At 70.5% G+C, this 111,394-nt stretch carries 106 protein-coding genes, 1 pseudogene and 1 riboswitch; of the genes and pseudogenes, 66 read left to right on the top strand and 41 right to left on the bottom strand.

Going from position 1 to position 111,394, the window contains the following annotated elements; all coding sequences use genetic code 11:
- Positions 1-34: 34 nt before the first annotated feature.
- Positions 35-421, bottom strand: coding sequence for a DUF4307 domain-containing protein (locus ABEA62_RS02510; RefSeq protein ID WP_286213977.1), 387 nt, complete (start codon positions 419-421; stop codon positions 35-37).
- 34 nt (positions 422-455) lie between these two features.
- Here ABEA62_RS02510 and ABEA62_RS02505 point away from each other — a divergent pair, with 34 nt between their 5' ends.
- Positions 456-689 (top strand): hypothetical protein, encoded by a 234-nt coding sequence (locus ABEA62_RS02505; RefSeq protein WP_286213976.1) that lies wholly within the window; start codon positions 456-458, stop codon positions 687-689.
- Here ABEA62_RS02505 and trhA read toward each other — a convergent pair.
- The gene (gene trhA, locus ABEA62_RS02500; protein WP_286213974.1) at positions 624-1,280 is read right to left on the bottom strand and encodes a PAQR family membrane homeostasis protein TrhA; all 657 of its coding nucleotides are present in this window, start codon (positions 1,278-1,280) and stop codon (positions 624-626) included. The genes ABEA62_RS02505 and trhA overlap by 66 nt on opposite strands.
- Positions 1,281-1,356: 76 nt before the next feature.
- Between trhA and ABEA62_RS02495 the strand changes: the two genes are divergently transcribed.
- Together ABEA62_RS02495 and phoH2 are read left to right on the top strand one after the other, a co-directional pair.
- Positions 1,357-2,121, top strand: a complete 765-nt coding sequence (locus ABEA62_RS02495; RefSeq protein ID WP_286213972.1) for an isoprenyl transferase — start codon at positions 1,357-1,359, stop codon at positions 2,119-2,121.
- Positions 2,122-2,445: 324 nt separating this feature from the next.
- Positions 2,446-3,702 (top strand): RNA 5'-3' helicase PhoH2, encoded by a 1,257-nt coding sequence (gene phoH2 / locus ABEA62_RS02490; protein WP_425557958.1) that lies wholly within the window; start codon positions 2,446-2,448, stop codon positions 3,700-3,702.
- Positions 3,703-3,766: 64 nt separating this feature from the next.
- Here phoH2 and ABEA62_RS02485 read toward each other — a convergent pair whose 3' ends face one another.
- From ABEA62_RS02485 to ABEA62_RS02465, 5 genes are all read right to left on the bottom strand, one after another.
- Positions 3,767-4,864, bottom strand: a complete 1,098-nt coding sequence (locus ABEA62_RS02485) for an ABC transporter substrate-binding protein (protein WP_286213970.1) — start codon at positions 4,862-4,864, stop codon at positions 3,767-3,769.
- Between the two features lie 16 nt (positions 4,865-4,880).
- The gene (locus ABEA62_RS02480; RefSeq protein WP_345378397.1) at positions 4,881-5,699 is read right to left on the bottom strand and encodes an ABC transporter ATP-binding protein; all 819 of its coding nucleotides are present in this window, start codon (positions 5,697-5,699) and stop codon (positions 4,881-4,883) included.
- A complete protein-coding gene (locus ABEA62_RS02475; protein WP_286213969.1) occupies positions 5,696-6,727 on the bottom strand; it encodes a FecCD family ABC transporter permease in 1,032 nt (343 codons plus the stop codon). Before ABEA62_RS02475 ends, ABEA62_RS02480 begins: the two co-directional genes overlap by 4 nt.
- A complete protein-coding gene (locus tag ABEA62_RS02470) occupies positions 6,724-7,716 on the bottom strand; it encodes a FecCD family ABC transporter permease (protein WP_286213967.1) in 993 nt (330 codons plus the stop codon). Before ABEA62_RS02470 ends, ABEA62_RS02475 begins: the two co-directional genes overlap by 4 nt.
- A 95-nt stretch (positions 7,717-7,811) precedes the next feature.
- Positions 7,812-9,101, bottom strand: coding sequence for a glutamyl-tRNA reductase (locus ABEA62_RS02465; protein WP_345378552.1), 1,290 nt, complete (start codon positions 9,099-9,101; stop codon positions 7,812-7,814).
- Positions 9,102-9,154: 53 nt separating this feature from the next.
- Between ABEA62_RS02465 and hemE the strand changes: the two genes are divergently transcribed.
- From hemE to ABEA62_RS02440, 5 genes are all read left to right on the top strand, one after another.
- Positions 9,155-10,240 carry a uroporphyrinogen decarboxylase gene (gene hemE / locus ABEA62_RS02460; RefSeq protein ID WP_345378394.1) on the top strand — a complete coding sequence of 362 codons (1,086 nt, stop codon included), beginning with the start codon at positions 9,155-9,157 and terminating at the stop codon, positions 10,238-10,240.
- Positions 10,233-11,519 (top strand): protoporphyrinogen/coproporphyrinogen oxidase, encoded by a 1,287-nt coding sequence (locus tag ABEA62_RS02455; protein WP_286213965.1) that lies wholly within the window; start codon positions 10,233-10,235, stop codon positions 11,517-11,519. The genes hemE and ABEA62_RS02455 overlap by 8 nt, the downstream gene beginning before the upstream one ends.
- A 37-nt stretch (positions 11,520-11,556) precedes the next feature.
- Positions 11,557-12,231 (top strand): hydrogen peroxide-dependent heme synthase, encoded by a 675-nt coding sequence (gene hemQ, locus ABEA62_RS02450; protein WP_286213964.1) that lies wholly within the window; start codon positions 11,557-11,559, stop codon positions 12,229-12,231.
- Positions 12,228-13,415, top strand: a complete 1,188-nt coding sequence (locus ABEA62_RS02445; protein ID WP_286213963.1) for a ferrochelatase — start codon at positions 12,228-12,230, stop codon at positions 13,413-13,415. Before hemQ ends, ABEA62_RS02445 begins: the two co-directional genes overlap by 4 nt.
- A 113-nt stretch (positions 13,416-13,528) precedes the next feature.
- A complete protein-coding gene (locus tag ABEA62_RS02440; RefSeq protein WP_286213961.1) occupies positions 13,529-14,008 on the top strand; it encodes a hypothetical protein in 480 nt (159 codons plus the stop codon).
- Between the two features lie 95 nt (positions 14,009-14,103).
- Here ABEA62_RS02440 and ABEA62_RS02435 read toward each other — a convergent pair whose 3' ends face one another.
- Positions 14,104-15,417 carry an NAD(P)/FAD-dependent oxidoreductase gene (locus ABEA62_RS02435; RefSeq protein WP_286213960.1) on the bottom strand — a complete coding sequence of 438 codons (1,314 nt, stop codon included), beginning with the start codon at positions 15,415-15,417 and terminating at the stop codon, positions 14,104-14,106.
- 225 nt (positions 15,418-15,642) lie between these two features.
- Here ABEA62_RS02435 and ABEA62_RS02430 point away from each other — a divergent pair, with 225 nt between their 5' ends.
- The gene (locus tag ABEA62_RS02430; protein WP_286213959.1) at positions 15,643-19,377 is read left to right on the top strand and encodes an immunoglobulin-like domain-containing protein; all 3,735 of its coding nucleotides are present in this window, start codon (positions 15,643-15,645) and stop codon (positions 19,375-19,377) included.
- Between the two features lie 362 nt (positions 19,378-19,739).
- Here ABEA62_RS02430 and ABEA62_RS02425 read toward each other — a convergent pair whose 3' ends face one another.
- The 3 genes from ABEA62_RS02425 to ABEA62_RS02415 are packed head-to-tail and all read right to left on the bottom strand — an operon-like array spanning position 19,740 to position 22,343.
- Entirely contained in the window at positions 19,740-21,128 is a 1,389-nt protein-coding gene (locus ABEA62_RS02425; RefSeq protein ID WP_286213957.1) for a class II fumarate hydratase, read from the bottom strand.
- 43 nt (positions 21,129-21,171) lie between these two features.
- Positions 21,172-22,095 (bottom strand): carbohydrate kinase family protein, encoded by a 924-nt coding sequence (locus tag ABEA62_RS02420; protein WP_286213956.1) that lies wholly within the window; start codon positions 22,093-22,095, stop codon positions 21,172-21,174.
- Positions 22,092-22,343, bottom strand: a complete 252-nt coding sequence (locus ABEA62_RS02415; protein WP_286213955.1) for an exodeoxyribonuclease VII small subunit — start codon at positions 22,341-22,343, stop codon at positions 22,092-22,094. The genes ABEA62_RS02420 and ABEA62_RS02415 overlap by 4 nt, the downstream gene beginning before the upstream one ends.
- A 119-nt stretch (positions 22,344-22,462) precedes the next feature.
- Between ABEA62_RS02415 and ABEA62_RS02410 the strand changes: the two genes are divergently transcribed.
- On the top strand, positions 22,463-23,032 hold the full coding sequence (locus ABEA62_RS02410; protein ID WP_286213954.1) for a hypothetical protein: 570 nt from the start codon (positions 22,463-22,465) through the stop codon (positions 23,030-23,032).
- On the opposite strand, the gene xseA is transcribed toward ABEA62_RS02410, so the two are convergent.
- Positions 23,029-24,309 (bottom strand): exodeoxyribonuclease VII large subunit, encoded by a 1,281-nt coding sequence (gene xseA, locus ABEA62_RS02405; RefSeq protein ID WP_286213953.1) that lies wholly within the window; start codon positions 24,307-24,309, stop codon positions 23,029-23,031. The genes ABEA62_RS02410 and xseA overlap by 4 nt on opposite strands.
- A gap of 31 nt (positions 24,310-24,340) precedes the next feature.
- Between xseA and ABEA62_RS02400 the strand changes: the two genes are divergently transcribed.
- Entirely contained in the window at positions 24,341-25,324 is a 984-nt protein-coding gene (locus ABEA62_RS02400; RefSeq protein ID WP_345378387.1) for a 4-hydroxy-3-methylbut-2-enyl diphosphate reductase, read from the top strand.
- Here ABEA62_RS02400 and ABEA62_RS02395 read toward each other — a convergent pair.
- On the bottom strand, positions 25,321-26,523 hold the full coding sequence (locus ABEA62_RS02395; protein WP_286213952.1) for a DNA recombination protein RmuC: 1,203 nt from the start codon (positions 26,521-26,523) through the stop codon (positions 25,321-25,323). The two genes, ABEA62_RS02400 and ABEA62_RS02395, sit on opposite strands and share 4 nt — an antisense overlap.
- 307 nt (positions 26,524-26,830) lie before the next feature.
- Here ABEA62_RS02395 and ABEA62_RS02390 point away from each other — a divergent pair, with 307 nt between their 5' ends.
- From ABEA62_RS02390 to ABEA62_RS02375, 4 genes are all read left to right on the top strand, one after another.
- Positions 26,831-28,471 (top strand): peptide ABC transporter substrate-binding protein, encoded by a 1,641-nt coding sequence (locus ABEA62_RS02390; protein WP_345378384.1) that lies wholly within the window; start codon positions 26,831-26,833, stop codon positions 28,469-28,471.
- Positions 28,472-28,649: 178 nt separating this feature from the next.
- Positions 28,650-29,576: an ABC transporter permease gene (locus ABEA62_RS02385; RefSeq protein ID WP_286213950.1), complete on the top strand. Its 927-nt coding sequence runs from the start codon at positions 28,650-28,652 to the stop codon at positions 29,574-29,576.
- Entirely contained in the window at positions 29,569-30,513 is a 945-nt protein-coding gene (locus tag ABEA62_RS02380) for an ABC transporter permease (protein ID WP_286213949.1), read from the top strand. Before ABEA62_RS02385 ends, ABEA62_RS02380 begins: the two co-directional genes overlap by 8 nt.
- The gene (locus ABEA62_RS02375; protein ID WP_286213948.1) at positions 30,510-32,261 is read left to right on the top strand and encodes a dipeptide ABC transporter ATP-binding protein; all 1,752 of its coding nucleotides are present in this window, start codon (positions 30,510-30,512) and stop codon (positions 32,259-32,261) included. Before ABEA62_RS02380 ends, ABEA62_RS02375 begins: the two co-directional genes overlap by 4 nt.
- 67 nt (positions 32,262-32,328) lie before the next feature.
- Here the strand turns inward: ABEA62_RS02375 and ABEA62_RS02370 are convergent, their stop codons facing one another.
- Complete coding sequence (locus ABEA62_RS02370; RefSeq protein WP_286213947.1) at positions 32,329-32,496, bottom strand: hypothetical protein; 168 nt, start codon at positions 32,494-32,496, stop codon at positions 32,329-32,331.
- A gap of 116 nt (positions 32,497-32,612) precedes the next feature.
- Between ABEA62_RS02370 and ychF the strand changes: the two genes are divergently transcribed.
- The 4 genes from ychF (at position 32,613) to ABEA62_RS02350 (ending at position 35,061) form a co-directional block, all read left to right on the top strand.
- Entirely contained in the window at positions 32,613-33,698 is a 1,086-nt protein-coding gene (ychF, locus tag ABEA62_RS02365) for a redox-regulated ATPase YchF (protein WP_286213946.1), read from the top strand.
- A 139-nt stretch (positions 33,699-33,837) separates the two neighbouring features.
- Positions 33,838-34,347 carry a hypothetical protein gene (locus tag ABEA62_RS02360; protein WP_286213945.1) on the top strand — a complete coding sequence of 170 codons (510 nt, stop codon included), beginning with the start codon at positions 33,838-33,840 and terminating at the stop codon, positions 34,345-34,347.
- Positions 34,348-34,484: 137 nt separating this feature from the next.
- Positions 34,485-34,766 (top strand): type II toxin-antitoxin system RelE/ParE family toxin, encoded by a 282-nt coding sequence (locus ABEA62_RS02355; protein WP_345378381.1) that lies wholly within the window; start codon positions 34,485-34,487, stop codon positions 34,764-34,766.
- Entirely contained in the window at positions 34,741-35,061 is a 321-nt protein-coding gene (locus ABEA62_RS02350; protein WP_286213944.1) for a HigA family addiction module antitoxin, read from the top strand. Before ABEA62_RS02355 ends, ABEA62_RS02350 begins: the two co-directional genes overlap by 26 nt.
- A gap of 190 nt (positions 35,062-35,251) precedes the next feature.
- Here the strand turns inward: ABEA62_RS02350 and ABEA62_RS02345 are convergent, their stop codons facing one another.
- Entirely contained in the window at positions 35,252-36,187 is a 936-nt protein-coding gene (locus ABEA62_RS02345) for a pseudouridine synthase (protein ID WP_286213943.1), read from the bottom strand.
- 87 nt (positions 36,188-36,274) lie between these two features.
- Between ABEA62_RS02345 and ABEA62_RS02340 the strand changes: the two genes are divergently transcribed.
- Complete coding sequence (locus ABEA62_RS02340) at positions 36,275-36,640, top strand: RidA family protein (RefSeq protein WP_286213942.1); 366 nt, start codon at positions 36,275-36,277, stop codon at positions 36,638-36,640.
- Positions 36,641-36,701: 61 nt separating this feature from the next.
- Here the strand turns inward: ABEA62_RS02340 and ABEA62_RS02335 are convergent, their stop codons facing one another.
- Together ABEA62_RS02335 and ABEA62_RS02330 are read right to left on the bottom strand one after the other, a co-directional pair.
- Positions 36,702-37,184 carry an SRPBCC family protein gene (locus tag ABEA62_RS02335; protein WP_286213941.1) on the bottom strand — a complete coding sequence of 161 codons (483 nt, stop codon included), beginning with the start codon at positions 37,182-37,184 and terminating at the stop codon, positions 36,702-36,704.
- Positions 37,185-37,329: 145 nt separating this feature from the next.
- Positions 37,330-37,896 (bottom strand): TetR/AcrR family transcriptional regulator, encoded by a 567-nt coding sequence (locus ABEA62_RS02330; protein ID WP_286213940.1) that lies wholly within the window; start codon positions 37,894-37,896, stop codon positions 37,330-37,332.
- A gap of 87 nt (positions 37,897-37,983) precedes the next feature.
- Here ABEA62_RS02330 and ABEA62_RS02325 point away from each other — a divergent pair, with 87 nt between their 5' ends.
- Positions 37,984-39,555 (top strand): MFS transporter, encoded by a 1,572-nt coding sequence (locus tag ABEA62_RS02325; RefSeq protein WP_286213939.1) that lies wholly within the window; start codon positions 37,984-37,986, stop codon positions 39,553-39,555.
- On the opposite strand, the pseudogene ABEA62_RS02320 reads toward ABEA62_RS02325, so the two are convergent.
- A pseudogene (locus ABEA62_RS02320) lies at positions 39,498-41,335 on the bottom strand (phosphoenolpyruvate carboxykinase (GTP)). The gene ABEA62_RS02325 and the pseudogene ABEA62_RS02320 overlap by 58 nt on opposite strands.
- A gap of 128 nt (positions 41,336-41,463) precedes the next feature.
- On the opposite strand from ABEA62_RS02320, the gene ABEA62_RS02315 reads away from it, so the two are divergent.
- Positions 41,464-42,903: a helix-turn-helix domain-containing protein gene (locus ABEA62_RS02315; protein WP_286213938.1), complete on the top strand. Its 1,440-nt coding sequence runs from the start codon at positions 41,464-41,466 to the stop codon at positions 42,901-42,903.
- A 9-nt stretch (positions 42,904-42,912) separates the two neighbouring features.
- Here the strand turns inward: ABEA62_RS02315 and ABEA62_RS02310 are convergent, their stop codons facing one another.
- Complete coding sequence (locus tag ABEA62_RS02310) at positions 42,913-43,485, bottom strand: hypothetical protein (RefSeq protein WP_286213937.1); 573 nt, start codon at positions 43,483-43,485, stop codon at positions 42,913-42,915.
- Between the two features lie 43 nt (positions 43,486-43,528).
- Positions 43,529-44,062, bottom strand: a complete 534-nt coding sequence (locus ABEA62_RS02305) for a CGNR zinc finger domain-containing protein (protein WP_286213936.1) — start codon at positions 44,060-44,062, stop codon at positions 43,529-43,531.
- A gap of 39 nt (positions 44,063-44,101) precedes the next feature.
- On the opposite strand from ABEA62_RS02305, the gene ABEA62_RS02300 reads away from it, so the two are divergent.
- The 7 genes from ABEA62_RS02300 to ABEA62_RS02270 all read left to right on the top strand — a co-directional run bounded on the left by ABEA62_RS02300 (position 44,102) and on the right by ABEA62_RS02270 (position 52,212).
- Entirely contained in the window at positions 44,102-45,115 is a 1,014-nt protein-coding gene (locus ABEA62_RS02300) for an EamA family transporter (protein ID WP_345378375.1), read from the top strand.
- A 103-nt stretch (positions 45,116-45,218) separates the two neighbouring features.
- Entirely contained in the window at positions 45,219-47,120 is a 1,902-nt protein-coding gene (gene typA / locus ABEA62_RS02295) for a translational GTPase TypA (protein WP_345378373.1), read from the top strand.
- A gap of 22 nt (positions 47,121-47,142) precedes the next feature.
- Positions 47,143-47,496: a hypothetical protein gene (locus ABEA62_RS02290; protein WP_286213934.1), complete on the top strand. Its 354-nt coding sequence runs from the start codon at positions 47,143-47,145 to the stop codon at positions 47,494-47,496.
- Between the two features lie 2 nt (positions 47,497-47,498).
- Positions 47,499-49,316 carry a VanW family protein gene (locus ABEA62_RS02285; protein ID WP_345378371.1) on the top strand — a complete coding sequence of 606 codons (1,818 nt, stop codon included), beginning with the start codon at positions 47,499-47,501 and terminating at the stop codon, positions 49,314-49,316.
- A 112-nt stretch (positions 49,317-49,428) separates the two neighbouring features.
- On the top strand, positions 49,429-49,749 hold the full coding sequence (fdxA, locus tag ABEA62_RS02280) for a ferredoxin (RefSeq protein WP_042215085.1): 321 nt from the start codon (positions 49,429-49,431) through the stop codon (positions 49,747-49,749).
- A gap of 9 nt (positions 49,750-49,758) precedes the next feature.
- Entirely contained in the window at positions 49,759-50,868 is a 1,110-nt protein-coding gene (gene dapC / locus ABEA62_RS02275; protein ID WP_345378362.1) for a succinyldiaminopimelate transaminase, read from the top strand.
- A gap of 51 nt (positions 50,869-50,919) precedes the next feature.
- Positions 50,920-52,212: a citrate synthase gene (locus ABEA62_RS02270; protein ID WP_345378360.1), complete on the top strand. Its 1,293-nt coding sequence runs from the start codon at positions 50,920-50,922 to the stop codon at positions 52,210-52,212.
- Here the strand turns inward: ABEA62_RS02270 and ABEA62_RS02265 are convergent.
- Both ABEA62_RS02265 and dapD read right to left on the bottom strand, forming a co-directional pair.
- Positions 52,185-53,075 (bottom strand): hypothetical protein, encoded by an 891-nt coding sequence (locus ABEA62_RS02265; protein WP_286213928.1) that lies wholly within the window; start codon positions 53,073-53,075, stop codon positions 52,185-52,187. The two genes, ABEA62_RS02270 and ABEA62_RS02265, sit on opposite strands and share 28 nt — an antisense overlap.
- 1 nt (position 53,076) lies before the next feature.
- Positions 53,077-54,024 (bottom strand): 2,3,4,5-tetrahydropyridine-2,6-dicarboxylate N-succinyltransferase, encoded by a 948-nt coding sequence (gene dapD, locus ABEA62_RS02260; protein WP_286213926.1) that lies wholly within the window; start codon positions 54,022-54,024, stop codon positions 53,077-53,079.
- Between the two features lie 30 nt (positions 54,025-54,054).
- Between dapD and dapE the strand changes: the two genes are divergently transcribed.
- The 3 genes from dapE (at position 54,055) to ABEA62_RS02245 (ending at position 56,152) form a co-directional block, all read left to right on the top strand.
- Complete coding sequence (dapE, locus tag ABEA62_RS02255; RefSeq protein WP_286213924.1) at positions 54,055-55,146, top strand: succinyl-diaminopimelate desuccinylase; 1,092 nt, start codon at positions 54,055-54,057, stop codon at positions 55,144-55,146.
- Positions 55,147-55,155: 9 nt separating this feature from the next.
- Positions 55,156-55,884 carry an LOG family protein gene (locus ABEA62_RS02250; protein WP_286213923.1) on the top strand — a complete coding sequence of 243 codons (729 nt, stop codon included), beginning with the start codon at positions 55,156-55,158 and terminating at the stop codon, positions 55,882-55,884.
- A gap of 94 nt (positions 55,885-55,978) precedes the next feature.
- Positions 55,979-56,152: a DUF3117 domain-containing protein gene (locus tag ABEA62_RS02245; protein ID WP_286213920.1), complete on the top strand. Its 174-nt coding sequence runs from the start codon at positions 55,979-55,981 to the stop codon at positions 56,150-56,152.
- A gap of 3 nt (positions 56,153-56,155) precedes the next feature.
- On the opposite strand, the gene ABEA62_RS02240 is transcribed toward ABEA62_RS02245, so the two are convergent.
- On the bottom strand, positions 56,156-56,785 hold the full coding sequence (locus tag ABEA62_RS02240) for an O-methyltransferase (protein ID WP_286213919.1): 630 nt from the start codon (positions 56,783-56,785) through the stop codon (positions 56,156-56,158).
- Between the two features lie 117 nt (positions 56,786-56,902).
- On the opposite strand from ABEA62_RS02240, the gene sigE reads away from it, so the two are divergent.
- The 6 genes from sigE to ABEA62_RS02210 all read left to right on the top strand — a co-directional run bounded on the left by sigE (position 56,903) and on the right by ABEA62_RS02210 (position 62,062).
- A complete protein-coding gene (gene sigE / locus ABEA62_RS02235) occupies positions 56,903-57,490 on the top strand; it encodes an RNA polymerase sigma factor SigE (protein ID WP_425557946.1) in 588 nt (195 codons plus the stop codon).
- Complete coding sequence (locus ABEA62_RS02230) at positions 57,487-58,329, top strand: anti-sigma factor family protein (protein ID WP_286213917.1); 843 nt, start codon at positions 57,487-57,489, stop codon at positions 58,327-58,329. Before sigE ends, ABEA62_RS02230 begins: the two co-directional genes overlap by 4 nt.
- A gap of 19 nt (positions 58,330-58,348) precedes the next feature.
- Positions 58,349-59,725, top strand: a complete 1,377-nt coding sequence (locus ABEA62_RS02225) for a S1C family serine protease (RefSeq protein WP_345378354.1) — start codon at positions 58,349-58,351, stop codon at positions 59,723-59,725.
- 5 nt (positions 59,726-59,730) lie between these two features.
- Complete coding sequence (locus ABEA62_RS02220) at positions 59,731-60,054, top strand: twin-arginine translocase TatA/TatE family subunit (RefSeq protein ID WP_345378352.1); 324 nt, start codon at positions 59,731-59,733, stop codon at positions 60,052-60,054.
- A gap of 90 nt (positions 60,055-60,144) precedes the next feature.
- Positions 60,145-61,152, top strand: coding sequence for a tryptophan--tRNA ligase (gene trpS, locus ABEA62_RS02215; RefSeq protein WP_286213913.1), 1,008 nt, complete (start codon positions 60,145-60,147; stop codon positions 61,150-61,152).
- 7 nt (positions 61,153-61,159) lie between these two features.
- A complete protein-coding gene (locus tag ABEA62_RS02210; protein ID WP_286213912.1) occupies positions 61,160-62,062 on the top strand; it encodes a YihY/virulence factor BrkB family protein in 903 nt (300 codons plus the stop codon).
- 92 nt (positions 62,063-62,154) lie between these two features.
- On the opposite strand, the gene ABEA62_RS02205 is transcribed toward ABEA62_RS02210, so the two are convergent.
- The 4 genes from ABEA62_RS02205 to sdhC are packed head-to-tail and all read right to left on the bottom strand — an operon-like array spanning position 62,155 to position 65,507.
- Complete coding sequence (locus ABEA62_RS02205) at positions 62,155-62,919, bottom strand: succinate dehydrogenase iron-sulfur subunit (RefSeq protein ID WP_286213911.1); 765 nt, start codon at positions 62,917-62,919, stop codon at positions 62,155-62,157.
- 1 nt (position 62,920) lies between these two features.
- Positions 62,921-64,690, bottom strand: a complete 1,770-nt coding sequence (gene sdhA, locus ABEA62_RS02200; protein ID WP_286213910.1) for a succinate dehydrogenase flavoprotein subunit — start codon at positions 64,688-64,690, stop codon at positions 62,921-62,923.
- The gene (locus ABEA62_RS02195) at positions 64,687-65,172 is read right to left on the bottom strand and encodes a succinate dehydrogenase hydrophobic membrane anchor subunit (RefSeq protein ID WP_345378346.1); all 486 of its coding nucleotides are present in this window, start codon (positions 65,170-65,172) and stop codon (positions 64,687-64,689) included. Before ABEA62_RS02195 ends, sdhA begins: the two co-directional genes overlap by 4 nt.
- Complete coding sequence (gene sdhC, locus ABEA62_RS02190; protein ID WP_425557957.1) at positions 65,172-65,507, bottom strand: succinate dehydrogenase, cytochrome b556 subunit; 336 nt, start codon at positions 65,505-65,507, stop codon at positions 65,172-65,174. Before sdhC ends, ABEA62_RS02195 begins: the two co-directional genes overlap by 1 nt.
- Before the next feature lie 90 nt (positions 65,508-65,597).
- Between sdhC and ABEA62_RS02185 the strand changes: the two genes are divergently transcribed.
- The 9 genes from ABEA62_RS02185 to ABEA62_RS02145 all read left to right on the top strand — a co-directional run bounded on the left by ABEA62_RS02185 (position 65,598) and on the right by ABEA62_RS02145 (position 75,846).
- Complete coding sequence (locus ABEA62_RS02185) at positions 65,598-66,707, top strand: mannose-1-phosphate guanylyltransferase (protein WP_345378344.1); 1,110 nt, start codon at positions 65,598-65,600, stop codon at positions 66,705-66,707.
- Positions 66,708-66,826: 119 nt separating this feature from the next.
- Positions 66,827-67,894 (top strand): BMP family lipoprotein, encoded by a 1,068-nt coding sequence (locus tag ABEA62_RS02180; RefSeq protein ID WP_286213906.1) that lies wholly within the window; start codon positions 66,827-66,829, stop codon positions 67,892-67,894.
- Positions 67,895-68,010: 116 nt separating this feature from the next.
- A complete protein-coding gene (locus tag ABEA62_RS02175; RefSeq protein ID WP_286213904.1) occupies positions 68,011-69,525 on the top strand; it encodes an ABC transporter ATP-binding protein in 1,515 nt (504 codons plus the stop codon).
- Positions 69,522-70,733, top strand: coding sequence for an ABC transporter permease (locus ABEA62_RS02170; protein WP_286213902.1), 1,212 nt, complete (start codon positions 69,522-69,524; stop codon positions 70,731-70,733). Before ABEA62_RS02175 ends, ABEA62_RS02170 begins: the two co-directional genes overlap by 4 nt.
- Positions 70,730-72,040 (top strand): ABC transporter permease, encoded by a 1,311-nt coding sequence (locus tag ABEA62_RS02165; RefSeq protein ID WP_286213901.1) that lies wholly within the window; start codon positions 70,730-70,732, stop codon positions 72,038-72,040. Before ABEA62_RS02170 ends, ABEA62_RS02165 begins: the two co-directional genes overlap by 4 nt.
- Positions 72,041-72,043: 3 nt before the next feature.
- A complete protein-coding gene (locus ABEA62_RS02160) occupies positions 72,044-72,439 on the top strand; it encodes a cytidine deaminase (protein ID WP_286213900.1) in 396 nt (131 codons plus the stop codon).
- Complete coding sequence (locus ABEA62_RS02155) at positions 72,439-73,752, top strand: thymidine phosphorylase (protein ID WP_345378339.1); 1,314 nt, start codon at positions 72,439-72,441, stop codon at positions 73,750-73,752. The genes ABEA62_RS02160 and ABEA62_RS02155 overlap by 1 nt, the downstream gene beginning before the upstream one ends.
- Complete coding sequence (locus ABEA62_RS02150) at positions 73,753-74,766, top strand: hypothetical protein (protein WP_286213899.1); 1,014 nt, start codon at positions 73,753-73,755, stop codon at positions 74,764-74,766.
- A 9-nt stretch (positions 74,767-74,775) separates the two neighbouring features.
- Positions 74,776-75,846 (top strand): adenosine deaminase, encoded by a 1,071-nt coding sequence (locus tag ABEA62_RS02145; RefSeq protein WP_345378337.1) that lies wholly within the window; start codon positions 74,776-74,778, stop codon positions 75,844-75,846.
- 20 nt (positions 75,847-75,866) lie between these two features.
- Here ABEA62_RS02145 and ABEA62_RS02140 read toward each other — a convergent pair whose 3' ends face one another.
- Positions 75,867-76,181 (bottom strand): DMT family transporter, encoded by a 315-nt coding sequence (locus tag ABEA62_RS02140; protein ID WP_286213898.1) that lies wholly within the window; start codon positions 76,179-76,181, stop codon positions 75,867-75,869.
- A gap of 11 nt (positions 76,182-76,192) precedes the next feature.
- A riboswitch (guanidine-III (ykkC-III) riboswitch) is annotated at positions 76,193-76,257 on the bottom strand.
- 76 nt (positions 76,258-76,333) lie between these two features.
- On the opposite strand from ABEA62_RS02140, the gene deoC reads away from it, so the two are divergent.
- A complete protein-coding gene (gene deoC, locus ABEA62_RS02135) occupies positions 76,334-77,005 on the top strand; it encodes a deoxyribose-phosphate aldolase (protein WP_286213897.1) in 672 nt (223 codons plus the stop codon).
- A gap of 309 nt (positions 77,006-77,314) precedes the next feature.
- Here deoC and ABEA62_RS02130 read toward each other — a convergent pair whose 3' ends face one another.
- Together ABEA62_RS02130 and ABEA62_RS02125 are read right to left on the bottom strand one after the other, a co-directional pair.
- The gene (locus ABEA62_RS02130; RefSeq protein ID WP_345378334.1) at positions 77,315-79,045 is read right to left on the bottom strand and encodes a phospho-sugar mutase; all 1,731 of its coding nucleotides are present in this window, start codon (positions 79,043-79,045) and stop codon (positions 77,315-77,317) included.
- Positions 79,045-79,842, bottom strand: a complete 798-nt coding sequence (locus ABEA62_RS02125) for a purine-nucleoside phosphorylase (RefSeq protein WP_286213896.1) — start codon at positions 79,840-79,842, stop codon at positions 79,045-79,047. The genes ABEA62_RS02130 and ABEA62_RS02125 overlap by 1 nt, the downstream gene beginning before the upstream one ends.
- Before the next feature lie 74 nt (positions 79,843-79,916).
- Between ABEA62_RS02125 and ABEA62_RS02120 the strand changes: the two genes are divergently transcribed.
- Positions 79,917-81,302 (top strand): NAD(P)H-quinone dehydrogenase, encoded by a 1,386-nt coding sequence (locus tag ABEA62_RS02120; RefSeq protein WP_286213895.1) that lies wholly within the window; start codon positions 79,917-79,919, stop codon positions 81,300-81,302.
- Positions 81,303-81,330: 28 nt separating this feature from the next.
- Here ABEA62_RS02120 and ABEA62_RS02115 read toward each other — a convergent pair whose 3' ends face one another.
- The 3 genes from ABEA62_RS02115 to ABEA62_RS02105 form a co-directional block, all read right to left on the bottom strand.
- Positions 81,331-83,109: an acetyl/propionyl/methylcrotonyl-CoA carboxylase subunit alpha gene (locus ABEA62_RS02115; RefSeq protein ID WP_286213893.1), complete on the bottom strand. Its 1,779-nt coding sequence runs from the start codon at positions 83,107-83,109 to the stop codon at positions 81,331-81,333.
- 192 nt (positions 83,110-83,301) lie between these two features.
- Entirely contained in the window at positions 83,302-83,943 is a 642-nt protein-coding gene (locus ABEA62_RS02110; protein WP_286213892.1) for a Maf family protein, read from the bottom strand.
- 9 nt (positions 83,944-83,952) lie between these two features.
- A complete protein-coding gene (locus ABEA62_RS02105) occupies positions 83,953-85,569 on the bottom strand; it encodes an MFS transporter (protein ID WP_286213891.1) in 1,617 nt (538 codons plus the stop codon).
- Between the two features lie 94 nt (positions 85,570-85,663).
- Here ABEA62_RS02105 and ABEA62_RS02100 point away from each other — a divergent pair, with 94 nt between their 5' ends.
- Together ABEA62_RS02100 and ABEA62_RS02095 are read left to right on the top strand one after the other, a co-directional pair.
- Complete coding sequence (locus ABEA62_RS02100) at positions 85,664-86,113, top strand: MarR family winged helix-turn-helix transcriptional regulator (protein ID WP_286216717.1); 450 nt, start codon at positions 85,664-85,666, stop codon at positions 86,111-86,113.
- Positions 86,114-86,168: 55 nt separating this feature from the next.
- Positions 86,169-86,618: a MarR family winged helix-turn-helix transcriptional regulator gene (locus ABEA62_RS02095; RefSeq protein ID WP_286213890.1), complete on the top strand. Its 450-nt coding sequence runs from the start codon at positions 86,169-86,171 to the stop codon at positions 86,616-86,618.
- On the opposite strand, the gene ABEA62_RS02090 is transcribed toward ABEA62_RS02095, so the two are convergent.
- Genes ABEA62_RS02090 through ABEA62_RS02080 form a run of 3 tightly spaced genes read right to left on the bottom strand, consistent with a single transcriptional unit; the run spans position 86,581 to position 89,023 of the window.
- Positions 86,581-87,204, bottom strand: a complete 624-nt coding sequence (locus ABEA62_RS02090; protein ID WP_345378327.1) for a SanA/YdcF family protein — start codon at positions 87,202-87,204, stop codon at positions 86,581-86,583. The genes ABEA62_RS02095 and ABEA62_RS02090 overlap by 38 nt on opposite strands.
- Complete coding sequence (locus ABEA62_RS02085; RefSeq protein WP_286213887.1) at positions 87,201-87,446, bottom strand: acyl-CoA carboxylase subunit epsilon; 246 nt, start codon at positions 87,444-87,446, stop codon at positions 87,201-87,203. The genes ABEA62_RS02090 and ABEA62_RS02085 overlap by 4 nt, the downstream gene beginning before the upstream one ends.
- Positions 87,443-89,023 (bottom strand): acyl-CoA carboxylase subunit beta, encoded by a 1,581-nt coding sequence (locus ABEA62_RS02080; RefSeq protein WP_345378325.1) that lies wholly within the window; start codon positions 89,021-89,023, stop codon positions 87,443-87,445. Before ABEA62_RS02080 ends, ABEA62_RS02085 begins: the two co-directional genes overlap by 4 nt.
- A 48-nt stretch (positions 89,024-89,071) precedes the next feature.
- Between ABEA62_RS02080 and ABEA62_RS02075 the strand changes: the two genes are divergently transcribed.
- The 7 genes from ABEA62_RS02075 to ABEA62_RS02045 all read left to right on the top strand — a co-directional run bounded on the left by ABEA62_RS02075 (position 89,072) and on the right by ABEA62_RS02045 (position 100,809).
- Positions 89,072-89,917, top strand: a complete 846-nt coding sequence (locus ABEA62_RS02075) for a biotin--[acetyl-CoA-carboxylase] ligase (RefSeq protein WP_345378323.1) — start codon at positions 89,072-89,074, stop codon at positions 89,915-89,917.
- A 339-nt stretch (positions 89,918-90,256) separates the two neighbouring features.
- A complete protein-coding gene (locus ABEA62_RS02070) occupies positions 90,257-92,629 on the top strand; it encodes a glycoside hydrolase family 3 N-terminal domain-containing protein (RefSeq protein ID WP_286213885.1) in 2,373 nt (790 codons plus the stop codon).
- A 152-nt stretch (positions 92,630-92,781) separates the two neighbouring features.
- A complete protein-coding gene (locus ABEA62_RS02065; protein WP_286213884.1) occupies positions 92,782-93,195 on the top strand; it encodes a hypothetical protein in 414 nt (137 codons plus the stop codon).
- Positions 93,196-93,321: 126 nt separating this feature from the next.
- Positions 93,322-96,315, top strand: coding sequence for a glycoside hydrolase family 3 C-terminal domain-containing protein (locus ABEA62_RS02060; RefSeq protein WP_286213883.1), 2,994 nt, complete (start codon positions 93,322-93,324; stop codon positions 96,313-96,315).
- A gap of 339 nt (positions 96,316-96,654) precedes the next feature.
- Positions 96,655-99,093, top strand: coding sequence for a glycoside hydrolase family 3 C-terminal domain-containing protein (locus ABEA62_RS02055; protein WP_286213882.1), 2,439 nt, complete (start codon positions 96,655-96,657; stop codon positions 99,091-99,093).
- A 26-nt stretch (positions 99,094-99,119) separates the two neighbouring features.
- Positions 99,120-99,764: a hypothetical protein gene (locus ABEA62_RS02050; protein WP_286213881.1), complete on the top strand. Its 645-nt coding sequence runs from the start codon at positions 99,120-99,122 to the stop codon at positions 99,762-99,764.
- Between the two features lie 28 nt (positions 99,765-99,792).
- On the top strand, positions 99,793-100,809 hold the full coding sequence (locus ABEA62_RS02045; protein WP_286213880.1) for a glycosyltransferase family 2 protein: 1,017 nt from the start codon (positions 99,793-99,795) through the stop codon (positions 100,807-100,809).
- A gap of 51 nt (positions 100,810-100,860) precedes the next feature.
- Here the strand turns inward: ABEA62_RS02045 and ABEA62_RS02040 are convergent, their stop codons facing one another.
- From ABEA62_RS02040 to ABEA62_RS02020, 5 genes are all read right to left on the bottom strand, one after another.
- Positions 100,861-102,171, bottom strand: coding sequence for an ATP-binding protein (locus ABEA62_RS02040; RefSeq protein ID WP_286213879.1), 1,311 nt, complete (start codon positions 102,169-102,171; stop codon positions 100,861-100,863).
- Complete coding sequence (locus tag ABEA62_RS02035; protein WP_286216715.1) at positions 102,168-102,725, bottom strand: LytR/AlgR family response regulator transcription factor; 558 nt, start codon at positions 102,723-102,725, stop codon at positions 102,168-102,170. Before ABEA62_RS02035 ends, ABEA62_RS02040 begins: the two co-directional genes overlap by 4 nt.
- A 3-nt stretch (positions 102,726-102,728) precedes the next feature.
- Positions 102,729-102,881, bottom strand: coding sequence for a hypothetical protein (locus ABEA62_RS02030; protein ID WP_286213878.1), 153 nt, complete (start codon positions 102,879-102,881; stop codon positions 102,729-102,731).
- A 112-nt stretch (positions 102,882-102,993) separates the two neighbouring features.
- Positions 102,994-103,695, bottom strand: coding sequence for an SOS response-associated peptidase (locus ABEA62_RS02025; RefSeq protein WP_286213877.1), 702 nt, complete (start codon positions 103,693-103,695; stop codon positions 102,994-102,996).
- A gap of 55 nt (positions 103,696-103,750) precedes the next feature.
- On the bottom strand, positions 103,751-104,182 hold the full coding sequence (locus tag ABEA62_RS02020) for a hypothetical protein (RefSeq protein WP_286213876.1): 432 nt from the start codon (positions 104,180-104,182) through the stop codon (positions 103,751-103,753).
- Positions 104,183-104,357: 175 nt separating this feature from the next.
- Here ABEA62_RS02020 and ABEA62_RS02015 point away from each other — a divergent pair, with 175 nt between their 5' ends.
- From ABEA62_RS02015 to pflB, 8 genes are all read left to right on the top strand, one after another.
- Positions 104,358-105,584 carry a TadA family conjugal transfer-associated ATPase gene (locus tag ABEA62_RS02015; RefSeq protein ID WP_286213875.1) on the top strand — a complete coding sequence of 409 codons (1,227 nt, stop codon included), beginning with the start codon at positions 104,358-104,360 and terminating at the stop codon, positions 105,582-105,584.
- Position 105,585: 1 nt separating this feature from the next.
- Positions 105,586-106,443, top strand: coding sequence for a type II secretion system F family protein (locus ABEA62_RS02010; RefSeq protein WP_286213874.1), 858 nt, complete (start codon positions 105,586-105,588; stop codon positions 106,441-106,443).
- Positions 106,440-107,330, top strand: a complete 891-nt coding sequence (locus ABEA62_RS02005; protein ID WP_286213873.1) for a type II secretion system F family protein — start codon at positions 106,440-106,442, stop codon at positions 107,328-107,330. Before ABEA62_RS02010 ends, ABEA62_RS02005 begins: the two co-directional genes overlap by 4 nt.
- 16 nt (positions 107,331-107,346) lie before the next feature.
- On the top strand, positions 107,347-107,508 hold the full coding sequence (locus ABEA62_RS02000) for a hypothetical protein (protein ID WP_286213872.1): 162 nt from the start codon (positions 107,347-107,349) through the stop codon (positions 107,506-107,508).
- Positions 107,486-107,875: a TadE/TadG family type IV pilus assembly protein gene (locus ABEA62_RS01995; protein ID WP_345378311.1), complete on the top strand. Its 390-nt coding sequence runs from the start codon at positions 107,486-107,488 to the stop codon at positions 107,873-107,875. The genes ABEA62_RS02000 and ABEA62_RS01995 overlap by 23 nt, the downstream gene beginning before the upstream one ends.
- Complete coding sequence (locus ABEA62_RS01990) at positions 107,865-108,359, top strand: pilus assembly protein (RefSeq protein WP_286213870.1); 495 nt, start codon at positions 107,865-107,867, stop codon at positions 108,357-108,359. The genes ABEA62_RS01995 and ABEA62_RS01990 overlap by 11 nt, the downstream gene beginning before the upstream one ends.
- The gene (locus ABEA62_RS01985; protein ID WP_286213869.1) at positions 108,356-108,805 is read left to right on the top strand and encodes a pilus assembly protein TadG-related protein; all 450 of its coding nucleotides are present in this window, start codon (positions 108,356-108,358) and stop codon (positions 108,803-108,805) included. Before ABEA62_RS01990 ends, ABEA62_RS01985 begins: the two co-directional genes overlap by 4 nt.
- A 170-nt stretch (positions 108,806-108,975) precedes the next feature.
- Complete coding sequence (pflB, locus tag ABEA62_RS01980) at positions 108,976-111,258, top strand: formate C-acetyltransferase (RefSeq protein WP_286213868.1); 2,283 nt, start codon at positions 108,976-108,978, stop codon at positions 111,256-111,258.
- Positions 111,259-111,394: the final 136 nt, after the last annotated feature.

Genomic DNA, 111,394 nt, shown 5'->3' with positions numbered 1-111,394 from the left:
GGTTCCTCCTTACGCGACAAGGTAGGTCACCCTATCAAGGTGCCTCGCAGTACTGCACCTGCGCGGTCGTCGCCTCTTCGGTCGTCGTGATGGTCGTGGTGAGGCGCTGCTCGGCGCCGTCCGCGCGACTTACGCGCTGCGTCGCGACGCCCACCTCGGTGAAGCGGGGGTTGAGGGCACGCACCGTGCACTCCGCGTCGCGGTCGGTGTAGAGGTAGACCTCGTACGTCACTGTGATCTCGGTCGCGGACTCGACGGAGAAGCCCACGTCTCTCCAGCGCACGGGCTCGTTCGCCGCGGTGAGCGCGTACCACGCGACCGCCGCGATGAGCGCGGAGATGCCCGCGATGACCAGGATCCACGTGCGACGGCTGAGGCGCGGCAGCGCGGCGGACTCCGACTCGGCGGGCGAGGTGCTCATGATGAGGCAGGATAGTCCGGTCAGGGAGGTGGAGATGTCGACAGACTTCAGCGGAGGACCGGGCTTTCTCGCGTTCGTCGTCACGTTCGGGGTGGTGATCGCTTCCATCGTGCTGTTCCTGTCGCTGAGCCGCCACCTGCGCAAGGTGCGTGCGCGCGAGGCGCGCGAGGCCGCGGAGCGCGAGGCCGCCGCCGGGACGGCGTCAGGCGACAGCGAAGGCCGCGAGCGAGGCGGCGATGAAGTGACAGGTGAAGCCGGCGATCGTTAGCGCGTGGAAGATCTCGTGGAAGCCGAAGTACTTCGCCGATCCGCGAGGCCACTTGGTGCCGTAGATGATCGCGCCCACCGTGTAGCACAGGCCGCCCACGATGATGAGGGTGACCACCGCGGCGCCGCCCGCCTCGTAGAAGGGGCCGATGAAGCCCATCGCGACCCAGCCGAGTGCCAGGTAGATGGGCACGTACATCCAGCGCGGCGCGCCGAGCCACAGCACGCGGAATAGCAGCCCGAGCAGTGCACCAGCCCACACGATCGTGAGGATGGTGCGTGCGGTGGGCCCGTCGAGCAGCAGCACGGTGAGCGGCGTGTAGGTGCCCGCGATGATGAGGAAGATGTTGGCGTGGTCCATGCGGCGCAGGATCGCTCGCGTGTGATCGGACCAGTTGCCGCGGTGATAGATCGCCGAGGTGCCGAACAACAGCACGGCGGTCAGCGTGAAGACCGCGAAGGACACCCGCCCGGCCAAGGTCGGGGCCGCGGCGGTGAGCGCGAGCCCCGCGACGAGCGCCACGGGCGCCGCGCCGAGGTGAAGCCAACCGCGCAGCAGGGGCTTCCCGGGTACGGGGAGGTTCTCGACCATGAACCTACGTTACCGTAGGTTACGCGCTCGGAGTACCGTGGGCGCAGTTCCTCCTGTCACGCGAGAACGGACGTCAATGGGCCTGAACGCGCTGCTGTACGGCACGTACGAGAAGCGGCTCGCGCGCACCCTCAAGAGGTCGGCCAAGCCGCCCCGGCACATCGGCGTGATCCTCGACGGCAACCGCCGATGGGCGCGCCAGAGCGGCGCGACAGCCTCCCACGGTCACCAGCGCGGCGCCGACAAGATCACCGAGGTCCTCGAGTGGTCTCAGGACGCCGGCGTCGAGGTGGTGACGCTGTGGATGCTGTCCACCGACAACCTCGCGCGCGACCCGCGAGAGCTTGCGCCGTTGCTCGAGATCATCGCGACGGCCATCGAGCGCCTCGCCGACGACGGCCGCTGGCGCCTCCAGCATGTGGGTGACGTGTCCCTCCTGCCGCCCGAGGCCGCCGCACGCATCTCGGCTGCCGTCGAGCGCAGCGCCGCCGCGACGGGTCTGCACGTGAACGTCGCGGTGGGCTACGGGGGCAGGCACGAGATCGCGGAGGCCGTGCGCAGCTTCCTGCGCAGCGGCGTGGACGCGGGCCATTCGCTCGAGGAGGTCGCCGAAAGCTTCTCGGTCGAGCACATCGCGGAGCACCTGTACACGAAGGGCCAGCCCGACCCCGACCTCGTCATCCGCACGTCGGGAGAGCAGCGCCTGGGCGGCTTCCTGTTGTGGCAGTCGGCGCACTCGGAGTTCTACTTCTGCGAGGCCTATTGGCCCGACTTCCGCCGCATCGACTTCCTGCGCGCGCTGCGCGACTATTCGCAGCGAGAGCGCCGACTGGGTCGCTGACGCGCGGCCCGTCACACAGGTCGCGAGACACACCCGAGCGCGGGGGCCGAGTTACAGCTGTGTGAACTCTTTGGGCGTGTCGTTCCTCCAGGGCCGCGCCAGGCGTAGCGTCGCCCTCGTGGGAACATCACACCGCCGCATCGGACCGATGCGGACGTAACAGATCGCCGACAGGGCGATCGGCGCCCTGCGGCCAGAACGCTGGGAGCCCCGTTGACCATCTCGCCTAGCACCGTCCCCGCCACCGCCATCACGGCCGACGTCGAGACCGCGGTCCGCACGTTCGTCCTCGACACGTCCGTGTTGCTCTCGGATCCACGCGCGATGAAGCGCTTCGCCGAGCACGCGGTGGTGCTGCCCGTCGTGGTCATCACGGAGCTCGAGGCCAAACGGCACCACCCGGAACTCGGCTACTTCGCGCGCTCCGCGCTGAGGATGCTCGACGACCTCAGGGTGCGGTACGGCAAGCTCGACGAGCCCGTCGCGGTCAACGAGACAGGGGGCACCCTGCGCGTCGAGCTCAACCACACGGACCCCGAGGTGTTGCCGTCGGGCTTCCGGCTGGGCGACAACGACACCCGCATCCTCGCGGTGGCCGCCAACCTGGCGGCCGAGGGTCACGCCGTGACGGTGGTCTCCAAGGACCTGCCGATGCGCGTCAAGGCCTCGGCGCTCGGCATCGAGGCGGAGGAGTATCGCGCGGAGCTCGCGGTCGAGTCCGGCTGGACAGGCATGCGCGAGATTCAGCTGACCGACGAGCAGATGGCGTCGCTGTGGGAGCACGAGTCGCTCGACGCTCCGCCGGCCGCGGACTGTGGCGAGGACATCGGCTCGTTGCCGGTGCACACGGGCCTGGTCATTCACGCGGGCCGCGGCAGCGCGCTCGGCCGCGTGACCGACGAGGGCACGGTGCGGCTCGTGCGCGGCGACCAGGAGGTCTTCGGCATCCACGGGCGCTCGGCCGAGCAGCGGATCGCGATCGACCTGTTGCTCGACGAGTCGATCGGGATCGTCTCGATGGGCGGCCGCGCGGGCACGGGCAAGAGCGCGCTCGCGCTGTGCGCCGGTCTCGAGGCCGTGATGGAGCGCCGCCAGCATAAGAAGATCATGGTGTTCCGCCCGCTGTACGCCGTGGGCGGCCAGGACCTGGGCTATCTGCCAGGCTCCGAGGCGGAGAAAATGAACCCCTGGGCTCAGGCGGTGTTCGACACGCTGGGCGCGATGGTCTCGGGTGAGGTGCTCGAGGAGGTCATGGCGCGCGGCATGCTCGAGGTGCTCCCGCTCACGCACATCCGCGGCCGCAGCCTCCACGACGCATTCGTGATCGTCGACGAGGCCCAGTCGCTCGAGCGCAACGTGCTGCTCACGATGCTCAGCCGGATCGGCCAGTCGTCGCGCGTGGTCCTCACGCACGACGTCGCCCAGCGCGACAACCTGCGCGTGGGACGCCACGACGGCGTCGCCGCGGTCATCGAGGCGCTCAAGGGGCACCCGTTGTTCGCTCATGTCACGCTCGAGCGCTCCGAGCGCTCCGCCGTCGCGGCACTCGTGACCGACATGCTCGAGAGGCTCGATCTGTAGGCCCACACGCGACGATGCCCGGCCTCCCGCGTGGGAGGCCGGGCATCGTCCCGTCACGGGTGCATCAGCCGGCGGTAGTCGCCTCGGGGACCTCGGTGGCGGGGTCGCCGTCGAGGGCAGCCTCGAGCATCGGCACGAACGCGTCGAGAGCGTAGGCGATCGACGACGGCGAGTTCGCGAAGAACGCGCCCTCGAGGACCGGGTCGGTCAGCCACACGCTGCCGCCCTTCTCGTTGAGACCGAGCGAGTCGAACAGCGGCAGCGCCTCGAGCTCGGCGCGGGTCTCGGGGGTGGTCGCGACCTGCCACACGATCGAGTCAAGGTCGCTCAGCACGTCGAGCTGCTCGGCGCTAATCTGCATCCACGCCTCGCCCGTGCCGTCGATCGACGCGACGTCCAGACCAAGGTTCGCGAGGAACTGGTTGCGCGTGTCGTTGGCGCTGTACACGAAGGCCTGGCCCTCGTAGAAGCCGCCCACCTGCGAGGTGAGGCCCTCCCACTCGGGGTGCGCCTCGCGGACCTCCGCGTAGGCCGCGTCGATCTCCTCGATGATCGCCTCGGCCTCGGCGGTGGTGCCGGTCGCCTGCGCGAGCAGCGTGAGCTCGTCGGCCAGGGACACGTTCCACTCGGCGGTCTCGACGCCGGCGGCGTCGGTCGCGGGGCGGGTCACGACGGGCGCGATGCCCGAGAGCAGGTCGTACTCCTCCTGGGTCATCGTGTGGTTGGGGTACGTGGCGACGATGAGGTCGGGCTCGAACGACGCGATGAGCTCCGCGTCGTACGTGGTCGACCCGGGCTCGAAGACCTCGGGCTCGGCGCCGGCCGCGAGGCGGTCCTCCTCGGCCCACGGGCCGGTGCCGTTGTCGTAGCCCTGCCAGCTCACGGGCACCGCGACGGGTGCGACGCCGAGCGCGTAGAGGTACTCGTGCTCGTGCGAGCCGAGCGTCACGACGCGCTGCGGCTCGGACTCGACGGTGACCTCGCCCATGACGGTGTCGAGGGTGACGGGGAAGGCTGCCGTAGTGGCCTCGCCGCCCGCGGACGCGGACGCGGACGCCGAGGGCTCCTCGGAGGAGCCGCCCGACGAGCACGCGGCAAGCGTGAGCGCGGCGACGGCCGCGAGGGCCGTGCCGGTGAGCGTGCGCGTGGTGCGCTGGACCATGAGGGTTCCTTTCGGATCAGGGGTGAGGATCGACGCTGGCGTCGTGGGCGCCACCGGGAAGGGTGGCCGGGACAATCACGGGCGTGCCGGTCACGGGGTCCGGGATCACGCGTACATCGAGGTGGAAGACCGAGCTGACGAGCTCCGCGGTGAGGACCTCCGCGGGGGGACCCGACGCCGCGATCCTGCCCTCGGACATCGCGACCACGTGGGTCGCGTAGCGCGCGGCCTGGTGAAGGTCGTGCACGACCATCACCACCGTGCGGTGCTGACGGGTGTGGAGCCGGTGGAGCAGGTCGAGCACCTCGTACTGGTGGGCGATGTCGAGGTAGGTCGTGGGCTCGTCGAGCAGCATGAGCGGCGTGTCCTGCGCGAGGGCCATCGCGATCCACGCGCGCTGGCGCTGGCCGCCCGAGAGCTCGTCGACCACGGCGTCCTGGATGTCGGTGAGGCCGGTCGAGTGGAGCGCGGAGAACACCGCGGCCTCGTCGGCGGGCGTCCACGGCCGCAGGATCTTCTGGTGCGGCGTGCGTCCGCGCCCCACGAGCTCCGCGACGGTGATGCCGGCGGGGGCGAGCGGGGACTGGGGGAGGAGGCCGATGCGCCGGGCCACCTCGCGCGTGGGGAGACGATGCACGTCCTCGCCGTCGAGCAGGACCACGCCCTCGCGCGGGGGCAGGAGGCGCGCGAGCGCGCGCAGCAGGGTCGACTTGCCGCAGCCGTTGGGGCCGACGATCGCGGTGATGCCGCCGTCGGGAATCGCGACGCTGACGTCGTGCACCACGACGTGGTCGCCGTAGCCGAGCGTGACGTCCTTGGCCTCAAGCCGGGTCATGCGGGTCCTCCTCGGGATGCGCGCCACACCAGCCACAGCAGGTAGGGCGCGCCGACTGCGGCGGTGAAGATGCCCACGGGGAACTGCAGGGTGGCGGGCATGAGTTGAGACAGCTGGTCGGCGGCGAGCAGCAGGACGGCCCCCATCAGCGCCGACGGGATGAGCGTGACGCCCGCGTTGCGCGTGAGCCGCAGCGCGAGCGCGGGTGCGACGAGAGCGACGAAGCCGATCGGCCCGGTCACCGCGGTCGCGGCCGCGGCGAGTAGCACGGCCGTCACCGCGAGCACGGCGCGAGCCGCTCCGACCCGGATGCCGAGCGCACGCGCGGTGTCGTCGCCCATCTCCATTGTGCGCAGCGAGCGGCCGTGCCACAGCACGACGGGGCCCAGCACCGCGAGGACGATTCCCGCGACCGCGACGTGGGTCCACGTGCGTCCCGTCACCGAACCGACGAGCCAGCCGAGCGCGGTGCCCGCGTCGTGCACGTCCATGCGCGTGAGCAGGTACTGCGTGAGGGCCTGCGCGACGAAGCCGATGCCGATTCCCGCGAGGATGAGCCTCAGCGGCACGATTCCGTGCCGCCACGACAACGCGAGGATGACGGCCGAGGCCGCGAGCGCGCCGATCACGGCGCCGCCCGCGGTGATCCACAGCGAGCCGGTGAAGCCCAGTGCCATCGTGACGACCGCCCCCGTGCCCGCTCCCGCCGTGATGCCGATGAAGTCGGGAGACGCGAGCGGATTGCGCGTGAGCGACTGCAGGATCGCGCCGGCGAGGCCGAGCGTCGCGCCCACGAGGATGGCCGTGAAGGCGCGCGGCGCGCGCACCTGGCCGACGATGAAGTCGCCGGGCGGGCCGACCGAGAGGCCCACGGCAGCCCGCAGCGAGTCGAGGATCGTGATGTCCGCCCTGCCCCTCACGAGCGCGAACACGAAGAGTGCGGCGAGCACCGCGGCCATCGCGATGCCGACGAGCAGCGTGCGACGGTGCGTGGTGACGCCGAGCGGGCCCAGGCGCAGGATCTTCACAGCTCGACTACCTTCATGCGACGCGCCATGATCGCGAAGATGAGGCCACCAAAGAGGGCGGTGGTGATGCCGACGCCCACCTCGGACGGCGGGGCGATGACCCGGCCGATCACGTCGCACACGAGCACGAGTGCCGCTCCGCCCAGCGCGCTCGCGACGAGCAGCGAGGGCAGCGACGCGCCGACGAACGCGCGGACCACGTGCGGCACCGCGAGGCCGATGAAGATGAGCGGACCCGCCGCGGCGGTGGCGGCCGCCGCGAGCAGCGTGACGATCACGATGACGATCGCGCGGGTAACCGCGATGTTGACCCCGAGGGCGCGCGCGGCGTCCTCGCCGAGCCCAATCGCCTGCAGCGGCCGCGACGCGAGCAGCGCCGCCGCGATCGCGACGAGGACGAGCGGGATCAGGCCCGCGATGTGGTCGAGCGGCCGCCCGGTGAGCGAGCCGGCGATCCACAGCCGGAACTGGTCGAGCGTGGCGTCATCGACCAGGAGGATCGCGTTGATGACGGACGTGATGAGCGCGGTCAGCGCGACGCCGGCGAGCGCGAGACGCACCGGCACGCCGGCCGCCGCCCCGCGCGCGCCGATCGCGTAGACCACGAGAGAGGCGAGTCCCGCGCCGACGAAGGCGAGCGAGACCTGCGCGACGAAGCCGGTGACCCCAAACGTCAGCGCCGCCACGACCGCGAGCGAGGCCCCCGAGTTGATGCCCAGCAGTCCCGGATCGGCGAACGGGTTGCGCGTGAGGGACTGCATGAGCGCCCCCGCGACCGCGAGCGCGGCTCCCGCGAGGATCCCGATGATCGTGCGCGGCACGCGCAGCTCGCGCACGATGAGCTGCTCGGGATCGGCGGGGTCGAGGTTCACCAGCGCCTCCCACACCGTGCCCAGGTCGATCGGGCGCGACCCGATCGCGAGCGAGAGCGCGACCGCGAGCACCAGCGCCACGAGGGCGGCGATGCTGACAAGGGCGCGCGTGCGCATGAGACTCCTCGGGCGGGGTGGGCGCACGTCGGGGTGCGAAGTAAGGCTCGCCTAAGGTAGCCGACGGAGGGGAATTAAGGCAACGCGGGCGTGCGCTAAATGGCTTCCGCGTCGATCTCGGGAGCGGGGCACGCGGCGTCGGGCACCGCGACGTCGATCCCGTAGAGAGCGCGGATCGCGTCGAGGTACTGCGTCGACTCGCCGGCCTGCGCGTGCTCGCGCGCACGCACGGTGGGGGTGTGGAGCAGGGTCTTCGCGAAGCGACGCAGTGCGTACTCGATGTCGTCCGCCCGCTCGACGGCATCGGCAGGGGCGCCCGCCGCGGGCCGGATGCGGGCCACCTCGCGCTCGAGGAGCCCGAACACGTGCTCGCGCAGGGCGACCACGGCGGGGTCGAGGGACCGCGCGGTCTCTCCGTCGCCGAAGCGGGCCACCGCGTGAGCGACGATCGCGCGGGCCGCGTCGATCGCGCCGACCGACTCGCCGGGAGCGTGCGCACCGATGTCGTCGAGGCCGATCACGGTGACCCCGCGCAGGTCGCGCACGCCGGGCGCGACGTCGCGGTGGAGGGCCAGGTCGAGGATCGTGAGGGGGGCGTCGAGCTCGTGCCGCGCGGCCGCCACGAGCGACGGCGTGAGCACCACCGACTCCCCGCCCGAGCACGCGAACACCACGTCCGCGTGCCGAATCGCGAGCTCGAGGCCCGCGGCGTCGATCGCCTCGACGTCGTGGCGGAGCGCGAACTCGAGCGCGCGGCCCGAGGGCGAGAAGACGCCGTCGATGACCGCGCCGCGGCCGTGGAGGGTGCCGACCGCGGTCTCGGCGAGGGCGCCCGTGCCCACGATGAGGACGCGCGCGCCCTCCCAGCCCACCGTGGCATCGGCCAGATCCAGGGCGACCGAGACCACCGAGCGGCCCGACGTTCCCAGGCCGGTGGACGATGCGACGACGCGCGAGGTCCGCAGCGCCGACTGGAAGAGGCGGTCGAGGCGCGGAGTGAGCTCGTGGCGCTTCTGTGCCTCGAGGTGCGCGCGGCGCACCTGACCGCTGATCTCGCGCTCGCCCACGACCATGGACTCGAGTCCCGACGTCACGGACAGCAGGTGCTGGATCGCGTCGTCGCCCTCGTAGAGCACCAGCGCCTCGGCGACGGCGTGGGGGTCGAGCTGGCTCGACTCGGCGATCGCCTCGATGACCTCGGCCCGCGCCGCCTCCGCGTCCTCCGCCTCGACGTAGACCTCGAAGCGGTTGCACGTGGGGAGCACGACGGCCCCCGCGACGGCCCCTTCGCGCGCGAGCAAAGACGCCGCAAGCGTGCCCGCCCCGACCTGCAGCTGCTCGAGCATGGCGAGCTCGCGATTGCGGTGGGACGCGACAAGGGACATCAGGGGCACTCGTCAATTCTGACACGGCCCCGGAACAGGGCAGAATCGGGGTCATGGTCTCTCTCCCCGCCACCCACCCGCTCGCCGACGGACGCCTCGACGGCGCCCCGCTTCTCGCGGCGCTCGCGGGGGAGCGTCCCTCGCATCGTCCCGTGTGGTTCATGCGCCAGGCGGGGCGCTCGCTGCCCGAGTATCTCGAGGCGCGCCGCGGCACGGCGATGCTCGACGCGTGCCTCACCCCCGCGCTCGCGGCGGAGATCACGCTCCAGCCCGTGCGCCGCTACGGCGTGGACGCGGGAATCTTCTTCTCCGACATCGTGGTGCCGATGCGCATCGCCGGGGTCGGCGTCGACATCGCCCCCGGCGTGGGCCCGGTGTTCGAGCGCCCGATCCGTGCGATGGAGGACGTCGACGCCCTGCCCGCGCTCGGGGAGCCCGGCGACGGCGGCGCGTTCGACCGCGGCCTCGAGCCCATCCGCGAGGCGGTGCGGCTCACGGTGGCCGAGCTGGGATCGACACCGCTGATCGGCTTCGCGGGGGCCCCGTTCACGCTCGCTGCCTACATGGTCGAGGGCCGGCCGTCGCGTGACCACCTGGGAGCGCGTCGCCTCATGATCGACTCGCCCGCCGTGTGGGAGGCGCTCACCGCGTGGACGTCGCGCGCCGCCGGACTGTTCCTGCGCGCGCAGGTGCTCGCGGGTGCCTCGGCGGTGCAGCTCTTCGACTCGTGGGCCGGCTCGCTCGCCGAGGCCGACTACGTCGCGCACTGCGCCCCCGGCTCCGCGGCCGCCCTGGGCGCCGTCGCGGACCTGCCCGTGCCGCGCATTCACTTCGCCGCTCACGGCGCTCACCTCCTGCGTCCGATGGCCGAGGCGGGGGCGACCGCGATGGGGGTGGACTACCGGATGCCGCTCGACGAGGCGTCGCGCCTCCTCGGCGGGCATCTTCCCCTGCAGGGCAACATCGACCCCGCACGCCTGGGTGCGCCGGCCGAGGTTCTCGAGCGCCACGTCCTCGACGTGCTCGCGCGTGGGGCCGAGGCTCCGGGCCACGTGGTCAACCTGGGCCACGGCGTGCCCCCCGAGACGGACCCCGCGGCGCTGCAACGCGTGGTCGACCTCGTCCACTCGCGTGGCTGAGCGCGTCCTCGTCGTCGGGGGCGGGGTCGCCGGACTGCTGGCCGCGCGTCGCCACGCGCGCCGCGGATCCGTGGTCACCGTGCTCGAGGCGGGGCAGGGATGGGGAGGGCGCGTCTCGCCGCTGTCCCTCGCCGGCCTCACGCTCGACGCGGGAGCCGAGTCCTTCGCGACGCGGACCGATGCCGTCGCGGCGCTCGCGCGCGAGCTGGGACTTGAGGGCGACATCGTGGCGCCGACGCGTTCACCCGCGTGGGTCGTGACCCCCTCGCGCGCCTACCCGCTGCCGACCACGGGATGGCTGGGCATTCCCACCCGGCCGCTGCTGGCCGACGTCCGCAGCGTGATCGGCTGGGGTGCCGCCGCGGAGGCCGCGCTCGAACGCACCCGCCCCCTGGGTGAGGTGAGGGACGATGCCACGGTCGGGTCCCTCGTGAGGACCCGGCTGGGCGCGGGGGTCGCGGACCTGCTGGTCGCGCCCGTCCTCCAGGGCGTGTACTCGCGCCCCCTCGACGAGCTTCCGCTGGCGGCGATCGACCCGACGCTGCCGGCCCAGCTGCGAGCGGCGGGCAGCCTCACCGCGCTGGCCGAGCGGCGCCGCGCGCTCGCGCCCGCCGGCTCCGCGGTGCTGGGGCTGCGCGGCGGGATGTGGAGGCTCACCGAGGCGCTCGCGGAGTCCGCGCGCGAGGCGGGAGTGAGGCTCGTCGCGGGGACCGCCGCGGCGCATGCCGAGCGCGTCGACGGCGCGTGGAGGGTAAGGGCCGGTGGAGGGACGCTGGTCGCCGACACCCTCGTGCTCGCGGTGCCGCAGGCGGCGGCGCGGACCCTCGTGCCCGTCCTGCCCGACCCGCCCGCCCAGCACAGGGTCGCGCTGGTGACGCTCGTGCTCGACGCCCCCGACCTCGATGCCGCCCCTCGTGGGACGGGTGTGCTCGCACTCGACGGCGTGACGCGCGCGAAGGCGCTCACGCATGCGACCGCCAAGTGGCGGTGGCTGCGCGAGGCCGCGCGCGGCAGTCATGTGGTCCGGCTGTCGTATGCGTTGCGCGATCCGGGGGAGGACCTGGTGGCGCACGCGGTGCCGGACGCCTCCCGACTGCTCGGGGTCGACCTGAGCCCCGAGAGCGTGCGGTCGAGCGCGGTGGTCGAGTGGCCCGACGCCTCGCCCGCGAGGGTCGCCGACATCAGGCCCCTGCCCGGCCTCGAGCTCGTGGGCTCCGCGGCGGGGCTGAGCGGTCTCGCGGCGATCGTGGGGGCCGAGGCGGCGGGTTCGGGCCGGTAATTTCCCCTGGGGGCCCCTCTCGACGGATGATGTCCTCATGACCGACACCCCGCACGGCTTCACCCTGTTCTCCGTCCTCGACGGCATGCTCGACGCGCCGGACGAGGACCTCGCCGATGTCGTCGAGCACTTCGACGCCGCGGTCGCCGAGCTCGCCGAGCACGACGTCACGCTGCGCGGCATCTACGACGTCACCGGACTGCGCGCCGACGGCACCGTCATGCTGTGGCTCCACGGCCCCGTGCTCGAGGACCTGCAGCTCGCGCTGCGCGAGCTGCGCGCGACCGAACTCCTCGCGGACACGCGTCTGACCTGGTCCGCGGCGGGTGTCCACCGTGACGCCGAGTTCAACAAGCGTCACGTCCCCGGCTTCTTGCGCGGTGAGCGCGCGCGCGACTGGCTGACCGTCTACCCCTTCGTGCGGTCCTACGAGTGGTACCTGCTGCCGGAGGAGGAGAGGTCGGTCATGCTCCGCGAGCACGGCATCGCCGGCTCGAAGTACGCGGGAGTGATCGCCAACACGGTCGCGGCCTTCGCGTTGGGCGACTACGAGTGGCTGCTGCCGATGGAGGCGGACGACGTCACGGAGCTCGTCGACATGATGCGCGACCTGCGCTACACGGAGGCTCGCCGCCACGTGCGCGAGGAACTGCCGTTCTACACCGGCCGCCGCGTCAGCACCGCCGAGGCAGTGGAGGTGCTCGCGTCATGAGCCAGGACACGACGCTCCCGCCGCTCGCGGCATCGTCCCGCATCCTGCCCGCGACCACGTACGACGCGATCCTGCTCGCGGGATTCGGCGGACCCGAGGGGCAGGACGACGTCATCCCGTACCTGCGCAACGTCACGCGCGGGCGCGGCATCCCGGACGAGCGCCTCGAAGAGGTCGCGCACCACTACCGCCACTTCGGCGGGATCAGCCCGATCAACGACCAGAACCGCGCGCTCAAGGCCGCCCTTGAGGCCGAGATCGCCGAGCGCGGCCTGGGCCTGCCCGTGTACTGGGGCAACCGCTTCTGGGCGCCCTACTTCGCCGATGCCCTGCGCGAGCTGCACGCCGATGGCCACCGCAAGGTGCTGGTCCTCGTGACGACCGCCTTCTCGAGCTACTCGGGCTGTCGCGCGTATCGCGAGGACCTCGCGACCGCGCTCGCGGAGACGGGGCTCGAGGGCGAGCTCGAGTTGCACAAGGTGCGCCAGTACTTCGATCACCCCGGCTTCGTGACGCCCAACGTCGCGGCGGTGCGCTCGGGACTGCACCAGCTGGTCGAGTCGGACTCCGGCGCGCAGCCCCACGTGTTGTTCGCGACGCACTCGATTCCCACCGCGGCGGCTGACCTGTCGGGTCCGCGCGAGGCCCGCCCCGACGGGACGGCCGTGCCCACGGGCGGAGAGAACGAGTGGCACGCGGGCGGGGGCTGGTACGTCGAGCAGCAGCGCGCGGTCGCGGCGCTCATCATGGATGCCGTGGGCGACGAATTCCCTGGTGTGGACTGGTCGCTCGTCTTCCAGTCGCGCTCCGGAGCGCCCGAGGTGCCGTGGCTCGAGCCTGACATCAACGACGCTATCGAGGCGCTGCCGGAGTCGGTCACGGGCGTGGTCATCTCGCCGATCGGCTTCGTGTCCGACCACATGGAGGTCGCGTGGGACCTCGACAACGAGGCCCTCGAGACGTGCGCCGAGCGCGGCCTCGCGGCTGTCCGCGTGCCCACGGTGGGGATCGATCCCGCTTTCGTCGCGGGGCTCGTGGACCTGGTCGAGGAGCGCCACGTGGCGCGTGAGGGCGACTCCCCGCGCGAGCGGGTGGCGCTCACGGCGCTGGGCCCGTGGCAGGACGTCTGCCCGACCGACTGCTGCCTGGGCCGCGCGCCGAAGCCCACCGTCGCATCGGCCTGACGGGCCAGCCGTGAATTAAGCAACGGGCTCGTTGCGTATTCCCGTCGTTCCGCCTACAGTGGGCGGCACAGGACAGGGCGGCACCGCGCCGCCCCCGACGGCGGGAGCACGGCATGGCGATGTCACGGGAGGCGCTCTCCGAGGTCGCCGCGATCGCGGCGGCCTCGCCCCAGGTGACCCTGCGACTCGAGACCCTCGACGGCGCGACCGTTCTGATCGGCGATCACGGCACCGGCGCGATGTGCATCGACGGGTTCCGCCGCCTGATGGCCGCGTGGGTCGACGGCTGCGAGCCGCATGTCGCGCGCGTGGACTTCCCCGGAGCCAGGTACCACGCGGGCATGCTCGCCGTGCCGGGCCTGCGCTACTTCGTGACCCATCTGAGCGCGGAGCACACCGCCCGCTGCCTGCGCGAGCGCACTCGGTGGCCCGACGAGGCGCACGCGATCGTGCGCGAGGACCTGCTGCTCGACATCAGCGTCGTGCAGGTGATGTCGAGCGAGCTCGACGAGGACGCGCTCGAGGATGCCGCGCGCGAGGCGCAGGCCGCCTGCGTGGTCGAGGAGTTGTGCCGCGAGGTCGAGGCGGCGTAGACCTCGCGCCGGTCGGGACAGCCGGCGCGAACAGGCGAAGGGCCCCGGGGCGCGCACCGCGCACCTCCGGGGCCCTTCGCCATGCCCTGAGAGCGTTAACTTCTAGCGGCCTCCTCGAAGGCGCGGCGGGGCTCGTGCAGCCTGCCCATCGAGACCAGGTCGCGACGGAAGAACACGGCCGCCGTCCAGTCGAGGGCCACGCGGGCCTTGCGGTTGAAGGTGGGGATCGCGAGGAGGTGATACGTGCGGTGCATCACCCACGCCGGCCACCCGCGCAGCTTGATGCCCATGGTCGAGGCGACGCCCTTGTTGAGGCCGAGCGAGGCGACCACGCCCAGGTGCTTGTGCTTGTACTCCGCGAGCGGACGGCCCGCGAGGTGCGCGGCGATGTTACGGCCCAGGTGCTTCGCCTGGCGCACGGCGTGCTGCGCACTGGGGGCGCACCAGTCGCCCTCGCCCTCGACGAGGTTGGGCACCTGGGCGCAGTCGCCGGCGGCCCACGCGCCGGGCAGGGGAATGCCAGAGTCGTCGATGACCTGCAACGTCGCGGCCGTGTTGACGTGTCCCCTCGGCCCGAGCGGGAGGTCCGAGGACTGGATCACGGGGGAGGGCTTGACGCCGGCGGTCCAGACCACGGTGTCCGCCTCGAACGCCTCGCCGTTGGACAGCGCCACGTGGCCGTCGATGCAGCTCTCGAGTCGCGTCTCGAGCAGGACGCGCATGCCGCGGCGCTCAAGCTCCGTGACCGTGTATGCGCCCATGTCGGGGCCCATCTCGGGCAGGATCCGGCCCATGGCCTCGACCATCACGAAGTTGAGGTCGTCGTGCTTCAACTCGGGGTAGTACCGCAGCGCGGCGCGGGCCATATCCTCCGTCTCGGCGAAGGCCTCGACCCCGGCGAAACCGCCGCCGACGAACACGAACGTGAGCAGCCTCCTGCGGAGCGCTGGGTCGGTCGTGGTGGCCGCCCGCGCGATGCGCCCGAGCACGCGATTGCGCAGGTTGATAGCCTCCTCAACGTACTTGAAGCCAAGGCCAAAGTCCGCGAGGCCCGGAATGGGCAGCGTGCGCGACACCGCCCCGAGCGCGATGACGATGTGGTCGTAGTCGAGAGTGAGCGTCTCGCCGAGGTCGGTGGTCGCCGTGACGGATCTCGAGGCGTGGTCGATGGTCTCGACCTTGCCCTGCAGGACCCGCGCGCCCTTGAGCTCGCGCCGCAGCGGCACCACCGCGTGGCGCGGTTCGATCGATCCGGCGGCCGCCTCGGGGAGGAACGGCGCGTAGGTCATGTAGGGCCTGCGGTCGATCACCGTGACGTCGACGGCGTCCTTGGCGCGGCGCATCAGCGTCAGCGCGGTGTAGAGGCCGACGTAGCCACCGCCGAGGATGAGGATGCGCGTGCGTGACATGGGGGTACCTCCTGGAGGGAGAACCACGGGTCGCGCGGCGTTCTTCCCCAAGCCGCGAACCCGCGGCAGTGCATGGGGGTCACGCCATTCTACGAGGCGCTCCGCGATGGGCCGAGATAAGTGCCTGGACCCCACAAATCCGGCTCCAATGTTGACGTTGACACGCTCGGTTGTGAGCGCTAACTTGCGTGACAACGGACCACCACAATGATGTGAGGATCGACGATGCACCTGTCCCGCCCTGGCCTCGCGGCCGCCGCCCTCGCCTCGCTTGCCGCGAGCATCCTCGTGTCGGCGGGTCCCGCCGCCGCGGATGTCCTCGAGCCGCATGAGGCCGACCTCCTCCTCCACTACGACTTCTCCGACTCGATCGCCGACTCTCTCGTGTCCGACGTGTCGGGCAACGGGAACGACGGCACCGTGCTCGGCACGGGCGCCGCGGTCGACACCGAGGCGGGCGTCTTGACCCTGCCGGGCGGCGGCAGTTCCTCCGGCGCCGGGCACGTGCGGATCCCCACGGGCACCTTCGACGGCGAGGACACGCTGACGATCTCGACATGGCTGCGCAACCGCACGGGCTCGGGCAACTACGCCGCGATGTTCTTCGGCTCCTCCGCGAACCCGCCGGCCCAGTACTGGCTGCTCAACCCCAGGAACCCCGCGGGACGCTTCAAGACCGTCGTGACCAACGGGAGCTCGCCGTCGTCGCCGTGGAGCACCGAGTACGGCATCAGCCCGACCAACTCGGCCTTTGGCGTCGCTGGCCCGGTGACCCCGGCGAACGAGTGGAGCCTCTACACGACGGTGATCACGCCCACGTCGATCACCGGCTACTTCAATGGCGAGCCGGTGGGCACGGTGGCGACCACGCGGACCGTGACCGACTTCGGCCCCAACCTCGTGAGCTATATCGGCCGCTCCTCGTACGCCGATCCGTACTACAACGGCGACGTGCGGGACGTCCGGGTGTACACCGCAGCGCTGTCGGACGAGGACGTTCTCGCGTCCTACTACGACGGCGTGGACGACCCATCCGTCATCACGGCCGCCCTCGAGGCCGATGCCGACGCGCTGGGCTTCGACCCGCTGGGCATCACCGGCGACGTGACCCTGCCCGCGACGGGGCAGAGCGGTTCGAGCATCGTGTGGGAGACCTCCAACCCCGCCGTGATCGGCCTCGACGGGGTGGTGAACCGGCCGACCGACGTCAACGCCGCCGTGACGCTCACCGCGACGCTGACGCTCGCGGGTCAGGAGCTGGTGCGCACGTTCGACGTCACGGTGATCGCGGACAACCCGCAGGCGGAGCTCGACCGGATCGCGGACGGCTTCGACCTGGGCGTCTCGGTGCTGTGGGACGACATCACGCTGGCGACGGACGTGGAGGGCGCCGCGGTGACGTGGGAGTCCTCCGCTCCAGTCATCGTGTCCGCCGCAGGCGAGGTTGCTCGCGCCGCGACCGATGAGGACGTGGTCCTCACGGCGACGTTTGCCAACGACGGACTCACCGCGGTGCGCACGTACCCGGTCACCGTGCTGGCGGAGGTCGCCGGCTACCTAGGCACGTACATCCGCACGCCGCAGACCAACGACGACACGGCGAGTGTGCACCTTGCGCTGTCCGAGGACGGCGAGACCTTCTCCGCGCTCAACGACAACAAGGGCGTGCTCTTCCCCTCCGCGGCGGACGTAAACACCGACGTCAACCGCGAGATCACGTCGCCCACCGCGTTCCACGCTCCCGACGGGGGCTACGGGCTGTTCGTCACGATTCCCGGCACGACCGCCAACGATGGCTACGTGTTCGAGACCGATGACCTGGTCACCTACGCGAACCAGCGTCGCGTGACCTTTGCGCCAGGGACCGCGGGCGTGACCCGCGTGGACGTCGAGTACGACAACGCGCTCCTCGCGTACCGGCTGCTCTACACCGCGGCGGACGTCAACTACGAGGTCACCACCCCTGACTTCGTGACCTTCAGCGAGCCCGTCGAGGTCGCCCAGGCGCCCTCCTTCACTGCGGGTTCCTTCCCCGCGGGCGCGCTCGCGACCGACGCGATCGGGCTCAGCGCCGAGGCGTATGACACGCTCGCGACCGAGCTGCGGCTCGAGCGTGTGCACTCGACGTCGGTCGACGCGTTCGCTCCCGTGACGGTCGAGGCCGCTGGCGAGGTCGCGCTGCCCGAGTCCGCCACCGTGCGGTACTCGAGCGGGCAGTCGGTCGAGATGGGCGTCGAGTGGGACACCTCGGCGATCGAGTCGGGCGAGCCGGGTACCTACACCGTCGACGGCATCGTGCAGGCCCCGCTGTCCACCACCGACCTCGCTCCGCTCGCGTGGAAGCGCGCGGACCCCGATGTCACGGTGGGCGACGACGGCATGTACTACCTCACGGGCTCGTACCCGATGTTCCGTGCGAGCGACCCGAACGGCTACGACCGGGTGGTGCTTCGCCGCGCGGCGACGCTCGAGGGCCTCGACGCCGCCGAGGCGGAGGAGGTGACCATCTGGCATCAGGCGGACCACCCCGGTTTCAACACCTACGTGTGGGCGCCCGAGCTCGCCAAGATCGGCGACGACTGGTACATCCTCTTCACGACCTCGCGCAACTCGAATGTGTGGGACAAGCAGCCCGCGCTCCTCAAGTACGTGGGCGGCGAGTTCTCCGGCGACGGCCCGCTGCAGCCCGAGAACTGGGAGACGGTTGGCTACGTCCAGCCGGCAGCCACGGACTCCACCGCGTTCACGGGAAACTTCGCGCTCGACATGACGCACTTCGAGCACGACGGCGTCGACTACATGATCTGGGCCGACAAGTGGGCGCTGTCGACGCTGCGCATGGCGTCGGTCGACACGGACAACCCACTGCAGCTGACGAGCGACTCGATCGAGATCACCGCGCCCGAGTACGCGTGGGAGATCGAGAGCGAGTCGGGCACCCCCGTCAACGAGGGCGCCGCCGTCCTCAAGCACGGCGGCAAGATCTTCATCGCCTTCTCGTCGTCCGCGGTCAACACCTCGTACAACATCTCGTTCCTGTGGGCCGACGAGGACGATGACCTGCTCGACCCCGCGTCGTGGCACAAGGCGCAGTACCCCTACCTGGGCACCGGCGATGTCGAGGGCATGTACGGGATGGGTCACAACTCCTTCACTGTCGACGAGTTCGGCAACCCCGTGCTCGTCTACCACGCCCGCTCGTACGCCGACACGGACGTTCCCTCGGGTACCGCGACCGACGGCGGCCTCTTCGACCCGCGCCGCAACGCTCACGCGAAGCTGGTCCACTTCACCTCGACCGGCATGCCGATCCTGGACATGACGGCCACGGAGGAGCTGAACCCCGCCCTCGCCGAGGTCTCGATCGAGGTCACGATCGAGGAGCCCGCGATCGAGTTCATCGACGTCGAGGGTTCGGAGCATGCTGTGGCGATTGGGTGGCTTGCTGCGGAGGGGATTAGCACGGGCTGGTCGACTGCGTCTGGTCAGGAGTTCCGTCCGTTGGCGCAGATTAAGCGTGATGCGATGGCGGCGTTCTTGTACCGGTATGCGGGTTCTCCTGAGGTGACGCTTCCTGCCGAGTCTCCGTTCGTGGACGTGACGCCGACGTCGACGGAGTTCTATGAGGAGATTGTGTGGATGTTCCAGGAGGGCATCTCCACGGGTTGGGAGACGTCTGAGGGGCGTGAGTTCCGTCCGCTTGCTCCGGTGAAGAGGGATGCGATGGCCGCGTTCTTGTACCGGTATGCGGGGGAGCCTGCCTGGACGGATCCTGGTGAGTCTCCGTTTGCGGATGTGACTGCGTCGTCGACGGAGTTCTTCACGGAGATCACGTGGCTGGAGTCGACCGGCATCACGACCGGCTGGTCGACGCCCTCGGGTCAGGAGTACAGGCCGTTGTCGTACACCAAGCGTGACGCGATGGCCACCTTCCTCTACCGCTTCAACCAGCTCGACTAACGACCCCCCACCCCCCATGCTCGGGGCCTCGCCGGATCTCCTCGCCGGCGGGGCCCCGAGTCACGTCTGGGCTCTGCCACACCGCACCTACTTGCGGCTCTGCCACGCCGCACCTACTTGCGGCTCCGCCACACCGCACCTACTTGCGGCTCCGCCACACCGCACCTACTTGCGGCTCCGCCACACACGCAAGCTCTGCATCGGCCCTCAGCGGCCTCCGCGGGCGCGACGCGCCGGCGACACGCCGAGACCCGTGTGGCGGAGCCGCGAAAACGTGTGGCGGAGCCGACAGGGGGGGCGACAGGGGAACAAGCGCCAACCGGGGGGACAGGGCCCAGCTGAGTCGCAGAAGGACGAGGGGGCTAGCGGCCCACCATCGTGGTGACGTCGAGCAGCGCGTCGAGCTGCTCCTCGGTGATCTCGCCGCGCTCCACGAAGCCCAGGTCGATCACCGCCTCGCGGACCGTGAGCCCCGCCTTGACGGAGTGCTTGGCGATCGCGGCGGCGTTCTCGTACCCGATCACCCGGTTGAGGGGAGTGACGATCGAGGGGGAGGCCTCGGCGAGGCGGCGCGCGCGGTCGACGTTGGCGACCGTGCCGTCGATGGTGCGCTCCGCGAGCACGCGTGACGCGTTCGCGAGCAGGCGGGTCGACTCGAGCACGCCCAGCGCCATGACAGGAATCTGCACGTTGAGCTCGAACGCGCCCGATGCCCCGGCCCACGCGACCGTGGCATCGTTGCCGATCACCCGCGAGCACACCATGAGCACCGCCTCGGGCACCACGGGGTTGACCTTGCCCGGCATGATCGAGGACCCCGGCTGCAGGTCGGGGAGCTGGATCTCGCCGAGACCGGTGTTGGGGCCAGAGCCCATCCACCTGAGGTCGTTGCAGATCTTGGTGAGCGACACCGCGATGGTGCGCAGCGCCCCGGAGACCTCGACCAGTCCGTCGCGGGCGGACTGCGCCTCGAAGTGGTTGCGGGCCTCGGTGATGGGCAGGCCGGTGTCCTCGGCGAGCAGGGCGATCACGCGCTGCGGGAAGCCGTCGGGGGTGTTGATGCCCGTCCCGACGGCGGTGCCGCCGAGCGGCACCTCGGCGACGCGCGGCAGGGCCACGACGAGCCTCTCGACGCCGTAGCGCACCGCGGCCGCGTAGCCGGAGAACTCCTGGCCGAGCGTGACGGGGGTCGCATCCATGAGGTGAGTGCGCCCCGACTTGAAGACGTCGGCGAACTCCTCTGCCTTGGCCTCCAGCGACGTCGCGAGGACCTCGAGGGCGGGCATGAGATCGCCCACGAGTGACGCGGTGGCGGCCACATGCACCGACGTCGGGAACACGTCGTTCGAGGACTGCGACGCGTTGACGTGGTCGTTCGGGTGGACGTCGCGGCCGAGAGAGCGCGTCGCGAGCGTCGCGATGACCTCGTTGGTATTCATGTTCGACGACGTGCCCGAGCCGGTCTGGAAGATGTCCACGGGGAAGTGCGCGTCGTGAGCGCCGGCCGCGACCTCGTCGGCTGCGGCGACGATCGCATCGGCGACGTCGGCCTCCAGCACACCCAGCTCGGCATTGGCGCGCGCGGCGGCCTTCTTCACGCGGGCGAGCGCCTCGATGTGGCGCCGCTCGAGCGTGGTGCCGGAGATGGGGAAGTTCTCGACGGCGCGCTGCGTCTGCGCGCGATAGAGGGCGTGGGCGGGGACCCGAACCTCGCCCATGGTGTCGTGCTCGATGCGAAACTCCGTTGTCATGCCGCCAAGTCTGGCACGACCGATCGGGACCGAGGTCCTCCTTCTATGCGCGGTTGAGCTCCTCGCGCGTGGGCGGGTTGGCGCCCGGCCTGGACACCGTGATGGCGCCGATGCGGGCGCACCTGTCGAGCACGGCCGTCAGCTGGGCGTCGGAGATGGTGCGCAGCACCTCGCGGCGCGAGCCGCCTAGGAGAGCCTCGTCCCAGAGTCCGTCGATGATGCCCGACATGAACGAGTCTCCCGCCCCGACCGTGTCGGCCACTGTGACCCGCGGAGCCGCCACCGAGACCTCGCGTCCGTCGTGCACGAAGGCGGTGGCGCCCTCGCCGCCTCGGGTGACCACCACGATGGCAGGGCCGCTCCTCGCCCAGGCGCGCGCGACATCGTCCACCGCCTCGCCGGGAGCGAGCCACGCGAGGTCCTCGTCGGAGGCCTTGACGACGTCGGCGAGAGCGACGAACCGCTCGACCGCGCCGCGCGCCGCGGCGGGCTCTCCCATGAGTGCGGGGCGTGCGTTGGGGTCGTAGGTGATGGTCGAGTGGTAGCGCAGCACCTTGACGAGGCGGTGCACGGCGGTGGCCCCCGGCTCGATCACGGCCGCGATCGAGCCCGTGTGCACCGCGAGCGGCTGCTGGCGCATCCTCACGCCGGGCGCGATGTCCCAGTCGAGGGCGAAGTCGTAGGTCGCGGCGCCCGACTCGTCGAGGGTCGCGGTCGCGACGGAGGTCGGCCCGGGTCCCGCAGACCCCGGGACCAGGTGGACGCCGTTGTCCTGCAGGTGGTCCGCGACCAGCACCCCGTGGGCGTCGAGCCCCAGATGCGTGAGGAGATCGACCTCGCGGCCCAGGCGGGCCAGCCCGAGCGCGACGTTGGCCGGTGACCCGCCGGGGTGCAGGTCCCGCGTGCCGTCGCCGCGCACCACGACGTCGACGAGCGCCTCGCCAATCACCAGGACGTGCTCGGTCATGCGTCGGCGTCCGCGTCGTCGGCGGACTCGTCGCTGACGTCGTCGCTCGCTCCTTCGACGCGCGCGAGGGCGCCGTCGAGCAGCGCCTGGCACCTAGCCGCGAGCGCCTCTCCTCGCTCCCACAGCGTGAGGGAGTCCTCGAGCGTGGCGCTACCCGTCTCGAGTTTCGCGACGATCGCGACGAGTTCGTCGCGCGCGTCCTCGTAGGAGAGGGAATCCACCGGACGGTCGAATGCTGCGTCGCTCATGACCCGTACGCTACCCGCGCGCTCAAGGACCGCACACGTCGTGCCGACAATCGCGTCATAGTCGCACCCGTGGGCCCTCTCATGGGGTACGACCGAACGACTACACAATGGGGTGGGGAATGTTCAGCGACACCAGTGCACAGCAGACGGCCTTGCAGAGCGCCCAGCGCGCGATCGCGGCGGGAGTCACGGACGGCGAGCTCGCGGCCTTGTCGCGCGCTCCCGAGGTCAAGGTGAGGGCTGCCGTCGCCGAACACGCGGGCACGCCGCTCACGACGCTGCTCAAGCTCGCGCAGGACACCGCGGTCGACGTGCGCATCGGCGTCGCACGCAACCGCCGCAAGGGCATCCCGATCGAGCTTCTCGAGGACCTCGCGAAGGACAAGAGCGTCGACGTGGTCTACGCGCTGATCGACAACCCCTCCGTGCCGGAGTCGCTCATCGCCAAGCTCGGCCGTCACCTTCACCGCGAGTACGCGAAGGCGGCCCGCGCGCGCCTGTCCGAGTCGAAGAACGGCACGTGGGCACCGGCCGTGGAGGCCGCAGCCGAGCCCGCGCCCACGCCTACGCCGGCCGTGCCCTCGTTCCCCGCAATCCAGGAGCCCACCGTCGCGCGCACTCCCGTCACGCCCATGGCGGATCGCTCGCGTGCCGACGCGCTCGACATCCTGTTGGGCGACAAGCGCTAGGCGCGCTTCGGCGCGCGGCCCCGTGCGACGGCCTCGATCTCGCCGCGAGCCAGGCGGATCCGCAGGATGTCGCCCTTGGTGATGGACGTCGCGTCCGAGACGACCGTCCCGTCCGGCGTGCGCACCACCGCGAAGCCCCGCTCGAGCGTGCTCTGTGGACTGAGGGCGCGCAGCGTCGCCGCGAGCGTCGCCGTCTCGGACCGCGCCTGCGCGAGAGTCGCGTGCATTGCGCGATGTGAGGCCGCCGTCGCGAGGGAGAGCGCGGTCGCGAAGGGGGCCAACATGGCCTCGGGCCGCGCGAGCACGGGCCGGGCCCTGAGTGCCTCGAGCGCCGCGGCCTCGCGTCGCGCCGTGCGGATCATCGCTCCGGCCAGCGACGACCTCGCTCTCGACAGGCCCGCGCGCTCGGCGGCGGCATCGGGGACGATGCGCTTGCCGGCGTCCGTGGGCGTGGAGGCCCTGTAGTCGGCCACGAGGTCGAGCAGGGGAGAGTCCTTCTCATGCCCGATTGCGCTCACGAGCGGGGTCGCGCACGCCGCCGCCGCGCGCACGAGCGACTCGTCGCTGAAGGGCAAGAGGTCCTCGAACGACCCGCCGCCGCGCGCGACCACGATCACGTCGATCTCGGGAAGCGCGTCGAGCTCGCGGATTGCGGCCACCGTCTCCGGCACGGCCCGTGGGCCCTGCACCGTGACGCGGCGAATCTCGAACGTCACCCCCGGCCATCGTCGGCTTGCGTTCTCGACCACGTCGTGCTCCGCGTCCCCCTGGGTCGCGCATACGAGGCCGACGGTGCGGGGGATGAACGGCAGCGCGACCTTGCGGTCCGCGTCGAAGAGTCCCTCCCGTGCGAGCGCCTCCTTGAGTGCCTCGAGCCGTGCCAGAAGGTCTCCCAATCCGACCTGGCGCACGTCCCTGCCGGCGAGCTGGAGCGTGCCGGATCGCGTCCACCATTCGGGCTTGGCCTGAATGACGACTCGGGTGCCGTCCGTGAGGGCGGTGCCCAGGGCATCGGCCGCGCTGGCGGGGAGCGTCGCGCTGAGCGACATGTTCTCGTCGGTGTCACGCAGGGTGAGGAAGACCAGGTGTCGCCAGCGCTTGACGTTGAGGACCTGCCCCTCGACCCACACGGGGGGCAGGCGCGACACGAACTCGCCGATCTTGGGGGAGAGGTGGCGCACGGGCCACGGCCGCTCCGGCGTGGTCTCGGCCGCAGTCGCGGGAAGCGTGTGCGGGGCCGGCTCGTTGTCCTGCGGGGGCGTGGTCGGCTCGGTCACGCGCCCCAGCCTGCCACGTAGGATGGAGACCATGCCCGCCCCCACCACCAAGCGTGTCCTGCTCGCTGCCCCGCGCGGCTACTGCGCCGGCGTCGATCGCGCCGTCATCGCCGTCGAGAAGGCTCTCGAGCTTCACGGTGCGCCCGTGTATGTCCGCAAGGAGATCGTCCACAACAAGTACGTCGTGGAGACGCTGTCCGAACGTGGCGCGATCTTTGTCGACGAGACGGACGAGGTTCCCGAGGGCGAGCGCGTGGTCTTCTCCGCGCACGGCGTGTCCCCGGCGGTGCGCGCGGCGGCGGACGCGCGCAGCCTGCAGACCATCGACGCGACGTGCCCGCTGGTGACCAAGGTGCACAAGGAGGCGATTCGCTTCGCCCGCGACGGTCGCACGATCCTGCTGATCGGCCACACCGGTCACGAGGAGGTCGAGGGGACCGCCGGCGAGGCGCCTGACCACACGATCGTGGTGAACTCCCCCGAGGACGTCGCCACACTCGAGGTGGCGGATCCCGACAACGTCGTGTGGCTCTCGCAGACCACGCTGTCGGTCGACGAGACGATGGAGACGGTGCGCCGCCTGCGCGAGCGCTTCCCCGCGCTGCAGGACCCGCCGAGCGACGACATTTGCTACGCGACGCAGAACCGCCAGGTGGCGGTGAAGAAGCTCGCGCCCGCATGCGAGTTGGTGATCGTCGTGGGGTCGGCCAACTCGTCCAACTCGGTGCGCCTGGTCGAGGTGGCGCTTCAGTCCGGAGCGGACGCGTCGTATCGGGTCGACCGTGCGGCCGAGCTGCGTGACGAGTGGTTCGACGGCGTGACGACCGTGGGCGTGACGTCCGGGGCCTCCGTGCCCGAGATCCTCGTGCGCGACGTGCTCGACTCGCTGTCGGCGCGAGGCTTCGACACCGTCGAGGAGGTCAGGACCGCGACCGAGGACCTCATGTTCTCGCTGCCGCGCGAGATCCGTGCCGACCTCAAGGCCAAGGAGGCCGAGCGCGCGCTGCGCGCCTAGTCGTGTGAACCGTCGTTGCCGGACGTGAGTTCCGGCGCGGCGAGCAGCCGGATGTCGGACTCGACGCGCTCGACGGGCGGCAGCTCGGCGGCGATCTGCTGCATCTCGCCGAACTTGCGGGCGCTCACGAGCACGCGCGACTCGAGCGAGGCGACCGTCGAGTTGTAGGCGCGGCCCGCCTGGTCGAGCGCGCGTCCGACCTTGCTCAGGTGGCCCGCCATGGTCGACAGGCGGTCGTAGAGCTCCTTGCCGAGCGCGAGCACCTGCTGCGCGTCGCGCGCGAGGGCGTCCTCGCGCCACGCGTGCGCGACGGTCCGCAGCATCGCGACGAGCGTGGTGGGCGTGGCGATGAGCACCCCGCGTCCGTACGCGTACTCCTGCAGCGAAGAGTCTTGCTCGATCGCGGCCTGGTGGAAGGCCTCGGAGGGCACGAACATGACGACGAACTCGGGAGCGGAAGCGAACTGGTCCCAGTAGCGCTTCGCGCTGAGCTCGTCGACGTGCCTGCGCACGTGACGCGCGTGAGCCTGCAGTCGCTCGACCCGGACCGCCTCGTCGTCGGTCTCGAAGGCCTCGAGCAGGCCCACGAGCGCGACCTTCGCGTCCACGACGATCGTGCGGCCGCCCGCGAGGCGCACCGTCATGTCGGGGCGGAGCGCGCGGCCCTTGCCGTCCCTCACGCTCTCTTGTTCGACGAAGTCGACGTGGGGGAGCATCCCCGCGAGCTCGACCACGCGACGCAGCTGCACCTCGCCCCAGTTACCCCTCACGTCCGAGCGGCGCAGCGTGTTGATGAAATCGTCGGCCTTGCGGCCCACTCGCTCCGAGGCCTCGAGCATCTGACGCACCTGCTCGGCCAGTGCAGCCTGGCCCGCTGCCCTCGCGAGGTCGGAGTCGGCCGTCTGCCTGCGCATCGTCTCCAGGGTCCGCGCGAGCGGCTCGACCATCTCCCTGATCGCCTGCTCGCGCTGCGCGAGCGTCGCGCCGCCCTGCTGCTCCGAACGCTTGAGGCGCTCGTGCGCGAGATCGAGGAACTGCGCCTGGCTCTCCCGCAGGGCCTCGGCGCTCAGGGCGCGGAACTCCTGGCGGAGCGCGGCGCGCTGGGCGTCGGCGCGTCGGGTGGCGGCAGTCGCCCCGATCGCGGCACCGAGTGCGGCACCGAGGATGAGGCAGAGCAGGGCGATCAGCAGGGTGTCCATGCCACGACGGTCCCACGCGCCACCGACAGGGGACGGAGGTCGGTCCCGCAAAGGAAACGCGACGCAAGAATCCTGCGCGTCACGCATCACTCTTGTGACGCGGACCACATGAAAGCGCTTCCTTGCGCACGGTGGTTACTATTTGGTCACAAAACCACGCCAGGCGGCACAAGGAAACATCGCGTTAACTCGCACGTGTCTAGCCTGGCAGGGTGGCACGTCATCAGCGTGCTCATCAGTCGCCGTCCCGAGACCCGGGACGACGCCTATCCCAGCCCGCCTCAGGCGGGCGCACATAGGAGGAATAGTGAAGATCAGCAAGTCCGTGCTCGGGGGTGTGGCTGTCGCGTCCGCGGCTGCCCTCGTCCTCGTCGGCTGCTCGTCCACCGGTTCCGAGACCGACCCGTCGGCTTCGGCCGGCGGCGGTACGACCGGCGACGCCATCATCAAGACCAACGGCTCCGAGCCCGCGAACCCGCTCATCCCGAGCGCCACCAACGAGACGGGTGGCGGCAAGATCATCGACGCGATCTTCGCTGGCCTCGTGTACTACGACGGCGACGGTGCCCCGCATAACGAGGTCGCGGAGTCCATCACCACCGAGGACTCGCAGACCTTCACGGTCACCCTCAAGGAGGGCTGGACCTTCACCGACGGCACTCCCGTGCTCGCCCACAACTTCGTGGACGCGTGGAACTGGGGCGCGGACCTGGCCAACGCCGAGGTCTCTCTGAACTCGTACTTCTTCGAGGCGATCGAGGGCTTCAGCTGGGACGAGTCCGTCCCGGAGATGTCCGGCCTCACCGTGGTCGACGACCTGACCTTCACGATCACGCTCAAGCAGCCCCAGGCCGACTTCCCGCTGAGCCTCGGCTACTCGGCGTTCTACCCGCTGCCCGACTCGTTCTTTGAGGACCCCGAGGCTTTCGGTGCGAACCCGGTGGGCAACGGCACCTACATGCTCGAGGACCCGGCCGACTGGCAGCACGACGTCCAGATCGAGCTCGCGGTCAACCCCGACTACGCGGGTGAGCGCGTCGCGCAGAACGACGGCCTGCTGATCACGTTCTACGCCACGCAGGACGCGGCCTACGCCGACCTCCTCGCGGGCAACGTCGATGTGATCGACGGCATCCCCGACTCCGCGTTCGCGACCTTCGAGGCCGACCTTGGCGACCGCGCGGTCAACCAGCCCGCCGCGATCTTCCAGTCCTTCACCATCCCGGAGCGCCTCGCGCACTTCTCGGGTGAGGAGGGCAAGCTCCGTCGCCAGGCGCTGTCCATGGCGATCAACCGCGAGGAGATCACCGACGTGATCTTCCAGGGCACCCGCACCCCGGCCTCCGACTTCACGTCGCCGGTCATCAACGGCTGGTCGGACTCGATCCCCGGCTCCGAGGTGCTCGCGTACGACCCCGAGACCGCGGTGGAGCTGTGGGCCCAGGCCGACGCCATCTCCCCGTGGGAGGGCACCTTCGAGATTGGCTACAACGCCGATGGTGGCCACCAGGGTTGGGTCGACGCTGTTGCCAACTCGATCAAGAACACGCTGGGCATCGAGGCCGCCGGCGCCCCGTACCCGACGTTCGCGGAGTTCCGCACGTCGATCACGGACCGCGTCATCGAGACCCCGTTCCGCACCGGCTGGCAGGCGGACTACCCGTCGCTGTTCAACTTCCTCGGCCCGCTCTACGGCACCGGTGCAGGATCGAACGACGGCGACTACTCGTCCGAGGCGTTCGACACGCTGCTCGCGGAGGGCTCGTCCCTGACCGACACGGACGAGGCCAACGCGAAGTTCCAGGAGGCGCAGGAGATCCTGTTCCAGGACCTTCCGGCCATCCCGCTGTGGTACTCGAACGTGACCGGCGGCTACGCCGAGACCGTCGAGAACGTGGTGTTCGACTGGCACTCGGTGCCGCTGTTCTACCAGATCACCAAGAACTAGTCGGATCGACGGCCCGTCCCGCTACCCGCGGGGCGGGCCGTCGCACGTCCGGAAACGGCCGGACGTCCCGACGCCGCGTGCCACCGAGTGGGTATCCTCGCTCCGTGCGGGGCACGCGGTCCCGGCCCAGTAGAATCGGCTTCCTTATGCTCAAGTCTCAGACATCGTGGGAGCGCCCATGCTGATGTACGTGGTGCGCCGCCTCCTGCAGGCGATTCCTGTCTTCCTTGGAACAACGTTCCTCATCTACTTCATGGTCTTCTCAATGCCGGGAGACCCGATCATCGCGTTGTTCGGTGACAAGACCCCGAACCCCGCCGTGCTCGCGGCGATTCGCGAGCAGTACAACCTCGACGAACCGTTCATCGTGCAGTACTTCCTGTACCTGCAGAACCTCGTCACGGGAAACCTTGGCGTGACCTTCTCGGGCCAGGAGGTCGTCGACGTCCTCTCGCGTGCCTTCCCCGTGACGCTCAAGCTCGTGGCGATGGCCGTCGTCATCGAGTTCATCCTGGCGGTCGTGATCGGCCTCATCTCGGGGCTGCGCAAGGGCGGCATCATCGACAACGCGAACCTCGTCACCGCACTCGTCCTGAGCTCGGTGCCGCCGTTCGTCGCGCTGTTCGTCGCGCAGTACTTCATCGGGATCAAGCTCGGTTGGGCTCCGGTCACCGTGGGGGCCAATGCGACGTGGGGGTCGATGCTGCTCCCCGCGATCGTCATCGCGCTCACCATCTACGTGACGGGCATGCGTCTCATGCGCGGCTCGGTGATCGAGGCGCAGTCCGCAGACTACGTCCGCACCGCGGCCGCGAAGGGCCTCACCGCGCGTCGCATCATCCCCGTGCACGTCGCGCGCAACTCGCTCATCCCCGTGGTGACCAATACCGCCGCGAGCTTCGGTGCGCTGATCGCGGGCACCACGGTCACGGAGGGCATCTTCAACATTCCCGGCGTGGGCAAGGTCCTCTACGACGCGATCCTGCGAGGCGAGAACGCCACCGTCGTGTCCTTCGTCACCATCCTCACGATCCTCTACGTGATCGTGAACATCCTGGTGGACCTGTTGTATGCCGTCCTCGACCCAAGGATTCGTTATGTCTGAGCGCACCACCGAGCACTATGTGGCGCCCGTCGACCCCGACGAGAAGGTCGAGGTCGACCGCGTTAAGCTGAGCGAGCGCAAGTCGAACCTGTGGCTCGACGCGTGGCGCGACCTGCGTCGCCGGCCGCTGTTCTACATCGCCATGTCGATCGTCCTTGTGGTCGTGGTTGCTGCGCTGTTTCCGTCGCTCTTCACAGACGTCCTGCCCAACAACGACTGCTTCCTCGAGAACTCCAATGCCGGACCCGCCGAGGGCCACCCGCTGGGCTTCACGCGCCAGGGCTGTGACGTGTACTCGCGCATCGTCTATGGCGCCAGCACGTCACTCTCGGTGGGGCTGCTCGTGGTCGCGATCACCGCGGCGATCGGCATCCCCATGGGCGCGATCGCGGGCTTCTACGGTGGCTGGGTCGACTCGCTGCTGTCGCGCGTGGGCGACATCTTCTTCTCGATTCCCTACTTCCTCGCGGCCGTGGTCGTGATGTCGGTGCTGTCCGCGCACCGCAACGTCTTCGTGATCTCGCTCGCTATCGGTGGATTCGCGTGGGCCTCGCTCGCGCGCATCCTGAGAGCGGAAGTCCTCCAGGTGAAGAACCTCGAGTACGTGATGGCCTCGGAGGCGGTGGGACGCGGCAGGTTCAGCACGCTCCTGCGTCACGTGCTTCCGAACTCCCTCACCCCGGTGATCGTGTACCTCACGATCGCGCTCGGTGCGGCGATCACCGCGGAGGCGACGCTGTCCTTCTTGGGAATCGGACTGCCCAACACGATCATGTCGTGGGGCAACGACATCGCTCAGGCGCAGACGTCCATCCGAGTGGCGCCCATGGCGCTGTTCTGGCCGTCGCTCGCGCTAACCATCACGGTGCTCGCGTTCATCGTGCTTGGCGAGCTCATCCGTGACGCGCTCGACCCGAAGGCGAGGGCCCGTCGATGACCGACACCACCGTGCAGACCTCGGCATCAGGCCGGCCCTTGGCCGATCCGAGCAAGCCGCTCGTCCAGGTCAAAGACCTCGAGGTGACGTTCAAGACCGGGACGGGCGACGTTCACGCCGTCCGCGGCGTCTCGTTCGACATCTATCCCGGCGAGACCGTAGCGATCGTGGGCGAGTCCGGCTCGGGCAAGTCCACCACGGCGACCGCGCTCATCAAGCTGCTTGCCGGCAACGGCCGCATCTCCGGCGGCAAGGTGCTGGTCGAGGGCAAGGACATCACCGGCTACAGCGAGCGCCAGATGGCGAGCGTGCGTGGCGGGGTCATCGGCTACGTGCCGCAGGACCCGATGTCCAACCTCAACCCCGTGTGGTCCGTGGGCTTCCAGGTGCGCGAGGCGATCCGTGCCAACGGCGTCGCCAGCGGGCGTAAGGACATCCAGGCCAAGGCGATCGAGGTGCTCCAGCAGGCGGGCCTCGCCGATGCCGAGCGCCGCATGGAGCAGTACCCGCACCAGTTCTCGGGCGGCATGCGCCAGCGCGTGCTGATCGGCATCGGCCTGGGCGCGGACCCCAAGCTCCTCATCGCGGACGAGCCGACATCGGCGCTCGACGTGACGGTGCAGAAGGTGATCCTCGACCACCTCGAGTCGCTCACGCGCGAGCTCAACACGGCGCTGCTGCTCATCACGCACGACCTGGGCCTCGCGGCCGAGCGGGCGTCGAAGCTCATCGTCATGCACCGTGGGCGCATCGTGGAGTCGGGCGACAGCCTCGAGATCCTGCAGCACCCGCAGCACCCGTACACCAAGCAGCTCATCGCCGCGGCGCCGTCGCTCGCATCGCGACGCATCCACTCATCCACAGGCGCCGCCGTGACCGAGGGTGTCGACGCGATCGACATGCTCAAGCTCGCGGTCAAGCACGAGGACACCGAGGCGGTCATCGAGGCCGCTCCCGTCATGGTCTCCGTCAAGGACCTGCGCAAGACGTACTCGATCCGTCGCGGAGGCTTCAAGTCGGAGCCGCTGCACGCTGTCGACGGCATCTCCTTCGAGATCCACAAGGGCACCACGCTCGCGCTGGTGGGAGAGTCGGGCTCCGGCAAGTCCACGGCCGCGCGCCTGGTGCTGGGTCTCGAACCGCCGACCGAGGGCGAGATCGTGGTCGGCGGCCAGAACATGGCGGGCGCCTCCGCGAAGCAGCTGTTCGATCTGCGTCGCCGCATGCAGGTGGTCTTCCAGGACCCGTACGCCTCGCTCGACCCGCAGCGGTCGATCGGCGCGATCATCGCGGAGCCGCTCAAGGTGCACGGCGTGGGCGACCGAGTGTCGCGCCACGCACGCGTCGAGGAGCTGCTCGAGCAGGTCGCACTGCCCACCGAGCTCGCGCACCGCTACCCCAACGAGCTCTCGGGCGGCCAGCGCCAGCGCGTCGCGATCGCGCGTGCGCTCGCGCTCAAGCCCGAGGTCGTGGTGCTCGACGAGGCCGTCTCGGCGCTCGACGTGCTTGTCCAGGCGCAGATCCTGCAGCTCCTCGCGGACCTGCAGGAGGAGCTCGGGCTCACGTACCTCTTCATCACGCACGACCTCGCGGTCGTGCGCGTGGTCGCGGACGCGGTCGCGGTGATGGAGCAGGGCAAGATCGTCGAGGCCGGCCCCACGGACGAGATCTTCGAGAACGCCCAGCAGCCGTACACGCAGCGTCTGCTCGACGCGATCCCCGGAGCGGGTATCGAGTTCGGCAACTAGGACACACACCGAAGGCCCCGGCGATCCTCATTCGGATCGGCCGGGGCCTTCGGCGTGTGTGCGGGATCTACTCGAACGGCGCGAGGTCGCCCGGATCGGGGATGTCGACGTCCGGGACGCGGTCCTGCGCCGGGGGCGCCTCGCCCACGACCTCCGTCGCCGGGCGCACCTTGTCGAGCGCCTGCTGATCGCGGGTATGCGCGAGGCCGGGATTGAAGATCTCCTCGAAGCTCATCTCGCCACAGTAGGGCGCGACGGCGCCCACGTCACCTGCCCGGGGCATCGTCCCCGTGCCGGGTGGCGCGACGAGGGGACGATGCCGGCGCGGCCGCGCCGGTAGACTGGCTCCCCGTGGCACTCACCATTGGAATCGTCGGACTCCCGAATGTCGGCAAGTCGACCCTGTTCAACGCCCTCACCCGCGCCGAGGTCCTGGCCGCGAACTACCCGTTCGCGACCATCGAACCCAACGTGGGCGTGGTTCCGCTCCCTGACGCGCGGCTGGGCCAGCTCGCGACGGTGTTCGGCTCCGAGCGCGAGGTCCCCGCGACGGTGTCGTTCGTGGACATCGCGGGAATCGTCAAGGGCGCGTCGGAGGGCGAGGGCCTCGGCAACGCATTCCTCGCGAACATCCGCGAGGCCGATGCGATCTGCCAGGTGACGCGCGCGTTCGAGGACCCGGACGTGGTGCACGTCGACGGCAAGGTCGACGCCGCCTCGGACATCGAGACCATCAACACCGAGCTCATCCTGGCGGACCTGCAGACGGTCGAGAAGGCGATCCCGCGCCTCGAGAAGGAGGTGCGTGCCAAGAAGGCCGAACCCGCCTTCCTCGCCGCGGTCCAGACCGCCAAGGAGATCCTCGAGTCGGGCACCGCGCTCAGTGCGGGCGCCGCCGCCGCGAAGCTCGACCTCGCGGACGTGCGCGAGCTCAACCTGCTCACCGCCAAGCCCTTCATCTATGTCTTCAACACGGACGATGCCGGGCTGCTGGACGCTGACAAGAAGGCCGCTCTCGCGGCCCAGGTCGCGCCGGCCGAGGCGATCTTCCTCGACGCGAAGTTCGAGTCCGAGCTGGTCGAGCTGACCGAGGACGAGGCCCGCGAGATGCTCGCGGAGAACGGCCAGGACGAGTCGGGGCTGGATCAGCTCGCGCGCGTGGGCTTCGACACGCTCGGGCTGCAGACGTACCTCACCGCGGGCCCCAAGGAGGCGCGCGCGTGGACCATCCGCAAGGGCTGGACCGCGCCGCAGGCAGCCGGCGTGATCCACACCGACTTCGAGCGCGGCTTCATCAAGGCCGAGGTGGTGCACTTCCACGACCTCATCGAGGCCGGGTCGATGGCATCCGCGAAGTCGGCGGGCAAGGTGCGCATCGAGGGCAAGGACTACGTGATGCAGGACGGCGACGTCGTGGAGTTCCGGTTTAACGTGTAGAGGCGGCCCAAGGGCTGGTCGAGCGAAGCAGCGTCCGGCCGGTCGCGCACCTCGGCTGACCTTGACGGCCCCCCGACACGACGATGCTCGTTGAGCCGATGCGCGAGGCACCGCTGAGGGCGTCCGTATGCTCACTGGCGTGAATGTGCTCGGAGTGGTCGATATCGATGTGGAGGACCGAGGGCTCGGGTTCGGACCCCTGCGAGGCCTTGCGTTCACTGTCGACGGCATGAGGCTCGCGCGGTGGCACGAGCAGCTCAACGGTGGAACCACGTACGGGCTGATCTGCGCGGGGACCACGCCCGACGGCATTGCAGAAGCGCTTGAATGGCTCGACCCGGATGTGCCCTTCTCGGAGAGCCACCGCCCCGTCGAGGTGTGCTGGTGCCGCGATCCCGGGTGCGGGCTCGTGGGGGCGCGGATCGAACGCCGCACTTCCGTGGTGAGCTGGACTGGGCTGTGCCGGTACGACATCTTCAGTGACGGTCCGCCCGCCGAGACCTCAGTGGAGTTCATGTTCGACGAGAGGGACTACCGCGTGGTTCTGGATGAGATTCGCGCGCGGTGCGCGCAGGCGACGGTCCTTGAGCAGGACCCAAAGCGCAGGTTTCGTCGACAGGAACCGCCTCGCGAGGTCGTACGCCTCTAGAGAGCGGCGGCAATCCGAGCGCTTGCGTCTGTCGGTACGCTCGAAGCTCATGCTCTGAGGTTGCTCGGCTCTCGAACACCGTTGGGTCCAGAGTTAACGCGTAGCGTCATTGACGCTCTCCGTTATGCGATGCTCGTGTGATCAGATCCTTCAGCGACAAGAACGCTGAGCGGATCTGGGACGAGCATTTCGTGAAGGCGATCGATCGGCGGGATCAGCGCGCCGCGCTTCGCAAGCTTGAGGCGCTCCACGCTGCGGCGGAGGTGGAGGACCTGCGGATCCCACCAGGAAACCGGCTCGAACTGCTCACGGGCGATCGCGCGGGTCAGCACAGCATCCGTGTGAACGACCAATGGAGGATCTGCTTTCGATGGAAGGACGGAGGTGCGGATGATGTCGAGCTCGTCGACGACCACTGAGGACGACCTGATCCAGCCGGTCCATCCCGGAGAGGTCCTCATGGAGGACTTCATCGAAGGGTTCGGGATCACCCAGAACAAGCTTGCGGTCGCCATCGGGGTCCCTCCGCGGCGCATCAACGAGATCGTCCACGGTAAGCGTGGCATCACGGCCGACACCTCGGTGCGGCTCAGTGCGTACTTCGGGACGACGGCTGAGTTTTGGATGAGCCTGCAGTCCCACTACGAACTGCGGCTCGAGCGTCGCGCTCTTCGCGACCAGGTCGCGGCGATCATCCCGCTGCAGGTGGCGTAAGCGACTCGTCTTCGGTGTCGAGGTGCTTCACGCTCGACGCCAGAGGGGAAATGCGATCGCCGTGCTCGGCCTCGCGCTCACATCGGTGGCGACGACTGGCGGCCACCAGGCGAGCTGCGCCGCTTCTGTCGAGGCCGAAAGCCGAGACTATTGACAGGGCTGTTGCGGAGTTCCGGTGTGACGTCCCAGGTCACGCATCCGCGCCGCCCGGAGCCTCCGGCCACTCGAGCACGCGCGCGCTCGCGTAGTCCCTCTCGGCGCCGTCGAGGGGGTCGACGAAGCGCAGCCGCCGTGCCACGAGCCTCAGCGGCGAGGAGAAGTCGGCCGGGTCGACATCGAGCACGTCCGGGTACAGCGGGTCGCCCACGATCGGCAGCCCGGCGTCGGACATCTGGAGGCGCAACTGGTGCGTCTTGCCCGTCACGGGCGTGAGCCGGCACCGCGCGTACGCGCCGCGCGCCTCGAGGACCTCCACCACGGTCTCCGCGTTGGGCTCTCCCGGCACGAGTTGCGCCTGGAGGCTCCCGCGCCGCTTCTCGATGCGCCCGACCAAGCGGCGCGGGAAGGTGATCGCCGGGTCAAGGCGCGCGATTGCCTCATACGTCTTCGCGACGTCGCGCGACTGGAAGGCGCCGGCGTACGCACCTCGCACCTCGCGACGCGTCGTGAAGACCAGGACCCCCGCGGTCAGGCGGTCGAGACGGTGCGCTGGCGCGAGCTCGGGCAGGTCAAGCGCGAGCCGCAGTTTCACCAACGCGGTCTCGCGCACGTGCACCCCGCGCGGGGTGGTGGCGAGGAAGTGGGGCTTGTCGATCACCACCAGGGTCTCGGTGCGATCCAGGATCTCGAGCGGGAAGGGGACCGGCACCTCGTCCTCGAGGGGACGGTGGAACCACACGAAGGCGTGCGGGCGGTACGGCTCGTCGCCGGTCAGGACCGTTCCGGAGTGGTCGACGAACTCCCCGGCCGCGAGCCGTGCCTCCACCTCGGCAGCGGCGGGCAGGCGCGACACGAGGAAATCGCGCATCGTCGCCCACGTGGGTTCCCCCTCGGGGCCGCGCCCCGGCGTGCGCACCCACGCGGCGTCGAGCCCGTGGCGCTGGGGCAGGGGAGAGCGCGGCGGCATCAGGCGGGCGTGGCGTCGGCGAGAGGGGGCACGCCGAGCATCGTACGGCCCGCTCACGTCGCACGGCCTTACCGCTACGCTCCGTCCATGACCTCACGCCAGCTCATCTCTTCCGGCGGTCCCTGGGAGGAGCGCGTCGCCTACTCGCGCGCCGTGGTCCAGGGCGACTGGGCCTTCGTCTCCGGCACCACGAGCACCGCGAGCGACGACGTCGCGGAACAGGCGGACGCCGCCCTGGCGACCATCGCCGCGGCCCTCGAGCAGGGCGGCTTCTCGATGGCGGACGTGGTGCGCGTGCGCTATCTCCTGCCCGATGCCGCGGACTTCGAGGCGTGCTGGCCCGTCCTGCGGCGCTGGTTCGGGGACGTGCGCCCCGCCGCCACCATGCAGCAGTGCCCGCTGATCGATCCCGCGATGCGGATCGAGATCGAGGCCACGGCCTTCCGCGGCTGACGCTCCTGAAGGAGCGGCTGGCAGGAAGGCCGTGGCACGTGGACGATGCTGGGGTGGGGTCCTAGCCGAGGGGCCCGCGGGAGGTGGTGTCCCCGCCGCTCACCTCGCCACGCCAGCCGCCCTCCTCGACGCCGCGCTCCTCGATGAACGACTTGAACTGCGCGAGGTCGGCGCGGACCATGCCGTCATCGACCTGCAGGGCCGCTCCCGCATGCTCGACGAAGCCCTGGGGGTCCCAGTTGACGGTGAGCGTGACGCGCGTCGCGTCGGGGCCCACGGGCTCGAACTCGACGCGTCCACCCTGGTCGAGTTCGCCGAGTGCGTGCCACGCGAGGTGGCTGTCGGGCACCTGATCCGTGATCTCGGCGTCGAACTCGCGACGGGCACCTCCCACGGTGGTGACCCAGTGGGTGCGGGTGTCGTCGATCTGCGTGACGCTCTCGATCCCCGACATGAAGCGGGGGAAGGACTCGAGCTGAGTCCACTGGTTGTATGCGGTGCTGAGGGGAACCTCAACGTCGATCGTGCTGCTCGCGGTGGTCATGTGAGCCTCCTTGAGGTGAGCTGTCTCGAACTGCCGCGGGGCCGGTTTGCCCCGCTCTTAGGGACAACCCGGGTCGCGCCGCGAGCCTTCCCGATTCGCGCCCGAACGGTCGACTACGTGGCGTGATGCTGCGACAGTAGAGCGCTCAGGCGCCGACGATCGCCGCCGCGTCCACCATCGCGAGCAGCCGCTCGCGCAGCATGTCGCGCTCCGCCCTGGACGGGGTCGCGGCCCATAGTGCGGCGGTCGACACGCCGTCAGCCGCGGCGAGCACGACGGCCTGAGCGGCGGGCTCGAGTCCATCAGCCGCGAGCTCCTCGCGCCACCTGGCGTTGTCCTCGATCACGCGATCGCGCACCCCGGGGATCGTGAGGAGGCGCCCGAGGAGCAGCGTCCTGTCGCGCTCGGACTCGTCGTCCGCGGCGTCGAGCGATGCGAGCACCACCGCTCGCGTGAGCCGACCCGCGCCGGCTCGCGGGTCGAGATGGGACTCGATCGACGCGCGGTAGCGCCCGAGGACGTCGTCGGCGAGGGCGACGATCAGCGCGTCCTTCGAGGGGAAGTGATAGAGCAGCCCGCCCTTCGAGACGCCCGCCCGCTGCGCGATCGCGTCCATCGACGCCCCGAGTCCGTGGTCGCCGACCTCGGCGGCCGCCGCGCGGAGCACGAGCTCCCGCGTCGCGCCCGCGTCGCGCCCAGTCGTGCGTGCCACGTGCGCCTCCCTCGGATGGACGATGCCGACAGGGTAGCGGACCCTTTGCGCTAGAAACTATACCGACTGGACGGTACAGTAAATGCCATGCAGGCCTCGTCCCCCCTCACTCCTGCGACCGCCTCGCCTCGCCGCTGGGCCGCGCTCGCGGTCCTCACGCTCGCGATCGCGCTGCTCGCGATCGACGGCACCGTCCTGCTACTCGCCGTGCCCTCGCTCGCTGCCGACCTCGGCGCGACGGCGTCGCAGGTGCTGTGGATCGGGGACATCTACTCCCTCGCCATCGCCGGCCTGCTGGTCACGATGGGCGCGCTCGCCGACCGCCTCGGCCGCAAGCGCGTGTTGCTCGTGGGTGCGGCCGCCTTCGGCGCCGCGTCCGTGCTCGCGGCCTTCGCGCCGAGCGCCGAGGTGCTCATGCTCGCGAGGCTGCTGCTCGGCATCGCGGGGGCGAGCCTCATGCCGTCGACCCTCGCGATCATTCGCACGCTGTTCGAGGATCCCCGCGAGCGGACCCGCGCGATCGCGATCTGGGCCGCGGCGGCAGGCGGCGGCGCGGCGATCGGCCCGCTCGTGGGCGGCGTGCTCCTCGAGCACTTCTGGTGGGGCGCCGTCTTCCTCATCAACGTGCCCGTCATGATCGTGCTCGTGGTCGCCGGCGCAGTCATGCTGCCCGAGTCGCGTGACCCGCGCCCCGGACCGTTCGATCCGCTCGCGGCCGCGCTGTCGATCCTCACGCTCGTGCCGCTCGTGTACGCCGTCAAGCACCTCGTGGTCGACGGGCCGGGGGTGAGCGTGGCCGTCGCAGCGGTGATGGGGGCCGCCGCCGGCGCGTGGTTCGTCGCGCGTCAGCGACGCTCGGCGAGCCCGCTCATCGACGTGGCGCTGTTCGCGCGCGCCGACTTCTCCGGCGCGGTCGCCTCCAACTTCATCGCGGTCTTCGCGCTCACGGGGCTGCTGTTCTTCCTCTCGCAGTACCTGCAGCTCGTGCGCGGACTGGGACCCCTGCACGCGGGGCTCGCGGAACTGCCCGCGGCGCTCGCGTCGATGGCCGCAATCGCCGTGGTCGGCTGGCTGGTGGCCCGTGCGGGCCGCGGCAGGGCCATCGCGATCGCGCTCGCCGCGACCTCGGGTGGGCTCCTCGCGGTCGCCTTCGCCGAGGGCGCGAGCTCCCTGGTGTGGTTGCTCGTCGCGCTCGTGCCGATCGGCCTGGGCGTGGGCCTCGCTCAGACGCTCACGACCGATGCCGTCGTGAGTGCGGTGCCCGCACGCAAGGCGGGCGCGGCCTCGGCCATCTCTGAGGTGTCGTACGAACTCGGTGTGGGCCTGGGCATCGCGGTGCTCGGTTCGCTCATGACCGCCCTGTATCGCGCGGGAGTGACGGTGCCGTCGGGGACCTCCGGCGCGGAGAGCGATGCCCTGCGCGACTCCCTCGCGAGCGCGTCGGCCACCGGCGCGCCCGACGTCATCGACGCGGCGCGCGAGGCCTTCGTCGCTGCGATGCAGGCGACCTCGGTGGTGGCGGCAATCCTCACCGCGATCGGTGCGGTGGTCGCGTGGCGCACGATCCGTCCCGCGCCCACCGATGACGCGACGGAGGCGGATCAGCCGGAGGACTCCGAACCCAGCGCGTCGATCGACGCCCGCATGAGCGCAAGCTGAGCGCGCAGTGCGGCGGGCACCCGCTCGCCGTAGGACGCGAGGAACGCGTCGGCGTCCTCCGCCTCTGCCGTGAGCGCGTCCCGGTCGAGCGCGAACAGCGCGGCCCACGCCTCGCGTGACACTCCGGCCGCCTCGTGATCGATCGCCCCCGGTGCCGGCACGCGCCCGAACGGGCCCTCGACGGCATCGGCCCGCCCCTCGAGCCTGTCGAGGATCCACGCGAGCACATGGATGTTCTCCCCGAAGCCGGGCCACAGGAACTCGCCTGACTCGCCGCGGCGGAACCAGTTGACCTGGAACACCGCGGGGGCGCCGCCCGAGCGCTCGGCCGCGGCGCCCACCTCGAGCCAGTGTCGCCAGTGGTCGGCCATGTGCACGCCGCAGAACGGCAGCATCGCGAAGGGGTCGCGGCGCAGCTCGCCCACCGTGCCCTCCGCCGCCGCGGTGCGCTCGGACGCGAGCGTGGCTCCCATGAGCATCCCGTGCTCCCAGTCGCGCGCCTGCGCGACGAGCGGCACAGTGGTCGCCCGCCTGCCGCCGAAGATGATCGCGTCGAGCGCGACTCCCTCGGGGGCGTCCCAGTCGTCGGCGAGCGTGGCGCAGCGGGTCGCGGCGACGGTGAAGCGCGCATTGGGATGGGCGGCGGGGGAGGACGATGCGGGGGTCCAGTCCGCGCCAGTCCAGTCGGTGAGGTGGGCGGGGGGTCGGCGGTCATGCCCTCCCACCAGACGTCGCCGTCGTCGGTGAGGGCGACGTTGGTGAAGACGACGTCGCGGTCCAGCATGTCCATCGCGACGGGATTGGTGTCGCGGCTGGTGCCTGGCGCGACGCCAAAGAAGCCGGCCTCGGGGTTGATGGCCCGCAGTCGGCCGTCGGGTCCGGGAGCGATCCACGCGATGTCGTCGCCCAGCGTCTCAACCGTCCAGCCGGGGATCGTGGGCCTCAGCATCGCGAAGTTGGTCTTGCCGCATGCGCTGGGGAAGGCCGCCGCGACGTGGAAGGCCCTGCCGCGCGGGGTGGTCACCTTGAGCAGCAGCATGTGCGCCGCGAGCCAGCCCTCGTCCTGGCCGATCGCGCTCGCGATGCGCAGCGCGAACGCCTTCTTGGCGAGGATCGCGTTGCCGCCGTACGCCGAACCGTATGACCACACCTCGCGCGACTCGGGGAAGTGCGAGATGTACTTGGTCGCGTTGCACGGCCACGCGATGTCGGCCTCGCCCGGCTTGAGGGGCGCACCCACCGAGTGCACGCACCGCACCCACGCGGTGCCGGAGTCGATCGCGGTGAGGGCCTCGCGCCCCATGCGCGTCATGATGCCCATGCTCGCGACCACGTACGGCGAATCGGTGACCTGGACCCCGTACCGCGTGAGCGGTCCGCCCACCGGGCCCATCGCGAACGGGACCACGTACATCGTCCTCCCGCGCATCGTCCCCCTGAACAGGCCGTGCAGCGTCTCGCGCATCGCGGCGGGCGGCACCCAGTGGTTGGTGGGCCCGGCGTCCTCCTCGCGTCGCGAACAGATGAAGGTGCGGGACTCCACGCGGGCGACGTCGCTCGGGTCTGAGCGCGCGAGGTAGCTGCCGGGCCGCGCCTCGACGGGCACGAGCGTGCCGGAATCGACCATGCCCGCCACGAGTCCCCTGCGCTCGGCGGTCGAGCCGCCGCACCACACGACCGCGTCGGGCAGGGCGTGCGCGGCGAGGGAGTCGACCCAGGCCGCGATCGACGGGTGGGCGAGGTCGTGGAGGGTGGTGGCGCGGTGTTCCGTGACGGTCATGATCGCTCCGGGGTCGAGGACCGGCGGTGCGGGAAGCGCCGCCTGTTTTCGACGCTAGGGTCGAGTCCGCGCGGGTTGAGCGCGCTCTCGCCGAGAAGTTTCGCGTTTCTTGTCCTAGCGTGAAGAACATGTCCGATCTCGCGACGCTCGGCCGTCGCATCCGTCACTTCCGCACCGCCGCGGGCCTCACTCTCGAGGAGTTGGGGCGCGAGGTCGACGTCGCGCAGAGTCAGCTGTCGCTCATCGAGAATGGCAAGCGCGAGCCGCGCCTCACGCTGCTCGGCGCGATCGCCTCCCGGCTGGGTGTGACGGTCGCGGATCTTCTCGACGAGTCGGCGCCGTCGCCGCGCGCGGCCCTGGAGATCGAGCTCGAGCGCGCGCAGTCGGCCGCCGCGTATCGCGAGTTGGGTCTGCCCGAGGTGCGCGCGACGCGGTCGATGACCGACGAGGTCTTGCGGGCGCTCGTGGGACTGCACCGCGAGCTCGACCGGCGTGCCCGCCTCGCGATCGCGACCCCCGAGGAGGCGCGCCGCGCGAACACCCGCCAGCGACTGAGGATGCAGCAGGTCGACAACTACCTGCCCGACATCGAGGACCTCGCGGAGGCCGACGTCGCCGCCGCGGGCCACGGCGGGGGAGCACTGACGCACCGCACGGTGTCGGTCATGGCGGAGCGGCTGGGCCTGTCGATCGTACACGTCGCGGACCTGCCCCACTCGGCGCGCTGCGTGCTCGACCTCGAGAACGGCCGCATCTACATTCCGCCCGCCTCGATCCCGGGCGGACACGGACTGCGCTCGCTCGCGCTGCAGGCCATGGCGCACCTGCGACTGGGCCACGGCGAGCCGGCTGACTACGAGGACTTCCTGCGCCAGCGCCAGGACGCGAGCTACTACGCGGCCGCGTGCCTCATGCCGCAGGGCGCGGCGGTCGCCTTCCTCGAGCGCGCCAAGCGCGAGCGCGACATCGCGATCGAGGACTTCCGCGACGCCTTTGGCGTCACCCACGAGGCTGCCGCCCTGCGCTTCACGAACCTCGCGACCGCGCGGCTCGACATCCCCGTGCACTTCGTGCGCGTCGCCGGCGACGGCGCGGTGGTGCGCGCCTACGAGAACGACGGGCTGCCGCTGCCCGTCGACGCCACGCATGCGACCGAGGGGCAGATCGTGTGCCGGCACTGGAGCGCGCGGCGCGCCTTCGCGCGCTCCACCCGCACCACGGAGTACTTCCAGTACACGGACACGCCCGCGGGCACGTTCTTCGAGGCGACCCAGACCGGCACCGCCGAGTCCGACGAGTTCTCGATCACGCTCGGCGTGCCGTACGCGCAGTCGCGGTGGTTCCGCGGGCGCGAGTCGGGTCACCGCGAGGTGTCGCGCTGCCCCGACCTCACCTGCTGCAGGAGGCCGGATGCCGATGTCGCCGCGAGGTGGGAGGGGAGGGCGTGGGCGAGCGCGCGCGTCCACGCGCACATCTTCTCGCCGCTACCGCAGGGCACCTATCCCGGGGTCGACGACCGTGAGTTGTACGACTTCCTCGAGTCCCACGCGAGCGCGCCGGAGGAGTAGGAGCGCCAGCTAGCCGAAGAGGCCCCACGCGCCGCCGGCGATCGCGAGCACCGCGAGCGCGACGCCCACGAGGTCGGGCGTGCGCTCGACCGCGGCGTCGCTCTCGCCGTCGGGGTGACCCGCACGCCAGTCCTCCCACGCGTCGTGGACCATCGCGGCCGCGTCACCCGAGGCCGTGCCGGGGCGGTCGCTCGGGCGGCCCCCGAGCGAGGCATCGTCCTCTCCCGCGGGACGGCGCATCGATGCCGCCGCCCCCGGCGCGGGCGCGGCGAAGGCGCCCCACCGACGGCCGGCGTCGTCCACGAGGGTGAGCGACCAGCGCGTCTCGATCGCGCCGAGCCGGGCGAAGGGAATGCTCACGGCGTGCGTCGTATTGCGCAGCACCACGGCGTCGTCGTGGGCCTCGACGCGCGGGCGCAGGAACGCGGCGGTCCCGACCGCGATCGCCGCGACACCCAGCCCGAAGCCGCCCGTGCCGCGAGAGAAGCCCACGGTGACGAGGTGGAGAAGCGCGAGTGCGGCGCCGGCGCCGACGGCGATCCATCCCCACACGACGGACGAGCGGGCACGAAAGGTCTGCATGCGGTCATCCTTCCACGCGGTCGGGAGGGCCGATGCGGGCGGGTCAGTCGTCGGCCTGGCGAGCCCTAAACGCGGCCTGGGCCGCGCGGTTGGTGCACGTCACCGTGCAGTATTTGCGCGAGCGGTTCCGGCTGAGGTCGAGCACGACCCCCTCGCAGTCCTCCATCGCGCACCGCGAGAAGCGCTGCATCTCGTCGGCGCGGATGACGTCCGTCATCGCCATCGCGGTCTCCACGAGGATGCGCTCGTGGAAAGGGCGGTCGTCCGACGTCGCGTGGATGTGCCAGTCGACGTCGCCATGGCGCACCAGGCGGGGGACGGCGGACTGCTCCGCGAGGATCGCGTTGACGAGCGGGACCGCTTCGTCGCGGCTCGCGAGGAACAGCCTGCGCAGCGGCGTGCGGATCGCGCGGACCGGCTCGAGGTCCGCCGCGGTGGGGCGTCCGCCCGTGTAGGCGAAGCGGTCGAAGAAGGCGCGCAACTCCTCGAGCGTGGTGAGCGTGTCCGGGTCGAGTTCCGAATTCGACAGGAACACGCCGGACTCGAGGGCCTCGGCGGTGTCAGTGGCGAACGGCATTTTGACACATTACCACTCGGTGCCATATTGTCATGAGCCATGACGCCTTTGACTCATGACGCGGCCCGGACGCGGCGCGCCAACGGACTCGCCTTCGCGCTCGTGTCCGCGTGCTCGTTCGGACTGTCCGGCTCGCTCGCGCGCGGCCTCCTCGACGCGGGGTGGACCGCGGGCGCGGCCACGCTCGTGCGCGTCGCGATCGCCGCGGCCGTGCTCGCGATTCCCGCGCTCATCGCGCTGCGCGGGCGATGGGGCCTCATGCGCCGCGCCGCCGCGACCGTGGTCGCCTACGGCGTCTTTGCCGTCGCCGGCGCGCAGCTGTTCTACTTCCTCGCCGTCGGCACCCTCGATGTCGGCGTGGCACTGCTGATCGAGTACATGGCGCCCGTCGTGGTCGTCGGCTGGCTCTGGGTGAGCCAGGGGAGCCGACCGGGGATCCTTACGCTTGCGGGCGCCGCCGTCGCGGTCGGCGGACTCGCGTTGCTGCTCGATGTCTTCGGAGGCAGCGCGCACATCGACCCCGTCGGCGTGGGCTGGGCGCTGCTCGCGATGGTGGGTGCGTCCGTCTACTTCGTGATCTCGGGCGACACCTCGACCGGGCTGCCGCCCGTCACGCTCGCCTGGGGCGGTCTCGTGGTCGCGCTCGGCGTGCTGGGCCTCGCGGGGCTCGGCGGGATCCTGCCGCTGTCCTTCACCGCCGAGACCGTCGAGCTGTTGCCCTTCGCTCTGCCGTGGTGGGGCGCCGCACTCCTGCTCGGTGCGGTGACCGCCGCGCTCGCGTACGTCACCGGCATCGCCGCGACGCGGCGCCTGGGCGCGCGACTCGGTGGCTTTGTCGCGCTCATCGAGGTGATTGCCGCCACCGGCTTCGCGTGGGTGCTGCTCGGTCAGGTGCCCGGGCCGATCCAGTTCGCGGGCGCGGGACTCATCCTCGTGGGCGTGCTGCTGTTGCGCGCCGGAGAGCCCGCCGCCGAGGCCACGCCTGCGCCGATCGAGCTGCCCGAGATCGCCGAGCCGCAGCCCGAGCCGGAGCCGGAGCCGCAGCCGGCCTAGCCCGCCGTGCGGGAGGCCCTTGGGGGTCCAGCGGGCTGACCGGTAGACTGAGGGGCCGGTCCATGTCGGATCGGCTCCCCCTCACACGGAAACGAGTTCCCGCATGCCCCTGCGCTCCGACCTGCGCAATGTCGCGATCGTCGCCCACGTCGACCACGGCAAGACCACCCTCGTCGACGCCATGCTTGTGCAGGGCGGCGCCTACGGCGACCACGCCCACGTCGAGGACCGCGCGATGGACTCGGGAGACCTCGAGCGCGAAAAGGGCATCACGATCCTCGCGAAGAACACGGCGATCCGCTACACCGGAGCCGCGGCCGTCGAGGGCGGCGTCACGATCAACGTGATCGACACCCCCGGCCACGCCGACTTCGGCGGAGAGGTCGAGCGCGGCCTCAGCATGGTCGACGGCGTGGTGCTGCTGGTCGACGCGTCCGAGGGGCCGCTGCCCCAGACCCGCTTCGTCATGCGCAAGGCCCTCGCGGCGCACCTTCCCGTCATCATTGTCGTCAACAAGGTCGACCGTCCCGACTCGCGCATCTCCGAGGTGGTCGACGAGACCCACGACCTGCTGCTCGGTCTCGCGTCCGACCTCCACGACGAGGTCCCCGACCTCGACGTCGACGCCCTGCTCGAGGTGCCGGTGGTCTTCGCGTCCGCGAAGGCGGGCATCGCCTCCCTCGAGCAGCCCGCCGACGGCACCCTGCCCGCCGGCGAGAACCTCGAGCCGCTGTTCCAGGTCATCATGGAGCGCATCCCCGCGCCCTCGTACGACGAGGACGCCCCCCTCCAGGCCCACGTCACCAACCTCGACGCGTCGCCCTTCCTGGGCCGCCTCGCGCTCCTGCGCGTCTTCAACGGCACGCTGCGCAAGGGCCAGCAGGTCGCGTGGGCCCGCGCCGACGGCTCGATCAAGCAGGTCAAGATCACCGAGCTCCTCGAGACCAAGGGCCTCGACCGCGTGCCCGCGGAGTCCGCCGGGCCCGGAGACATCGTCGCCGTCGCCGGCATCGAGGACATCACGATCGGCGAGACCCTCACCGACCTCGAGGACCCGCGCCCGTTGCCGCTCATCACGGTCGACGACCCCGCGATCTCGATGACGATAGGCATCAACACGTCGCCGCTCGCCGGCCGCGTCAAGGGCGCCAAGGTCACGGCCCGTCAGGTCAAGGACCGCCTCGAGAAGGAACTGATCGGCAACGTCTCGATCCGCGTGCTGCCCACCGAGCGTCCCGACTCGTGGGAGGTGCAGGGCCGCGGCGAGCTCGCGCTCGCGATCCTGGTCGAGCAGATGCGTCGCGAGGGCTACGAGCTCACGGTCGGCAAGCCGCAGGTGGTCACCAAGGAGATCGACGGCAAGCTCCACGAGCCGATGGAGCACATGACCATCGACGTCCCCGAGGAGCACCTGGGCGCCGTCACGCAGCTCCTCGCGTCGCGCAAGGGGCGCATGGAGTCGATGTCGAACCACGGCACCGGCTGGGTGCGCATGGAGTTCATCGTCCCCGCGCGCGGCCTCATCGGCTTCCGGTCGACCTTCCTCACGGACACGCGCGGCACGGGCATCGCCTCGTCGATCGCTCACGGCTACGAGCCGTGGGCCGGCCTCATCGAGTACCGCACCAACGGCTCGCTGGTCGCGGACCGCGCCGGCGCGGTGACGTCCAACGCCCTCACGGCGCTGCAGGACCGCGGCACGTTCTTCGTCGGCCCCACCGAGGAGACCTACGAGGGCATGGTCGTCGGCGAGAACAGCCGCAACGAGGACATGGACGTCAACATCACCAAGGAGAAGAAGCTCAACAACATTCGCTCCTCCACCTCCGAGGAGCTCGAGCGCCTGGCGCCTCCGCGCCGCCTCACTCTCGAGGAGTCGCTCGAGTTCGCGCGCGAGGACGAGTGCGTCGAGGTGACGCCGCTCAACGTCCGCATCCGCAAGGTGATCCTCGACGGGACCGAGCGGGCGCGCGCCGCCTCGCGCGCGAAGCGCCAGAACGCCTGATCCCGCACCTACCATGACTGGCATGGCTCGCATCGTGTGGTCCCTGCTCGTCATCGCCCTCCTCGGGGCGATCGTGGCCTTCGTGGGCGCGGGTTCACACCGCGCCTACGCGTGGCTGGGGCTGATCGCATGCCTCGCGATGGTCGCGACCGCGAGCGTGTTCTCCCGGGCGTGGCGCGGCCTCACGGGCCTCGCGGTGATGGGCGCCGCGTGGGCCACTGTCACGGTGGTGCTCGCGTCCGAGGGCCCGGGCGGCTCGTTCCTCATCGTGCAGGACGCGCTCGGTCTCGCATGGGTGATCGGCGGCGTCGCGATTATCGCGGCGGCGGCGCTCGTGCCGCGGCGGATCCTGGGACGCACGGCGGGGGTGGCGTGAGCATGGCGGACAAGCGATCAAATGAGGTGGCGGACGACGTCGAGGAGGCGCTGCCGTCGTATCTGACGGAGGACGATGCCCCGGCCGCATCATCCGACAACGCATCATCCGACAACGCGTCGTCCGACGACGCGCCGTCCGACGAGACCGCCGCCCCCCGCCCGCGTCGGCGGTGGGCGCGCTGGGGCATCGCGGCCGCGCTGGTGCTCGCGGTGGGTGGCTACGTGGGAGCGGCCGCGTATGCGGCCGACCGCATCCCGTCGGGGACCACCGTGCTGGGTGTCGACGTGGGCGGACTGGGACGCGACGGCGCCCTCGAAGCTCTCGAGCCCGCAGCGGCCGCGGCGGGCGAGGCGCCGGTCGCCGTGACGGCGGGAACCACCTCGGTCGAGATCGTGCCCGCGGACTCTGGCCTCGCGGTCGACGCCGCCGCGACCGTCGACTCGCTGCTCAGCTTCAGCCTCGACCCCCTGACCGTGATGCGCGCCTTCACGGGCGGGCAGCGCGACATCGACCCCGTCACGTCTGTCGACAGCGACGCGCTCGCCGACGCCGTCACGGAGGCGGCGACGGTGCTCGACCTCCCCGCGCAGGACGCTGGGGTGAGCATCGCATCCACCGGCGCGAGCGCGGAGCCCTCGAGCGAGGGCGTCGCCGTCGACGTCGAGGCGACCTCCGCGGGCCTCGCCGACGCGTGGCCCGTCGACTCGTTTCAGGCGGTGACCGCACCGAGCGAGCCCGTCGTGTCGACCGCGGACGCCGAGGAGTTTGCGCGTGTCCTCAACGCCGAGGTGCTCGCGGGGGACGTCGCGATGACCGGGCCGAACGGCGACGTGGTGGTCTCCTCCGAGCAGCTCACGAGGCACGGCTCCGTCGTGGTCGAGGAGGGCGGCCTCGCCCTCGCGATCGACGGCGAGAGCCTCGCGGCCGAGCTCGAATCCGCCGAGCCGTCGCTGGTCAGCGCGGCCACGGGGGCCTCGTTCTCGTTCGACGCCTCGCACCGCATCCAGGTGACCCAGTCGCAGCCCGGACGCGCGATCGACGGTGCCCTCCTGGGCGAGGCCGTCGCGACCGCGGCGCAGAGCGCGAACCGCGCGGGCGAGCTACCGTACCGCGACACCGAGCCGGCCATCACGAGCGACGACCTCGGCGTCAGCGACTTCACGGACCGCGTCGCCGAGTTCTCGACGCCGCTCACCAACGAGACGATCCGCACCAAGAACCTCGTGCGTGGCGCTGAGCTCGTCACGGGAACCGTCGTCAAGCCCGGGGAGACGTTCTCGCTGCTCGACGCGCTCAGCCCGATCACGGCCGACAACGGGTACTACCCGGCCCACGTGATCGTCGATGGCTTCCTCGCGGACGCGCTGGGCGGGGGCCTCTCGCAGATGGCCACGACCCTCTACAACGCCGCCTACTTCGCGGGGCTCGAGGACGTCGAGCATCGTCCTCACTCCAAGTACTTCTCCCGCTATCCCGCCGGCCGCGAGGCGACCATCTACGTGGGCGCGATCGACGTCAAGTTCCGCAACAACACCCCGTACGCGCTGACGCTCAACTCGTATGTGCACGAGGGGCGCCTGCACGTCGACGTGTGGTCGACGCCCCACTTCACGGTCGAGACCTCGGCCTCGGGCCGCAGCAACGTCACGCCGGCAGTGATGGTCGAATCCGACCACGAGGGCTGCATCGACACGCCGATCGGCGCGGACGGCTTCACCATCACGAACACGCGCAAGGTGTTCCTGGACGGCGCGCTGGTGGACACGGAGTCGCTCACGTGGACGTACAAGCCCAACAACGGAGTCACGTGCACGTAGCGGGGACGATGCGGCCGGGAGCGGGCGCGCGCGCCCTCCCTCGCGTCCGACGGGCGCTCCGACGGCGGTATGATGACGGCGTTCCCGCAAGCCCCTGGATGGAGGAGGCGCAGTGACCTACGTCATCGCCCTGCCGTGTGTCGACGTCAAGGACAAGGCATGCATCGACGAGTGTCCGGTCGACTGCATCTACGAGGGTGAGCGCATGCTCTACATCCACCCGGATGAGTGTGTGGACTGCGGTGCGTGTGAGCCGGTGTGCCCCGTCGAGGCCATCTACTACGAGGACGACGTGCCCGACAAGTGGGCGGAGTACTACAACGCCAACGTCGAGTTCTTCTCCGAGATCGGCTCGCCGGGCGGCGCCGCGAAGATGGGTCTGATCGAGCACGACCACGACCTCATCAAGTCGCTGGCACCTCAGAACGGCTGACCCGGGCGCATGGGGCTCAGCCCTCGCTCGCTGCCCGACTTTCCCTGGGATTCCCTCGCGCCGTACCGCGCTCGCGCGGCGGCGCATCCCGGCGGGCTTGTCGACCTCTCCGTCGGCACGCCCGTCGATCCCACGCCTGCCGTGATCAGGGAGGCGCTCGCGGCGGCGGCCGACTCACCCGGCTATCCGACCACGCACGGCACGCTCGCGCTGCGAGAGGCCGTCGCGGCATGGTTCGCACGGAGGCGCTCGGCGCCGCACGTCGACCCCGCCGCGGTGCTGCCGACCATCGGCTCGAAGGAGCTGGTCGCGACGCTGCCCGCGTACCTGGGGCTGGGGGCCGGCGACGTCGTGGTGCATCCGCGGGCGGCCTACCCCACGTACGACGTCGGGGCGCGCCTGGCGGGCGCGACGCCGCTCGCGACCGATGACGTCGAGCAGTGGCGCGGCAACCCCGCGGTGCGTTTCGTGTGGGTGAACTCCCCGTCGAATCCCACGGGCGCGGTGACCGGAGCGAGCGATCTCGCGGCGGTGGTCGCCGCGGCCCGCGAGATCGGCGCGATCGTGGCCTCGGACGAGTGCTACGCCGAGCTGTCGTGGACGGACGACCCTGTGCCGTCGATCCTCGACCCGCGCGTGTGCGGAGACAGCCATGAGGGCGTCCTTGCCGTCTACTCGCTGTCGAAGCAGTCCAATCTCGCGGGCTACCGCGCCGCCTTCGTCGCGGGCGATCCCGCCGTGATCGCGGCGCTGCTCGAGGTGCGCAAGCACGCCGGGCTGATCGTGCCCGCGCCGGTGCAGGCCGCGATGGTCGCCGCGCTGGCCGACGACTCCCACGTGGCCGAGCAGAAGGCGCGCTACCGCGCGCGTCGCGACATGCTGCTGCCCGCCGTCGAGGCGGCGGGCTTCCGCGTCGAGCACTCGAACGCCGGACTGTATCTGTGGGCCACGAGGGGCGAGGACTGCTGGGACACCCTCGGCATGCTCGCCGAGGCGGGCATCCTGGCCGCGCCGGGAGCGTTCTACGGTGAGGCGGCACGCCGTCACGTGCGGATCGCGCTCACGGCGGGCGAGAGGGAAGTCTCTGCCGCATCTAGTAGGCTCGCAAAACGCGAGTAAACCGGCGCTCAAGCATTGGGGTACCGGCGCATGGGTTTCGAAGGGGAGAACATGGCACAAGTGGTGGACGCAAGGCTGACCATCGATGGCGTCACGCGCGAACTCCCGCTGGAGCGCGCGACGATCGGCAACGATGGCGTGTCCGTCGCCACGCTGCTGCGCGACACCGGCCTGGTGACGGTCGACCCCGGCTTCATGAACACCGCCTCGTGTGAGAGCTCGATCACCTACATCGACGGCGATGAGGGGATCCTGCGCTACCGCGGCTACCCGATCGAGCAGCTCGCCGAGAGCTCGACGTTCCTCGAGGTCGCCTACCTCCTCATCCACGGAGAGCTGCCCAGCGAGGACCAGCTCACCGCCCTCAACAACCGCGTGTCGCGCCACATGCACGTGCACGAGGGCATCAAGGCGTTCCTGGGGGCCTTCCCGCGCGACGCCCACCCGATGGCCGTGCTGTCGGGGGCGATCTCCGCGCTCAGCACCTTCTACCCCGAGTCCGTGGGCCGGTCGCCCGAGCAGATCGAGCTCGCGACCGTGCTGCTGCTCGCCAAGACCGCGACCGTGATCGCGTACCTGCAACGCCGGGCGAGCGGGGGAGAGCTCATCGAGCCCCGCCGCGGCGGTCACTACGTCGACGAGTTCCTGAGGATCGCCTTCGCCCCGCAGTCGGGCGACATCGACATGGATCCCGCGGTGCGCCGCGCGGTAGACCTGCTGCTCATCCTGCACGCCGACCACGAGCAGAACTGCTCGACGTCGACGGTGCGGATCGTCGGCTCGTCCCACGCGAACATCTACGCCTCGGTCGCGGCGGGAATCGGCGCCCTGTCGGGCCCGTTGCACGGCGGCGCGAACGAGGCCGCGCTGCGCATGTTCGACCAGATCAAGGAGTCGGGCGACACCGTCGAGCAGTTCGTGGCGAAGGTCAAGGACAAGGCGGAGGGCGCGCGCCTGATGGGCTTCGGCCACCGCGTCTACAAGTCGTACGACCCGCGCGGGGCGGTCGTGAAGAAGGTCGCCGACAAGCTCCTCTCCGACCTGGGCGGAAGCGACGAGACATTCCAGATGGCGCAGCGGCTCGAGGAGATCGCGCTGTCCGACGAGTACTTCATCGAGCGCAAGCTCTACCCCAACGTGGACTTCTACACGGGGCTGCTGTACTCGGCGATGGGCTTCCCCACGCCGATGTTCACGCCGCTCTTCGCGCTCGGCCGGATGCCGGGCTGGATCGCGCACTACAGGGAGATGCTGAACGACCCTCGCACCAAGATCGGCCGCCCCCGCCAGATCTACACGGGCGAGGTCGAGCGGTCCTACGTGCCGCTGTCCGAGAGGGACTGAGCCTCGCCGGCCAGGGGCGTGAGCCTCACGGCCACCCCCTCGCCCGGCCGGGGCACCTCGACAGTGGTGAGTCCCTCGCCCTGCTGCCAGCCGGCATCGTCCACCGCGACCGCCGCGACGGATTCCTCGCGGGCCACCGCGACCGCCCATGCCGCGAAGGCGTCGTTCGCCGTCGCGTCCGCCCCCGACACGGAGAGCCAGATCGCCTCGCTCGTCGCGGAGGCCACCTCGACCGCGTAGGCGCCCGCCCCGAAGTCGCGGTCGATGCGCGCGGCGAAGTCCTGCGCCGTCGTGCCGCCTCCAGCCGACACGTCGCACGTCACGGCGAGCACCCCCGAGTGACCGCGCAGCGCCGAGGCCCACAGCCGCGCGGACGCCTCTCGCGTCGCGTACGCGTCGGGGAAGCCCGACCTCTGCACCGTCTGCGCGGCGACCGTGACCTCCATGTCCTGCCAGCCGTCGACCTTCGCGAGCGCCGCGTAGAACGTGTCCGTCGAGTAGTACGGATCGAGGATCTCCTCGACGGTTCCCCACCCCTGCGACGGACGCTGCTGGAAGAGGCCGAGCGAGTCGCGGTCGCCGTGGTCGATGTTGCGCAGCGAAGACTCCTGCAGGGCCGTCGCGATGCCGATGGTCGCGGCGCGCGCGGGCATCTCAAGGCGCGCCGAGGCCGCGGCGATGAGCGCGGCGTTCGCGGCCTGCTCGGCGCTCAGCGTGTCCGTCGACTCGCCCAGCGCGACCGTGCACTGCTCACCCGGTGGGGGAGTCGGCGCGCTCTCACTCCACAGGTACGAGCCGTAGACCGCGCCGCCCGTCGCGAGGAGGAGCAGGGTCACCGCGGCGGCGGTGCGCCGCGATGCCACGTCAGTTCGCGTGCAGCGCGGCGTTGAGCTCGACGCCCTTGCCCTGGCGCTGCACGGCCTCGAGCGCGCCGGACAGGGAGTTGCGGCGGAACAGGATTCCGTCGCGGCCCGCGAGGTCGCGGGCCTTCACCACGAGCGGGTTGCCGTCGTCGTCGCTCTGGCCCACGAGCAGCACCTTCGAGCCCGCGGTGACATACAGGCCCGCCTCGACGATGCAGTCGTCGCCGAGGGGGATCCCCAGGCCCGAGTTGGCGCCCAGCAGGGAGCGCTCGCCGATCGAGATGATCTCCTTGCCCCCGCCGGAGAGCGTGCCCATGATCGAGGCGCCTCCGCCCACGTCGGAGCCGTCGCCCACCACGACGCCCGCGGAGATGCGGCCCTCGACCATCGAGTGGCCCAGCGTGCCCGCGTTGAAGTTGACGAATCCCTCGTGCATGACGGTCGTGCCCTCGGCCAGGTGGGCTCCCAGGCGGACGCGGTCGGCGTCGGCGATGCGCACGCCGGACGGCACGACGTAGTCGACCAGGCGCGGGAACTTGTCGATGCCGTACACCGTGAGCGGGCGGCCGAACGCACGGTAGCGCAGCCGCACCTGCTCGAAGCCGTCGATCGCGCACGGGCCGTCCGACGTCCACACCACGTTGGTGAGCACGCCGAAGATGCCGTCGAGGTTGAGTCCGTGCGGCCTCACGAGGCGGTGGCTCAGGAGGTGGAGACGCAGATACGCATCCTCGACCGTGGCGGGCGGCTCGTCGAGGTCGATCACGGTGCGCACGACGCGAATCTGGACGTCGCGGAGGTCGTCGGTGCGCTCGGCCGCCTTGAGCTGGGCCGAGGCCTCCGCGCGCACCTTGGGCTCTCCCAGTGCGGGCGCGGGGTACCAGGTGTCGAGGACGACTCCCTGGGCGTCGATGGTCGCGAGGCCGAATCCGAAGGCGGGTCGTGTCATGCGTCAAGATTACGTGGATAGGCTGACCGCATGACGCACCTGGACCTTGCCGTCCCCGTCGAGCTGCTGGCCAAGGCGCTCGTCGACATCCCCTCGGTCTCGGGCAACGAGGACAGGATCGCCGACGCCGTCGAGGCCGCGCTCACGCCCCTCGTTCATCTCGAGGTCACCCGCCTGGGCAACGCGATCGTCGCGCGCACTCACCTGGGTCGCCCCGAGCGCGTGGTGATCGCCGGCCACCTTGACACCGTGCCGATCAAGGGCAACGTGCCCTCCGAGTGGTCCGCCGACGGCGACCTCGTGGGGCGCGGGGCGGTCGACATGAAGGCGGGGGTCGCGGTGCAGCTGTCGCTCGCGGCCGCGCTCACGGCGCCGACGCGCGACATCACGTGGGTCTTCTACGACCAGGAGGAGGTCGAGGCCGACCGCAATGGGCTGGGCCGGATCGCCCGCGAGCGCCCCGACCTGGTCGCGGGCGACTTCGCGGTGCTGTGCGAGCCCACGCAGGGCGTCATCGAGGGCGGCTGCAACGGGACGATGCGCGCCGAGGTTCGCGTCCACGGCAAGGCCGCGCACAGTGCGCGGGCGTGGAAGGGACTCAACGCGGTGCACCGCGCCGCGCCGCTGCTCGCCGTGCTCGCGGAGCACGAGCCCGAGACCTTCACCGTCGACGGGCTCGACTATCGCGAGGGCGTCAACGCGGTGCGCATCTCCGGCGGCATCGCGGGCAACGTCATCCCCGACGAATGCATCGTGACGCTCAACTATCGATTCGCTCCCCGCTGGACGCTCGCGGAGGCACAGTCGCGCCTCGAGGCGCTCGTCGCCTCCTCTGGCATCGACGGCTACGACCTGGTCTACACGGACCTGTCGGGCGCCGCGCGGCCCGGACTCGACGCGCCGCTCGCGGCGTCCTTCGCCGAGTCGGTCGCGCGCACGGGTGTCGCCGCTCCGCGCGCGAAGCAGGGGTGGACCGACGTCGCGCGGTTCGGGGAGCTGGGGATCCCCGCGGTCAACTACGGGCCGGGCGACCCCGAACTTGCCCACGCCGACGACGAGCGCTGTCCCGTCATCGAGATCCACCAGTGCCGCGCCGGTCTCGAGGCCTGGCTTACGTCCTGAGGAGGAACCATGAAGGAGTACCGCAAGGGCCCCGTCCTGTTGCGCGGCCGCAACGTGCCCACCACCTCCACCTCTGAGCGCCTGCTTGACGGGCAGCATCGTCCCGACTGGCTGCATGACGACCCGTGGCGCGTGCTACGCATCCAGTCGGAGTTCGTCGAGGGCTTCGGCGCGCTCGCGGAGCTCGGTCCCGCGATCACCGTGTTCGGCTCCGCGCGGTCCGCCCCCGGCTCGTGGGAGTACGAGGCGGGCGTCGAGGTGGGCAGGCGCCTGGTCGAGGAGGGCTACGCCGTCATCACGGGCGGCGGCCCCGGCTGCATGGAGGCCGCGAACAAGGGCGCCTCCGAGGCGGGCGGCACCTCCGTGGGGCTCGGTATCGAGCTCCCCTTCGAACAGGGCGTCAACGAGCACGTCAACCTGGGCATCAACTTCCGCTACTTCTTCGCGCGCAAGACCATGTTCGTGAAGTACGCCCAGGGATTCATCGCACTGCCGGGCGGATACGGCACCCTCGACGAGCTCTTCGAGTGCCTCACCCTGGTCCAGACCCGCACGGTGCGCCGGTTCCCGATCGTGCTGGTCGGCACGTCCTACTGGGGCGGCCTGCTCGACTGGATGCGTGACACGCTCGCGGCCGACGGCAAGATCTCTCCCACCGACCTCGAGTTGGTGTCCGTCACCGACGATCCGGACGAGGCCGTGGCGCGCATGGTCGCGCTCACCCGTGAGGACGGCTAGGCGCGGGTGATTTGGGCACGGTCTGCCGCGCGCAGTAGAATCGAGCGTAACGCCGTGCTTCGCGGCGCGTGACGCACCCGAGGAGAACCACACGATGGCTGCAATGAAGCCCCGCACCGGCGACGGCCCCATGGAGGTCGTGAAGGAGGGTCGCAGTTACGTGATGCGAGTCCCGCTCGAGGGCGGAGGCCGTCTCGTGGTCGAGATCACGGCCGACGAGGTCAAGCAGCTCGGCGACGCGCTCCACGCCGCGCTCCCGCAGTCCTAGCCGTCACTCCTTGACGGCCGCGAGGAGGCCGTCTCCCGAGGGCAGCAGCGCCACCGTGAGCCGCTCGTCCTCTCGCACTGCCTTGAGGGTCTCCCTCACCGCGGTCGTGTCCTTATCCCGCTGAGCGGGGTCGGGCACACGCCCATGCCACAGCGCGTTGTCGATGAGAAGCAGGCCGCCCGAGCGCAACAGCCGCATCGCGTGCTCGAGGTACGCGGGGTACTCCGACTTGCGCGCGTCGATGAGGACGATGTCGTAGCCGCCGTCCGTGAGGCGCGGCAGCACGTCGAGGGCGCGGCCCGTGATCATGCGGGCGCGCTCGGGCGCGAATCCGCCGGCGGCGATGGTCTGCCGCGCCGCGCGGTGGTGCTCGGGCTCGACGTCGATGGTCGTCACGACGCCGCTCGGGCCCATCCCGCGCAGCAGATACGTAAGCGACACCCCCGCGCCGGTGCCGATCTCGACCGCGGAGCTCGCGCGCATCGTCCTCGCCAGGACCTCGATCGCGCGGGCCGCGCCCGGGAGAACCGGCACGCATCCCAGCTGGTCGGCGACGTCGCGTGCCGCGAGGATCACGCGGTCCTCCTCGACGAAGTCCTCCGCGTAGGCCCAGTTCGCTGCTTCGGTGCTCATCACGCCTCCTTGTGAAGCCCAGCGTATCGGTCCCTCTCAGGGAACTCTCAGGACCGCATGGGAACATGGACGCATCAGGACCCGTTGACACGATGTGATGCACGAGGGGAGCGCACGATGACCGAGACCGCCGCACTGGAGGCCACGATCGCTCCTGCCGCCGCGCCCGAACTCACGTGGGAGCGCATCGTCGAGGACCACTCGGCCCGCGTCTACCGCCTCGCGTATCACCTCACGGGCAACCAGCACGATGCCGAGGACCTCACGCAGGACGTGTTCGTGCGCGTCTTTAACTCGCTCTCGCAGTACAAGCCGGGCACGTTCGAGGGCTGGCTGCACCGCATCACGACCAACCTGTTCCTCGACCGCATGCGCCGCAAGAAGCGCATCCGCTTCGACTTCATGGCCGACGACGACTCCGCGGTCGCGACCTCGGACAGCTTCGACCGCCACGAGCGTTCCGGCCAGCCCGAAGACGCCTTCGACATGTCGAACCTCGGCGACGACATCATCGCCGCGCTCGCGGACCTCCCGCCGGAGTACCGTGCCGCCGTGGTGCTCGCGGACATCGAGGGGCTCTCGTACGAGGAGATCGCGGCGACGCTCGGCATCAAGATGGGCACGGTGCGCTCGCGCCTGTCCCGCGCCCGCGCCCGGCTCCGTGAGTCGCTCGCTCACCGCGCCCCGATGCGAGGTGGCGTGTGAGCGGACGGCACCTGGGGGAGCGGATCCACGATCTGCTCGACAACCGACTCCCGAGGGATGCCGCGGCCGAGGCGATGGCTCACCTCGAGGAGTGCGCCGAGTGCTCCGCGCGCTGGGACGACCTTCGCCTCGCGCGTGAGGCCCTGAACTCGTCGGACGCCGGAATCGACATGTCCTTCGCCCGCAGCCTGCTGGACCGCGACCGGATCGCGCAGATCGCTCAGCACGAGAGCCCGCGCCACGCGCGCGCGGCCCGCGGACGCGACCGCCGTCCCGTGGTCCTCACGCTGTCCGTCGTGATCGTGCTCGCGGCGCTCGTGGGGGCGGCGTACGTCGCGGGCGAGCCCGACGACGTCGACCCGGGCCTCACGGCATCGTCGGAGGACGGCGTCCTCAGTGTCGCCCGCATCGATTCCCGGAGCATGCGCTCCGGGGACGAGCTGGGCGCATGGATCCACCCGGATTGGCAGTCGAGTGGATTCGAACCGGTCGAGGCGGCGCTCAAGGAGGTGCCCAATGGCTCTCCCGTGCTCGTCGCCACCCTGCTGAACGGCTCCGTGCCGGTGCTCGTCCTCGAGCAGCAGGGACGCCTCTCGCCCGAGCTCGTGGCTGACCTGCCGCTGGCCGATGTCGAGGGCGTCGACGCCTACGTGATCGGCACCTCGCCGTCACGAATCGTCTGGCAGGCGGGCGAGATCGTGGTGGCCCTGTCGTGCGACTGCGCACAGGGCACTCTTGAAGAGGTGGCGGCCGCGTTCCCGCAGGACGACGAGCCAGGGTTCGTCGACCAAGTCATGGCCGGCATGGGCGTCTTCGCCGACGCGCTGACCGGCCACTAGCCGCAAGGGATCCCCACGCATGAATGACAACCCCTTCGCGCCTCCGCGCGACCTGACGGCCTCGACTCCCGAGGCGCCTGCCACGACCACCGACCTCTCGCGGCCGACCCACGACACGGTCGAGCTGCCGTCCGCCGCGCCCGGCGCCTCCTTCTTCCCGCCCGCGGTGCCCCCCGCCGAGCCGGCCGCGTTTCCGCAGTCCCCGGCGACCCGCCCCGCGCGGCTGCGCCGCTCGACGGTCGCCGCGATCGTCGCGGGCTCTCTCGTGCTTGGCGCGGGCGCCGGCTTCGGCGGCGCATGGGCCTACGACGAGTTCGGCCCCTCCTCCGCGTCCTCCGGCGCCGCTGCCACGCTGCCGCAGTCGGGCAACTCGACGATCTCGAGCACGGACTCCACCACGGTCGCCTCGGTTGCCGCCTCGGTGCTGCCCTCGGTGGTGTCGATCGAGAACCTTCAGGGCGGCCAGGTCGCCGGTGAGGGATCGGGCTTCATCATTCGCGAGGACGGCTACATCCTCACCAACAACCACGTCGTGTCGGGCTCCGACGGCGACACCGTGACGGTCGTGATGAGCGACGGCACCGAGTACGAGGGTGAGATCGTCGGCGCGACCGCCGACTACGACCTCGCCGTGGTCAAGATCGACGCGACCGGCCTCACGCCGCTCGTTCTCGGCGACTCCGACGCCATGGTCGTGGGTGACGACGTCATCGCCGTCGGATCCCCCCTCGGTCTCGAGGCCACCGTGACCACGGGAATCGTGTCCGCACTCCACCGGCCCGTGACGGCGGGTGACACCGAGTCCACCGCGTTCATCGACGCGATCCAGACGGACGCGGCGATCAACCCCGGCAACTCGGGCGGGCCGCTGCTCAATGCGCGCGGCGAGGTCATCGGCATCAACTCGGCCATCGCTTCGCTCGGCAGCTCCGCCAGCCAGTCCGGCTCGGTCGGGCTCGGCTTCGCGATCCCGTCGAACCAGGCGCGACGCACCGCCGAGGAGATCATCGCGACCGGCACCGCGACCTACCCCGTGGTGGGTGTCGTGCTCGACGGCACGTACACGGGAGAGGGCGTCAAGGTCGCCGACGAGGGCGGCGTCGCGTCGGGTGGTCCCGCCGACCTCGCTGGCATCGAGTCGGGAGACGTCATCACCGCGATCGACGGTCGCCCCATCACGCGCAGCGACGAGCTCGTGGTCGCGATCCGCGCGAAGGCCCCCGACGAGGACGTGGTCCTCACGGTCCGTCGCGGCGAGTCCGAACAGGACATCACCGTGACCCTCGTGGCCAACACCGAGGTCTCGTACGGCGACTCGGGTGAGCCCGAGGAGTCGGCGCCCGAGCAGTCCGGCCCCGACGGTGATGGCGGCATGCTCCCCGACCCGTCAGAATAGGGCGCATGCTGGACATCAACGGCGGGGAACTCCTCATCCTCGTGCTGGTCGCGATCCTCGTGGTCGGGCCCGAGCGGATGCCGGAGTACGCGCGCCAGTTGCGCAACCTCGTGATCAAGGGCCGCGACCTCGTGCAGTCGGGCAAGGCGACCCTCAAGCAGGAGGTGGGTGACGAGGTCGACTGGTCTCAGCTCGACCCGCGCCAGTACGACCCCCGCCGGATCGTCCGTGATGCGCTCGCCGAGCCGTCGCCGCCGCCCAGGGCGGCGGCTCCGCGCCCTCTACCCCCGCCCCCCGGCAAGGCGCCGTTCGATTCCGACGCCACCTAGGCATCGTCCCGTCCCCCGGGACGATGCCGGGGCCGGGTGGCTGCGGGCGGGGCGGTCCGAGCCGCTCCCGTTCTTTGGAACAATGGGCGCATGACCCGCGTGTTCTCGGCCATGCAGCCGACCTCCGACTCCCTCCACCTTGGCAACTACCTGGGCGCGCTGGTCGAGTGGGTCAAGCTCCAGGACACCCACGACGCCATCTACTCCGTGGTCGATCTGCACGCGCTCACCCAGGCGCCCGAGCCGGAGCTGCTGCGGTCGCGGACGCGCCGCACCGCGGCCCAGTACCTCGCGGCCGGTGTGGATCCGGAGCGCTCCCTGTGCTTTGTGCAGTCCCACGTGCCGCAGCACGCGGAGCTCTCCTGGATCCTCAGCACCTTCACGGGCATGGGCGAGGCGTCGCGCATGACCCAGTTCAAGGACAAGGCGCAGAAGACGGGCGAGTCCGGCGCGAACGTGGGCCTGTTCACCTACCCGATCCTCATGGCCGCCGACATCCTGCTGTACGACACCGACGTGGTGCCGGTGGGGGAGGACCAGCGCCAGCACCTCGAGCTGTCGCGCGACCTCGCGCAGCGCATCAACGGGCGGTTCGGCGAGGGAACGGTCATGGTGCCCGAGGCGCACATCGTCAAGGAGACGGCCAAGATCTACGACCTGCAGGACCCGGTCAAGAAGATGTCGAAGTCGACCGGCAATCCCAAGGGCATCATCGAGATGCTCGACGACCCGAAGAAGGTCGCCAAGAACATCAAGTCGGCCGTCACCGACCTCGACTCCGTGATCCGCTTCGACCGCGAGGCCAAGCCCGGTGTGTCGAACCTGCTGACGATCTACTCCGCGCTCACGGGTCGTGATGTCGACGGCCTGGTCGCGGAGTACGAGGGCCGCATGTACGGACACCTCAAGGTCGACCTCGCCGACGTCGTCGTCGCGTACCTCACGCCGTTCCACGACGCCGCGATGGAATGGATCGAGTCCCCCGAGCGGTTGGACGGGGTGCTGGCCCAGGGCGCCGCGAAGGCATCGACCATCGCCCAGGCCACGCTGGACCGGATCTACGACCGGCTGGGGCTGCTGCCTCCGCTGCATCGATAGGGGGAGCATGACGAGCGGTACCGACCTCAAGGACAAGGCGGGCACCCTCGTCGCACGCGGCAAGGCGCTCAAAGAGCGCTTTGACGCGAGCCACGCGGGACGCACGCTCGAGCGCATGAAGGACCGCAACGGCATGGTCCTCGCGGGGGGCATCGCGTACTTCTCGCTGACCTCGATCGCCGCCGCGCTCGTGATCGGCGTCACCGCGTCCAGCTACCTGGTGCAGAACAACCGCGCGTGGAACGAGGCCTTCTACTCGTTCATCGACGGAGTGCTGCCCGGAGTGGTCGGCACGGGCGAGGACGCCCTCGTGGATCCCTCCGCGATCCGCCCGCAGACCATCACGGGAATCGTGGGAGTCGTGGGCCTGTTGCTGCTTCTCAATACCGCGACGCGCTACCTGGGGGGCATGCGCCTGGGCGTGAGGGCGATGCTCGGCGGGGACCTCGCGGGCCCCGTCCAGGGCAAGGTGCGCGACCTTATCGCGCTGTTCTCGCTGTTCGTGGTCGTGGTGCTCGGCTTCGCGCTGCAGGTGCTTGCGTCGCGGTTCGCGGAGGCGCTCGCGGACCTCGTGTCGATCGAGCTCGTGTCGGAGTGGATCGTGCGCGGGCCGGCGCTGTTCGTGGGGGTGCTACTCGACGCCGCCTTCGTGGCGCTCGCGATCGTGGTGTTGGGTCGCTATGAGGGACCGCGCAGGCCCCTCCTGTGGACGCTCGCGGCGACGGCGGTCGCGATCGGGACGCTGCGACTGGGTGTGTCTTATGTGGTCGGCGGCGTGGCTGACAATCCCGTGCTGGGCTCGTTCGCCGCGCTCGTGTCGATCATGATCTTTGCGGACTTCGTGGCGAGGATCGTGCTCATGGGTGCGGCGTGGCTCGGCACACGCGAGGAGTCGCAGGCGACATCCTGACCCGCCGCGACGTCCTGACCTGCCGTACCCCTGTCGCACGTCACACCTTTCGCGACCGGTGTCGCGCGGTTCCCGCACGGCGCGGGCAGTGCTTAGATCTCGCCGGTCGTGAGCGCCTTCTTGACCTCGGAGATCGCCTTGGTCACCTCGATGCCGCGCGGGCAGGCCTCGGTGCAGTTGAACGCCGTGCGGCACTTCCACACGCCGGCCTTGTCGTTGAGGATCTCGAGGCGGTCCCACTGACCCTCGTCGCGAGAGTCGAAGATGAACCGATGCGCGCCGACGATCGCCTGGGGGCCGAAGTACTGGCCATCGGTCCAGAACACCGGGCACGACGTGGTGCACGCGGCACACATGATGCACTTGGTCGTGTCGTCGAAGCGCTGGCGCTCCTCGGGGGACTGCAGCCGCTCGCGCGTGGGCGCGTTGCCCGTGGTCATGAGGAACGGCATGATCTCGCGGTAGGAGGCGAAGAACGGCTCCATGTCGACGATCAGGTCCTTCTCGACCGGCAGGCCCTTGATGGGCTCGACGATGATGGGCTTGGCCGGGTTGAGGTCCTTGAGTAGCGTCTTGCATGCCAGGCGGTTGCGCGCGTTGATACGCATCGCGTCGGATCCGCACACGCCGTGCGCGCACGAGCGACGGAACGCGAGCGAGCCGTCCTGCTCCCACTTGATCTTGTGGAGGGCGTCGAGCACGCGGTCGGTGGCGTGCGCCTCGATCTCGAACTCCTGCCAGTATGCCTCTCCCGGCGCATGGTCCGCGGTGCCCTCGGGGTTCGACCGCAGGATCCGGAGCTTCACCTGAATGGACGCGACCTCGCCCACGGCGGGGGTCTCGACAGTCGCCGTCATGTCAGTACTTCCTCTCCATGGGCTGGTACTTGGTGATCACCACGGGCTTGGTGTCGAGCCGCACACCGTCGGGCGTCGCATAGGCCATCGTGTGGTGGAGGAAGCGCTCGTCGTCGCGCGTGGGGAAGTCCTCGCGGTAGTGGCCGCCGCGGGACTCCTCGCGAGCGAGCGCACCCTCGACCACGACCTCGGCGATCTCGAGCAGGAAGCCCAGCTCGATCGCCTCGAGCAGGTCCGTGTTGAAGCGGCGCCCGCGGTCGTGGATCGCGACGGACTCGTAGCGCTTCTTGAGCTCGGCGACCACGCCGCGCGCCTCCTCGAGCGAGGCCGCGTCGCGGAACACCTGGACGTTGCGGTCCATGGTCTCCTGGAGGGCCTTGCGGACGTCGGCCACGCGCGCGGTGCCCTCGCCGCCCACGGTCCCCAAGAGACGGGTGACGATGCCCTCGACCCTGGCCGCGGCATCGTCCCGCAAGACGGGGGCGGCCTCCACGGAGGCCGCGTACTCGGCGGCGGCGATTCCCGCGCGGCGGCCGAACACGTTGATGTCGAGCAGCGAGTTGGTGCCCAGCCGGTTGGCGCCGTGGACGGACACGCACGCGCATTCCCCGGCGGCGTAGAGGCCCTTGACGACGTCGGTGTTGTTGCGCAGCACCTCGCCCTTCACCGTGGTGGGGATGCCACCCATCGCGTAGTGCGCGGTGGGGTAGACCGGCACCGGCTCGGTGTACGGCTCGACGCCCAGGTAGGTGCGCGCGAACTCGGTGATATCAGGGAGCTTCTCGTCGATGTGGGCGGGCTCGAGGTGCGTGAGATCGAGCAATACGTAGTCCTTGTGGGGACCCGCGCCGCGGCCCTCGCGAACCTCGTTGGCCATCGCACGCGCGACCATGTCGCGCGGCGCGAGGTCCTTGATGGTGGGGGCGTAGCGCTCCATGAAGCGCTCGCCCTCGGAGTTGCGCAGGATTCCGCCCTCGCCGCGCGCGGCCTCGGACAGCAGGATGCCCAGGCCCGCGAGGCCCGTCGGGTGGAACTGGAAGAACTCCATGTCCTCGAGCGGGAGCCCGGCGGTGAGCGCGATGCCCATGCCGTCGCCCGTGAGCGTGTGCGCGTTCGACGTCGTCTTGAAGATCTTGCCTGCGCCGCCGGTCGCGAAGATCACGGACTTCGCGCGGAAGGTGTGCACCTCGCCCGTCGACAGCTCGAGAGCGACCACGCCCGCCACCGCGACCTCCTCGCCGGGGCCGGCCTGCTGAGGGTCGCCGTCGAGGATGAGGTCGAGCACGTAGTACTCGTTGAAGAACTCGACCTCCTGCTTGATGCACTGCTGGTAGAGCGTCTGCAGGATCATGTGGCCCGTGCGGTCGGCGGAGTAGCACGCGCGCCGCACGGCGGCCTCGCCATGGTTGCGGGTGTGACCGCCGAAGCGGCGCTGGTCCACCTTGCCGTCGGGCGTGCGGTTGAAGGGCAGGCCCATCTTCTCGAGGTCGAGCACCGCGTCGATCGCCTCGTTGCACAGGATCTCCGCGGCGTCCTGGTCCACCAGGTAGTCGCCACCCTTGATCGTGTCGAACACGTGCCACTCGGCCGAGTCGTCCTCGACGTTGGCAAGGGCCGCGGCCATGCCGCCCTGAGCCGCTCCGGTGTGCGAGCGCGTGGGGTAGAGCTTGGTGAGCACCGCGGTGCGGGCCCGCTGAGAGCTCTCCAGGGCGGCTCGCATGCCGGCGCCGCCGGCGCCGACGATGACGACGTCGTACTCGTGGTGGGTCATAGCCGTCCAAGTTCCTTGCAGAGTTCGATGTTCAGGAGTTCGGGATCCGTCCCAGTCGGGCACGGGTCGAACGTGAAGATGACCAGGCTACCGAGGACGATGATGCCGATGACCGCCACCCCGAGCGCGCCGTGCAGGAGCTTCTTCATCCACGGGCGCTGCGCGTAGTCGTTGATGAGCAGGCGCATGCCGTTGCCGCCGTGCAGCATCGCGAGCACCAGCATCGTGAGGTCCCAGATCTTCCACAGCGGTGCGGCCCACTTGCCCGCGACGAACGCGAAGTCGATCTGGTTGACCCCGTCGCCCGTCATGAGGTTGATGAAGAGGTGCGTGAGGATCAGGACCACGAGAAGGGGCCCCGACAGGCGCATGAAGCGCCACGACCACTGCTCCGCGCCGGGGCGAAGGCGGCCCGAGCGGACCTGGGGCTCCTTGAGGCGCGGCGCGCGGGGGGCGGGCTGTGCCGGCTGTGCGGTGGTCATCAGGCACCCCCGAAGACGTGTCCGAGGTGGCGGACGAGGAACGGCACCATGAGGATCGCGAACAGCACCCACACGGCCCACACGAGCTGCTTCTGGTGGCGCAGCGCCCACGTCGAGTGGTCGACCGCGATGATGCGCAGTCCGTTGAACGCGTGCAGCAGGATGGCCGCGACCAGCCCCGCCTCGACGAGCCCGTAGATCGGGGTCTTGTAGCTGCCGATGACCTCGTTGTAGGCCTCGGGCGACACCCGGACAAGGGCCGTGTCCAACACGTGGACAAGCAGGAAGAAGAAGATGGCGACGCCCGTCACGCGATGGACGACCCACATCCACATGCCTTCATGGCCTCGATAGAGCGTTGTCGTGGGGGACACGGTTCTCCTTCGAACTCAACCGGGTATGTCGCTCATCCTAATGTGGTCCCCATGACCTCCGAGCACAGCGCGCCAGCGTCCGGCGAGACTCCGTCGGCGACCGAGATCGACGACCTCGTCATCGTGATCCCCGCGGGGGGAGTGGGCTCGCGGCTGTGGCCGCTGTCACAGCCTCACCGGCCCAAGTTCCTGCTCGATCTGCTGGGCACGGGGGCGACCCTCATTCAGGACACGGTCGCGCGCGTGCGCCCGCTGTCGAGCCGGGTGCTGGTGGTGACGGGGGAGCGGCACGTCGACGCCGTGGCCGGCCAGCTCGACCTGCCCCGCGAGGACCTGCTCACCGAGCCCAGCCCGCGCGACTCGATGGCCGCGATCGCGCTCGCGGCGGCGGTGGTCGAGCATCGGTGGGGGCCGCGGGTCATCGGATCCTTCGCGGCGGACCACCTCATCCCCGACGCCGCGTCCTTTCGTGCGACGGTCGCGCGGGCGGTCGAGGTCGCGCGCGAGGGCAAGGTCGTCGTGATCGGTATCGAGCCCACCGAGCCCTCGACCGCCTTCGGCTACATCGAGATGGGAGAGGCGCTCACCGGCGCGGCGCGCCATGTGGTCGCGTTCACGGAGAAGCCCGACGCCGAGACCGCGGCGGGAATGCTCGCGCGCGGCGGCTTCGCGTGGAACGCGGGGATGTTCGTCGTGAGGACCGATGCCCTGCTGGGCCACCTCGACCGGCTGCAGCCCGCGCTCGCGGCAGGGGTGAGGGAGATCGCCGCCGCGTGGGACGGGCCCGCTCGCGCCGAGGTGCTCGCGCGCGTGTGGCCCACGCTGACCCGCATCGCGATCGACCACGCGATCGCCGAACCCGTGGCGGCCGCGGGCGGCGTGGCCGTGGTGCCCGCGACCTTCGAGTGGCACGACGTGGGCGACTTCGACTCGCTCGCGGAGCTCTCGGGCGTCGCGGGAACCGCCGTGAGCATCCACCGCACCGCGCCCGTCGGCGCCGTGGGCGCCGCGGGGGCGCTCGTCGTGGGGGGCACCAAGCCCGTGGTGATCGTGGGGGTGGACGATGCCGTGGTGGTCGAGTCGGACGAGGCCCTGCTGGTCACGGTGCGGTCCGCGGCCCAGCGCGTGAAGGACGCGTCCGCCTCGCTCGAAACGGCGTGAACGATACCCAATCGTTGCCTGGACGCAACATCGGCGCCGTCCCGCGTAACACAACCGCGCGTACGATAACGCTTACACCCAGCCCGGCGACCGCCGGGCAGAAGAGAGGGAAACACCTGATGAAGAACATCATCCGTGTGGGCGCGCTGACCGCCGTGTCGGCGCTCGTGCTGGCTGCCTGCGCCTCGGCGCCCGAGGAGGAGCCCGCTGCTTCGTCCTCCGCCACGGCCGGCGGCGAGACGCCCGTGGAGACCGTCGACTACCGCCCCTGCATGGTCTCGGACGCGGGCGGCTTCGACGACAAGTCGTTCAACCAGGCCGGCTACGAGGGCCTGGTGTCGATCTCCGAGGAGCTCGGCCTGGAGTACAACACCGTTGAGTCGCAGGACGGCAACGAGTACGGCCCGAACATCGACGCGCTCGTGGCCGACGGCTGCGACCTGATCGTCACGGTGGGCTTCCTCCTGGGTGACGCGACCGCCGCTGCGGCCGCCGCGAACCCCGACACCAACTTCGCGATGATTGACAACGCGTTCGACGAGCCGGTCGACAACGTCAAGCCGATCCTCTTCAGCACCAACGAGGCCGCGTTCCTCGCGGGCTACGCCGCAGCGGCCACCACCGCGACCGGCACCGTGGCGACCTTCGGCGGCATCAACATCCCGCCGGTCACTGTCTTCATGGACGGCTTCTACCGCGGCGTTAACTACTTCAACGAGACCACCGGCGGCGACGTCACGGTGCTCGGCTGGGACGGCACCGACGGCTCGTTCACCGGTGACTTCGAGGACGCCACCAAGGGCCAGAACCTCACGCAGGGCTTCATCGACCAGGGTGCGGACATCATCCTCCCTGTCGCGGGCCCCGTGGGCCTCGGCGCCGCCGCCGCCGCGCAGGCGGCCGGTGACACCTGGATCATCGGTGTCGACTCCGACTGGACGCTCACCGCGCCCGAGTACAGCGACATCATCCTCACCTCGATCATGAAGAACATGGGCCCCGCGGTCCACGACGTGGTCAACGAGGCTGCGGTGGGCGCCGGCTTCTCGGCCGAGGCCTACTTCGGCACGCTCGAGAACGAGGGTGTCGGCCTCGGCACCACCGCCTCGGTCGTGAGCGAGGACGTTCTCGCCGAGCTCGAGACCATCACGGCGGGCATCATCGACGGGTCGATCGCGACCTCCTAGTCGCGATTGACGACGGCCCGGGGGGCGCGTCACGGGTAGCCCCGTGGCGCGCCCCCCGGCTCGTCCCCCCCGGAGTACGCTCTGAAACACACCATCAAAGACGTGGAAGGACGCCCGTGAAACTCGAGCTCCGTGGCATCACCAAGAGGTTCGGTGACTTCACCGCGAACGACAAGATCGACCTCCTGGTCGAGCCGGGCTCCGTGCACGCGCTGCTCGGCGAGAACGGCGCCGGCAAGTCGACGCTCATGAACGTGCTGTTTGGCCTGTACGACGCCGACGAGGGCGAGGTGCTGCTCAACGACGAGCCCGTCGCCTTCGCCGGACCGGGAGACGCCATGGCCGCGGGAATCGGCATGGTGCACCAGCACTTCATGCTCGTGCACCCCTTTACCGTGGCCGAGAACGTCATGCTCGGTCACGAGGACGTGCGCGGGCCCGCGAAACTGCTCGACATCGATGCGGCGCGCGCCAAGGTGCGCGAGATCTCCGAGCGCTTCAACTTCAACGTGGACCCCGACGCGGTCATCGAGGACCTGCCCGTGGGTGCGCAGCAGCGCGTCGAGATCATCAAGGCACTGTCGCGCGACGCGCAGGTGCTCATCCTCGATGAGCCCACCGCCGTGCTCACCCCGCAGGAGACCGACGAGCTTCTCGGCATCGTGCGTCAGCTGCGCGACGCCGGCACCGCGGTGGTCCTCATCACCCACAAGCTGCGCGAGGTGAAGGCCGTCGCCGACACCATCACGGTGATCCGCCGCGGCAAGGTGGTCGGCACCGCCGAGCCCACCGCCTCGCAGGAGGAGCTGGCCTCGCTCATGGTCGGGCGCGCCGTCACGATGCGCGTGGACAAGACCGACGCCACACCCGGCGAGACGATGCTGGAGGTCGACGGCCTCACCGTCATCGACGAGGCCGGCGTGGTGCAGCTCGCTGGCGTGTCCTTCGACGTCAAGGCGGGCGAGATCCTCGCGATCGCCGGCGTCCAGGGCAACGGCCAGACGGAGCTCACGGAGGCCCTGCTCGGGGTGGTCAAGCCCGAGGCGGGCATCGCGCGCCTCGACGGCGAGGTCATTACGGGCCGGCCGATCAAGGACGTGCTCCACGCCGGGATCGGGTTCGTGCCCGAGGACCGCACCGAGGACGGAATCGTCGCGACGATGACCATCGCGAACAACCTCATCCTCGACCTGCACGACCGGCCGCCGTACGCCAAGGGCATCGCGCTGCAGCCCGGAGTCATTGCTGACGAGGCACGCAAGCACGTCGAGCAGTTCGACGTGCGTGCCACGTCGATCGACCAGACCGCGGGCTCGCTGTCGGGAGGCAATCAGCAGAAGGTGGTGCTCGCGCGCGAGCTCTCGCGCCAGCTCAAGCTGCTCATCGCGTCGAACCCCACGCGCGGCCTCGACGTCGGCTCGATCGAGTTCGTCCACAAGCGGATCGTCGCGGAGCGCGACGCAGGCGCCGCGGTGATCATCGTGAGCGCGGAGCTCGACGAGGTCGTCGCGCTCGCCGACCGCATTGCGGTCATGTACCACGGCAAGATCGTCGGCATCGTCTCGCCCGACACCGACCGCGACACGCTCGGCCTCATGATGGCCGGCGCACTGGAGGAGGAGGCCGCGTGAGCGCCACGACGGAGGCTCCGGCCACGCCGGAGAAGGACCGCGACGCGCGCGGAATGCTCAAGGAGATCGTCGAGAGCCAGACGCTCGTCGTCATCCTCGCGATTGTCGCCTCGCTCATCCTCGGCAGCGTGCTCATCGTGATCGCCTCGGCGGAGGTGCGCGAGGCCGCCGTCTACTTCTTCTCGCGGCCGGGCGACACGTTCGCTGCCATCGGCGATGCGGTCGTGGGCGCGTACCAGGCGATGTTCCAGGGAGCGGTGTTCAACTCGAACGGCAACAGCTTCGCGGCGCAGATCAAGCCCTTCACGCAGACCCTCACCGTGGCCACCCCGCTGATCTTCGCGGGACTCGGCCTCGGCATCGGCTTCCGTGCGGGCCTGTTCAACATCGGCGCGCAGGGACAGATCGTGATCGGCGCGACGCTGGGTGGCTTCATCGGCTGGACGTGGGAGCTCCCCGCGGGACTCCACTTGCTGGTTGCGGTGATCGGCTGCGTCGTGGGTGGCGCGCTGTGGGGCTTCATCCCCGGCATCCTCAAGGCGCGCACCGGTGCGCATGAGGTCATCACGACCATCATGCTCAACTACATCGCGCTCAACCTGGTGGCGTTCCTGCTCACCAAGGATGCATTCCAGCGCCCCGGCTCGGACAACCCGCAGTCGCCGCTCATTCACGAGACCGCGGAGTATCCGCTGATCCTCGGCGAGCAGTTCCCGCTTCACCTGGGCTTCCTGATCGCGCTCGCGGCCGCTGCGGGCGTGTGGTGGCTCATGGAGCGGTCGACGCTGGGCTTCCAGTTCCGCGCGGTGGGTGCCAACCCGTCCGCGGCGCGCACGGCGGGCATGAGCGTCGCCAAGGCGTACATCCTGGTGATGACCCTCGCGGGTGCCCTCGCGGGTCTCGCAGGCTCCGCGCAGATCCTCGGCACCGAGAAGTCGCTGACGACCGATGTCGCCGCCTCGTTCGGCTTCGACGCGATCACCGTCGCGCTGCTGGGACGCTCGCGTCCCGTGGGCACCGTGATGGCGGCGATCCTGTTCGGCGGGCTGCGGGCCTCTGGCCCCGCGCTGCAGGTCCAGGCGGGCCTGCCGGTGGACATCGTGCTCGTCATCCAGTCGCTCATCGTGCTGTTCATCGCGGCCCCGCCGCTCGTGAGATTCCTCTTCAGGCTCCCGACCCCGACGAACGTCAAGGAGGTGGCGGCGTGACCACCACTGTTGCCGAGCCCATCGCGGCCGCACCCGCCGTCCCCGTCCTGGCGCGCAAGCTGCGCGCGCCGATCACGCTGGGTGCCGTGGGCCTGCTGTCCCTGCTGTTCCTGGGCTTCGGAACCTCGTCGGGCGAGGAGACCACCTTCGCGGTGGCGCGGTCCACTGACTTCTTCCAGATCTCCACGTGGACCGTGCCGTCCCAGCCGACGGCGATCCTGCTGTCGGTCGTCGCACTCGCGCTGTCGGGCGTGGCGTTCTGGCTCGCATGGAACCGTCGCACCATCCCGTGGTACCTCTACGTCGGGTTCGGCTTTGCCGTGATCACCGCGCTCCTCACGTGGGCCGGTGCGGGCAAGGAGGGCACGTCGATGCAGATCACGGGCCTGCTGATCGGCTCCGTGTTCCTGGCCACTCCGCTCGTGTTCGGCTCTCTCGCCGGCACCCTGTGCGAGCGCTCGGGCATCATCAACATCGCGATCGAGGGTCAGCTGCTCGCCGGCGCCTTCCTCGCGGCGGTCGTGACGGGCTACGTGTCGAACGCCTCAGGCTCGCGGGAGCTGGGCGCGTACGCGGGACTCATCGCCGCGCCTCTCGCCGGCGCCCTCGTGGGCGCCGCGCTGTCGCTGTTCGCCGTCCGCTACTGGGTCGACCAGATCGTGGTCGGCGTCGTGCTCAACGTGCTCGTGATCGGCGTGACGAACTTCCTCTTCGGCACCCTCCTGCGCGAGAACACCGAACTCAACCAGGCCATCGGCCTGCCGCGACTGCCCATCCCGCTGCTCCACCAGATCCCGATCATCGGGCCCGTGCTGTTCAATTCGAACGCGCTGGTGTACCTCATGTACGTCATCGTGATCGTGCTGCACATCATGCTGTTCAAGTCGCGCTGGGGTCTGCGCGTGCGCGCCGTCGGCGAGCACCCGCGTGCCGCGGACACCGTGGGCATCAAGGTCAACCGCACGCGCGTGCGCAACACCATCCTGGGCGGCGCGATCGCCGGACTGGGTGGTGCGTTCTTCACCGTCGCGAACGGCCTCGCGTTCGGCAAGGAGATGACGGGCGGCAAGGGATTCATCGCGCTGGCCGCGATGATCCTGGGCCGGTGGAGCCCCAAGGGGGCGCTCGCCGCCGCCCTGCTCTTCGGCTTCGCCGACTCGCTGCGCGAGCAGTTCGGCATCGTCGGCACCGCGATCCCGTCGCAGTTCCTCGCGATGTTGCCGTACCTCGCGACCATCTTCGCCGTCGCCGGACTCGTGGGCCACGCTCGCCCGCCTGCCGCCGAGGGCAAGCCGTACAAGAAGTAGGCCATGGATATCGACTGGGACCTCCTCCGTGCCAAGGCGCGCGAGGCGAATGCGCGCGCGTACGTGCCGTACTCGACGTTCAAGGTGGGGGCGGCGGCCCTCACCGACACCGGCGAGATCGTCACGGGCGCGAACGTCGAGAACGCGAGCTACGGGCTCACGCTGTGCGCCGAATGCGCACTCGTGTCGAAGCTGCACACGGACGCGCTGGGCAGCAGGCTGATCGCGTTCGCGTGCGTCGACGCCGCGGGTGCGCCGCTGCAGCCCTGCGGGCGGTGCAGGCAGTTGCTGTACGAGTTCGGCGGCCCCGGGCTGCTGATCGACGGCCCTGACGGCACCCTCACGCTGGACGACCTTCTTCCGTGGGCCTTCGGGCCCCAACACCTCGAGGAGCACTGATGGCCGAGCGCCACGACGCCGTCGACGTCATTCGCGTCAAGCGAGACGGCGGCACCCTGACCGACGACCAGATCGACTGGGTCGTCGACGCGTACACGCGCGGCGTGGTCGCGGACGAGCAGATGAGCTCCCTCGCGATGGCGATCCTGCAGCGTGGCATGAGCCGCGCGGAGATCGCGCGATGGACCCAGGCGATGATCAACACGGGGGAGCGGCTCGACTTTTCTTCGCTGTCGCGACCCACCGCGGACAAGCATTCGACGGGTGGCGTGGGCGACAAGATCACGCTTCCGCTCGCGCCGCTCGTGGCCGCGTGCGGCGTCGCGGTGCCGCAGTTGTCGGGCCGCGGGCTCGGCCACACCGGCGGCACGCTCGACAAGCTCGAGTCGATCCCCGGCTGGCGCGCCGCGTTGTCCAACGACGAGATGCTGCGCCAGCTCGAGGACGTCGGCGCGGTCATCTGCGCCGCGGGCTCGGGCCTCGCGCCGGCCGACAAGAAGCTCTATGCGCTGCGCGATGTCACCGGAACGGTCGAGGCCATCCCGCTCATCGCATCGTCCATCATGTCCAAGAAGATCGCCGAGGGCACCGGCGTGCTGGTGCTCGACGTCAAGGTGGGCACGGGCGCGTTCATGAAGGACCGCGCGCAGGCGCTCGAACTCGCGCGCACCATGGTCGACCTGGGCACCGACGCGGGCGTGGTGACGTCCGCGCTCCTCACGGACATGTCCACGCCGCTGGGACGCGGAATCGGCAACGGCCTCGAGGTGACGGAGTCCGTCGAGGTGCTCGCCGGCGGCGGACCCGCTGACGTCGTCGAGCTCACGCTCGCGCTTGCTCGCGAGATGCTGGTGGGCGCGGGGGTCACGGACGTCGACCCCGCCGACGCGCTGAGGGACGGCCGCGCGATGGACGCCTGGCGACGGATGATCGCCGCGCAGGGAGGCGACCCGGACGCGACGATGCCGGCCGCGCCGCACGTCGAGGAGGTGCGGGCGGAGCGCGACGGCGTGATCACGCGCATGGACGCCCTGGGAGTGGGCATCGCCGCGTGGCGCCTGGGCGCGGGCCGGGCCCGCAAGGAGGACCCCGTGCAGGCCTCCGCGGGCGTGTTCCTGCACAAGGTCGTGGGCGACGAGGTCAAGGCGGGCGACGTCATCATGACGCTGCACACCGAGACCGAGGACCGCATGCCTCGTGGGCTGGCCGCTCTCGCGGAGGCGTGCGACGGCGCGGGCACTCTCGACATCACCCCCGGTGGTTCGGTCACGCGCGAGATCATCCTCGACTCCGTCGGCGCTCACACCCGCTAGATGGCCTGGAATGTGACGGCCGCGGCGGCGCGCGCAGGCGCGCTGCTGCGGATCACGCCCCGGCGCCCCGCGGAGGACCTCGACGGCCCCGGTGGCACGGCCGGTTCGGCCGATGGGGCGGCGCCGGAGGGCCTCTTCGCGCGCGCGTTCTCGAGGGCCGTGGAGGCCGCGAGTCCCGCCGATGCGAAGGCGCTCGGCGTCGCGCACGAGCAGATGGGGGCCGATGCCGCGGTGCTCGACAGGGCCGTCGCGTCGGGCGCCCCGATCCCCGCCGTCGCGGCCCTCGCCGGCGTGTGGGAGACGCTCGCGCCCGAGTCGCGCGGCATCGTCGCTCATCCCGCGGGGGCGGGTGACGGTGCGGTGATGTGGGCGGGAGTGCGTGCGCGCCAGGTCGACCAGACCACATGCGGCGCCGCGGTCATGGGCCTCATGCTCATGACGGGTGACCCGTTCGTGGCGCTGTGGGTCGCGACGGGACGATCCCTGGGCGCCTACGTGCCCCCCGAGGCGTTGCACGCGGAGGCGGAGGGCTTCGAGACGCTCACGATCGAGGAGCGCTGGCATGCGCTCCAGCGGGTGCTGCACGCGCAGACCACCGCGAGCGCGCTGGGGCCCGTCGCGTGGCCGCGATCGCTGGGCACTCCGCCGTGGAAGGTCGACGACCGCACGCGCTTTGCCGGGCTGCGGTTCCGCGGCAGCCTGGTCGACGACTCGTCTCCCGCCGCGCTCGCGCCGTTGCTCGCGCACGCGAGGCGGGCGCTCGCGGACGGCATCCCGGTGCCGATGTTCACCTCCGGGGACGCGTCTCTCGGTCTCGCCACGGTCATCCCGCGCCACGTGGTGCTGCTCGTTGCGGACATGGGGGATGGCTTCCTGGTCTACGAGCCTGGCGCCGGCGCGGTCCTGCCGTTGTCGGACTCGGACCTGCGCCCCGACGCGGGCCGTCTGCCCGCCCTGGGGAACTGGACGCGCGCCGCATGGCTCGTCCTGCCGGTGCCGGCCCGTCGCGGCTAGCCTGGGCGCATGACCCTCACCCCGAACGAGATCCTGGCCCTGCCCAAGGTCGTCCTCCACGACCACCTCGACGGCGGACTGCGCCCGTCGACCCTCATCGAGCTCGCCGCCGAGATCGGCCACGAGCTTCCCTCGACCGACCCGGACGAGCTGGCCCGCATCTTCTCCGACAACGCCGACGCGGGTGACCTGGTGCGCTACCTCGAGGCCTTCGCCCACACCACCGCCGTGATGCAGTCGGCGGACAACCTGCGCCGGATCGCGCGTGAGGCCGTGGTCGACCTCGCCGCCGATGGCGTGATCTACGCCGAGCTTCGCTACGCCCCCGAGCAGCACGTCGCGGGCGGGCTCACGCTGCAGCAGGTGGTCGAGGCGGTCCAGGACGGCATCGAGGACGGCGTGTCCGAGGCTCTCGAGGCGGGGCACGCGATCCGCGCGGCCGCGATCCTCGACGCGATGCGCCACCTCGACCGCTCGCTCGAGATCGCGCAGCTCGCGCTCGACAACCGCGGTCGCTGCTGCGTGGCCTTCGACATCGCGGGTCCCGAGCTCGGTTTCCCCCCGGCGCACCACCGCGAGGCGTTCCAGCTGCTGCGCGAGAACCACATGCCCGTCACCATCCACGCGGGCGAGGCGGACGGAGCCGCGTCCGTGGGCGAGGCGCTTGGGCTCGGCTCCGCGCGACGCATCGGCCACGGCGTGCGGATTCACGAGGACATCGACGGCTTCGGGACGGACGAGGTCTCGTATGGAGTGATCGCTCAGCACGCACTCGACCAGCAGATCCCGCTCGAGTGCTGTCCCACCTCGAACGTCCAGACTGGGGCGGCGCCCTCGATCGCGGATCACCCCATGCACGAGCTGCGCGACCTCGGCTTCGCGGTCACCATCAACACGGACAACCGCCTGGTCTCCGGCGTGACGATGTCGTCGGAGTTCGGCGTGCTCGTCGAGGCCGGCTGGACCAAGGAAGACCTGTTCGAGGCGACCCTGGCCGCGGCGTGGGGCGCGTTCCTGCCCTACGACGAGCGCGCGGATCTCGCGGAGTCCGTCATCGAGGGCTACGGGATCGACCTTTAGCACGGGCCCGTGGCGTCGCGTCAGTGGGTCAGCTTGAGACCCACGACGCACGCCACGATGCCGAGGATCAGCGCGATCCGCAGCAGGCTCGCGGGCTCGGCTCCCGTCACCATCGCATAGCCGACGGTGAGTGCGGCGCCGAGTCCCACCCAGATCGCGTACGCGGTGCCGACGGGCAGCTCGCGGAGCGCATACGCGAGCCCCGCCATGCTCGCGATGAGCGAGACGACGAACACCGCTGAGGGAACGGGACGGGTGAACCCCTCGGAGCGGCCCAGCGCGGTGGCCCAGACGGCCTCCAACACACCCGAGACGATCAGCACGATCCACGACATGAGTGACTCCTGTGGCGTCGTCTTGTCGCGTGGCCGGGTACGTCGCTCATCGTCCGGTGCCCGATCGGGGCATCGATCCAGGGTCGCACGCGACCGCGAGGGTGGCAAGCCGTAGGCTGGTGTCAGCACACCCGACCCCCTCAGGAGACGTCATGACCCTGTCCCGCGCCGAGCTCGCCCGCTACGTCGACCACACCCTTCTCAAGCCGGAGGCGACCCCCGCCGACGTCGAGGCGCTCATCGCCGAGGGGGCCGAGTTGGGCGTGTTCTCGGTGTGCGTGTCGCCGTCGATGCTGCCGGTTCAGACGCCCGAGGGGCTCGCGGTCGCGACGGTCTGCGGCTTCCCTTCGGGCAAGCACCACTCGTCGGTCAAGGCGGCCGAGGCGGCACTGAGCATCGAGCAGGGCGCCGACGAGGTCGACATGGTGATCGACATCGCCGCCGCCCTGGCAGGCGACTTTGACGCGGTCGAGGCGGACGTGGCCGCGGTGCGCGCCGCCGTGCCCGAGGGCAAGATCCTCAAGGTGATCATCGAGTCCGCCGCGCTCACCGACGACGCGATCGTGGGGGCGTGCCGCGCCTCGGAGTCCGCGGGCGCGGACTTCGTGAAGACGTCGACCGGCTTCCACCCCGCTGGCGGCGCCTCGGTGCACGCGGTCGAGCTCATGGCGCAGACCGTGGGCGGTCGCCTGGGCATCAAGGCCTCGGGCGGCATCCGTGACGCGGCGACCGCGCTCGCGATGATCGAGGCCGGAGCAACCCGGCTGGGGCTCTCGGGCACGCGCGCGGTGCTCGACGGGACCGAGTCGACCGACGCGTACTGAGCCCGTACGGCACCTGTACTGATCCCGTACCGACGCGGGCGGGGCGGCCGGCGCCCCTCGCGCATCGGCTAGTGCGATTCTGGGTGCGGAACGGGGCCTCGCGCATCGGCTAGTGCGATTCCGCCGCGCCTCGCTGCAGCGTGGTCGCCTGTGCTCGGGTCGCCTGCGCGACCGCACCACGCGATGCGCGAAGCCGAGATCGGGCCGGATTTCCGCACCACGCTATGCGCGAGGCGGGGGAGCCGGGGGAGGCGGGGGAGGCGGGGCGCCGCTGCAGTGCGCCCCGCGCGCCCCGCGCGCCCGCCTCGCTCAGATCCCCAGCGCCGCCGTCACGTCCGCGCGCAGCTCATCCATGGTGGCCGCCGCGGTGGTGCGAGCCGCGGCGACATCGTCGCCCTCGACGGGCACGATGACCTCGAGGTAGGCCTTCACCTTGGGCTCGGTGCCCGACGGGCGCACGATTACGCGCGCGCCCGACTCCGCCGCAAGGTGAAGCCCCGTGGTCGGGGGAAGCCCCTGGAAGCCCGCCGACATGTCGTCCGTCGCGACCACGGCCGATCCCGCGAGGGTCGCGGGCGGCGCCGCCATCAGCCGCGCCATGGTCGCCGGGATCTCCGCGAGATCGGCGTAGCGGGCCGACACCTGCGACGTGAGGTACACGCCGTACGCCCGCGCGAGGTCGTCGATCGCATCGGCGAGCGTGCGGCCGCTCGCCTTGAGCTCCGCCACGAAGTCCGCGATGAGCAGGGCCGCCGAGATGCCGTCCTTGTCGCGTACGAGCTGCGGCGCCACGCAGTAGCCGAGCGCCTCCTCGTAGCCGAACACCAGGCGCGGCGTGCGCCCGATCCACTTGAAGCCCGTGAGCGTGTTCGCGTGCGCGAGGCCGTGGCGGCTCGCGATCGCGCCCAGCTGCTGCGAGGACACGATCGAGTTGGCCAGCACCTGCGAGCCGGGCGCCATGCGCAGCAGCGCGCGGTGCTCCGCGATGCGCTCGCCCAGCAGCGATCCCACGACGTCGCCGTGCAGCATCGTCCACTCGCCGTCGATGAGCGTCGCGACCGCGCAGCGGTCGGCGTCGGGGTCGTTCGCGATCACGACGTCCGCGCCCACGGACCGCGCGAGCTCGAGCGCGAGGTCGATCGCCCCCTTCTCCTCGGGGTTGGGGAAGTCGACGGTGGGGAAGTCGGGGTCGGGTTCGGCCTGTTCCGTCACGGTGTGGAGGTCGCCGAAGCCCGCGGCGCGCAGCACGCGATCGACCGTCTCGCCGCCCACCCCGTGCAGGGGAGTGAGGACGATGCGCGTGGCGGCCCGGCGCGCGGCGGTGTCGCCGCCTGCCGAGGCCTCGGGAACGAGCGCGGCGACCTGCGTCACGTACTCGTCGATGACGCCCTCGCCCAGCACGGTCCAGCCGCGATCCGCGCGCTCGACCGAGGCGACCGACTCGACGTCCGCGATCCGCGAGGCGATCTCGGCATCGTGCGGAGGCACGATCTGCGCGCCCTGACCCTCGTCGCTCACGACGCGGCCGCCCAGGTAGACCTTGTAGCCGTTGTCCTGCGGCGGGTTGTGCGACGCGGTCACCATGACCCCGGCATCGGCATCGAGGAAGCGGGTCGCGAACGCGAGCACCGGCGTGGGCAGCGTGCGCGGCAGGAGCAGCGCCTCGTGCCCCGCGGCGGTCATGACCGCCGCGGTGTCGACAGCGAAGTCGTAGCTGCCGTGGCGCGCGTCGTAGCCGATCGCCACGCGCGCTGGCCCCTCGATGCCCTGCACACCCAGCGAGTCCGTGAGGTAGCGCGCGAGCCCGGCGGCCGCGCGGATCACGACGGCACGGTTCATGCGGTTCGGGCCGGCGCCGATCTTGCCGCGCAGCCCGGCGGTGCCGAACTCGAGGAAGCCCGCGAAGCGATCCCTGAGGTCAGCGAGGGCGTCGTCGGAGCCGTCGCTCGCCGCCTCGACCACGGCGGCGAGCTCCGCGCGCGTGGTGTCGTCGGGGTCGTCGACCAGCCAGGCCTCGGCGCGTGCGATGACGTCGCTCATCACATGTCCCTCACGATCGAGGCGAGCAGGGCCGAGATGCGGGGCGCGGCCGCCTGGCCGGCGTCGAGCACCTCTTGGTGGTTGAGCGTGTCGCCGCCGATCCCGGCCGCCAGGTTGGTGACGAGCGAGAGGCCCAGCACCTCCATGCCCGCCTCGCGCGCCGCGATCGCTTCGAGCACGGTCGACATGCCCACGAGGTTCGCGCCCAGGATGGTCGCCATGCGGACCTCGGCGGGGGTTTCGTACTGCGGGCCAGTGAACTGGATGTAGATGCCGTCGGGCAGTTCGGGGTCGATCCCGCGCGCGAGGTCGCGCAGCCGCGGCGAGTACACCTGGCTCATGTCGACAAAGGTCGCGCCCTCGAGCGGCGTCGCGCCCGTGAAGTTGAGGTGGTCCTCGAGCAGGACCACGGAGCCGGGGCCCACCTCGGGTCGCGTCGAGCCGCACCCGTTCGTGAGCACCAGCTGGGTGCAGCCCGCGGCGGCGGCCATGCGGATCGCGTGCGCGACCTTGCCCGCATCGCGCACCTGGTAGTAGTGCTGCCGCGCACCGAGCACCAGCACGCGCTTGCCGTTCGGCGTGATGAGCGAACGGAAGATCGGGTGGTGTCCGGGGACGGTGTGGGCGTCGAAGCCGGGGATGTCGGCGGCGTCCACGCGGCCCGCCTCCTCGCCGATGAGGTCGGCCGCGCCGCCCCATCCGGAGCCCAGGACCAGGGCGATGTCGTGCGTGTCGACGCCGGTCGCGGCGGCGAGCGTGGCCGCGGCCTCCGCGGCGAATTCGGTGGCGGTAGTCATGCTGACGAGCCTAGTCCCGGCGGCGGGCGACGGTGGGGTCCGCGACCGGCGTGCGAAGCGGTAAGAATGGAGGCATGTCCCCTCGCGTCGTGATTGTTGGCGGCGGTCCGGGCGGCTATGAGGCGGCCCTGGTGGCCGCCAAGGCAGGGGCCCAGGTGACGCTCGTCGAGCGCCAGGGTCTCGGCGGAAATGCCGTCCTCACCGACGTTGTCCCCTCGAAAACCGTGATCGCCACCGCGGAGTGGCTCACCATCGCGGGCCGTGCCCCCGAACTCGGCATCCGTCGCCCCGACGGCGGCGATCTCACCGAGTCGCTCACCGTCGACATGGAGTGCGTCAACGCGCGCATCAAGACCCTGGTGCGCAAGCAGTCTTCCGACATCGCGGCGCGGCTCGAGCGCGACGGCGTGCGGGTGATCGAGGGCCGCGCGCGGCTCGCCGGGCCGCAGCGGGTCGAGGTCGGGGACGATGCCCTGGACGCCGATGCCGTCCTGCTGGCCGTGGGCGCGCGTCCTCGCGTCGTGGCGGGCTGTGAGCCCGACGGCGAGCGCGTGCTCACGTGGACGCAGCTGTACGACCTTACCGAGGTGCCCGAGCGGCTGATCGTGGTCGGCTCGGGAGTCACGGGCGCTGAGTTCGCGGGGGCATACGGCCTCCTCGGCAGCGACGTGACGCTCGTCGCGTCGGGCGACAGGCTCCTGCCCCACGAGGACCCCGAGGCCTCGGCGCACCTCAACCAGGTGTTCCGCGACCGCGGCATGACGGTCGTGGGTGGCCGCGCGTCGACCGTGCGCAACACGGGAGCCGGCGTCGAGGTCTCGCTCGAGGACGGCCGCGTGCTCGAGGGCAGCCATGCGCTCATGGCCGTGGGGTCGGTGCCCAACACCGAGGACCTGGGCCTCGCCGAGGCGGGCGTCGAGGTCGACTCCCGCGGCCTCATCAAGGTCGACCGCGTGAGCCGCACCACTGCGAGGGGCGTGTACGCCGCGGGCGACTGCACGGGCGTGCTGCCGCTGGCCTCGGTCGCGGCGACGCAGGGACGCATCGCGATGGCGCATGCGCTCGGCGATGCCGTCACGCCGATCGACCTCAACCTGGTCGCCTCGAACGTCTTCACGGTGCCCGAGATCGCGTCGGTGGGGGCGAGCGAGCAGGAGCTCAAGGAGCGGGGCATCTTCTACGAGGTGTCCCGGCTGGACCTCAAGGGCAACCCGCGCGCCAAGATGCTCGGCATCGACGAGGGCTTCGTCAAGGTCTTCGGCCACACCATCACGGGCCAGGTCTTCGGTGCCGTGGTCGTGGGCCCTCGCGCGAGCGAGCACATCTTCCCGCTGTCACTCGCGGTGGCGCAGCACCTCACGGTCGACGCCGTCGCGAGCGCGTTCACGGTCTACCCGTCGCTCACGGGCACCGTGTCGGAGGCGGCACGTCGCCTCCACCGCGTCACCGCCGTGGAGTAGCGGGCGCGGAGCAGCGGACGCGAGGCCCCTAGGAGGCGTCGACGATGTCGCAGATCGCGGTGCCGGCGGTCACGCCGGCGCCGACGGTCGCGGAGAGCGAGCGCACCACGCCCGCGCGGTGCGCCGTGAGCGGCTGCTCCATCTTCATGGCCTCGAGCACGACCACGAGGTCGCCCTCGGCCACGGTGTTGCCCTCGGCCACGGCGACCTTGACGATGGTCCCCTGCATGGGCGACGACAGGGTCGCCCCGGATGCGGCGCGCGACGGCCCGCCGTTGCCCGCGCGGCGTAGCGGACGCCTGCCCGCCGTGCGCGCTCCAGCCCGGCCCGCCTGCGCAAGCGAGGCGGGCAGCACGACCTCGAGGCGCTTGCCGCCCACCTCGACGATCACCCGCTCGACAGCCTCCGCGGGAGCCTCGTCCTGCTGGGGCGCCGCGGGTGCCAGGGCGGCCACGGCATCGGCGAATCCGGACTCGATCCACGTGGTGTAGACGCGGAAGCCGCCGATCGCGGTGAACTCGGGCGCGTCGAGCACGGCGCGGTGGAACGGGAGCACGGTGGGGATGCCCTCGACGGTCATCTCCGCGAGGGCGCGGCGCGCGCGGGCGAGCGCCTGGTCGCGGGTCGCGCCCGTGACGATCACCTTCGCGATCATCGAGTCGAAGTTGCCCGACACGGTGTCACCCTCGGCGACGCCCGCGTCGACGCGCACGCCGGGACCGCTCGGGAAGCGCAGGGTCGTGAGGCGGCCGGGCGCCGGCATGAAGCCGTTCGCGGGGTCCTCGCCGTTGATGCGGAACTCGATCGAGTGGCCGCGCACCTCGGGCGCGAGGTGCGCGATCGAGCCGCCCGCCGCGATGCGGAACTGCTCGAGCACGAGGTCGATCCCGGTGACCTCCTCGGTCACGGGGTGTTCGACCTGGAGGCGCGTGTTGACCTCGAGGAAGCTGATGGTGCCGTCGATGCCCACGAGGAACTCGCATGTGCCAGCGCCCAGGTAGCCCGCCTCGGTGAGGATCGCCTCGGACGCCGCGACCAGGCGCGCGTTCTGCTCGTCGGTGAGGAAGGGCGCGGGCGCCTCCTCGACCAGCTTCTGGTGGCGGCGCTGCAGCGAGCAGTCACGCGTCGAGATCACCTTGACGTTGCCGTGTGCGTCGGCGAGGCACTGGGTCTCGACGTGGCGCGGGTGGTCGAGGAAGCGCTCGACGAAGCACTCGCCGCGACCGAAGGCCGCGACGGCCTCGCGCGTCGCCGAGTCGAACAGTTCGGGGATCTCCTCGAGGGTGCGGGCGACCTTGAGGCCGCGTCCGCCGCCGCCGAAGGCGGCCTTGATCGCGACGGGAAGGCCGTGCTCGGTGGCGAATGCCACGACCTCGTCGGCCGTCTCGACCGGGTCGGGGGTGCCAGGCACCAGCGGGGCGCCGGCGCGCTGCGCGATGTGGCGCGCGCTGACCTTGTCGCCCAGCGCGTCGATCGCGTCGGGGGAGGGGCCGATCCACGTGAGCCCGGCGTCGATCACGGCGCGCGCGAAGTCAGAGTTCTCGGCGAGGAAGCCGTAGCCCGGGTGGACGGCCTCGGCGCCCGAGCGGCGCGCGACGTCGATGAGTGCCTCGATGTCGAGGTACGTCTCGCGCGCGGTCGAGCCGCCCAGCGCGAAGGCCTCGTCGGCGAGGGACACGTGGGGCGCGTCGCGGTCGGGATCCGCGTAGACGGCGATCGAGCGCAGGCCCGCATCGGCGCATGCGCGGATGATGCGAACCGCGATCTCGCCGCGATTCGCGACCAGGACGGAGGAGAAGGCAGTCACCCCGAAACCGTAGCGCGGGCATCACCGGGGAGTGCCTCGCCGGGCGCGGCACGGGCCAAGACTGTGCCGGGCGACAGGTGGGGCGGGCCCGTTTTGTGGGATAGGTACAAAGTCCCGGGGGACGATGCCCTGCCAGGGGTCCGGTCGTTGTGTCGCCTCTACAAAGGGCGGGGTGGTGCCGGGCGCCGGCGCTCAGGCGCGCAGGTCGTGAAAGGCCACGCCGAGTTCGAGGAGCAGCTCGCGCACGAGGGGCAGGCTCACGCCGACCACGCCGTGATAGTCGCCCTCGATCGCCTCGACGTACGGGCCACCGAGGCCATCGACGGTGAACGCGCCGGCGACGCGCAGCGGCTCACCCGTGGCGACGTAGGCCTCGATCTCCGCGTCGCTGAGCGAGGCGAATCGCACCACGGTCGACGACGTCGCGCCGAGCGTGGCTCCCGTCCCGCTCTCGCGATCATCGACGATCCAGTGGCCGGTGTGGAGCACGCCGGTGCGGCCGCGCATCGCGTGCCAGCGGGAGATCGCGGTCGCGGCGTCGGCGGGCTTGCCCAGGATGTCGCCGTCGAGTTCGAGCATCGAGTCGCAGCCGAGCACGATCGCCTCGGTCGCATGCGCGGCGGCCACGTCCTCGGCCTTGGCACGCGCGAGCACGAGCACCGCGTCGGCGGGCTCGAGTTCGCCCCAGCCCGCGGCCGCGTGGGAGTCCCGCGCGGCCGCAAGCGCGGCGTCCTCGTCGACCTCGCTCACGATCACCCGCGGCTCGACGCCGGCCGATCTCAGGGTCGACAGCCGGGCGGGGGACTGAGAGGCGAGCACGAGGGGGACGGGCATGCCGCGAGCCTAACGGGCGGCGACCACGGCATCGTCCTCCTCCTGCTCCTGCTCCTGCTCGGCGGCGGCGAGGGACTTGTCCCCGCGCGGCAGGGCCACGAGCATGAGCACCGCCGTTGCGGCGGCGATGATCGCGGAGATCAGCATCGCGTGCTGGTTGGCGTCCATGAACGCGGCCCGCGCGGCCTCCGCGATCGCGGCGCCCGCGGGACCCATCTGATCCGTCACGGCGAGAGCGCCGGCCAACGAGTCCTCGACCACGCGCGCGGCCTCGCCGGGCAGCTGGGCCGCGACGTCGCCGATGTTCGCGGTGTAGGCGTTCGCGATCATCGAGCCGAGCACCGCGATGCCGAGCGAGGCGCCCAGCTCGCGCGTGGTGTCGTTCATCGCGGAGCCCATGCCCGACCGGTTACGCGGCACGGAGGCCATGAGCAGGTTGGTCGCGGGTGTCATGACCATCGCCATGCCGAGCGTGATGGTGCTCATCGCCAGCAGGAAGTCCCAGTATGAGGGCACCGTGGGCCACGTGGTCATCAGCAGGAAGCCGCCCGCGATGAGCACCAGTCCGGGCACGACCGTCCAGCGCGTGCCGACCCTCTCGACGAGTCGGGGGATCATGGGCCCGATGATCATCATCGGCAGCATCGAGGGGATGAACGCGAGCGAGGTCGCGAGCGCGTCGTACCCCATGACGAGCTGGAAGATCTGGGTCATGCCGAAGAACGCGCCCATCATCGCGAAGAACGTCAGCGTGACCGAGACCACGGACAGCGTGAAGCGCGACCGGCGGAACAGTGACAGGTCCAGCAGCGGGAAGCGCGCACGGCGCTCCCACGCGATGAAGGCCGCGAGGGCGAGCGCGGCGGCGACCGCGGCGGCCACCGTGAGGGGCTCGTCGAAGCCGTGCGACGGCGCCTCCATGATCGTGTAGACCAGCCCCGCGAGGGCGATCGTCACGAGCGCGCCACCCACCCAGTCGACAGGCGTGCGCTTCTCGTCGACCGACTCGGGCACGATCACCTGCGCGACGACGAGCGACACGATGCCGAACACGGCCCCCAGCAGGAACGCGGAGTGCCAGTCGAAGAAGTGCAGCAGCACGCCCGTCAGCACCGAGCCGATCATCATGCCCACGCCCGCCACGGCGGACCAGATCGCGATCGCCCTGGGCCGCTCGCGCGACGGGAACACCACGTTGACGAGCGACAGCGTGGTGGGCATCACGAGGGCGCCGCCAACTCCCATCACCGCGCGCGAGGCGATGAGCTCCGCGCCAGTGGTCGCGAAGAACGGCGCGTAGATCGACGCCGCCACGAAGATGACGAGGCCGATCATCATGACGCGCTTGCGACCGTAGCGGTCCGCGATCGCGGCGGCGATGAAGAGTAGCGCCGCGAACACGAGCGCGAAGGCTTCGACGACCCACGTGAGCTGGAGCTGGGTGAGTTCGAAGTCGACGGCGATGTCGGGCAGGGCCAAATTGAGGCTCATGTTCGCGATCATCGCGGTCATCAGCCCGAGGCAGAGCGTGGCCAGGATGGCCCAGCGGCGGCGGAAGGTGGACTCCGAGATGCCCTCGGCCAGGGCGTCGTCGAGGCGCGCGCGGGCGGCGTCGGGTGCGGACACGGGTGCTCCTTGAAAGGATGGGGGTGGGGCCCGCACCGTCGCGGGGGGACGCGGTCAGGATAGTTCACGTGAAGTGTAGAATCAAGGGGTGAGAATGGAGCGCGACCGACTCGTGCGCGAGGTCCTGGATCTGCAGGGCGTGCTCGCGCGCCGCGCGATCGGCGAGCAGGCCGACATGGTCGACGACGCTCACCTGACCCTGGGTCAGTTGCGCACGATGCTCGTGGTCCACACGCATGAGCCGTGCCCGACGTCTCTCGTCGCCCGTCTGGTGGGGTTGCGCCCCAACGTCGCCACCGGGGTGATCCAGAGGCTCGTCGAACGCGGCTGGATCGCGCGCGAGTCGGATCCCGACGATGGCCGCGTGAGGCTGCTCCGCCTGACCGCTGAGGGTGAGGAGTTCGTGGCCGACGTGGTCCGTGCCGCCGAGCGCCAGCACGAGAAGCACCTTCGCCTCCTGGACGCCGATCAGCTGGCGCAGTTGCGGGCGATCCTGCAGACGCTCGTGGGCGCGCCCGAGAACTCGGACAAACAGCCTGAATAGCCCCGCTATAGTGGGATTCGCCGGGGGCGGCCAACGGCGGATGTGGGGGGCCAGCGTGACCGATCGAGACGCGTTACTCGACGCGACCTGTGATGACCTGCTGACGTTCCTGCGCCGCAGCGTGCCCCGCACCGCGGAGACCGTGTCGAGCATGGGCCTCACGCTGCATCAGTTTCGCGCCCTCGTGATCCTCTTCGCCGACGAGGGCTGCACGACCACCGACATGGCCGATGCCGTGGGCGTCCACCCCTCGGTGGCGACGGGAATCGTCCAGCGCATGGTGCAGCGGGGACTCTTCGAGCGTCGCGAGGACGCGTCCGACCGCCGCATCCGCCGCCTCAGCCTTACGCCGGAGGGAAGGGCCCTCGCGGAGGAGGTCGTGGGCACGGCACGCGCGCAGCGCCGCCACCAGCTCGAGACTCTCGACGACTCGAGGCTCGAGGCACTGCGAGGCATCCTCGGCGAGCTCATCGCGGGGCTCGACCGCACCCGCGTTCCCGTCTGAGGCCGGCGTCCCGGCCGATCTCGAGCGCGGCCTTCCACGTCGCGGGGAGCTCCCGCGCGTATCCGATCGCGGTGTGGCGGCGCACGAGCACCGGCGCGTGCGCACCCTGAGCATCGAGCCCCACGCTGCGACACAGCCACATCGCGCGCGGTAGGTGAAACTCCTGCGAACACACGATCGCGTCCGTGAGCCCCAGGTCGAGCGCGCCCAGCGCCGACGCCCGCGTGTCGTGGCCGGCGCCGTCGAGCGTGATCGCCTCGGCAGGCACCCCCAGCGCGAGAGCGGTGCGCCACATCGCCGCCGTCTCGTCGAGACCCTCGCGGTTGTGGGCGGCGCCGGTCATGACGAGCAGCGGCACGAGCCCGCGGTGATACAGCGAGGCGGCGACCTCGACGCGTTCGCGCAGGAAGCGGGACGGCCGTCCGTCCGGCCATACGCGCGCACCCAGCACCAGAGCGGCGCCGGCGGGGCGCAGCAGCGTCGAGTTCGCCGGGTGGAGGCGACCGCGCGCCGATGCTCTGGCATAGACCTGCGGGGCAGCCAGGACCGCGGCGGCGGCCGCCACGGTCGCGGTCCCTACCCTCATCGGAGCGAGTGCCGCCAGGAGTCCGCGCCGCGGGCGAGCGGGAACGTCGCCCGGTGCCCGCGCATCGTCCTCGAGCGGTCCATCCAGGCGGACAGCGGATTGCCCGGCTCGTCGGCGTCGGCGGCGGCAGCCGACGCCATGGCCGCCATGCCGGCGACCAGTGCGGCGAGTTCGGCCTCGTCGGGGGCGCCGCGGACGACGCGCAAGCCGGACTCGCGCGCCGCGGACTCGGCCTCGCTCACAGCGGGATGTTCCCGTGCTTCTTGGGGGGCAGCGAGGCACGCTTGGTGCGCAGCGCGCGCAGCGCACGCACCACCTCGGCGCGCGTCTGGGACGGCTCGATCACGGCGTCGACGTAGCCGCGGTCGGCGGCGTCGTATGGATTGACGATCCTGTCCTCGTAGTCCTCGACCAGCGCCTGGCGCTCGGCCTCGACGTCGCCGCCCTTCGCGTCGACGTCGGCGAGCGTGCGGCGGTGAAGGATGTTGACCGCCCCGCCCGCGCCCATGACCGCGATCTGTGCGGTGGGCCATGCGAGGTTGACGTCCGCGCCCAGCTGCTTCGACGCCATCACGATGTACGCGCCGCCGTAGGCCTTGCGCGTGATGACGGTGATGAGCGGCACGGTGGCCTCTGCGTACGCGTAGATGAGCTTCGCGCCGCGGCGGATGATGCCCTGGTGCTCCTGGTTGACGCCAGGCAGGAAGCCCGGCACGTCCACGAGCGTGAGAATCGGGATGTTGAACGCGTCGCACGTGCGCACGAACCGCGCTGCCTTCTCCGAGGCATTGATGTCGAGTGTGCCCGCCATCTGCATCGGCTGATTGGCGACGATGCCCACGGCGTGACCCTCGACATGCGCGAAGCCGACGACGACGTTCGGCGCGAACAACGGCTGGATCTCGAGGAAGGCGCCGTCGTCGACGACCGCCTCGATGAGCCGCGTCATGTCGTAGGGCTGGTTGTCCGAGTCGGGGACCAGCGTGTCGAGGGCGAGATCCGCATCCGAGGGCTCGAGGTCGTGCTCGTGGTCCCACACGGGAGGGTCGGCGAGGTTGTTCTGCGGCAGGTACTGCAGGAGGTGCTGGACGTACTCGATCGCGTCGTCCTCGTCCTGCGCCAGGTAGTGCGCGACGCCCGAGGTGGCGTTGTGCGTCTGACCGCCGCCGAGCTCCTCGAAGGTCACGTCCTCGCCGGTCACCGAGCGGATCACGTCGGGGCCGGTGATGAACATCTGGGACGTGCCGTCGGCCATGACGATGAAGTCGGTGAGCGCGGGGGAGTACACCGCGCCGCCCGCGGAGGGGCCGAGGATGATCGAGATCTGCGGGATCACGCCCGAGGCCGCGACGTTGCGGCGGAAGATCTCGGCGAACTGGGTGAGGGCCGCGACGCCCTCCTGAATGCGCGCGCCGCCGCCGTCGGAGATGCCGATGAGCGGCACGCCGGTGCGCAGCGCGAAGTCCTGAATCTTGGCGATCTTCTGGCCGTGGACCTCGCCCAGCGAGCCGCCGAACACCGTGAAGTCCTGCGAGTACACCGCGACCTGGCGGCCGTCGATCGTGCCATACCCGGTCACGACGCCGTCGCCGAAGGGGCGCGAGCGATCGAGGCCGAAGTTGCGTGAGCGGTGACGCGCGAGGCGGTCGAGCTCCGTGAACGAGCCGGGGTCAAGCAGCTGATCGATGCGCTCGCGGGCGGTCTTCTTTCCGCGCGCGTGCTGCTTCTCTTGCGCCGCCTGCTCCGGCACGGTGACGGCGGCGTCGACCTTGCGGCGCAGGTCGTCGAGCGCCGACTGGGTGGTCTTCGCTGGCCTCATCGGGGACACGGTTCTCCTTGCGTAGCGGACGCCCGCTAGCCTAGCCCGGTGAGCACGCCAGGCGCCGACGAGACCGCGCGCTCGCGTCGCCCCCTCACCGCCGCGTCTCTCGCGGGGCTCGTCCCCGCGACGCTGGCACGCCTCGAGGTGCTGCCAACCTCGGCCTCGACGAACACCAGGCTGCTCGACCTCGTGGCCCGCGATGGAGACGAGTGGCCGCACCTCAGCGTCCTCATCGCCGACCACCAGACGGCCGGCCGCGGGCGCGCCGGACGCGCGTGGGTGACGCCGCGCGGCGCGGCCCTCACGGCATCGTTCCTCATCAGGCCCGACCACGTGGATCGTGCCGACTACGGCTGGGCACCCCTCGTGGCTGGCCTCGCGACCGTGCGCGCGCTGCGGCGCGTGGGAGTGGGCGCGTGGCTCAAGTGGCCCAACGACGTGGTCGTCGAGGCGGGGGTGCGCGACATCGCGGGCTGGGGCAGGTGGCGCAAGTGCGTGGGCATCCTGTGTGAGGCCGTGCCGGGGGACGATGCCCTGGTCGCCGGAATCGGCATCAACGTCTCGCAGTCTCCCGCGGAGCTGCCGGTGCCTCACGCGGCGTCGCTCGCCACGCTCGGTGCCACGGCGCTGGACCGGCCGACCCTCGCGGGACTGCTCGCGGCCGAGCTGAGGGACGCCGTCGCCCAGTGGCAGGCGGGGGCCGACATCCGCGGCGAGGTCGAGCGGGTCACCGCGACGCTCGGATGGGACGTCGCGGTCGAAGTTCCCGACGGCGAGCCGATCACGGGCCGCGCCACGGGGCTGACCGAATCCGGCGCGCTCGTCGTGCGCACCGCGGCGGGCACCGACCGCGTGGTCTTCGCCGGAGACGTGCGCGTGCGGCGGAGCTAGGCTCACGGGCCGGCGCCCCGCCGTTGGTCACGAACCGATAACGGAACGGTCACGGGCCGGTCGCGCCCGCACAGGTTGTGCGCGCCAACCGACAGGTTGTGCGCCCACCCGTAGACCGCCGTCGCGGCGCTGATTGACTGCCGTTCAGCACCCCGACGGCCCGATTCGAGCGCACGACCGCAGGCGGCATGACAGCGATGTGATGACCCCCGCGGTGCGGCACCTCGATCGAGACGTGCGAGTGCGAGCCACGGCCGCGGATGACGCAGCCATCGATCCAGCTCTGCTGGTCACTGAGGAGAAACCGATGCAGTCAACGATGACGAAGGAGGCACGCGCATGAGGCCCATGCAGATCAAGGGCATCGCCGCATTCGCCGGTGTGGGAATGGCGATCACCCTGGCAGGGTGCACCGGCGCGACGCCCGACACCGAGAGCCCCAGCCCCGAGGCGGCGAGCGACTACACCACGCGTGAGGTCACCGACGGCGACACGACCTTCGTCGTGGTCGACAACCCGGGCGACGCCCCCGACCTGTCCTACGGCGCGGAGAGCGGCATCACGCTCATCGAAGAGGACGTCGACGGCTCGACCGTGGCGTTCAAGGACATGAACGCGAACGGCGAACTCGACACGTGGGAGGACTGGCGCCTCGAGGCTTCCGAGCGTGCCGCCGACCTGTCGTCGCAGATGTCCGTCGAGCAGATCGCGGGCCTCATGCTCTTCAGCTCGCACGAGCGCACCCCCGCGGACGGCCTCACCGACGCGCAGATGACCTACCTCAAGGACTCAAACCTGCGCGCGGTGCTCAACGCCGCGGGCAGCAACGCCGACGAGACCGTGCCGTGGGTCAACGCGATGCAGGCCTATGTCGAGACCCTCGCGACCGCCGATACGCCCTACGTGCCGGTGAACTTCGCCTCCGACCCGCGGTCGACCGCCGGCTCCGGCGGCTACAACGCCGAGGGTGCCGACATCTCGCGCTGGCCCTCCAACCTGGGCCTCGCCGCGACCTTCGACGCGTCGTACACCCAGCAGTTCGGCGAGATGGCCTCCGCGGAGTACCGCGCGCTGGGCATCACGACCGCGCTCAGCCCGCAGATCGACCTCGCGACCGAGCCCCGCTGGCTGCGCGTCGGCGGCACCTTCGGTGAGGACGCCGCTCTCGCGAGCGAGCTCACCGCCGCCTACGTGGCCGGCTTCCAGGGCACCGCGGGCGAGGCCGTGTGGGGCAACGAGTCGGTCAACGCGATGATCAAGCACTGGCCCGGCGACGGACCCGGCGAGGGCGGCCGCGAGTCGCACACCTTCGCGGGCAAGTACGGCGTGTACCCCGGTGACAACCTCGCCGAGCACATCTCGGTCTTCCAGTCGGCCCTCGACTCGGCGGCCGTCATGACCTCCTACTCGATCTCGGTCGGCGCCGACGGCGAGCCGCTGTTCGAGGACCGCATGGGCACCGCGTACGACTCGGGCCTCATGTCGATCCTGCGCGACGACAACTCCTACGGTGGCGTGGTCGTCACCGACTGGGGCGTCATGACCGGCGCGAACGACGAGGGCGCGTTCATCGCGACCGCGTGGGGCGCCGAGGACCTGACCCCCGCCGAGCGCTACGTCGAGGTGCTGGGCACCGGACACGACATGTTCGGTGGCGTGAACGACGCGACGTTCCTGCTCGAGGGTGCCGCGCTGTGGCAGGAGAAGTTCGAGGCCGGCGAGCTCGAGGTGGACGCGGAGACCCGCTTCCAGGAGTCGGGCGCACGCATCCTCAACATGTTCTTCCAGGCCGGACTCTACGAGTCGGCATTCCTCGAGCCCGAGGAGTCGGCTGCGGTGCTCGCGTCCGACGACAAGGTCGAGGCCGGCTACCAGGCGCAGCTCGCCTCGGTGGTCATGCTCAAGAACGACGGCGTGATCGCGGAGGGCGTTGACCCCAAGGAGCTCACCGTCTACATCCCGCAGTCCGAGGACAACGGTGTCGCGAGCCTCTTCGGCCCCGCCACCTACACCCAGGGCCCGACCATGGACCTCGATGTCGCCGCGGAGATCTTCGGCACCGTCGTGACCGACGAGGTCGTGCTCGACGACGAGGGCGTGGCCACGAGCATCACGGCTCCCGACCTCAGCGACGTCGACCTGGTCATCGTCGGCATGGACAGCCCGAACAACGGAGACAACTTCTCCGCCGCGGGCAAGGACGCCGAGACCGGCGAGTGGTACCCGTTCTCGCTCCAGTACCGTCCGTACACCGCTGACGGCGACAACGTCCGCAAGGTGTCGATCGCTGGAGACATCCTCGAGGATGGCACGCAGGAGAACCGCTCGTACTTCGGCAACACCTCGCGCATCTCGAACGAGGCCGACCTGGACGCGTTCGAGCGTGCGGTCGCCGCGGTCGAGGCCTCGGGCAACGACATCCCGGTCATCACGGTCCTCAAGGCCGTGAACCCGATCATCCCCGCCGAGTTCGAGGCCGACTCGGACGCGATCCTGGTCAGCTTCGGCACCTCCGACCAGGCCGTGTTCGACGTGGCCGTCGGCGCCTACGAGCCCACGGGTCGCCTGCCCATCCAGTTCCCCGCGAACATGGACACGGTCGAGGCCCAGCTCGAGGACGTCGCGAAGGACATGACGCCCTACACCGACGCCGCAGGCAACGCCTACGACTTCGGCTTCGGCCTCAACTACTCGGGCCCCATCGCGGGCTAAGTAGGAGGGCCTCCCGGGGGAGTCGAGCGGCGCGCGTCGTCGCTCGACTCCCCCGGGGCACAGCCACACCGGCCCCGACAGGGGTCATCGATCGCCGGTGGCGGCCACATATCGTGGACCGTTCCCCGGCCCGAACCCACCTAGGAGAAGACATGATGAACACCAAGCTGCGCGCGATGGGCCTCGGCCTCCTGCTCGCCTCGGGCGGCGCGTTCGCGCTCGCCGGTTGCTCGAGCGACTCAGCCGAGCCCGGCGCCTCTGCCCCCGCTGCCGAAGAGCAGTCGACCGTCGACGTCGCGACCGACCTTGAGACCGCCCGCCAGGCGGTCCTCGACGCCCTCGCCGACGAGGAGTGGGCCCAGGTCATGCTCGCGTCGGACGTGACCGAGCCCACCGTCAAGTACGGCCTCATGGTCATGCCGTTCGTGGCGACCGACGCCGCCGAGCGCGTCACCGGCACCGTCAACATCGACGGCGGCAACTTCGTGATCGAGGCCGAGTCGGCCGCGACCGGTCAGACCTGGCAGATCGACCAGGACGGCACCATCACCGAGGTCTCCGAGTAACTCGGTAGGACCCCACAAGCCTCGTCTTCTCCGGACATGGGCGGCTCGCCCGCTCGGCCCGACAGGGCCGGGCGGGCGCACCGCCCGTCGGGGACGAGGGCATCACAGTTCTGAAGGAGACTCGCAGTGAGCAAGCGTCCGCCCAAGGACACCGCGCCCCAGAAGGCACGGATGTCGAACAAGAAGTATCTGTCGATCTGGATCCCCGTGATCGCGCTGGTGACCGCGGTCGCCGTCGTCGCGAACGTGGCCCTGGTCGTCGCGGGCGGATGGGTCGCCTCGCAGTTCGGATCCGGCACCTACACCTTCACCAACTCGGAGCAGTCCGCCGGCTGGGACACCGAGTACTACACGTCCGACTTCGCTGACATGGACGAGGTCGACGCGGCCGCCCAGCAGCTGGTCGAGGACATCGCCGCGGGCGGCATCGTGCTCGCGAAGAACGAGTCGGGCGCGCTGCCGCTCGAGCAGGGCGCGGCCGTGACACTGCTCGGCCGCGCGGCGGCCGACCCCGTGTTCGGTGGATCGGGCTCCGGCTCGGTCGACACCAACTCGGCGGTCAACGTGCGCACGGGCCTCGAGAACGCCGGCTTCTCGATCAACGACTCGATGTACGCGGCGATCGAGGCCTTCGCGGCCGAGAACAAGCGCGGTCACATCGAGATGGATCAGCCGATGACCTCGACCTTCCACATCGGCGAGATGCAGATCGACGGCTACGAGGCGCAGTCCTCGACCTTCGCGCAGTACGGCGACGCCGGAATCGTCGTGATCGGCCGTCCGGGTGGTGAGGGCGGTGACCTCGCGCAGGACATGCTCGACATCGCCAACCCCGACAACATTGACCCGCGCGCCCAGGAGGGCGAGCACCAGCTCGAGCTCAACCAGGACGAGAAGGCGCTGATCGCCCTCGCCAAGGAGAGCTTCGAGACGGTCGTCGTGGTCGTCAACGCGTCCACGACGCTCGAGATGGGCGACCTTCAGGACGACGCCGGCATCGACGCGATCCTGTTCGCGGGTTCTCCTGGCGCGACCGGCTTCAACGCGCTCGGCTCGATCCTCGCGGGCGAGGTCAACCCGTCGGGTCGCACGGTCGACACCTGGGCCGCCGACTTCACCGCGGACCCCACCTGGAACAACTTCGGCGAGTTCGTGTACTCGAACATCGAGGCCGAGTTCCCCGTGTCCGCGACCGAGGCCGCGACCTCGAACGCGACCATCACGACCGATGCGCCGTTCGTCAACTACGCCGAGGGCATCTACTTCGGCTACCGCTACTACGAGACCGCCGCCGTCGAGGGCTTCATCGACTACGACTCCGCGGTCGTGTACCCCTTCGGCTACGGCCTGAGTTACACCGACTTCGCGTGGGAGGTCACGGCGACCGAGGCGGGCGACGTCGACGGCACCATCGCGGTCACGGTCGAGGTCACCAACACGGGTGACGTCGCGGGTAAGGACGTCGTGGAGCTGTACTACTCGGCGCCTTACACGCCGGGCGGCATCGAGAAGTCGTCGGTCGTGCTCGGCGGCTTCGCCAAGACCGGACTGATCGAGCCCGGTGCCTCCGAGGCCGTCACGATCGAGATCGCGGTCGAGGACATGGCGTCCTACGACTACCTCGAGAACCGCGCGTACGTGCTCGAGGCCGGCGACTACCAGATCACGGTCCAGACCGACTCGCACACGATCGCGGAGGGCACCGAGCCGTTCGTCTACACCGTCGACTCCGACGTGGTGTACGCGGGCGACGACCACCGCGCGTCGGATCTGGCCGAGGTCACCAACCAGTTCGACGACGTCTCCGAGGCGTTCACGACGACGGGCGAGGCGGGCAAGATCCCCGTGTTCTCGCGCGCCGACTTCGCCGGCACGTTCCCCACGGCGCCGACCGAGGACATGCTGGTCGCGAGCGAGACCGCGATCGAGGGTTTCCAGGCGTGGGACTACGACGCCGCCGCGGAGGCCTTCGAGGGCGACGCACCCACGCTGAACGCCGACTCCGACCTCGCGCTGATCGACATGCGTGGACTGGCGAAGGACGACCCTCAGTGGGACACGCTGCTCGACTCGCTGTCGCTCGGTGAGATGACCGACATGCTGCTCAACGGCGCGTACCAGACCGCCGCGATCGGCTCGATCGGCAAGCCCCAGACCGTCGAGCCCGACGGCCCGGCCGGCTTCTCCTCCTTCATCAACTCGTCGATCAACGGCGTGGCCTACCCGTCAGAGGTGCTCATCGCCCAGACGTGGGACGTCGCGCTCGGCGAGGCGATGGGCGTGATGCTCGGCAACGAGGCGCTCCAGAAGGACATCAACGGCTGGTACGCCCCCGCGGTGAACCTCCACCGTTCGCCCTTCGGCGGCCGCGACTTCGAGTACTACTCGGAGGACCCGGTGGTCTCGGGTCAGATGCTCACCGCCGTCGCCAACGGCGCGGCGACCAAGGGCGTCTACACGATGATCAAGCACTTCGCGCTCAACGAGCAGGAGACGAACCGCGTCAACAACGGCATCGCGACCTGGGCGACCGAGCAGACGATCCGCGAGGTCTATCTCAAGGCCTTCGAGATCGGCGTCAAGAACATCACGATGGACGTCACCTACATCGCGGACGACGAGGGCACCCTCGCCGAGACCACGATCGGTGCCGGCGGCATCATGAGCTCGTTCAACCGCATCGGCGCCGTGTGGGCCGGCGGCTCCGAGGCGCTCATGACCAACGTGCTGCGGGGTGAGTGGGGCTTCGAGGGATTCGCAATCTCGGACTTCAACCTCTACCCGTACATGAACCCCAACCAGTCCATCAGCGCGGGCACCGACCTTACGCTGACGTTCCAGCCCTCCAAGTCCTTCGGCGACACGTCGTCGGACAAGGCGGTCACGGACATCCGTGAGGCCACCCACAACATCCTGTTCACGGTGGCCAACTCGAACGCGATGGACGGCCTCGCGCCCGGCGCGACGGTCGACTACACGCCGCCGACGTGGGTGGTCATCCAGATCGTCGCCACCGCGGTGGTGGGCGTGCTGGTGCTGCTCGCGGTGGTGATGGTGGTGCGCCGCGTGCGCCGCCACCGCCCCGCCTCCACGGGAGCGTCGGCCACCGACGCCTCGTAGGACAACGATGCCGGGCCTCGTCCCCCCGCGGGGCCCGGCATCGTCCCCCCCACCTTCCCCGATGACCCCACGGGCGGCTTCGCCCGACCCAAAAACGGGCTCACACCAGGCACTCGACAGAACGTGCGTCGTGACGCGCAGTTCATGCGAGATCGCACCACGGGGTGGCGGCGGGCGGGCTTAATGGACTCAACAGAACAGTCAGAAACCGCGCCGGGTCTCCGGCACCGTGCACGCAAGGACGCACGGGTGGCGTGACCAGCGCGGCAGTGGCCCCCTCAGCCGGACGACGACGCCGGAGGATCGCGGTCATCCGCGGTCAAGAAAGGACCCGACAGCATGTCACACGAGCTCACGTTGCTGGAGAAGGCGGCGCTGCTCAGCGGCGCGAACATCTGGCAGACGCGCGCCGTCGAGCGGGCGGGCATCCGCGCGCTGACGCTGTCCGATGGTCCGCACGGCATCCGCAAGCAGCTCGGCTCGGGCGACCACCTGGGGATCAACGCCTCCGCGGAGGCGACGTGCTTCCCGACGGCGGCGACCGTGGCGAACTCGTGGGATCTCGAGCTCGCCGAGCAGGTGGGCGAGGCCCTGGGTGCCGAGGCCGTCGCGCTGGGCGTCGACGTGGTGCTCGGTCCCGGACTCAACATCAAGCGCAGCCCGCTGTGCGGGCGCAACTTCGAGTACTTCTCGGAGGACCCGTTCCTGTCGGGGACGCTCGCGGCGGGCTACGTGCGCGGCATCCAGTCGCAGGGCGTGGCGGCATGCCCCAAGCACTTCGCGGTGAACAGCCAGGAGCACCGCCGCATGGCGAGCGACTCCGTGGTCGACGAGCGCACGCTGCGCGAGATCTACCTGACCGCGTTCGAGATCGTGGTGCGCGACGCCGCCCCCAAGTCGATCATGTCCTCGTACAACCTGGTCAACGGCGCGTACGCCCACGAGAGCGCGCACCTGCTCCAGACCGTCCTGCGCGACGAGTGGGGCTTTGACGGTGCCGTGATCTCCGACTGGGGCGGCTCAAACGATGCCGTCGAGGCCGTGCGCGCGGGCGGCACCCTCGAGATGCCCTCGCCCGGACTCGACTCGGCGCGCCAGCTGCTCGCCGCGGTCGCCGAGGGTCGCCTCACCGAGGCCGAGCTCGACGTGCGCGTGCAGGAGATGCGCACGCTCATCGACAGGATCGACCCGAGCCTCGCGCGGGCCGTCGATGCGCAGGCGCAGCACGAGCTCGCGCGCCGGGTCGCCGAGCAGAGCCAGGTGCTCCTCAAGAACGACGATGCGCTGCTGCCCCTTGCCGAGGGCACGCGCGTCGCGATCATCGGCGACTTCGCCCAGACCCCCCGCTACCAGGGCGCCGGCTCCTCGCTGGTCAACCCCACGCGGCTGTCGAGCGCTCTCGACGCGGTCGAGGGCTCGGGCCTCGCGCTCGTGAGCTTCGCTCAGGGCTTCCGCCGCTCGGGCGGCGCCGACGAGACTCTCGCCGCGGAGGCCGTCGAGGCCGCGCGCGCCGCCGACGTGGTGCTGCTGTACCTGGGTCTCGACGAGACGAGCGAGTCCGAGGGCAACGACCGCACGCACATGGAGCTGCCCGTCAACCAGGTCGAGCTGCTCAACCGCCTGCGCCAGTCGACGGACAGGATCGTCGTGGTGCTCGCCGCCGGGTCCGCGATCGAGATGCCGTGGATCGACGACGCCCGCGCGATTGTGCACGGCTACCTGGGCGGCCAGGCCGGCGCCGAGGCGACGATGCGCGTGCTCACCGGCGCGGTCAACCCGTCGGGGCGCCTCGCCGAGACCTACCCGCTGCACCTCGAGGACAACCCCAGCCACGCGTACTTCCCCGGCGTCCGCGAGGCCGCCGAGTACCGCGAGGGCCTCTACGTGGGCTACCGCTACTACACGACGGCCCAGGTGCCGGTGCTCTTCCCGTTCGGTTACGGCCTCAGCTACACGACGTTCGCCTACGGCGACGTGCGGGTGGACGATGCCGGGGTCACCTTCACGCTCGAGAACACCGGCGACGTCGAGGGTGCCGAGGTCGCGCAGTTGTACGTGGGCCGCGTCTCCAACGGCGTCCACCGTCCGGCCCGTGAGCTCAAGGGATTCCGCAAGGTGCGCCTCGCACCCGGCGAGACCGCGACCGTGACGATTCCCTTCGACGAGCGCACGTTCCGTCACTACTCGGTCGCGCAGGGCGGCTGGAGCGTCGAGGCCGGCGAGTACTGGATCGGCGTGGGTGCCTCCGTCGAGGACATCCGGGGCGTGGCCACGCTGCGCGTTGAGGGCGAGGCCGCGGCGGTCGACCGGCGCGCCGACCTCCCGTCCTACTACTCGGGCCAGGTCGCTCACGTGAGCGACGCCGAGTTCGAGGTGCTGTTGGGCCGCGCGCTGCCGGCGCACACGGAGGCGCGCGGGCCGCTCCACGCGAACTCGCCGCTGCTCGCGATGCACCAGGCCCCGAGCCCGCTCGCGCGGCTCGCGGCGAAGGTGTTGCGCTCCCTGATCGACCGCTCGCAGCGTCGTGGCAAGCCCGACCTCAACCTGTTCTTCCTGTACAACATGCCGTTCCGTGCGATCGGCAAGATGACCAACGGCGCGGTCAGCATGGAGATGGTCGACGCGATCGTCACCCTGGTGAACGGCAAGCACCTGCGCGGGATCGGGGGAGTGGTCTCCGGCTTCTTCCGCAATCGCCGCGAGAGCAAGCGGCTCGAAGCCGAGCTCGCCTCGACCGCCTCCGCCCCCGCCTCGTCGCCCGCATCCGTGCGCGCCTGACCCGTCCGACCCGAGAGAGACCAACGATGCTCAAGCCCCTCACCTCCGCCTGGCGCCGCTTCGAGGAGAAGCGCCCAGGGACCGCGCAGTTCGCGATGTTCTTCCTGCTGAGCAACGGCGTCACCGTCCTGCAGCTCGCGCTCATGCCCGCGTTCAAGGCGATCTTCAACCAGACCGCGCTCGTGGACATCGCGTTCCAGGTGTGGCCCGTGGGCGCGAACGTCGACGGCTCGCAGTACTACATCTTCGACTACCCGGCCGGCCCGGTGGACGAGTCCGGCGTGGGCGGCGGCCTCGCGTACTTCCTCGCGGTGCAGATCACCATCGCGATCGCGCAGGTCATCAACTTCTTCGCCCAGCGCAACATCACGTTCAAGGCCAACAACTCGGTCGCGAAGGCCGCGTTCTGGTACGTGATCGCCTACATCCTCATCACGATCGGTGCCGCCGCGGCCCAGGGCTTCTACAAGGCGCCCATCTACTCGTGGACCATGGAGGTGTGGCCCTCGGGCGGCGAGGCGGTCGCGGATGTCATCACGATGATCATTAACGCGGCGATCGCCTTCTGGATCTTCTTCCCGATCTTCAAGGTGATCTTCAAGAACACCCCTGATGAGACCGTGGCCCCCGCGACTGTGTCGCAGGCCACACCCGAGACCCTCGACCGATGACCCGACCGCACCTGTAGGATCCACCCCGATGACCACACTCTCCGTCGTTGTGCCGAGCTACAACTCGGCCGACTTCATGCACCGCTGCATCGACTCGCTGCTCGTGGGCGGCGACGAGGTCGAGATCCTGATCGTCAACGATGGCTCGCGCGATGCGACGGGCGTCGTGGCGGACGGGTACGCGGCGCGGTTCCCCGGCAGGGTGCGCGCGATCCACAAGCCCAACGGTGGCCACGGATCGACCATCAACGCCGGGCTCGCGGTGGCGACGGGGCGGTACTTCAAGGTCGTCGACTCGGACGACTGGGTCGACGCCGATGCCCTGGTCGAGCTCATCGTGACGCTCAAGCGCCTCGACGGCGAGGACGCCGCGGTGGACATGGTGGTCTCGAACTTCGTCTACGAGAAGGAGGGGCGCGACCGCAAGAATGCGGTGCGCTACCGCCGCGTGCTGCCGCAGGCGCGGGTCTTCGGGTGGGACGAGGTCGGCAGGATGCGCAAGACGCAGTACCTGCTCATGCACTCGCTGGTCTACCGCACGCAGCTGCTGCGGGACGTCAAGCTCGAGCTTCCCGAGCACACGTTCTACGTCGACAACATCTTCGCGTACATGCCGCTGCCCTACGTGGAGCGCATCTACTACCTCGACGTCGACCTTTACCGCTACTTCATCGGCCGCGAGGGACAGTCCGTCTCGGAGCAGGTGATGATCTCCAGGCTCGACCAGCAGTTGCGCATCAATCGCATGATGATGGAGCACGTGGCGCGCGAGGTGTCCCCGTCGCACCCGGCGTACCGCTACATGACGCACTACCTCGAGATCATCTGCGCCGTGTCCTCGACGCTGTTGTTGCGCTCGGGCACCGCTGAGGCGATCGTCGCGAAGGAGGCGCTGTGGCGCGGCATTCGCGAGGAGGATCGCCAGCTCCACCGCCGCCTGCGCCGCGGGGCGCTCGGCCAGATCTGCACGCTGCCCGGCCGCGGCGGCCGCAAGGTGACGCTGGCCGCGTATCGCGCCGCGCAGTGGCGCGTCGGCTTCAACTGAGCCCGCACCGCCCGGACCCTCCCGCCCGCCGGGCCCCAGCATCGTCCCCTCTCAATCGGGGATGGGCACCAGCATCCTCAGCACGAACCAGCCGTCCTCGACGTTGACGGTCAGCGTGCCGTCGTACTTCTCGACCGCCTGGCGGATGTTCTTGAGGCCGTAGCCGTGGTGGTGGGCGTCGTCCTTGGTGGTCGCGGGGAGGCCGTCGACCAGGGTGAGCTCGCCGCCGAACCAGTTTTCGAAGCGCAGCAGCGCGAAGTGGTCCTGGCGGTACACCGCGACCCTCACGAGCCGCTTCTCGCGCTCTGGCACGCGCGCGGTGGCCTCGATCGCGTTGTCGAGGGCGTTGCCCATCTCGGTGACCACGTCCATGACGTCCATGAAGTCCACGACCGTGCCGTCGACCACGCTCGTGACCGTGATCTGTTCGAGCTCGGCCTGGGCCGTCTTGGAGGCGAGCATCGTGTCGACCACCGCGTTGCCGGTGTCGACCGCCACGGCCTCGTAGCCGCGGATCGACTGCTCGAGCTGGTCGACCATGCCCGAGCGCACCGTGGCGTCCGTCTCCTGGCGAATCGCCGCGATGTAGTGCTTGAGGTCGTGATACCGCGCGTTGACCGCCTCGCGCTCCTGGCGTGAGCGCAGGTACTGCTGGTGCTGCGTGCGCAGCAGGGTGTTCATCGACTGCAGCTCGACCGCGCGCATGAGCTGGAGGCGTTGGCTGCGCATCGCGTACAGCGCGATGAAGCCCGCGAAGTCCACGAGGGTGCGGATGTAGAAGATCTCCTGGCCCGCGCGGCCCGAGAACGGGGTGTCGTCGGTGACGAAGCTGAGGTTGGACATGAGGAACGTCACGAGCGCGATCGACAGCGTCGAGGCGAGGATGCGGCCGTCGATCGGGATGGTCACGCCGGGCGGGAAGTTGCGTCGCTCCGCGAAGTAGGCCGCCACGAACGCGGCGCCGTAGACCACCATCACAAGCGACACGCGCGCGGGACCCCAGTGCTCGCCGGCGAAGAAGCTCTGGTCGAGTTGCCACTCGAAGGATGCGATGAGCTCGGCGAGCACGAACGCGCGCGCGACCAGGTCTCCCGCGCCTTTCGCGTCCATGTCCGTGGTCGCCCAGATGAGGCCGTACATCGCGCCGGCCGCGAGCACCATGCCGAGCGACCACAGGCCGAGGGGCAGCGCCCCCGCAATGGTCTGGACGCCGATCAGCACGCCGAGGCCCGCGATCAGCACGGCGACCAGGGCCGCGCCGCGCAGGCGCTTGGGGCTGAGCGAGATGTAGAGCACGCATGCGCCCCACTCCGCGAGCGCGGTCATGATCCGGGGGATGTCCTGGAGGGCGTCCTCGATCACGACGAGCGCCCGTCCACGTGGTCGGCGAGCGCCTCGAGGAAGGCCTTGCGGCGGGGCCGGCTCACCTGGAGCTCGGCGCCGCCCACCATGACGCTGACGGACTGCTCGACGCGCTTCACGTGGCGCAGGTTGACCAGGTAGCAGTTGTTGGAACGGAAGAAGCCCTGCCCCGCGAGCTCCTCCTCCATGGCCTTGAGGGTCCCGGAGAACGCGTACTCGCGGTCCATCGCGTGCACCGTGATGCGGTGCATGACGGACTCGACGTAGACGATCTCCGTGGGGTCGAGCCGCACCACCGAGTTGTTGATCGTGAGCACCACCCCGCGCGACTCACGCTTGGACAGGCGGTTGAGCGAGCGCGAGAGCTCCTGCGCGAACCCGAAGTACGGCACGGGCTTGAGGAGGTAGCTCAGCGCGTCGACCTCGTAGCCCTTGATCGCGTACTGGCCCATGTTGGTGACGAAGATGATGGCCACGTCCGTGTCGACCTCGCGCACGCGGTGGGCGGCCTCGAAGCCGTCGACGTCGGGCATCTCGACGTCGAGGAAGAGGATGTCCTACTGCGGTCGGTAGCCCTCGATGAGCTCGCGGCCGTCGGTGAACGTGCGAATGTCGAACTGCACGCCGTGCTCCGCGTCGTAGCGCGCCAGGTGGTTGAGGAGGGCGTCGCGGTTCGACTCGTCGTCCTCGACGATCCCGATCCTGATCACGCTGCTCCTTTATGCGGACTGACACTCAAGTGTAAAGCGGTGGGGTGGGGGCGGCTCCCGCGCGCCACGTGTGGGGCGAGGGGCGTTCGGAGCGCGGGAAGACGCCGGTCGGTCAGCCTGACACGGGCGCGATGAGCTCCGCGCCCTGGTGGCGGACGTTGCCGACCTCGCGCCCGACCTCGTGCCACGCGAGTTCCGGCGCGGGCGCCGCGATCGCCGCCATGAGATCGTCGGGGGACGATGCCGGGTCCAGCCACGCGTCGGCCTCGCCGCGCGTGAGCATCACCGGCTGGCGGTCGTGGATCTCCTCCATGGCCCCGCGGGCCGCGGTGGTGACGATCGAGAACGACGCCAGCCACGGGGCATCGTCTCCCTTGGCCTTGTCACGCCAGAACTCGAACAGGCCGGCGAAGGCGAGCGGGGACTCGTCCCTGCTGTGGATGAAGTAGGGCGTCTTGACGCCCGCCTGGGTGCGCCACTCGTAGTAGCCGCTCGCCGGGACCAGGCAGCGGCGCTTGGCGAAGGCCGCGCGGAACGACGGCTTCTCCGCGACCGTCTCGGAGCGGGCATTGAACATGCGCGAGCCCACCGAGGGGTCCTTGGCCCATGACGGCACGAGTCCCCACCGGGCGAGCTCGAGCGAGCGCCCCTCCGCGGCGCTGTTCTCCCGCGTGCGCGCGACGACGATCGCCGCCTCCTGCGTGTGCGCGATGTTGTAGCGGGGAGAGAGCCGGGCGTCATCGGCGACGATGGCGATCTCGAAGGCGTCGATGAGCTCTTGCTCGGTGAGGAAGTTCGCGTAGCGGCCGCACATGAGGCCAGCCTAGGCATCCGGCCCGACGGTGGGGGTGGTGCTCATCTGTGGCCCGCTACCGCGTCCGGGCGAGGACGCGCTGCTCGATCGGGCGTTGCGCCGCGCGAGCCGTCCGCCAGGCCGCAACCGCCCACAGCGCGATCCCGGCGAGGCTTGCGGCACCCCACAGCGCGACCACCTGCCGAGCGTCGTCGCGGCACGCGAGCCGCGTCGCCTCCTCGATCCGCGCATCGGTCATGAGGCTGCTGTTGTCGAGGGTGAGGAAGATCGTGGCGTCCGCGGGGTAGCACGAGGAGGGCCACAGCGTGACCCACACCGCGGTCGCGAACAGCGCGACCAGCGCGAGCGCCAGCCCGATGAGCGGCCACGGCGTGCGCCCGCCGTCGCGAACCGGGCCCGCCGCGACCGCGAGCGTCCCGACAATGACCACCAGGCTGACCGCGAGCCAGGAGACGATGATGATCCCTCCCAGGCTGCTGGAGAGCATGGCCACTCCTGTCTCTGCGCCGATGCATGGACGTGCCCCGGTCCACGGCCACGCTATGGCGGCGGGGGCGGGCGCCGCTATCCCCACTTCTGGGGTCATCGCCGGGTCTGGCGAGAACCACGGATCCTCTCCACATCCCTGTCCACGATGTCTGTATTGCGGCTATGGTCCCCCTATGGGGGCAGACGCGCTGGCACGCATCGAGGAGGACGTGCGCGCCCGGATCAGGGATCACGGTGTGGATCCCGCACGCGACGTGCGCGCGGTCGAGAAGCTCGTGGCCGGGGCGATCGACGACTTCGACGAGCGCGCACTGCTCAGCGGGTCCGCGCCCGTGCCCGACCGTGACGCGCTCGCGCGCCTCATCACCGATGCCGTGGCCGGCTTGGGTCCGCTGCAGCCCCTCCTCGACGATCCCGAGGTGGAAGAGATCTGGCTGAACTCCCCGCACGAGGTCTACGTGAGCCGGCGCGGCTCGAGCGAACTCACCAGCATCATCCTCACCGAGGAGGGCGTGAGGGGAATCGTCGAGCGCATGCTCGCGCTCGCCGGGCGCCGGCTCGACCTGTCGAGTCCGTTCGTGGACGCCGCTCTGCCCGGCGGCGAGCGACTGCACGTGGCCATCCCTGACGTCACGCGCCGCCACTGGGCGGTCAACATCCGCAAGTACATCGCGCGGGCCACGGACGTCGATGACTTGGTCGCGCTCGGGACCCTGACGCCGGCGGCGGCGCGCTTCCTCGCGGGAGCCGTCCACGCGGGCCTCACCGTGCTGGTGTCAGGCGGCACACAGGCGGGAAAGACGACCACCCTCGGTGCGCTCGCCGGTGCGATCCCCGCGCGCGAGCGGGTCGTGACGTGCGAGGAGGTCTTCGAGCTCGCGCTACCGCTGCGGGACGTGGTCGCGCTGCAGTGTCGGCAGGCATCTCTCGAGGGCACGGGTGAGATCACGCTGCGCCGCCTCGTCAAGGAGGCGCTGCGCATGCGCCCCGACAGGATCGTGGTGGGCGAGGTGCGCGAGGCGGAGGCCCTTGATCTGCTCATCGCCTTGAACGCCGGCTTGCCCGGTATGTGCACGATCCACGCGAACTCCGCGAGGGACGCGCTCGGCAAGCTGTGCACGCTGCCGCTTCTCGCTGGCGACAACGTGTCCGACCGCTTCGTGGTGCCGGCCGTCGCCTCGGCGATCGACCTCGTGGTCCACGTGGCCATGGCCCCGGACGGTTCGCGCCGCGTGCGCGAGATCGCTGGGGTCTCGGGCCGCGTCGAGTCAGGGACCATCGAGCTGTCCGACATTTTCTCGACCCGCGAGGGCGAGCTGGTGCGTGGAGCGGGATTCCCGCCTCACGCGGATCGATTCGCGAGCCGCGGGCTCGTGCTGCACGAGTTGCTGGCTGCCTGACATGGACGCCGTGTGGGGGCTCGTGCTGGGGACCGGATTGCTGCTCGTATGGATGTCGTGGTGGGAGCCCGAGCAGCGACGTGAGGGGCGCCATCCGCGCGGCAGCGCCTTTCACGACCGGCTGGTGCAGGCGGGCATCCACGGTGTGTCGGTCGCCGCATTCGGCGTGATCGCCCTCGCCACCGCGGTGGTCGTGCTCGCACTCGTGTGGTCCGCGACGCGGTCGCTCGCAGTCGCCGCGTGCATGGCAATCGCGGCGGTGTATGCGCCCTTCGCGTGGGTGACGGCGCGCGCGGCACGCCGCCGCTCGCGGCTCACACGCGCGTGGCCGGATGCCGTCGACACCCTCGCGTCCGGGATCCGCGCCGGCCTGGCGTTGCCGGAGGCGCTCGCGGCGCTCGCCGACCGTGGTCCCGAGGACCTGCGGCCGGCCTTCGCCGCGTTCGCCGAGGACTACCGCGCGAGCGGTCGATTCGATGCATCGCTCGACGCGCTCAAGGCGCGACTTGCCGACCCTGTCGCGGACAGGATCGTCGAGGCCGTGCGCATCGCGCGTGACGTGGGCGGGACGGAGGTGGGCCGCGTGTTGCGCGCACTCGCGCGTTACCTGCGAGAGGAGGCACGCATTCGCGGCGAGCTCGAGGCGCGACAGTCATGGACGGTCAACGCCGCACGGCTCGCGGTCGCGGCGCCCTGGGTCCTGCTCGCGATGCTGGCGACCCGACCAGGAGGGCTTGAGGCGTTCGACACGCCCACCGGGGTCATGGTGCTCCTCGGCGGCGCCGCCGCAAGCCTGGGCGCCTACCGACTCATGCGCGCCTTTGGCAGGCTGCCCGTCGAAGAGCGGGTGCTCCGATGACGGCGCTCGCGGCCGTCTCGTTGGGGCTGGGCCTCGCGCTGGTGTGGGCGTGGGCCGATGCGCGTCGGTTCTCGCTCGAGAGGCGCCTCGCTCCGCGCCTGCGTGCGACGCGCAGCGCGAACGCCCCCGCCCCGATGCTCGCGCGTGTGGTCGCCCCCGTAGCGGGGGACATCCTGCGGTGGAGTCAACGGTGGGGCCGCCCGACAGCCGAGGTCGAGCGCATGCTCGCGCGCGCCGGGTCAGCGTCGACGGTCGCGCGCCATCGCGCACACGGACTCATCGGTGGCGCCGCCGGGCTCATCGCGGGACTGGTGATGGGCGGCGCGCTGGCGGCCGCGCGAGGGGCGGGCCCCGTCGTGGTGATCGCCGTGGCGGCTGCCGGTGGCGCCGCGGGAGCGATCGGGCCCGATATCGCGCTGTCCCGCCGTGCCGCGGCGCGCGCCGCGCGGGTGCGTACCGACCTCCCGCCCGCGGCCGAGATGCTGGCCCTCGCGGTGGTCGCGGGGGAGTCCGTGCCCGCGGCCCTGGAACGGGTCGCGGCCATCACCGGAGGACCGCTTGGCGAGGAGCTGCGACGCGTAGTGGCGGACGTGCGCGCGGGCCGCCCCCTGGCCGCGGCGCTCGACGCACTCGCCGGCCGTGTCGACGAGCCGGTGGTGACGGCGTTCTGCGACGCGATCGCGACCGCGCTCGATCGCGGCACGCCTCTTGCGGAGGTGCTCCACGCGCAGGCCGGCGACATCCGCGACCGCACGCGTCAGGCGCTGCTCGAGGAGGGCGGCAAGCGCGAGATCGCGATGCTCGTGCCCGTCGTGCTGCTGATCTTGCCGGTGACAGTGGTGTTCGCGCTGTATCCGGGCCTGGTGGCGCTCCGTTGGGGCGCATGAGAAAAGGGGGGAACACATGGAGGACAGTGACTGGAGACTCGACGACCGCGGCGATGTGCCCGGCTGGGTGCTCATCACGCTGATGACGGCCGGGCTCGTGGCCACGATTTGGGCACTGGCTGGGCCCGCGCTCGGCGAGATGTTCACCACGGCCCTTGAGTCGGTCACGGGAGGCTGACGCCGGCAGCGCCGCCGTCGAGTTTGTGCTGGTCGCGGCGCTGGTGGTGGCGGTCGCTCTCGGTGTGCTGCAGATCGTGCTCGCGTCTCACGTGCGCAGCACGCTCACCGCGTGCGCGTCGGAGGGGGCGAGAGTCGCCGCGGTCGCGCGGCAGGGGGACGATGCCGGCGCCGCGCGCGCGGCCGCGTGCGCCGAGTCGTCGCTGGGGATCGCGCCCACGGTCACCGTCGAACACCTTCCCGTGGGCGGCCGCGCGGGCGTGCGGATCACCCTCGACGCGTCCGTTCCCGTGCTCGCGCTGTGGGATGGCGGCCGCGTCGAGGCGGGCGGGCGCGCGCTGCTCGAGGGGGTGGACGATGCCCCGTGACGAGTCGCGCGGGCACCGGCCGCGCGGGGGTGGTCCGGGTGGGGACGACGGCGCCGCGGCGGTCGAGTTCCTCGCGCTCACGCTCGTGTTGCTCCTGCCGATCCTCTACCTGGTGGTCGCGATGACGCGGGTCCAGGCAGGCGCCTACGCCGCCGAGGGCGCGGCGTATGCCGCCGCCAGGGCCGCTGTCGTCACGGGCCTCGACGCGCTCGACGCGGGACTCGAGCCCGCCGCCGCCACCCAGGCAGCCCGTGAGTCGGCGGCCCTGGCCGCCGAGGTGGTGGCCGGGGACTTCGGGATCGGTGCGGCGCGCGTCGAACTCGACTGCGACGCGCAGTGTCTGAGCGCGGGCTCGACCGTGCGGGCGCGCGTCGAGATCGACGTCGCGCTGCCCGGCGTCCCCGCCTTCGTCAGCGCCGTCATCCCCGCGCGCGTGACGCTCGATGCGACGGCCGCGAGCCCCGTCGACGGCTACGTGCCATGAGACGCCGGCTTGTCGACCGTCGCAATGACGAGGGCTCGGTCACCGTGCTCACGATCGGGCTGATCGGGGTGCTGCTTGCCGCCGTGGTGACGGTCGCGGCGATCACTCACGTCCAGCTGCAGCGCGCGCGGCTCGCGCACGTCGCGGACGAGACCGCGCTCGCGGCGGCCGACGCGATCGACCTCGACGCGTACTACGCCACGGGAGTGGGGGAGGGGCCCGCCACGCTGGACCCGGACCGGCTCGCGGACGAGGCCCGCGAGCACTTCGCCGCCTCCGCCGCTCGCCAGGGGATGCCGGGCGCGATCCTGACCCGGGCATCGTCCCCCGACGGGACCACCGTGGAGGTGAGCGTCGCGCTCTCCACTCCCGTGCTCTTTGGCGCGGACTGGCTGCCGGGCCGAGTGGCGCTGACGGCCACCGCATCGGCCCTTGCGACCCCTTGACGCACCTCGAAACGAGAACAGAAAACAATGTCAGGCACTTGGTCCCGGGATTCCCGATGCCCCCGGACGTACCGTGAAGAAGTCGGAATCCCCCGGTCACCCGGACTGGGAAGAAACCGCTCGCCGCTAGCCCCACAAGGGCGTTCACCCAGGGAGAGGGAGTACAGGCCATGACTGCTGAAGCCGTCAACAGCGACACCATTCAGGACGACGCGGGCGACCCCCGCGCACACGCCTGGCGCGGCTTCACCGCCGGCGCTTGGTGCGACGAGGTCAACGTCCGTGACTTCATCCAGGCGAACTACACGCCGTACGAGGGCGACGACTCGTTCCTCGCGGGCCCCACCGAGCGCACCACCGGCATCTGGGAGAAGCTCTCCGCGATGTTCCCCGAGGAGCGCGAGAAGGGCGTCTACGACGTCGACTGGGAGACCCCGGCGCTCATCACGTCGCACGGTCCCGGCTACATCGACCAGGACAACGAGGTCATCGTGGGCCTCCAGACCGATGCGCCGCTCAAGCGGGCGATCATGCCGTTCGGCGGCTGGCGCATGGTGGTCAAGGAGCTCGAGACCTACGGCTACCCGGTCAAGCCCGAGCTCGAGGAGATCTTCTCCAAGTACCGCAAGACCCACAACGACGGCGTGTTCGACGCGTACCCGCCGAACGTGCGCGCCGCACGTAGCTCTCACATCGTGACGGGACTGCCGGACTCGTACGGCCGCGGCCGCATCATCGGCGACTACCGCCGCGTCGCGCTCTACGGCGTCGACGCTCTCATCGAGGCCAAGAAGGTCGAGCGCATCGAGCTCGACATGGAGCGCTCGACCGAGGACATCATCCGTGACCGCGAGGAGAACTCCGAGCAGATCAAGGCGCTCGGCGAGCTCAAGCAGATGGCGGCCTCGTACGGCTTCGACATCTCCAAGCCCGCGACCAACGGCCGCGAGGCCGTCCAGTGGCTGTACTTCGCGTACCTCGCCGCGGTCAAGGAGCAGAACGGTGCCGCGATGTCGCTGGGTCGCACCTCGACCTTCATCGACATCTACCTCGAGCGTGACATCGCCGATGGCGTGCTCACCGAGGCGCAGGCCCAGGAGATCATCGACGACTTCGTGATCAAGCTGCGGATCGTGCGCTTCCTGCGCACCCCCGAGTACGACGCGCTGTTCTCCGGCGACCCGACGTGGGTCACCGAGACCATCGGTGGCATCGGCGAGGACGGCCGCCCGCTCGTGTCGCGGACGTCGTTCCGCTACCTGCAGACGCTGTACAACCTTGGCCCCGCGCCCGAGCCGAACCTGACCGTGTTCTGGTCCGACCGCCTCCCGCAGGGATTCAAGGACTTCTGCGCGAAGGTGTCGATCGACACCTCGGCCATCCAGTACGAGTCCGACGAGCTGATCCGCCCCACGTGCGGTGACGACTCCGCGATCGCGTGCTGCGTGTCCGCCATGACCGTGGGCAAGCAGATGCAGTTCTTCGGAGCGCGCGTCAACCTCGCCAAGTCGATGCTGTACGCGATCAACGGCGGCCGCGACGAGATCTCGGGCAAGCAGGTCGCCCCGGTCTCGACGCCGATCATGGACGAGGTTCTCGACTTCGACACCGTGATGGAGGCCTACGACAAGCTGCTCGACTGGCTCGCCGAGACCTACGTCGATGCGCTCAACGTCATCCACTACATGCACGACAAGTACGCGTACGAGCGCATCGAGATGGCGCTGCACGACCGCACCATCCTGCGCACCCTCGCGTGCGGCATCGCGGGCCTCTCGGTCGCGGCGGACTCGCTGTCCGCGATCAAGTACGCCACGGTGCGTCCGATTCGCGACGAGTCGGGCCTCGCGGTGGACTACGAGGTCGAGGGCGAGTTCCCCTGCTACGGCAACGACGACGACCGCGTCGACGACATCGCCGTCGACCTGGTGGGTCGCTTCATGGAGAAGGTGCGCCGTCAGCCCACGTACCGCAACGCGGTGCACACGCAGTCGGTGCTCACCATCACCTCGAACGTGGTCTACGGCAAGCACACCGGCAACACCCCGGATGGTCGCCGCGCTGGCGAGCCGTTCGCGCCGGGTGCGAACCCCATGAACGGACGCGACGTTCACGGCGTGATGGCCTCGGCCCTCTCCGTCGCGAAGCTGCCGTACTCGGAGGCCCAGGACGGTATCTCCCTCACCACGTCGATCGTGCCCTCGGGACTCGGTCGCACCCGTGAGGACCAGGTCAAGAACCTGGTGGGCATCCTCGACGCGTACAACGTGTCGAACGGCTTCCACGTCAACGTGAACGTCCTCAACCGCGAGGTCCTCGAGGACGCCATGGAGCACCCGGAGAACTACCCTCAGCTCACGATTCGCGTCTCCGGATACGCGGTGAACTTCGTCCGTTTGACGCGTGAGCAGCAGCTCGACGTGCTCTCCCGCACTTTCCACGCGGGCCTGTAGCTCCGTCCGACCAGACAGGACAACCCCGCGGGGGGGGGGGGGGGGGGGGGGGGGGGGGGGGGGGGGGGGGGGGGGGGGGGGGGGGGGGGGGGGGGGCGCGCCGGCCGCCCCCCCCGCGGCGGGGGGGGGGCGGGGG

Source organism: Demequina sediminis (assembly GCF_039545075.1).
Lineage (GTDB): Bacteria > Actinomycetota > Actinomycetes > Actinomycetales > Demequinaceae > Demequina > Demequina sediminis.
The sequence above is the reverse complement of the archived record's forward strand: the minus strand, read 5'-3'. Positions and strand labels throughout refer to the sequence as shown.

What these genes read in the sequence shown, in the direction of transcription:
- ABEA62_RS02510 (WP_286213977.1), bottom strand. Translation starts at nt 421, where the DNA reads ATGAGCACCTCGCCCGCCGAGTCGGAGTCCGCCGCGCTGCCGCGCCTC.
- ABEA62_RS02505 (WP_286213976.1), top strand. Translation starts at nt 456, where the DNA reads ATGTCGACAGACTTCAGCGGAGGACCGGGCTTTCTCGCGTTCGTCGTC.
- trhA (WP_286213974.1), bottom strand. Translation starts at nt 1,280, where the DNA reads ATGGTCGAGAACCTCCCCGTACCCGGGAAGCCCCTGCTGCGCGGTTGG.
- ABEA62_RS02495 (WP_286213972.1), top strand. Translation starts at nt 1,357, where the DNA reads ATGGGCCTGAACGCGCTGCTGTACGGCACGTACGAGAAGCGGCTCGCG.
- phoH2 (WP_425557958.1), top strand. Translation starts at nt 2,446, where the DNA reads ATGAAGCGCTTCGCCGAGCACGCGGTGGTGCTGCCCGTCGTGGTCATC.
- ABEA62_RS02485 (WP_286213970.1), bottom strand. Translation starts at nt 4,864, where the DNA reads ATGGTCCAGCGCACCACGCGCACGCTCACCGGCACGGCCCTCGCGGCC.
- ABEA62_RS02480 (WP_345378397.1), bottom strand. Translation starts at nt 5,699, where the DNA reads ATGACCCGGCTTGAGGCCAAGGACGTCACGCTCGGCTACGGCGACCAC.
- ABEA62_RS02470 (WP_286213967.1), bottom strand. Translation starts at nt 7,716, where the DNA reads ATGCGCACGCGCGCCCTTGTCAGCATCGCCGCCCTCGTGGCGCTGGTG.
- ABEA62_RS02465 (WP_345378552.1), bottom strand. Translation starts at nt 9,101, where the DNA reads ATGTCCCTTGTCGCGTCCCACCGCAATCGCGAGCTCGCCATGCTCGAG.
- hemE (WP_345378394.1), top strand. Translation starts at nt 9,155, where the DNA reads ATGGTCTCTCTCCCCGCCACCCACCCGCTCGCCGACGGACGCCTCGAC.
- hemQ (WP_286213964.1), top strand. Translation starts at nt 11,557, where the DNA reads ATGACCGACACCCCGCACGGCTTCACCCTGTTCTCCGTCCTCGACGGC.
- ABEA62_RS02445 (WP_286213963.1), top strand. Translation starts at nt 12,228, where the DNA reads ATGAGCCAGGACACGACGCTCCCGCCGCTCGCGGCATCGTCCCGCATC.
- ABEA62_RS02440 (WP_286213961.1), top strand. Translation starts at nt 13,529, where the DNA reads ATGGCGATGTCACGGGAGGCGCTCTCCGAGGTCGCCGCGATCGCGGCG.
- ABEA62_RS02435 (WP_286213960.1), bottom strand. Translation starts at nt 15,417, where the DNA reads ATGTCACGCACGCGCATCCTCATCCTCGGCGGTGGCTACGTCGGCCTC.
- ABEA62_RS02430 (WP_286213959.1), top strand. Translation starts at nt 15,643, where the DNA reads ATGCACCTGTCCCGCCCTGGCCTCGCGGCCGCCGCCCTCGCCTCGCTT.
- ABEA62_RS02425 (WP_286213957.1), bottom strand. Translation starts at nt 21,128, where the DNA reads ATGACAACGGAGTTTCGCATCGAGCACGACACCATGGGCGAGGTTCGG.
- ABEA62_RS02420 (WP_286213956.1), bottom strand. Translation starts at nt 22,095, where the DNA reads ATGACCGAGCACGTCCTGGTGATTGGCGAGGCGCTCGTCGACGTCGTG.
- ABEA62_RS02415 (WP_286213955.1), bottom strand. Translation starts at nt 22,343, where the DNA reads ATGAGCGACGCAGCATTCGACCGTCCGGTGGATTCCCTCTCCTACGAG.
- ABEA62_RS02410 (WP_286213954.1), top strand. Translation starts at nt 22,463, where the DNA reads ATGTTCAGCGACACCAGTGCACAGCAGACGGCCTTGCAGAGCGCCCAG.
- ABEA62_RS02400 (WP_345378387.1), top strand. Translation starts at nt 24,341, where the DNA reads ATGCCCGCCCCCACCACCAAGCGTGTCCTGCTCGCTGCCCCGCGCGGC.
- ABEA62_RS02395 (WP_286213952.1), bottom strand. Translation starts at nt 26,523, where the DNA reads ATGGACACCCTGCTGATCGCCCTGCTCTGCCTCATCCTCGGTGCCGCA.
- ABEA62_RS02385 (WP_286213950.1), top strand. Translation starts at nt 28,650, where the DNA reads ATGCTGATGTACGTGGTGCGCCGCCTCCTGCAGGCGATTCCTGTCTTC.
- ABEA62_RS02380 (WP_286213949.1), top strand. Translation starts at nt 29,569, where the DNA reads ATGTCTGAGCGCACCACCGAGCACTATGTGGCGCCCGTCGACCCCGAC.
- ABEA62_RS02375 (WP_286213948.1), top strand. Translation starts at nt 30,510, where the DNA reads ATGACCGACACCACCGTGCAGACCTCGGCATCAGGCCGGCCCTTGGCC.
- ABEA62_RS02370 (WP_286213947.1), bottom strand. Translation starts at nt 32,496, where the DNA reads ATGAGCTTCGAGGAGATCTTCAATCCCGGCCTCGCGCATACCCGCGAT.
- ABEA62_RS02350 (WP_286213944.1), top strand. Translation starts at nt 34,741, where the DNA reads ATGTCGAGCTCGTCGACGACCACTGAGGACGACCTGATCCAGCCGGTC.
- ABEA62_RS02345 (WP_286213943.1), bottom strand. Translation starts at nt 36,187, where the DNA reads ATGCCGCCGCGCTCTCCCCTGCCCCAGCGCCACGGGCTCGACGCCGCG.
- ABEA62_RS02340 (WP_286213942.1), top strand. Translation starts at nt 36,275, where the DNA reads ATGACCTCACGCCAGCTCATCTCTTCCGGCGGTCCCTGGGAGGAGCGC.
- ABEA62_RS02335 (WP_286213941.1), bottom strand. Translation starts at nt 37,184, where the DNA reads ATGACCACCGCGAGCAGCACGATCGACGTTGAGGTTCCCCTCAGCACC.
- ABEA62_RS02325 (WP_286213939.1), top strand. Translation starts at nt 37,984, where the DNA reads ATGCAGGCCTCGTCCCCCCTCACTCCTGCGACCGCCTCGCCTCGCCGC.
- ABEA62_RS02315 (WP_286213938.1), top strand. Translation starts at nt 41,464, where the DNA reads ATGTCCGATCTCGCGACGCTCGGCCGTCGCATCCGTCACTTCCGCACC.
- ABEA62_RS02310 (WP_286213937.1), bottom strand. Translation starts at nt 43,485, where the DNA reads ATGCAGACCTTTCGTGCCCGCTCGTCCGTCGTGTGGGGATGGATCGCC.
- ABEA62_RS02305 (WP_286213936.1), bottom strand. Translation starts at nt 44,062, where the DNA reads ATGCCGTTCGCCACTGACACCGCCGAGGCCCTCGAGTCCGGCGTGTTC.
- ABEA62_RS02300 (WP_345378375.1), top strand. Translation starts at nt 44,102, where the DNA reads ATGACGCCTTTGACTCATGACGCGGCCCGGACGCGGCGCGCCAACGGA.
- typA (WP_345378373.1), top strand. Translation starts at nt 45,219, where the DNA reads ATGCCCCTGCGCTCCGACCTGCGCAATGTCGCGATCGTCGCCCACGTC.
- ABEA62_RS02290 (WP_286213934.1), top strand. Translation starts at nt 47,143, where the DNA reads ATGGCTCGCATCGTGTGGTCCCTGCTCGTCATCGCCCTCCTCGGGGCG.
- ABEA62_RS02285 (WP_345378371.1), top strand. Translation starts at nt 47,499, where the DNA reads ATGGCGGACAAGCGATCAAATGAGGTGGCGGACGACGTCGAGGAGGCG.
- dapC (WP_345378362.1), top strand. Translation starts at nt 49,759, where the DNA reads ATGGGGCTCAGCCCTCGCTCGCTGCCCGACTTTCCCTGGGATTCCCTC.
- ABEA62_RS02270 (WP_345378360.1), top strand. Translation starts at nt 50,920, where the DNA reads ATGGCACAAGTGGTGGACGCAAGGCTGACCATCGATGGCGTCACGCGC.
- dapD (WP_286213926.1), bottom strand. Translation starts at nt 54,024, where the DNA reads ATGACACGACCCGCCTTCGGATTCGGCCTCGCGACCATCGACGCCCAG.
- dapE (WP_286213924.1), top strand. Translation starts at nt 54,055, where the DNA reads ATGACGCACCTGGACCTTGCCGTCCCCGTCGAGCTGCTGGCCAAGGCG.
- ABEA62_RS02250 (WP_286213923.1), top strand. Translation starts at nt 55,156, where the DNA reads ATGAAGGAGTACCGCAAGGGCCCCGTCCTGTTGCGCGGCCGCAACGTG.
- ABEA62_RS02245 (WP_286213920.1), top strand. Translation starts at nt 55,979, where the DNA reads ATGGCTGCAATGAAGCCCCGCACCGGCGACGGCCCCATGGAGGTCGTG.
- ABEA62_RS02240 (WP_286213919.1), bottom strand. Translation starts at nt 56,785, where the DNA reads ATGAGCACCGAAGCAGCGAACTGGGCCTACGCGGAGGACTTCGTCGAG.
- sigE (WP_425557946.1), top strand. Translation starts at nt 56,903, where the DNA reads ATGACCGAGACCGCCGCACTGGAGGCCACGATCGCTCCTGCCGCCGCG.
- ABEA62_RS02225 (WP_345378354.1), top strand. Translation starts at nt 58,349, where the DNA reads ATGAATGACAACCCCTTCGCGCCTCCGCGCGACCTGACGGCCTCGACT.
- ABEA62_RS02220 (WP_345378352.1), top strand. Translation starts at nt 59,731, where the DNA reads ATGCTGGACATCAACGGCGGGGAACTCCTCATCCTCGTGCTGGTCGCG.
- trpS (WP_286213913.1), top strand. Translation starts at nt 60,145, where the DNA reads ATGACCCGCGTGTTCTCGGCCATGCAGCCGACCTCCGACTCCCTCCAC.
- ABEA62_RS02210 (WP_286213912.1), top strand. Translation starts at nt 61,160, where the DNA reads ATGACGAGCGGTACCGACCTCAAGGACAAGGCGGGCACCCTCGTCGCA.
- ABEA62_RS02205 (WP_286213911.1), bottom strand. Translation starts at nt 62,919, where the DNA reads ATGACGGCGACTGTCGAGACCCCCGCCGTGGGCGAGGTCGCGTCCATT.
- sdhA (WP_286213910.1), bottom strand. Translation starts at nt 64,690, where the DNA reads ATGACCCACCACGAGTACGACGTCGTCATCGTCGGCGCCGGCGGCGCC.
- ABEA62_RS02195 (WP_345378346.1), bottom strand. Translation starts at nt 65,172, where the DNA reads ATGACCACCGCACAGCCGGCACAGCCCGCCCCCCGCGCGCCGCGCCTC.
- sdhC (WP_425557957.1), bottom strand. Translation starts at nt 65,507, where the DNA reads ATGTGGATGTGGGTCGTCCATCGCGTGACGGGCGTCGCCATCTTCTTC.
- ABEA62_RS02185 (WP_345378344.1), top strand. Translation starts at nt 65,598, where the DNA reads ATGACCTCCGAGCACAGCGCGCCAGCGTCCGGCGAGACTCCGTCGGCG.
- ABEA62_RS02180 (WP_286213906.1), top strand. Translation starts at nt 66,827, where the DNA reads ATGAAGAACATCATCCGTGTGGGCGCGCTGACCGCCGTGTCGGCGCTC.
- ABEA62_RS02160 (WP_286213900.1), top strand. Translation starts at nt 72,044, where the DNA reads ATGGATATCGACTGGGACCTCCTCCGTGCCAAGGCGCGCGAGGCGAAT.
- ABEA62_RS02155 (WP_345378339.1), top strand. Translation starts at nt 72,439, where the DNA reads ATGGCCGAGCGCCACGACGCCGTCGACGTCATTCGCGTCAAGCGAGAC.
- ABEA62_RS02150 (WP_286213899.1), top strand. Translation starts at nt 73,753, where the DNA reads ATGGCCTGGAATGTGACGGCCGCGGCGGCGCGCGCAGGCGCGCTGCTG.
- ABEA62_RS02145 (WP_345378337.1), top strand. Translation starts at nt 74,776, where the DNA reads ATGACCCTCACCCCGAACGAGATCCTGGCCCTGCCCAAGGTCGTCCTC.
- ABEA62_RS02140 (WP_286213898.1), bottom strand. Translation starts at nt 76,181, where the DNA reads ATGTCGTGGATCGTGCTGATCGTCTCGGGTGTGTTGGAGGCCGTCTGG.
- deoC (WP_286213897.1), top strand. Translation starts at nt 76,334, where the DNA reads ATGACCCTGTCCCGCGCCGAGCTCGCCCGCTACGTCGACCACACCCTT.
- ABEA62_RS02130 (WP_345378334.1), bottom strand. Translation starts at nt 79,045, where the DNA reads ATGAGCGACGTCATCGCACGCGCCGAGGCCTGGCTGGTCGACGACCCC.
- ABEA62_RS02125 (WP_286213896.1), bottom strand. Translation starts at nt 79,842, where the DNA reads ATGACTACCGCCACCGAATTCGCCGCGGAGGCCGCGGCCACGCTCGCC.
- ABEA62_RS02120 (WP_286213895.1), top strand. Translation starts at nt 79,917, where the DNA reads ATGTCCCCTCGCGTCGTGATTGTTGGCGGCGGTCCGGGCGGCTATGAG.
- ABEA62_RS02110 (WP_286213892.1), bottom strand. Translation starts at nt 83,943, where the DNA reads ATGCCCGTCCCCCTCGTGCTCGCCTCTCAGTCCCCCGCCCGGCTGTCG.
- ABEA62_RS02100 (WP_286216717.1), top strand. Translation starts at nt 85,664, where the DNA reads ATGGAGCGCGACCGACTCGTGCGCGAGGTCCTGGATCTGCAGGGCGTG.
- ABEA62_RS02090 (WP_345378327.1), bottom strand. Translation starts at nt 87,204, where the DNA reads ATGAGGGTAGGGACCGCGACCGTGGCGGCCGCCGCCGCGGTCCTGGCT.
- ABEA62_RS02080 (WP_345378325.1), bottom strand. Translation starts at nt 89,023, where the DNA reads ATGAGGCCAGCGAAGACCACCCAGTCGGCGCTCGACGACCTGCGCCGC.
- ABEA62_RS02070 (WP_286213885.1), top strand. Translation starts at nt 90,257, where the DNA reads ATGAGGCCCATGCAGATCAAGGGCATCGCCGCATTCGCCGGTGTGGGA.
- ABEA62_RS02065 (WP_286213884.1), top strand. Translation starts at nt 92,782, where the DNA reads ATGATGAACACCAAGCTGCGCGCGATGGGCCTCGGCCTCCTGCTCGCC.
- ABEA62_RS02055 (WP_286213882.1), top strand. Translation starts at nt 96,655, where the DNA reads ATGTCACACGAGCTCACGTTGCTGGAGAAGGCGGCGCTGCTCAGCGGC.
- ABEA62_RS02050 (WP_286213881.1), top strand. Translation starts at nt 99,120, where the DNA reads ATGCTCAAGCCCCTCACCTCCGCCTGGCGCCGCTTCGAGGAGAAGCGC.
- ABEA62_RS02045 (WP_286213880.1), top strand. Translation starts at nt 99,793, where the DNA reads ATGACCACACTCTCCGTCGTTGTGCCGAGCTACAACTCGGCCGACTTC.
- ABEA62_RS02025 (WP_286213877.1), bottom strand. Translation starts at nt 103,695, where the DNA reads ATGTGCGGCCGCTACGCGAACTTCCTCACCGAGCAAGAGCTCATCGAC.
- ABEA62_RS02020 (WP_286213876.1), bottom strand. Translation starts at nt 104,182, where the DNA reads ATGCTCTCCAGCAGCCTGGGAGGGATCATCATCGTCTCCTGGCTCGCG.
- ABEA62_RS02015 (WP_286213875.1), top strand. Translation starts at nt 104,358, where the DNA reads ATGGGGGCAGACGCGCTGGCACGCATCGAGGAGGACGTGCGCGCCCGG.
- ABEA62_RS02010 (WP_286213874.1), top strand. Translation starts at nt 105,586, where the DNA reads ATGGACGCCGTGTGGGGGCTCGTGCTGGGGACCGGATTGCTGCTCGTA.
- ABEA62_RS02005 (WP_286213873.1), top strand. Translation starts at nt 106,440, where the DNA reads ATGACGGCGCTCGCGGCCGTCTCGTTGGGGCTGGGCCTCGCGCTGGTG.
- ABEA62_RS02000 (WP_286213872.1), top strand. Translation starts at nt 107,347, where the DNA reads ATGGAGGACAGTGACTGGAGACTCGACGACCGCGGCGATGTGCCCGGC.
- ABEA62_RS01990 (WP_286213870.1), top strand. Translation starts at nt 107,865, where the DNA reads ATGCCCCGTGACGAGTCGCGCGGGCACCGGCCGCGCGGGGGTGGTCCG.
- ABEA62_RS01985 (WP_286213869.1), top strand. Translation starts at nt 108,356, where the DNA reads ATGAGACGCCGGCTTGTCGACCGTCGCAATGACGAGGGCTCGGTCACC.
- pflB (WP_286213868.1), top strand. Translation starts at nt 108,976, where the DNA reads ATGACTGCTGAAGCCGTCAACAGCGACACCATTCAGGACGACGCGGGC.